This window comes from Janthinobacterium sp. GL_088 (assembly GCF_057837845.1).
The window spans coordinates 1,600,510-1,710,965 of sequence record NZ_CM174453.1 but is presented as its reverse complement, the minus strand read 5'-3'; the positions used below and the strand labels follow the sequence as shown (position 1 = coordinate 1,710,965).

Genomic DNA, 110,456 nt, shown 5'->3' with positions numbered 1-110,456 from the left:
AGGTGGCGCGCGATCTGGCCTGCGTCCGTCATGTCGGACAAGCCGTGCCATTGGGCGCTTGAACCGGGAAAGACGAAGGGCTGGCCGCCGGCCTTGCACAAGTTGGCATACACGGCCAGGGTCAGGCCCATGTTCATGGCATTACCCAGCGCGTAACCGATGATGGTGTGCGGGCGGTGCACGCTCCACGTAAAACCATACTGCGCGGCCGCTTCGAACAGCCGGTCTTCCTGTGCATAGTAAAAGTTCTCCACGTCCTGACGGCCCTGCTCCTCGCGGAACGGCGTGACGGGCACGGCTCCCTTGCCATACGCATCGAACGGTCCCAGGTAGTGCTTGAGGCCCGTCACCAGCGCCGCATGGCGCAAATGGCCAGTGGGGCCCAGGGCAGCCAGCACATTGGAGACCATGGCGCCATTGACGCGGATGTTTTCCTGCTCGTTTGCCTGGCGCGCCCAGGCTGTGAAGAAGACGTGGCTGGCGTCCAGGCCAGCCAGCGCGGCGGCGACGGCAGCGCCATCCGTCGCGTCGAGCGACAGGGCCGCGCAGCCGGCAGGCACGGGCGTGCGGCCGCGCGAGACGCCCGTCACCTGCCAGCCCTGCGCCAGCAAGTGCGTGGCCAGATTGCTGCCGATAACGCCGCTGGCGCCGATAATCAATGCGTGCTTGTTCATGCGTACTCCCATACCTGTGTGAAACACCATGATATAGCGGACAGAAATTCTTATCTGCGATAGTATTTCACCCTATTCGTGAATAAAATTCCTCAATCATGTTTTCATCGGAACATTTGAAGGGCATCACGCCCTTTCTCGCCACGGCGGATGCTGGCAGCTTCACCAGGGCGGCCGCACGGCTGCACCTGAGCAGTTCAGCCGTCAGCAAGAGCGTGGCGCGGCTGGAGGAGCGGCTGGGCGTGATCCTGTTCGAGCGCAGCACACGCCGCCTGAAATTGAGCGAGGCGGGCCGCGCCTACTACGCCACCTGCAAGCGCGTGCTGCAGGAACTGGCCGATGCGGAAGACGTCCTGGCCGAACACGCGACGGAACTGGCGGGCAAGGTGCGCATCGGCGTGCCCGCCTCGTACGGCCGCCTGCGCGTCATGCCGGCGCTGCTGGCCCTGTGCGCGCAGTATCCCGGGCTGCAGCCATCGATCGCCTTCAGCGACCGCTTCGTCGACCTGTTCGAGGAGCGCATCGATATCGCCGTGCGCATCGGCGCGCCATCGCACTGGCCCGCCGCGCTGGGCCAGATGCAGCTGGGGGCGGAACGCCTGATCCTGTGCGCGGCGCCCGCCTACCTGGCGCGGCGCGGCACGCCCGCCTCCGTCGCGGAACTGGAGCGGCACGACTGCATCGCCTATGGCCGTGGCGACGGTTCGCCCATGCCGTGGCTGTTCCCGGATGAGGACAAGGGCGGTCAGCTGGAATACCGCGTGGCCGCGCCGCGCATGACGGTGGGCGACGCCGAGGCGCGCACCGCCGCCGTGCTGGCGGGCCTAGGCGTGGCGCAGCTGGCCACGTGGCTGGTGGAAGAACACCTGGCGTCAGGCGCCATCGTCGCCGTGCTGCCGCAGCTGGCCACGCCAGGCCTGCCGTTGTATCTGGCATGGCCGCTGGCGCGCCAGTTGACGCCGAAGACGGGCACCCTGCTGCAGGAGTTGCGCCAGCGCCTGACGATCTGAGGATCTGAGTATCTGAAGACGTGAAAAATCAGTACAACACGTTCTTCGCTTCCGGCTGATCGACATTGGCCTTGGTGACGATCACCACGCCCGTGTTGACGAACGGCGCGACCTTCTTGCCTTCGATCAGGCTGACGAGGGTTTTCACGCCCAGTGCGCCCATCGAGTACGAACCTTGCACGGCGGTCGCGTACAGGGTGCCGTCCTTGACGAAGTTTTTCAAGTCTTCATTGCCATCGAAGCCCACGGCGATCACCTTGCCGGCCTTGCCCGCCTGCGCGATGGCGCGGCCCATGCCCACGGCCGTCGGCTCGTTGGCGCCGAAGATACCCTTCAAGTCAGGATTTGATGCCAGCACGTCGGTCGTCTGGTTCAGCGCCGTGGCCATCTGCGACTGCGAGTAATACGTGCCGACGATCTGCAGCTGCGAGTTCTTTTCGATATAGCGCTTGAAGCCGCCCACCCGGCCCGTTTCGGAACCGGCGCCCGCCACGTACGACATCACGGCGATCTTGCCCGTCTTGCCGACCTGCGAAATGAGGGCCTTGGCGCTTTGCTCGCCGGCCGCTTCATTGTCGGTCGACAGGAAGGACTGGTAATAGCGCTTGCCGCTGTCTGCCACCAGCGAATCGATCAGCACCACGGGAATCTTCGCTTCCCACGCCTTTTTCAGGGCCGGCACCAGCGCATCCGGGTCCGACGCGGCCAGCACGATGCCGGCCACTTTGCGCGTGACGGCGTTTTCCACCATGCTGACCTGGTCGGCAATGGCCGATTCCGATGCCGGTCCCTGGAAGGTCAGGCTGTAGCCCTTGGCGTCTGCCGCGCTGGCCGTGGCGCCCTTCTTGACGTTTTGCCAGTAGTTGGAATTGGTGGTCTTGACGATCACGGCGATCTCGCCCGGGGCGGCGAAGGCGGCGCTGGAGCTCAGGGCAAATGCTGCGGTCAACAGACCGAGTGACATGGCTTTGATGGTGTTCATTGTCGTCCTCATTTAATTATAGATTTATGGGTGTGACTACTTTCAGCTGCTGCTTCAGGCGCGGTTGCGCTTCTGATCGATCCAGACGGTCAGCAAGATGACCAGTCCGATAATGATTTGCTGGATAAAGCTCGATACCCCGTTCATGTTCAAGCCGTTGCGCAAGATGCCGATGACGAAGGAACCGATGACAGTGCCGGAAATGGTGCCGATGCCGCCGATCAGCGAGGCGCCGCCGATCACGGCGCTGGCGATGGCATCGAGTTCGTACATCACGCCCTCGTTCGGCTGCGCCGTCACCAGGCGCGACATCAGCACGCAGCCCGTCAGGCCCGACAAGGCGCCGGACAGGGTGTACACGAGCAGGGTCACGCGGCCCACCTTCACGCCGGACAAGCGCGCCGCTTCCGCATTCGAGCCGACGGCATAGATATGCCGGCCAAAGGTGGTGCGGCTGAGCATGATGGAGACGGCCACGGCGATCACCACCATCAGCACCACCGGATACGGAATGCCGGGGAAGACGACTTCGGGAAAGGTGCCGCCCGTGTCGCGCTCGATGCGCCACAGCACGCCGTTACCCAGTTCACCGAACGAATCGCCCAGGCCGGAAATGGCGCGCGCGCCCGTCACCTGCAGCGCCAGGCCGCGCGCGATCAGCATCATGCCCAGGGTGGCGATGAAGGGCGGCAGCTTCAATTGGGTGATGCAAAAGCCGTTGACGGCGCCGCACATGGCGCCCACCACGACGCCGCCCAGCATGGCGACCGGCACGGGCACGCCGCTTTTCACCAGCAGCGCGGCGGCCACGCCGGCCAGCGCCAGCACGGAGCCGGAACTGAGGTCGATGCCGCCCGTGATGATGACGCAGGTGGCGGCAATGCCCAGGTAGGCGATCGACGTCACTTGCAAGGCCACGCTCATGCCGTTGCTGACGGAGAAAAAGGCGTTGCTGGTCAGGGAGAACACCAGCAGCAACAGCGACAGGCTGCCCAGCGCGGCGAATTTTTGGATCAGTTCTTTGTTCATTTTTTAAGCTTTCTGTTTTTAATGGGCTGCCACCTGGCCAGGAGTGGGACTGACTACGCGCCCCGACGCCAACTGCATGATCTCTTCCTGCGACGACTCGCGCGTATTGACGATGCCGCTGATGCGCCCTTCATGGAACACGGCCACCCGGTCCGTCATGCCCATGATCTCGGGCAGCTCGGACGTGATCAGCACCACGCCGATGCCTTCCGACGCGAGCTTGTCGAGCAGCTGGTAGATGGCGAACTTGGCGCCCACGTCGATGCCGCGCGTGGGTTCGTCGAAGAAGATGATTTTCGATTCGCGGTACAGCCATTTGCTGATGACAATCTTTTGCTGGTTGCCGCCGGAAAGATTGCGCGCGATCTGTTTCGAGGTCGGCGTCTTGATGCCCAACGCCGCGATGTATTGCTGCGCCACCGCCTCTTCCCTGGCGAAATCGATGAAGCCGAACCGGTTCGCCAGCCCCGACACATTCGTCAGGGTCAGGTTGGCCGCCACCGACATGCGGATCGCCAGGCCGTGGCTCTTGCGGTCTTCCGACAGATAGGCGATGCCGTGGCCGATGGCGTCGATGGGACTGGTGATCGTCACCGCCATGTCGCCCAGGTGGATCGCGCCGCTGGTGAGGGGATCGGCGCCAAAGATGGCGCGCGCCACTTCCGTGCGCCCCGCGCCCATCAGGCCGGAAAAGCCGAGGATCTCGCCGCGCCGTAAATCAAAGCTCAACGGGCCGAAGACATCCTTGCGGTGCAAATCGGTCACGCGCAGCAGCACGTCGGCGGTCGGTGTCGAGACGCGGTCGGGAAATTTTTCATCGAGCGTGCGGCCCACCATCTTTGCCACGATGGCGTCCAGGGTGGTGGCGGCAAAATCATCGGTGCAGACGAATTTGCCGTCGCGCAGCACCGTCACCCTGTCGATAATGTGCTGCATCTCTTCCAGCCGGTGCGAGATGTAGACCACGCTCACGCCATTGCGCTTGAGTTCATTGATGATGTCAAACAGCTGGCCCGTCTCGCTTTCCGTCAGCGACGACGTGGGTTCGTCCATGATCAGCACTTCCGTATTGAGCGACAGGGCCTTGGCGATTTCCACCATCTGCTGCTGCGCGCAGGACAGGTTTTTGACCAGCTGGCGCGGATCGATGCGCAGCTTGAGCCGGTCCAGCAGCGCCTGTGCATCAAGACGCATTTTTTTACGGTCGATAAAAATGCCGCGCACCGGTTCGCGCGCCAGGAAAATATTCTCCGCCACGCTCAGGTGCGGGATCAGGTTCAGTTCCTGGTGGATGATGGCGATGCCGGCCGCCTCCGCATCCACGCTGCAGGAAAAACTGCACACCTTGCCCTTGTAGACGAGTTCTCCCTCGTCGGCCTGGTACACGCCGCTCATCACCTTCATCAGGGTGGACTTGCCGGCGCCGTTTTCGCCGCACAGCGCATGCGCCTCGCCCTTGCGCAGGCTGAAGCTGACGTTATCGAGCGCCAGCACGCCTGGAAAGCGCTTGCTGACCTGGTTCAGCGCCAGTATCTCTTCGGATTGATTCATGGTGTGTCTCCTCCACTCCACTGCCATAGGCCGGCGCGCCGATGTCTGAGCACCTTGGCGGCACGCCGGTCTGCTACTGGTTTAACCGTCGATCAGTTCCGGATTCCACGCATGCACGGTCTGCTTCTGCTCACCGAGGCCTTCGATCCCCAGGCGCATGGTGTCGCCCGGCTTCAGGTACACGGCCGATGGTTTCTGGCCCATGCCCACGCCCGGTGGCGTGCCGGTACTGATGATGTCGCCCGGGTACAAGGTCATGAAACGGCTGATATAGCTGACCAGGTTGGCTACACCGAAGACCATGGTTCTCGTATTGCCATCCTGGACGCGCTTGCCGTTCACTTCCAGCCACAGGCCCAGGTTTTGCGGGTCCGCCACTTCGTCGCTTGTGACCAGCCAGGGGCCGATCGGGCCGAAGGTATCGCAGCCCTTGCCCTTGTCCCACTGGCCGCCGCGCTCCAGCTGGTACTCGCGTTCGGACAAGTCATTGACAACGCAGTAGCCGGCCACGTACGACAGCGCATCGGCTTCGCTCACATAGCGCGCGGTGGTGCCGATCACCACGCCCAGCTCCACTTCCCAGTCGCTTTTCTTCGAGTCCTGCGGCATCACCACGGCATCGTTGGCGCCGATCATGGCGCTGGTGGCCTTCATGAACAGCACCGGCTCGGCCGGCACGGCCATGCCCGATTCGGCCGCATGGTCAGCATAGTTCAGTCCCACGCAGAGAAACTTGCCCACGCCCTTCCACGGCGGCGCGATGCGGCCGGGATGGTCCACCACCGGCAGGCTGGCGATATCGATGGCGGCCAGGGTTGCCAGGCCATCCTTGCCCAGGGTCTCGCCCGTGATATCGGACAGCACGCCGGAGAGGTCGCGCACGGCGCCGTCAGCATCGATCAGTGCAGGTTTTTCAGCGCCCTTGGCGCCATAACGCATCAGTTTCATGTGTGTCTCTCGTTGTTGTAATTAATTGGACCAGCCACCATCGATGACGTGAGTCATGCCGGTGGTGAAAGCGGATTCGTCGGAAGCCAGGTAGACGGCCAGCGCGGCGATTTCCTCCGCCCTGCCCACTCTGCCCATCGGCTGGCGGGCGACAAACGCGGCCTGCACTTCATCGACGCTCAAGCCCGTCGCCGCCGCCTGCGCGGCAATGCGTTCCTTCAGCGACGGCGACTCGATGGTGCCGGGACAGATCGCATTGCAGCGGATGCCGCGCGTGACGAAATCGGCGGCCACCGATTTCGTCATGCCTACCACTGCCGCCTTCGAGGTGCCGTAGATAAAACGGTTCGGCGCGCCCTTCACGCTCGACGCCACCGACGACATATTGACGATGGAGCCAGCGCCCCGTGCCAGCATGCCGGGCAGCACGGCGCGCATCAGCCGGTACATGGAGCGCGCGTTGATGTCGAAGGAACGGTCCCACGCCGCATCGTCGCAGTCGAGGATGGTGCCGCCATCGACGAAGCCGGCGCAGTTGAACAGGATATCGACGGGACCGATCTCGTCGGCCAGCGCGGTGATGGCCGCGCCATCGGTCACGTCGAGCCGGCGGATGGCGCAGCCCGTCGCCTCTTTCAGCACGTCGAGCTGGGCCTGGTTGATATCGGTGGCAATTACCGTGGCGCCTTCGCGCACGAACGCTTCGGCCGTGGCGCGGCCGATGCCCTGGCCGGCGGCGGTGAGCAGGGCGATTTTGCCTTGTAGTCTGGCGGTCATGTTGTCTCCTTTTTTTAGGGCCTAAGCCATATGAAATACGTGTTCCATCATCGCCCAGTGCTCGCCTTCGGCGCGCGAGGCCAGCGGCTCCTGGCACGGTGCGCAAAAGGTCCACCAGCGCTGCGTTTCCGGGTCGGCGGCAATGGCCGCCATGTCGGCTTCGAAGTCCTCGCCGTGGTATTCCCAGTAGCCGAACAGCAGGTTTTCCGGCTGGCGCAGGAAGATCGAATAATTGCTGACATGCGCGGCTGCCAGCCTTGCCAGCACCTGCGGCCAGACGGCGGCATGCAGGGTCTTGTATTCCGCGATGCGTTCCGGTGCGATGCCGATGACCATGCCCATTTTTTTCATGGCGTTTCCTGACTGATGCCGTAAAAGCGCAATGCGTTAAGGCCGAAAATATCATCCCTGTCCTCTTGCCCCAGATGCGCCAGCAGCGCTTCGCTGGCCGCCAGCCACGCCGCATAGCCGCCGGCCAGATCCACCACGGGCCAGTCGCTGCCCCAGATCACGCGCCGGGGGCCGAATACTTCCAGCACATGTGCGACATAGGGGCGCAAGTCGTCCACGTTACAGCCGGGTTTCGCTTCCGTCACGAGTCCCGACAGCTTGCAGTGCACGTTCGGCAGCGTGGCCAGCTGCGCCATGTCTTCGCGCCATGTGCCGAAGGCGGCATCGGCTATCGGCGGCTTGGCTGCATGGTCGATCACGATGGGCAGCAGCGGATAATCGCGCGCGCAATGCAGCAGCGCGGGCAGGTGACGCGGCAGCACCAGCGCATCGAGCCGCAGACCGTGTTCCACCATGGCCTTCAAAGCTGGCGCCAGCGCCGGATTGGCGATCCAGGCATCGTCTTCGAGATCCTGCAGCATGGGCCGCAAGCCTTTGAGCTTCGGCTGCGATGCCAGGCGGGCAATCGCAGCCGCTGCGTCAGGCGCCAGCAAATCGCTCCATCCCACGACGGCGCGGATAAAGCTGGCCTGATCAGCCAGCGCCAGCAGCCAATGGGTATCGTCTTCGGACGGCAGCGACTGCACCAGCACCGTTCCGGCGATACCGTGCGCGGCCAGCAACGGTGCCAGGTCGGCGGGCGCGAAATTGCGGTGGATGGCGGCCAGCGATGGCGGCGGCCAGCTGCCAGTGCGCGCGGCCAGCTGCCAGAAGTGCTGGTGGGCGTCGATGCGCATCATGCGGCCACTCCCGCAGGCAGCGGCGCGCGCGCATCGAGCAAGTCCGCTTCCCGCAGCGCCAGCCACAGGGCGTCGGGCAGCGGCGTGGCGAACCAGTCCAGATTTTGCCGCAGCTGCGCCAGGTTCTGGCCGCCCGGGATGCAGGAAGCGACGGCCGGATGGGCAAGTGGAAACTGCAGGGCGGCGGCTTGCAAGGGCACGCCAAAGTCACGGCAGACGGCGTCCAGGCGCGCCACGCGCTTGAGTATCACGGCCGGCGCATCGGTGTAATTGAATTTACCGTTCCCGGCCAGCACGCCAGAGTTGAACGGGCCGCCGATGACGATGGCGTTGCCGCGTTCCACGCACAGGTCCAGCAATGGCGACAGCGAAGCCTGCTCCAGCAAGGTGTAGCGGCCGGCCAGCAGGGTGCAATCGAGGTCGAATTCGGCCATGGCCCGCAGCACGATCTCGCATTCATTGACACCGAGGCCCACGGCCTTCACCTGGCCGCTGGCGCGCAGTTGGTCCAGCGCGCGAAAGCCGCCGCCATCCGTCAGCTGGCGCCAGTATCGCTGATCGCGTTCGCCATGCGTAGCCCTGCCGATATCGTGCACGAACAGGATATCGATGCGCTCGAGTCCCAGTCGCTGCAGGCTGTCGTCGTGCGAACGCAGCACGCCGTCATACGTGTAGTCGTAATGGGGACGGAACGGCAACGGGGCGGAAAAACCATCGTCGCCGGGGCGTACGGAGGCGTCGGGCCGCATCAGCCGTCCCACCTTGGTGCTGATCACGAACTCGTTGCGGGGCCGCTCGCGCAGCGCCGCGCCGAGACGGTGTTCGGACTGGGTGTAGCCGTAGAATGGCGCCGTGTCGTAGAAGCGCACGCCGGCATCCCAGGCGCCATCGAGGGTGGCGCGCGCCTGCGCATCGCTGACCGCCTGGTACAAGCCGCCCAGCGGCGCGCAGCCCATGCCGATGCAGGGCAGCGACAGGCCGCCGCGCGGCAGGTTACGCATTTGTGTGGCATCCATGAACCCGGCCCTCACGCTGCGCGCAATGGGAAACAGCCTGGCCCCACCGCGTCGAATTGTTTATAGGTCAGCACAAATTCCTGGTGGCCCAGGTCTTCCGAGCGGCTCAGTTCTCCGTTGGCCACGTTCAGCACAGCGGCGACGATCTCCGCGCCCACTTCTTCCAGGGTGGCTTCGCCCGTGAGGATCTTGCCGGCGTTGATATCCATGTCGTCGGCCAGGCGCTCGAAGGTTTGCGGGTTGGCGCACACCTTGATGACGGGCGAAATCGCCGAACCCACGACGGAGCCGCGGCCGGTAGTGAACAAGGTGATGTGGGCGCCGCAGGAAATGAGTTCGACGATTTCCGCGTTGTCCGACACGTTCGGAAAACCGAAGCGCGGCTCGCCGTCCGGCACCACGTCGAGCAGGTACAGGCCGCCGCCGGCCGGCTGGTCGCCCGGTTTCAAAATGCCGACGATGGGCGAGGAACCGCTCTTGGCGTAGGCGCCCAGCGACTTTTCTTCCTGCGTGGTGAGGCCGCCATCGGCGTTCCCCGGCGAGAAGCTGCCATGGCCCATGATGGTGTAATAGCGGGCCGCCTTGGCCACGGTTTCGACGATGGCGTTGCCCAGGTCGGGGCTGACGGCGCGCCGCTGCATGTGGTATTCGCAGCCCACCAGCTCACCCGTCTCCTCGAAGATGCAGGGGCTGCCGGCCGCGATCAGGGTGTCGAATGCCACGCCGACGGCCGGGTTGGCGCTGATGCCGCTGGTGCTGTCGGAACCGCCGCAGATGGTGGCGACGACCAGTTCATCGATCCCCATCGGCACGCGCTCCTGCTGCGCCAGGTGCTCGAGCGCCCAGCCTATCCATTCCGTACCACTGCTCACGCTGGGGCGCGTACCGCTGTTTTCCTGGATGGTAATCGTATGCACGGGGCGGTCGCTGTCGGCCACGGCGCTGGAGAGGCCATACTTGTTGAAGCCTTCGCAGCCCAGGGACACCAGCAGCACGGCGCCCACGTTCGGGTGCGTCAGCAGGCGGCGCATTACCTGGTCCGCGTATTCATTGGGGAAGCAGCCCGTAAAGCCAATCAGGTGCACGGGCTGGCCGGGGAAGGCGTTGACCATCAGGCGCGCCACGTGGTGCGCGCATTCGACCATATAGGCCACGACCACGATATTGCGGATGCCCTTGCGGCCATCGGCGCGCAGGTAGCCCGACAGGGCGGGTGTCGTCACGGGAGCGTTCATGCTTGGTCGTCCTTGTCCAGGAAGTGGTGGCCGTCCTGGCCCAGGGTAAACGTGGGGATGTAATCGCTTGCCAGGTTGTGCGTGTGGATATGCTCGCCGATGGCGACGGGGGCCGTGATGCTGCCGATCAGCGCGCCGTAGCGCAGCACCTTGTCGCCCACGGCCAGCGCGCGGCGCGCCACCTTGTGGCCGATCTGGATGTTTTGCGCCAGGGTGACAGGCAAGCCATCGATGGCGACGACGTCGCCGCAGGCCAAGGCTGTCCTGGCGATCAGGCAGTTATCTTCGGGCGACATCAGGAGCAGGCTGGCAGGCCGGGAAGCGAGGCTCATGGCGCACCCTCCCCGGCAAAGACGGCTAGGCGCCCGGCTGGCTCAGTTTTTCGCGCGTGCCGATCGACGACAGCATGGTGCGGCGCGAGGAATCGAGGTGCGAGCGCATGCCCTCGAGCGCCTTCGGTATGTCGTGCTCCGCCAGCGCGCGCAGAATCGCCAGGTGCTCCTGCACCGCGTACTGATTGCGGCCCTTTTCCTCGCCCTTGTCCCACTGGTAGTGATAGTGGAAGACAAACGAGACGATATCGTAGAAGCCCTGCGCGAAGCGGTTGTTCAGCAAGCCGATGAGAAAGGTGTGGAACTCGCGGTCCAGCGCCGGAAAGGCGTTGTGGCGCGTGTCTATCCTGGCCGCCAGCTTCTCGTGCTGCTTGATCAGCCGCGCCAGTTCCGCATACGCGGGATCGCCATGCGGCAGGTGCGCAAATTGCTCCACGGCCGCCATCTCGAACATGCGCCGCATGTCTGCCAGTTCGGTGGCAAACGAGCGGTCGAACGCGCACAGGCGCCAGCCGCCGCGCGGTTTCTTTTCGATCAGGCCGAAGCGCGAAAAACCGATCAGGAATTCGCGCACGCTGACGGTACTGGCGCCCGCCTCGCGCGCCAGCTCCGCTTCCGAAAATTCCGCGCCGGGCGGCATGTCGCGCTGGTACACGCGTTCCATCAGCACTTGCTGGATGCGCTCCGCCCCCGACTGCAATTCGGAGATATCGAAGTAGTCGCCCGGTATGGGTTTGCGCAGCAAGCGCCGGTCCGCCGGGCTGGCGATCAGCCGCCGCGTCGACAGGTAGGCGATCGCGCTGCGGATCGCCGTGCGGCTGCCCTGGCAGATGGTGGTCAGGAACTGCTCCGTCGGCAGCATCTCGCCCACTGCGACATTCTCGGCGAGAAATTGCAACAGCAGATTGGTACTGCGCTTGAAGACGGTGGCGGGTTTGGACATGGATGAATGAACGCGCTATGCCAGCGAAAGGGAAAGTGGATGAGTGGGCCATTTTAGTCGATATCGGATTGGATCGGCATGCCGAAAAAGAAACAACTGCGTTGACCGGGGCGTTCATGGCTGCGCTCCCGGCGCCAGCATGGCGCGCAGGCGCGGCTGCGCCAGGGCGGGACACAGCTGCCGCGCCAGCGCCGCCACGGGCGCCATGCGGCGCGCGATTTTGCCGGCGTGATGCTGGGCGATGTCTGCCAGGCGGTGCGCGAGGAAGGGATTGCCGAAGCGTTCCCTGACCTGCGCCACATAGGCCAGCGCGGCGTCACCGTGCCGCGTCCCCATGGCGGCAAACACGGGCAGCACTTCCTCGTCCCACAGGGCTTCCAGCGCGGCGCGCATGGCGCCATCGTCCATCGCCTCGCGCACCGTCATGCCGGCCGGACTGCCCCGTTCCAGCCACAGTTGCGCCAGATAGGTGTGGCCCAGGTTGAGCAAAAACAGCTTGCGCTGTTCGTACTCGCTCAGGCTGCCCGTCACCACCAATTGCGGGTGGCGGCACGGCAGCAGCATGCCTTCCCGCTCCTCGATGGCCCACAGCGCATACGGCTCGGCCACCGCGCCTATCGGTTCGATCGGTTCGGAAACGATGCGGTCGACGAGGGAATTGATCCACAGGCAGCCCGCTTCCAGGTAGGCGATGGCGTCTGGCGAGACTTGCCACTGCCGCGCCAGTGTCACGACCACCTGGCGCAGTACATGACCGTTGTCGGCCACCAGTTCGCACGGGAAGATCGAGAGGGGCGCGGCGCCGGCCAGGAAGCGACCGTGCAGCAGCACCAGCAGCTTGGCGGGAAAGCTGGCGGGAACGGCTGCGCCGTCGAGCATGCCGGCGTGGTCGGCGTCATCGAGCTGGTAGCCCGTGTCGCCCGTATTCGAGATGATCACGCGCGCGGCCACGGCCGCATCGCGCACCTGCCGCCAGTCGCTGCCGGCTTGCCACGCTTGCGTGACGGCGTCGGCACGGCGCTCTTCATCGACTTGCGCGCCGTCCTGCCAGCCGCGGATGCGCACCGGGTAGCCGCCGGCCTGGCGAAACGCCGCCACCCGCGCCGCGCCCTGCGCGCTGTGCGTGGTCTGCACGATGGTGATATGGCCCAGCGCCTCGCCTGCCTTGGCCGCTTCGCTGACGAACAGGTCGGCGTGCGCCTGCAGGAAGCGGCTGGTGCCAAATTGAAGTATGGGGTTGAGATCGCTCATCTCAGACCTCGACGATGGCCTTGATGACGCCCGCCTCGGGCTGCATCCAGCGATCGAGCACGCCGGTAAATTCATCGAGCGTGGTGCGGTGGGTATTGAGCAGCGCGGTGGGTACTTTGCCCGCCTTCATGGCCGCCACCACTTCCTCGAAATCGTCGACGGTGGCGTTGCGGCTGCCCAGCAAGGTCGTTTCGCGCTTGTGGAATTCGGGGTCGGAAAAGGACAGGCGGTCGCGCACGATGGACACCAGCACATAGGCCCCGCCGTGGGCGACGAAGTCCAGGCCCCGCTCCATGGCGGCGATATTGCCGGTGGCATCAAACACCACGTCGAAAAATTCACCGCCGGTGGCGTCCGACAGCTGTTCCTTGTCGCCCTCGCCCAGCGCCACCGTGCGGGTGATACCGAGCGCGTCGCGGCAGAACTGCAAACGGTCGGCGCGGCCATCGAGCACCGTCACGTCGGCGCCTTTCAACGATGCGAACAGCATCACGGCCATGCCGATCGGGCCGGCGCCCACCACCAGCACGCGCTTGCCGGTGTCCACCGCGCCGCGCTTGACGGCATGCGCGCCGATGGCGAGAAATTCGATCATGGCCGCGTCGTCGAGCGAGATGCCTTCCGTCTTGAAGACAAAGCGCTCGGGCAGCGCCAGGTATTCGGTCATGCCGCCGTCGCGGTGCACGCCCAGCACTTCGATGCGGGTGCAGCAGTTGGTCTTGCCCTGGCGGCAGGCCACGCAGCTGCCGCACGACAGGTAGGGCATCACGTAGACCTGGTCGCCCACGGCCAGGCGCGAGCCGGCTGGCGCGCTGTCGATGTGGCCGGACAGTTCATGCCCCATCACGCGCGGATAGCTGAGGAAAGGCTGGGTGCCGCGGAAGATATGCATGTCGGTACCGCAGATGCCGACGCGGCGTATGCGCAGCAGCACTTCACCCTCGCCGGGCACGGGCACGGGGCGCTGCTCCATGCGCAAACTGCCGGGCGTATCGCAAACGATACTTTTCATCATGGTCGTCCCTCTCGCCTCCCGGATCTTGCCGGCGGCATATTATATTTAACGTACAAACCAACTGTGAAAAAAATCCGTCTGCGCGGATTGTCTTTCCAGCCCTGCCAATGGCGCTTCTTGCTGCGCCGCACAACGATTACTCCATCATGCCACCTGGCCCGAACCTGTTTCTTTTGCTGTAGTTGCTATTCGGTTTTATAAATATACCGTACAAAAAAATGAAGGTCAACGGATTCTTTTACGGGTTTTTCTGGCTCTTCTGCTACATTCTTGCTTGACCCTGACGTTACGTCAGGCGCCATCGTGGCGGTACGCACTGAAGACAAGGAGACGACGATGCTGTTAAAAATCGGGGAACTGGCCAGGCTCACGGGCCTGACTATCCGCACCCTGCACCATTACGACAGCATCGGCCTGCTCTCGCCTTCGGCGCGCACGCAGGCTGGCTACCGCCTGTACCAGCACGGCGACATGGACCGGCTGCACCGGATCATGGCGCTGCGCAAGTTCGGGCTGTCGCTGGCCGATATCGCCAACGCACTCGCCGGCCCGGATCTGCCGCTCTCCTCCATCGTGGCGCGGCAAATCGCCATGCTGGAACGCCAGATCGCGCAAGCTTCCACCTTGCGCGAACGCCTGTGCAGCCTGCAAGCGCAACTGGCGCAGGGACAGGCGCCGGAACTGGGCGAGTGGCTCACCACTATGGAGTTGATGACCATGTACGACAAATACTTTAGTCACGAAGAATTGCAACAACTGCCGCTGCTGTCCGATGCGGCCGTGGAACAGGAATGGAAGGCGCTCGTCGCCAGGGTACGCGCGCTGCAGGCGACGGGCGCTGGTCCCGACGATGCGCGGGCGCAGGCGCTGGCCACGGAATGGATGGTCAAACTGGTGCGCGACACGGGCGCCCATCCGGGCCTGTTCGCGCGCCTGAACGACATGCATGCGCAGGAACCCTCGATGCAAGCGACGACCAGCATCGATGCGGACTTGATGCAGTTCATCCTGGCCGCCTTCAATGCAGCGCGCATGGCGCTGTACCGGCCCTTCCTCAATGAGCAGGAGTACGCACACCTGGTGGCCAACTACGGCAAGCGATCGGGCGAGTGGCCAGCCCTGATCGCCGCCGTGCGCGCCGCCATGGATACGCGCATGCCGCCCACCGACCCGGCCGTACTGCAACTGGCGCGGCAGTGGCTGGAACTGTTCCGCTCCTACGCGGGCACGGCCCCGGCCACGCAGCTGAAGTTCCGCCAGGCGCACCAGCAGGAACCGCGTCTGATGGAAGGCAGCTTTGTCAACGCAGCCATGCTGCAATACCTGGGCGCGGCAATGGCCGTCGTGGCGCAGGAACCTCCACGCCCATAGTTGACGTGTGGCATCTCGTGGGCGCGGCCATGTAAAATCGGCCTTCGCCCACGAGAGGATTAACCGATGCGCCGCTTTCTGTTTGCTTGCCTGACCCTGCCCGCCCTGAATGCCGCCATGGCCGCGGAACCGCCCGTGCAAGGGGTGTGGCAGGGTACCGTGGGCAAGGCCAGTATCGTCGCCTGCTTCAACCAGCCCAGCCCCACGCAAGGGTCTGACCGCAGCGGCAATTATTACTACACGCGCTACAAGACGCCGATCATGCTCTCCAAGCCAAACGGCAAGGCGCTGTGGCAGGAACTCGACGCCAAGGGCGACACGACAGGCACGTGGAGCCTGAACACCCCGCAAAACGACAAGGTCACCGGCACATGGACGGATCCGAAAAGCGGCAAGACCCTGCCCGTGGCCTTGACCTTGCTGGAAGCGGCGGGCGACCGCGACCATCCATCGTGCGCCAGCGATGCCTACAACCTGGCGCTGGAAGCGTTTCCCAGCACCAAGGTAAGTAAACCCCTTACCTTTGAAGGCAGACAATACCGCAACCTGCAAGTGGGCGACACCATCACGGTGGAACTGATCGCGCCCGGCGATGGCATCGCGAAAATCAATACGCAGCTGCGCGCCGTGCTGGCGAAGAACAAGAAGGACCTGGAAGACTTCTATGCGACGCGCCGCGAATACCTGGGCCGCAACGGTTTCACGACGGAAGACGAAGTGTATGCGGAGTCCACTTACTGGTCGCCGCGCTGGGTGACGATCAAATTCTACCGCTGGGCGGCCGGCTATGGCGCCAGCGGCATCTCCATCAAGTTCCGCACTTGGGACGTGAAAACGGGCCAGGAAACGGACGTGTGGAACTGGTTTGGCGCCAGCGCCAGCGATGGCGACGACAAGGCCGAATTGCCGGACCGCCTGCGCCAGGCCCTCTTCAAGGACGTCAAGATCGACGCCGAGTGCAAGGGCACGGATTACGACGGCCGCGGCCGCTTCCACCTGTCGCTGAAGCCGGAAGGCGTGTCCTTCTGGGAAGACTCGAACGGCAGCGGCTGCGAAAATGACTTTTTACTGCCCTACAGCAAGGTCGGCCCCTTCCTCACCGTCAAGGGCCGCGCCGCGCTCAGCGATTTGCTGCCGAAGAACTAAGCATAGTAGTTATCATCGAGCAGCATGTCCTCGAAAAAAGCGCCATACGGCAAGGTCGGATGGCGCAAATGGATTTCCAGTATCCAGCGCATCGGTGACGGAGAAAAATCCGCGTCGGCCAGCGCGCCCGCGTAGATCGTCGCGTGCGGGAAATCAGACACGCGGTGGCCGCCCAGGTCAAAGTTCAGCGCCCAGCCCAGCTTGCGCGCTTCCTCCTCTGCGTAGGCATACAGCGCTTGTCCCGTCAGCCTGTCGCGCTGCCACACGGCGCGCACCTGGTGGAACAGGCATTCGGCATCGCGCGCGCAGCGCGCATAGTCCGCCTGCTGCGCGCTGTCGCCCACCGTAAACGTGGCGCCGCCATCGCCCTCCCACGCCTGCACACGGGGGGCGATATCGAGGAAGAAAATATCGTCCTCTTGCAGGATCACGCCCGGCTCGGAGGCCCGCTTCATCGGTTTGAGCGTGTTGCGGCCGAAGCGCACGCGCGTGGGATGCCAGCTCAGGGCCAGGCCCATGTCCAGCAGCACCTGCTTCGCCATGGCGACGGCGTCTTCTTCCAGCATGCCGGGGCGGATGCGCGCGGCAATGGCGGCGATCGCCTCGCGCGTCTTGCGGCGCGCCAGCAGCATGCCGTCCTCAGTATAGGCGGGGCCGACCCGCTCGGCGTCCAGTGTGGTGTGCATGTTTGACTTTCCTCAAGGGCGCGCCGAAGTGGCGCGCCAGCAGGAAAAGTATAGGTTTGCGGCGTGATGGGCGGGGGTGCTGGCTGCCGTGCTTTCCGGACAGCATGGCGGGGATTCCTGCCATCCCCAGTTCGCGCCTAGCGGCCGCTGGAAAAGTGTAGCCGATACTGCTTGGCTGATACGCCCAAGCGCCGCAGGAACACCGTGCGCAGCTGGTCGGCCGTGCCAAAGCCGCAGCGCCAGGCGACGGTTTTCAGCGGCTCGCTACCCGCTTCGAGCAGGGCGCGCGCCGCATCGAGCCGGGCGCTTTCAATGAAGTATGCCGGCGTCACGCCCAGCTCGCGCGCGAAGACGCGGGCAAAGTTGCGCGGACTCATCGCCACCTGGCGCGCCAGGCTGTCCACGTCGAGCGCCGCGCCAAGGTGTGCCAGCACGTATTGCTGCGCCTGCGCCACGGGCGAGGAAGCATCGACGACCGGGGTCAGGTACGGACTGAACTGCGACTGCCCGCCCTGGCGCTGCGTGTACACCACCAGCCGCCGCGCCACCTGCAGCGCCAGTTGCGCTCCACAGTCGTCTGCTAGCAAGGATAGCGACAGGTCGATGCCCGCCGTCACGCCCGCAGAGCTGACCAGCTTGCCGTCATGCAGATAAATACTGTCCGCATCGACTTGCGCCAACGGAAAACAGGCGGCCAGCGCCGCCGCATCGTTCCAGTGCGTGGCAACCTTTTTTCCATCGAGCAAGCCCGCATGGCCCAGCAAGAACGCGCCATTGCAGATGGAGCCGTGGCGGCGCGCCTTGCCGGCCGCGCTGGCCAGCCAGGCGCTCAGGTCCGCGTCACGCGCTTGCGCCGGCAAGCCGGGACCGCCCGCCACCAGCAACAGGTCATAGGCGTCGTGCACCTGCGCATAATGCCGGTGCGCAGCCAGACATAGCCCGTTGGAGCAGCGCAGCAAGCCTTCCTGCGTGCCCAACACTTCGATCACGTAATGCCGTTCGGGTGGCAAAAAGCTGTTCGCTTCGGCAAACACGTCCATGGGTCCGCTGACGTCGAGCGCCTGCACGCCGGGAAAGATCAGGATGGCAATCGTTGGCATGCTTCAATCCTGCGCCATGGCAGCCACTTGCTGCGCCACCATCTCCGCCGTGGCGGCTGCCAGGGTCCAGCCCAGGTGGCCGTGGCCCGTGTTGTAGTACACGCCCGGCGCCTTGCCCGGCCCCACCTTCGGCAGCATGGCAGGCAGCATGGGGCGCAAACCGGCCCAGGGAATCACCTTGCGCGTATTGATACCCGGAAAACACTGCTCCACCCACTGCAATAGCGGGCGGATGCGGTCGGCGCGGATGTCGTGGTTGACGCCGTTGAATTCCGCCGTGCCCGCCACCCTGAGCCGGTCTTCGCCCAGGCGGCTGCTGACCAGCTTGGTGGCGTCGTCGAGCAGGCTGACGGACGGTGCGGCCGCGCGGCTGGCCGCATCATCGAGCTGCACGGTGATCGAATAACCTTTCACGGGATACACGTTCACATGGTCGCCCAGCATTGCTGCCATGGCGCGGCTGGCCGTGCCCGCGCAAATGACGACGGCGTCAAACACGGTGCTGTCCCCATCCATGGAGACGCGCACCTTGCCATGTTCACGCGCCAGCGCCGTGACCTGTGCGCCGTAGCGGCACGCCACCCCCAGGCGGACGCAGGCGTCGGCCAGGCCGCTGGTGAATTTGTGGATGTCGCCCGTGGAGTCGCTGTCCGTGTAGTAACCGCCGTAGAAGTCGCCCTGCAAAGCCGGTTCGATGGCGCACATTTCCTGCGGCGTGACGGCGCGCCGCTGCAAGCCGCCTTGCGCCAGCAGGCGCGACACGCCGGCCGCCCGCTCGAAACCGCGCTGGTCACGGTAGACGTGCAGAATGCCGGCGCGGCGGTGATCGAAGTTGATGTTTTCGGCTTGCGCCCACGCAAACAGATGTTCGCGCGCGGCGATTGCCATGCGGGCCGTGGCGATGGTATTGCGTTCATAACCCGGCATGGCAGCAAGGAATTGAGCAAACCAGCTCAGCTTGTGCCAGCTGGGCCAGGGATGGAGCAGCAGCGGCGCATCGCGCCGCGCCATCCATTTCAGGGCGTTCAGTACCGTTGCCTTGTGGTTCCACACCTCCGCATGTGAGGCCGACAATTGCCCGCCGTTCGCATACGACGTTTCCATGGCCGCATAGCGGTGGCGCTCGATCAGGGTGACATTGACGCCCCGTTGCGCCAGCGCGTAAGCGGTGGTGACGCCCGTGATGCCGCCGCCGATGACTGCCACCGTGCGGCTCATGGCACCACGACCTTGTGCACGACGGTGTCGCCCGCCTGCAACACGCGGCCATCGGGCGCCAGCACGTCCATCCTGCGCACGGGCAAGCCTGAGCCACGCTGCAGCAAGGTCGAATGCGCCTCGCCCGCCTGGAACAATTGCGCCTCGCTCCACTGGCGCAAGCCGACGACGACAGGAAACAGGGCCAGCCCCTTTTGCGTCAGCACGTATTCCTGGTACGCCGTGCCGTCCGAGGCGGGCGCGACCGTGAAGATGCCCTCTTCCACCAGGGTGTGCAGGCGGTCGGCCAGGATGTTCTTCGCCACGCCCAGGCTTTTCTGGAACTCTCCGAACCGGCGCATGCCGTCAAAGGCGTCGCGCACGATCAGCAGCGACCAGCGCTCGCCGATCACGTCGAGCGCGCGCGCCACGGGACAGGGGTCGGTTTTCAGGCTCTTGCGCTTGGCCATCGTCATGCTCCAGGATTGAGTGGTTGCATTTTAAAACTTCCCGGCGTAGACTCCAAGTGGTTTTAATTTGAAACCACTTACATACAAGCCCATGCGCGATACGACAACTTCCATCACGACAGCACTTCCCCCTACCCTCGTCTGGCTGTTTGCCACGGCGGCCGGCCTCAGCGTGGCCAATGTGTATTACTCCCAGCCCTTGCTGGCCACACTGGCGCACGAATTCGGCATGACGGAGGCCGCCAGCGGCATGGTCATCACGGCCACGCAGCTCGGTTGTGCGCTGGCCCTGCTGCTGCTGGTTCCCCTCGGTGACATGCTGAACCGGCGCCGCCTGACCCTGTTCCAGCTGGGCTTGCTGGCCATCACCCTGGCGGCGTTGGGCTGCGCCCGTTCCACGGCCGCCTTGCTGGGCGGCATGCTGCTGGTGGGCTTGCTGGGCACGGCCATGACGCAGGGCTTGATCGCCTATGCGGCCAGCGCGGCGGCCAGCCATGAACGGGGAAGAGTCGTCGGCATGGCACAGGGCGGCGTGGTGATCGGCTTGCTGCTGGCGCGCACCCTGTCCGGCGTGGTGGCGGACCTGGCCGACTGGCGCGCCGTGTATGTTGTCTCGGCGACCATCGCCTGCGCCCTGTTGCTGCTGCTGTGGCGCAAGCTGCCGCCGGCGCAGCCATCCAGTCAAAAACTGGCCTACGGCGCCCTGCTCGCTTCCATGGTGGAGATGTTGATGCACAACAAAGTGCTGCGCGTACGGGGCATGCTGGCCATGCTGATGTTTGCCGTCTTCAATATTTTCTGGAGCGCCCTGGTGCTGCCCCTGACGGCGCAAGGCTACAGCCATGCAGCCATCGGCGCGTTTGGCCTCGTCGGGGTGATCGGGGCGCTGGGCGCGGCGCGGGCGGGCGCCATGGCGGACCAGGGCCGCGCGCAGTGGACGACGGGCGCGGCCCTGTTGCTTCTGCTGGCCGCGTGGCTGCCGCTCAGCTTTGCGGGCGCGGCCCTGTGGCCGTTAATCGTCGGCATCATCGCGCTGGATCTGGCGGGCCAGGCTATCCACGTGACGAACCAGAGCCTGATCTTCAAGGACGACAGCGACGCGCACAGCCGCCTGGTGGCGTGCTACATGCTGTTTTATGCGGTGGGAAGCGGACTCGGTGCGATTGCCGCCACCAGCGTGTATGCGCTGGCGGGCTGGCATGGGGTATGCGCGCTGGGCGCGGCGGTCAGCTTGCTCGCCCTGCTGTTCTGGCGGCTGACCTTGCCTACTGAAAAAGCTGAGTGATAAACGCTTAATTCAGCATGGCCGCAGTGGAACCATGGCGATACGTCTTCAGTGCATCGGGCTGGATCTGGATCAGCGAACCGCTGACTTTAATCAAATGCAAGTCCGTCAGCTGGTGCAGCACGCGCGACAGGGTGGCGGGTGCCAGGTTCAGGAACGATGCCAACAGACTTTTCTTCAGGTCCAGCTTGACCTCGTTCGAGCGCTGCTGGTCCGATGCCTGCAGCAAATACTCGACCACGCGCTGGGTGGCGTTCTGCACGGAGCAGCGCTCCACGTTGCGGATGAAACCCATCAGATGATGCGACAGGCTGTTCATCATCTGGCGCGCGATGCGCGGCGACTGATCCAGCAGACGCAGCAGCGCGTGCGGCGGGATGCGCAGCAGCAAGCAGTGCTCGAGCGCTTCGGCGCAGAACGGATACGGTTCATCGAGGAAAATCATGGCTTCGCCGAAACTCTGACCCGGACGGATCAGTTCCAGTACCTTGTCCGTACCTTCCATGGAAAACACGCTGAGCTTGACGAGGCCGAAGACCACCACATAGGCGCCTTCCGCCACTTCGCCCTTGCGGAACAGCACTTTGCCTTTTTCCACTTCAACACGCACGACATCCTGGCGCAATTGCTCTAATTGCGAAGGGGAAATATGGCGGAACAGAGCCTGGCTCGATAGCAAGCCATCGACGTTGACCTTATGCATGACACTCTCTTATTAGATTAGCGAATGACTAAGAGTGTAATGGGCCGGCACGGTCAAGGCCATACGTCAAAGGAACTAGGGTTGTCTAGGCCGGAACGCCATGCAGATCAAACAATCGCGCATTGCTTGCGCACTATTTGCACTTTGTTTGATCTTTATTTGCTCAATTCGCGCTCGACCGCATACACGGCGATCTGCACGCGGCTGCTGAGCTTAAGCTTCTTGAGGATGTTTTGCACGTGGATTTTCACCGTGCTTTCGGCCACGTCGAGCTGGCGCGCGATTTCCTTGTTGCTCAGTCCTTGCGCCAGGCAGGCCATGGCTTCGCGTTCGCGCGGCGTCAGTTTGTCATAGTCGGCCTGGGGCGCGTTCTGCCCCGCGCGGAACTGCGACACGAGCTTGGCCGTCATGGCGTCGGCAATCACGGATTCGCCGGCGGCGGCGCGGCAAATGGCCTGGCCCAGCTGCTCGGCCTCGATATTTTTCAGCAAATAGCCGCGCGCACCGGCGCGCAGGGCCGCGCCCAGGTCGGCTGCGTTTTCCGACACGGTCAGCATCAGCACGACCATCTGCGGCAGGTCCTGCAGGATCAGCTGCAGCGCCTCGACGCCGGACACGCCAGGCATGTTCAAGTCCATCAGCACCACGTCGGGCTGCAGTTCGGCCGTCAGGCGCACGCCGTCGAGCCCGTTCGATGCCTCGCCCACCACCTGGAATTGAGGATTGCGCTGCAACAGCAGCTTGACGCCGCTGCGCAGCAAGGTGTGGTCGTCGACCAGCAGGATTTTGATTGGTGCGTTCACGTGTTTGTTGCCTGATAAGGATGATTCATCTGTTACGCGGCCTGGCGCCGGGCTGCCGGCAAGGCCAGCGAGATCGTCGTGCCGCCGCCGGGCGTGCTGTCGATGGCAAATTGCGCACCGAGCCGCTCGGCCCGTTCCTGCATGATACGCAAGCCGATCTGCAATTCCGTTTTCTTGTCGCGCAGGTTGGCAGCAAATCCTTCGCCATCGTCGCGCACCTGCAGCGCAAAATCGCGCCCGTTTTCCACGCGCAGGGCCACGTTGCTCGCTTGCGCGTGCTTGCGGATATTCGACAGCGCTTCCTGCACGATGAACAATATCTGCAGCTGCTGCTCGGGCGCCAGTGGCGCGCCGTTGCCGCTCATGTCCAGGGTGCCGACGACGCCCGTCTGCAGTTCGAACTTGGCCAGTACTTCGCTGAGTTTGCTTTCGAGGTCGCTGCCATGCCAGCGCGTGCGGAAATTGACGAGCAATTCGCGCACGTCCTGATAGCTTTGCTCGACACCCATGCGCATCAGCGGCAACACTTCGGCCGCTTCGTCGAGCTGGCCCCGGCGCACGGAATCGTCGAGCATCTGCACTTGCAGGCTGATGAAGTTCAGGCTTTGCGCGATGCTGTCATGCAAGCCTTCGGCCAGCAGGCTGCGTTCGCGCGCCACGGCGAATTCCTTTTCGCGCGCGATCAGGCGCTGGTTTTCGATGGCGATGCCCAGGCTCTGGCCCAGGGTTTCCAGCCAGCCCTGCTGCTGCGCATGCACCGCTTGCGGGCGCGCAAAGTGCAGCGAAAAACTGCCCACCACCTGGTCGCGCGCGAGGATGGGGAAGACGGCGATGGCGATAAAACCTTCGTCCTGGCAACGGTAACGCTGCAGCGCATCGACCTGGCGGAAATCACGGATCTGGATCACGCCCTGCGCCACGGCCGCGCCGCACAGGCAATCGTTGTTGCGGATGCAGTGTTCCTCTTCCACCATGGCGTCGGAAATACCCTCGTGCACGATGATGTGCACGGTGTCCTGCTGCGGATCGAGGATGCGCACGGTGCCGCCTTCGGCTTGCGCGAACTGCATCACGTGGCGCAGGAAGCCACGGCACAGCGCATCGATGGCGTGCTGTCCCGCCAGCAAGGTGGAAATCTCGTGCAGGGTGGCCAGCTGGCGCTCCTGCGCGGCGCTCAGGCCCGATTCGGCTTGCGCCAGGCGGCGCTGGCGCCAGCGCGACGCTGGAAGTTGTTTGCGGGAAGGTTGACTGCGCGGCGCATGCATGAAGAACTCGAATCTGAAAAGTGGTGCGCCCGGCAAACGCTGCGGCCTGCCGGGCTGGTAAAGGTTACAAACGGATCTCGGTGCCCAGCAGCTTGACGAACTGCGCCAGCCAGGCTGGATGCGCAGGCCAGGCCGGCGCCGTGACGAACTGGCCATCGGTGACGGCGTCCGTGACGGCGATGTCGGCATACGTGCCGCCCGCCAGTGTCACTTCCGGCGCGCACGCGGGATAGGCGGAAATGCGCTTGCCACGGATGACATCGGCGGCGGCCAGCAATTGCGCGCCGTGGCAGACGGCCGCGACAGGCTTGCCCGCTTCGGCGAAGTGACGCACGGCGGCGATGACTTTTTCGTTCAGGCGCAGATATTCGGGCGCGCGGCCACCGGCGATCATCACGGCGTCATAGTCGGCCGGGTCGATCTCGTCGAAGCTGGCGTTCAGGGTAAACAGATGGCCCGGCTTTTCCGTGTAAGTCTGGTCGCCCTCGAAATCGTGGATGGCCGTCTTGATCGTCTCGCCGCTTTTCTTGCCGGGACAAACGGCATGCACGGTATGGCCCAGCATCAGCAGGGCCTGGAACGGCACCATCGTTTCATAATCTTCTGCAAAATCGCCGGTCAAAAACAGAATTTTCTTCGCTGCCATTTAGTTCTCCTATGAAAGATTGATACCGCAAGGCGTATCTTAGCGCGACTTGGCAACCATACTGGATATTTATCAAACTTTTGCGCCTTGATCGAGGATTTTACAGGCTGAGGCAGAATTATTTGCAGGCTGGCAGGTCAAACCCGGACGCCCCTATTCGAAAGCCTGGCCATGCACACCGCCACCAGCCCCCTTGTTTCACCCGCCCTGATCCGTATCTTCGACCACTTTGCCGATGCGCAGCAGGCCCGCAGCGCCCTGCTCGATGATGGCTTCCCCGCGCACGCCGTGCAGCTCGACACGGTCGACGACGAAGCCGTCCCCATACAGGGCAAGGCCGCGTGGCGCGGCATGTTCCGCCTCGTCGTGACCATCGGCAATGCGCAGGAACGGCAACGGGCGCACGCCATCGTGCAGGCTTGTAAAGGCTGCGACATCGAACAGCGCACGGCCAGCCACGCGGGCAGCCGGCGCACGGGCACGCACGCGCAGGCAGGCTGACGGTCTCCCTTGCGCGGCCAAATTATGGCAAGATCCAGCTTCCTTCATTCCACAGTGGAACTTGCCATGATTTTTGAAATTGCCCACATCCAGATCAAATCAGCCACGCATGCTGCCTTCGAAGCGGCCGTGACGAAAGCCATCCCCCTGTTCCAGCGCGCGCGCGGCTGCGAATCGATGCGCCTGGAGCGCTCGATCGAAAACGGCGATGCCTACCGCCTGGTGGTGGGCTGGGCCACCCTGGAAGACCATACCGTGCATTTCCGCGGCAGCGACGACTTCCAGGCCTGGCGCGGCCTGGTGGGTGAATTCTTTGCCGCCCCGCCGCAAGTGGAGCACATGAACACGGTGGTGGCCGGGTTTTAATATTGGCAGTCGGCACGGGCTGTGAATGCCCGTACCGGCGCCTTAAACGGCAGGATGGTGAAACACCTGCCGCAAGTAAGCAAGGAAAGTTTCATCCTTGCACAGGGTCTTGCCCGGCGAATCCGACAGTTTCGCCACGGACTGGCCATTGCAACGCACCAGTTTCATGACAATATTGAGCGGCGTCAAACCGACGTCGTTGGTGAGATTGGTGCCGATGCCAAAGCCCGTCATGATGCGGTCGGCGAAGTGCTGGTACAGGGCGAACGCCTTGTCCAGGTCCAGGCCGTCGGAAAACACGAGGCGCTTGGTATTGGCGTCGATGCGCAGGGTCGCATAATGGGCCAGCGCCTTCTCGCCCCACTCGACGGGGTCGCCCGAATCGTGACGCAAGCCGTCGAACAGCTTGGCGAAATACAGGTCGAAATCGGCCAGGAAGGCATCCATGCCGACCACGTCCGTCAGGGCAATGCCCAGGTCGCCCCGGTATTCCTGCACCCAGTCTTCCAGTGCCGCCTTTTGAAAGTCGCGCAGGCGCACGCCAAACGACTGGAACGATTGCATGTATTCATGCGCCATGGTGCCGATCGGCACGATGCCCAGCTTTTTCGCCAGGTAGACATTCGACGTACCCTTGAAGTACTCGGGCACGTCGCGCGCCAGCCGTTGCACCACTTCGTCATGCCAGGCGCCGGAAAAACGCCGGCGCACGCCGAAGTCGGAAAACTCGAACGGATGCTTGCGCCGTGGCAGCTTGCCGAATTCCTTGACGGCTTCCACTTTCAAGCCCAGGCGGTGCCGCCCTTCGCGCATGGCCGCATCGAGGTCGAAGCGGCGGAAATACAGTTCGTTGATGATGTACAGCACAAAAATCTCGAAGCCCATCACGTGTACCTGCGGCCCGGCCGCGTGCACGAGCAGGGTGTCGCCATCCGTGCTGACGTCGATGAATTTGCGCTGGAAGCGGAACACCGTCAAAAAGTCGACGAAATCGCTCTTCATGAAGCGCAAGGTGCGCAGATAGGCCAGCTCGTCGTCGGCAAACGACATCGAGCACAGGTGATCGAGCTGTTCTTCCAGCTCGCCCTTCAGTTCGGCCAGGGGAAAGGCGGTGGCGTTGCGGCAGACAAATTCGTATTCGGTATGGGTATTCGGATGACCGTGCAGCAATGCTTGCCACATTGTAAATTTATACAGATCGGTTTCCAGCAAACTGCGCACTATCGGGGTCATGTGTGTTTTCTCCAACTTCCTGAAGCCAGAATAGTACGCCACCGCAAGCATTTCAGCAGGACACGTTTAACAAACGGCTCAGGCAGCCGCGTTGGCCAACAATTCAGGCAAGACGTCGGCGGCAGTCGCCAGCCGCGCGCCGCGCGCCTGCATGGCGACAAGGAAGTCGCGCTGCTGCGCGGCAAAGCCCGTGACGGGACTCATGCAGTCCGTCAGCAAGACCAGGCGCGACAGGGCCGCTTTGCCTTGCTGCGCTTCCAGGTAGTCGGCGATGTGCTCGGTACTGGCTTTTACGCAATGGCTGCCCGCCTCGCCGGTGACATAAATCTGCTGCGCCGGCAGCAAAGTGGCGAGGAAATCCAGGTTCAGCTGGGTGGCCGCATCCTGGGCGTCGGGCACTTCCGCCATGACGGCCGAGTAATGCTCGGTCCATGGGTTGGAACCCTTGCTCAGCTTGGCCACCACTTGCAGGTTGGCTACTTCCCAGCCGTTGTAGGCGGCGCGCACGGCCGCGTGGATATTCTGGCCCCAGCTGCCGATCTCGCAATGCACGGGCCACACCATCAGCTGGTAACGCCCCGCTTGCTGCAAGGCATCGAGGTAAGCCAGCGCACGCGGCAAGGCGCCGCTGGCGGCGGGCAGGAACAATCCGTCGCGCACCTGCTGCGCGCTGATCTGCGTAAACGGCGGCACGGCGCCGCCATCGCCCGTACGCCAGAAGGCGGGGTGGGCGATATCGTAGCGGTGGTGGGCATCGAGCGTCACGCTGATCTGCGTCAAACCGCCGCCCCCTTCGCGTATCAGCTGCGCCACGCGCAGCATGTCGGCATGGGCGCCAGGCACGGCCAGCGCCGGCGCCGCATCCTGCGGCAACCAGGCGGGAGGCAAATCGCAAAAATCGTTTTGCGGGTCGATGACAAGCAGGTGCAACTGGCGTTTCATGGCGCTCCTCTGGCGTGGCGATATCTCGCCTGATATCTTGCATAATACGGGCAACTTCGCTGGCGCGCCTACCCCGTCGACGCCAGGACTGTGCTCATTCGCAATAACTTGCGTCTGAACAAGCCTGGTCAGGGGTGGAAGACATAACGGCGCTGGCGCCGCTCGACCAGCTTGACGGCAGCCTCGCCCGCCTCCGCCACGGCGTCCGCTTCCGTTGTAAACTGGTGATCGGCCGACACCCGGCGCTTTTTCACCAGGTTGACCCGGTGCATGGGGTTGCGCGACGGGGCATAAATGGCGACGTAGGCGCCCCATAGCTTGCAGCCCCGCAAGGGTTCCGCCGTGTAATTCACCTCATAAAAATCAACATACTTTATCGGCACGATGTTCGCTCCAAAAATGACATGGCCGGACAGCTTGTCTCTACGGACTGACGCGGTAAAAGGGTAAAACCATGCGTTCACGCCTGCTCGGGATACCCGATGCGGCTGTTTGTTTTTATCACGCGGCACAGGAGAAAATGAATGAATGACTATCTCATCTTCATGCATGACGACACGGAAACACCGATGGACGTCGCCACCTCGGCCTGGGAAGACTACTTCGCCATGCTCAAGGCCAGCGGCCGCTTCTGCGGTGGCAGCTCCATCGGTTCCGGGATCTGCGTGCACCGGTCCGGCCAGGCCAAACCGGTTACGTCACACTTGTCAGGCTATCTACGTGTACAAGCTGAAAGTATAGACGATGCTAAAAAATTGTTAATCGGAAACCCCGTACTGAACGCAGGGGGAACGGTGGAAATTCGCGAGCTGCCGCCCGACTGACGCGGCGTCACTGGCCCCTATTTCCCGGCCTCGGCCGCGGCATGCATGGACCACACGACGCTGAGGATTTTCCATGCGCCATCGCGCTTGACCATTTGCCACGCTTCCACGCCATAGTTGGACAATTTATTGTCGACGAGGAATTCGTAGTCGAAGTTGACCCACGCCACATGACGGTCCTGGGTGATCTTGACGTTGTAGAATTTTTCTTCCGTGCGCAAGGGTTCGCGCTTGATGAAGTTGGCGAATGCGATATAGCCGCCCACCGCGACGCCATCGAAGTGGACGTCCGTCGTGTCGCGCACTTTCTTGATGAAACCGTCGTCGGCCGGCGAGGCGAACAGGATGTTGGTGTGCAGCATCAGCGACGACAGCAGCTTGACATCCTTGGCGATCAGCGCCGCCTGGAAATCGGCGACGACTTTTTCAATGGCGCGGATATCTTCAGGCGTGGAGGCGTGGCGGCCCACGTGGGATGGCGCAGGGGATGCAGGGGGCGCAGTCTGCGCCAGCGCCATGCCTGCGGAAAACAAAGAACATCCGAACAGTACTGCGCTTGCCAACTTGTGCATGGGGGACTTTCATGGCGAACGGCTCGCCGGCCTGGCACGGGGCGTGCCGCCGGCAAGCTTATGTCAACCATGGCAGATTGGCAATCCCCCATTGGAACTAGGGTGGAAGCAAACTCAGGCAGCCAGGGCCTCGATCGAAGCGCGGCCCTTGGCGATCGCGCTGCTGACGGCATCCTCGCCCATGGCCACGCCTTCGGCTTGCACGAATTCGATATCGGTGATGCCGATGAAGCCCAGCGCCGTGCGCAGATAGGTGCTCAGGTAGTCATATGCGGCGCCCGGACCTTCGCTATAGACGCCGCCGCTGGCCGTGAAGATCACCGCTTTCTTGCCCGTGGCCAGGCCGACCGGGCCCGTCGCCGTGTACTGGAACGTGCGGCCCGCGCGCGCCACGTGATCGATCCACGCCTTCAGGGTCGAGGGCACGGAAAAGTTGTACATCGGTGCGGCCAGCACCAGCACGTCGGCGGCCAGCAATTCATCGACCAGAGTATCGGACAATTGCACGGCCGCTGCCGCCTGCGCGCTGCGCTGCTCGGCCGGCGTGAAGAAGGCGCCCATCACCTCTTCCGTCAGGTGCGGCACGGGCTGCGCCGCCAGGTCGCGTTCGACGACGCTGGCGCCTTGCGCGGCCAGTTTGGCGACGAATTCACCGGACAACTGGCGCGACAGGGATCCGCTGTTACGCACGCTGCTATTGATATACAAGACCTTGCTCATGAAGTGCTCCTTCGAAAACGGTAGACTGGAATGCCGCATCGCGGCCCTTGCACACAGCATAGTTCGGGTCTACCATCGATGAAACCGTGTAAATATAAATGATTAGCATCGAATTTTTAGATATGGAGTCACCATGAGAGAACCGGGCCAGCCTTCGCTTGACCAGTTGCGCGTGTTCGTCGCCGTCATCGACGCGGGCGGCTTCGCCCACGCGGCGCGCCAGCTGCACCGCACGCAGTCCGTCATCAGCTACACCATCGCCAACCTGGAAGAACAATTGAATGTGGTGCTGCTCGACCGCGGCAAGCGCAAGCCCACCCTGACGGACGCGGGCAAGGCCCTGCTGGCCGACGCGCGCGCCGTGGCCCTGAAGGTCGATGGCATGCGCGCGCGCGCCAAGGCGCTGGCTGGCGGGCTGGAGGCGGAAGTGTCGGTGGTGGTCGACGTGATGTTTCCCACCTGCGTGCTGGTGCGCGTGCTCGAGGCGTTCCAGGCGCAGTTCCCCACCGTCGCCCTGCGCTTGCGCATCGAGGCGATGGGCGCCGTGGCGCAACTGGTGATGGATGGCAGCTGCCACATCGGCCTCGGTGGCTGGATGACGTCCACGGCCAGCGTCTTCGAGCGCTTGGCCGTCGGTCACGTGCGCCTGATTCCCGTGGCCGCGCCCAGCCACGCGCTGGCGCAACTGGCAGGCCCGATCGCCTCCAACGTGGCGCGCGAACACGTGCAACTGGTGCTCAGCGACCGCAGCGTGCTGACGCAGGGCCAGGATTTCGGTGTGCTGGGCTTGCGCAACTGGCGCCTGGGCGACCTCGGTTCCAAGCATGCGCTGCTGCGCGCTGGCCTGGGCTGGGGCAACATGCCCGAGGCGATGGTGCGCGACGACCTGGCGGAAGGCCGCCTGGTGCACCTGCCGCTGGCCGTCGACAATGGCGAGAATTACCCGATTTATTTGATCCAGCGCGCCGACACGCCGCCTGGCCAGGCGGGCAAGTGGCTGACGGAGCGGTTTGCGGAGCAGCTGCCGCTGCTGGAACAAGTCTTCTAGAAGCACGCGCGGGCAGGTATCATGCGCGCATACATTGATCAGCATCAAAAGGAACCACCATGGCCGGCATCGACGACTTCGTCAACAAACAAAAACCGGGCGCGCGCTTCGTCATCACGGCGCAGATGCTGCGCATGACGCCGCAGCAATTCGACTCGCTGGCGCAGGAGTGGATGGAAGACGGCGGTCCCGGCTTCGACGTGGCCGGCATCCCGCACCGGGTCGTCATCGATGGACAATTCTATATCGGCCGGCTCACCGTGCAGCGGCACGGCGAGCCGGCATAACGGCGACTCCAGCCTACTCGACGCCCAGCACGTGCAGGCGGCGGCGCAGGCGCGCCACTTCCTCCGATAGATCCACCACCAGCGCAGCCAGTTCCGCGTTCGCGTCGAACACGGATTCGATTTCGTGCAGGCGGCGCGCACGCACCAGGTCCAGGCTCGTGAAGCGCCAGGCTGTCAGTTGCCCCGCCGGCGGGCCGTCCTGCAGCAGCACGCCCGTCTGCACGTGCTGCACCACCCAGTCCGGCTCCACGGCGCAGGCGCGCGCCAGTTCTTCCAGGCTCAGGGCACGGTCTTCGAGCAATTCGCCAATTACCTTGTTAGTCATGATTTACCCTCCCAGCTTCTGGCGCGGATTGAAAGCCATTTCGCGCGCCATGGTTGCATACAGTTCGCGCGCCTTGTCATCGTTGGCCGGCGGCAGCACCACTTCGAGCAGCAGGTACAGGTCGCCCGGCTGGGCGGCGGGAATGCCGCGTCCCTTCAGGCGCAGCTTGCGCCCCGTCTGCGAATTGGGCGGCACCGTGACGGACACCGTGCCCGATGGCGTAGGCACGTCGATTGCGCCGCCCAGCGCCGCTTCCCACGGCGTGACGGGTACCGTCTCGAAGACGTCGCGCCCCTCCACCTTGTAGCGCGCATCGGGCCGGAAGCGGATTTCCAGGTACAGATCGCCGGCGGGCGCGCCGCCGCTACCGGGATTGCCCTGCCCCTTCATGCGCAGCTGCTGTCCTTCCGTGACGCCATTCGGTATCGTCACTTCCAGCGTGCGTTCGCGCGTCACCACGTGGCCTTGCGCATCCGCTTCGGGCACGCGCATGACGATGTGGCGCTTGGCGCCCTGGTAACTGTCCTGCAGGTCGATGGTGATGGCAGCATGGCTGTCGTCGCCCTGCATCTGGAACGTGCTGTTGGCGCGGCGCCGCCCGCCCACGTGGGCGAACAGGTCGGCAAAGAATTCGCTGTCGTCGGCGCCCGAGGATTCGTAGCCCGAACCCCAGTCCGGCGGCGGGCGGAAAGGCTGACCCTGCGCGCCCTGGTTACGGCCCAGTTCATCGTAGGCGGCGCGCTTTTCCGCATCGCCCAGCACGCCGTAAGCTTCGTTGAGGGCCTTGGTGCGCTTGTCGGCGTCCGGCTCCTTGCTCACGTCGGGGTGGTATTTGCGTACCAGTTTGCGGTACGCCTTCTTGATCTCGGCCTCGGTCGCCGTCTTTTCGACGCCAAGCTCCTTGTAGTAGTCCTTGTATTCCACCGTGCCTGCTCCCCATGGTTGAACTGCCTATGGGAAGAGTACACGAATTAGTCGCCGGACAGCGTGTGCACAATACAACGCTGCCCGGCGGCGAAATCAGCGCACGCGGCGCAGCGAGGATATGCGGCGATCCAGGCCATTGTGCAGGCGGCCGTAGCTGCCCGGCCCCATCACCACGCAGCGGCCGCGGAAGTTGGCGTCGACGCAGAATTCCCAGCGGCCGTAATTGACGATGATCGATTCGGCGCGGTCGTTGAAGCCATAGCGGCTCAAGTCATGCACTTCGCGGTCCAGGCGCACGGGCCGGCCGCGCATGCCCGCATCGGGGAACATCAGCACGGCGCCATTCATGTCGGGACGGTGGCCGCCGCCGTGGCCGGGATAACCTGGATAGCCGGGATGAGGACGCTCCGGCTCCGGACGCGGAGGGCGCGGCGGGTAGGGACGGTGATCGCCGCCGCCATGGCCTGGCCGGCCCACTTCGCGCACCGAAGAGATGGCGTCGTTCATGCCCGGCATGCTGCCGTAGCGGCCAGGTCCCAGGGTGCGGCAGTTGCCCCTGTAATTGGCGTCCTTGCACACTTCCCAGGTGCCCGAGCGCACGATCACGCTGGAGGTCTTGTCGTTAAAGCCCATGCGCGACAAATCGCCCGCGTCGGAGCGCAGGGTGACGGGACGGCCGCGAAAACCGGCATCCTCGAACAGGGTGATTTCGCCCGCCGATGCGGCAAGGGGGGCGAGGAAGGTAGCGGCGCACAGCAGCGCGGGCCGGAAAGATCGAACCATGAAAACTCCAATACTGAGACATTTTCGCCAGTGTAGTCCAGGCGGCAGGCGGCGAGTGTAACAAAGGGCAAGCAAATGTCAGCACACGGCTGGGAATGTAAAGGCTATGTCACCGTCAGATGTGGGAATACTCCCAGGGTTGCTTTCAATAACGTTTCTGGTGAACGGATGCGTCTGGCGTCGAGTATCCAGCGCCAGCCCAGGTAATTTGGCAGGTAGCGCGTGGCCACGCCATGAAACGGACGCAGCCATTGCCGCAAGCGGCTGTGATACGCATTGACGTTCTGCACATGCGCGGCGCCCTGCACACGGATGCCGGCGCGCAAGTTGACGGCCTCGTGGCTGATACCCGCTTCCCTCGCAAACGCCCGGTAGGCCGCATGGCCATCCGTTACCAGCAGAACATCCTTGTCGATAACGGGCAACAAACATCGGTGCAGCTGCGCCTTCGTCAACGCGCCTTTGCCCGTGACGAAATCGAGGGTCTGGCCCGTGCGGTCGCGCGCCACCAGGATGCAGACTTGCTCATTCGAGATACCACGTTTAAAGGCATGGCCACCACGACGGCGGGCCGGACGCGTCATCTGCCTCGATCCCTTTTCCGATTCCAGCACGTAGAGTTCATCGGCCTCGGCGATGCCATGCAGGCCATGCGGCCGGTCCGTCTTCGCCACGCTGAGAAAGCGGTGGCGCCAGCGAAACGTGGTATTGCGGTGTAATCCCAGCTGCTGAGCGGCCTGGCGCACCGAGGCGGAGTCGAGCAGGCAATCGGCATACGCGATCCATAGCGCCTTGTGACGCAAGCGGGCCAGCGGCGTGCCCGTCAAGGCATTGAAAGTGCGCCCGCAAGGCACGCAGCGGTAGCGCTGCAAGCTGTGCGCATGGCCATGCCGGTGCAGGTGAGGCGAGCGGCAGGCGGGACAGGCCAATCGCGGCTGCGCCACGCTTTCCAGCAACGCGACGGTCGCATCTTGCGGTGCGTTGCCACGCAGCAGGGCCATGCCTGTCTGCCGCTGGCGTCGGTTCAAGTGAGCAAACTGGGCGATAAAACGGATCCATTCGGCTGGCTGCATGATCTGCTCCCTATGTGGTAAGTATGCAGAGTCAGACAGCAATGCCAAGGGAAGATTCCGGCAGTTCCCCTATTTACCGATGACAGAGCCAATATAAAAGCCGCCTGGCGGGGCATTCCCGGCAGGCGGCCTGTCAGCACGGCGTCAGGACGCGGTCAGCGCACGCGGCGCAGCGAGGAAATCTGGTTTTCCATGCCATTCAGGCGGCCATATTCGCCCGGCCCGATCACTTCGCAGCGGCCGCGGAAGTTCGAATCGCTGCACACTTCCCACTGGCCCTCGTTGACGACGATGGACGAGGCGCGGTCATTGAAATTGAGACGCACCAGGTCTTCCGTGCTGCGGTCCAGCGCCAGCGGTTCGCCGCGCATGCCCGCCTCGGGGAACAGCAGGACGGCGCCGCGCTGCTGGTACTGCGGCTGCTGATACTGCGGATACTGCTGCTCGTACTGCGGCCGCTGGTACTGATTCTCGTACTGCTGCTGGCGGCGCGCTTCGCGCTCGTCGACCATGCGCGCCGACGACACGCGGCCATCGAGGCCCCGTCCCAGGTCATCGTGGCGGCCGGGGCCGAAAATGCGGCAAGTGCCCTGGTAATTCGAATCGCTGCACAACTGCCAGTAGCCGTTATGGATGACGATGCTGGTGGTGCGGTCGTTGAAACCGATGTTGACGAAATCGTCCGTATCGCGGTTCAGGCGCGCCGAACCGCCATTCTGGCCCGCGCCCGAATACACTTCCAGGGTGCCGCCGCGCCCATAGCCGCCATTGCCACGGTCTGGATCACGCCCCGGGCGCCCCGGATTGTAGCCATCGCCGCGCCCCGTTTCGCGCACCGAGGTGATGGCGTCGTTCATGCCAGGCATCGAGCGGTATTCGCCTGGCCCCAGGCTGCGGCAATTGCCGCGAAAACCGGAATCCGTGCACACATCCCAGGTACCCGAACGCACCATGATGCTGGACGTCTTGTCGTTGAAGCCCATGCGCGACAGATCGTCCGTCGTCTCGCGCAGCGTCACGGCGCGGCCGCGGAAATTGTCATCCTCGAACAGGGTGATTTCGCCCGCATGGGCGCCGGCGTGGGCCGCCAGCGACAGCAGCAAGGTTGCGGTGCATGCCGCAGCATGTTTGAAAGGGCCCGTCATGATTAACTCCATTCTTCATTCTTTGGTGATGATTTGCCTGGCGATTGCGCCAGGATGCTAGTGTAACAAATACAAGGCCGCGTGGACGGCCCGGTGACGCGTCAATACAGGCGGCGCAGCGAAGAAATGCGCTTGTCGAGCTGCGCGTCCAGGATTTCATACTTGCCCGGGCCCATGCGCTCGCAGGTGCCATTGAACTGCGAGTCCGTGCACACTTCCCAGGTGCCTTCATTGATGGCCATGGAGCCGGCCTGGTCGTTGAAATTCAGGCGCACCAGGTCGCTGACGTCGCGGTTCACCTGCAGCCCCGGGCCCTTCAGGAAGGCGCGACCGTACAGCACCACCAGGCCTTCGTCGTTTTGCGGCCGGTTCTCTTCGCGCGGATCGACCAGGCGCGCCGACGACACGCGCCCATTCAGGCTGCCCAGGTCATCATGGCTGCCAGGCCCGAACACGCGGCAACTGCCACGGTAGTTGGAATCGCTGCACAGCTGCCAGTAGCCATGCTCGATGCGCGCGCTGCTGGCGCGGTCATTGAAGCTGATGTCGACCAGATCGTCGCGGTCCGCATTCACGCCGGCCGATGCGCCGCGCTGGCCGCCGTCGGCATACAGTTCCAGCGCCGCGCGGCGGCCGCCGCTGCTGCCGCTCCCCTGTCCGCCGCCGATTTCGCGCACGGACGATATCTTGTCGTTCATGCCCGGCAGCGAGCGGTAGTCGCCCCGTTCCAGCGTCTTGCAATCGCCCTTGAAATCGGCGTTCGTGCACACTTCCCAACTGCCCGAATCGACCTGGATGCTCGACACGGTGTCATTGAAACTGACGCGCGACAGGTCATCCGTCGTATCGCGCAAGACGACTACGCGTCCCTTGAAATTGTCATCGGTGTACAGGCGGATTTCGCCGGCCTGCGCCCCGAGGTGGACAAACAGCGAACTGGCGCACAGCAGGGCGAGGGCGAACGGGCGATTCATGGGGGCGGTCTCCGGTGGCGGCAAAGGTGAGTGATCGACATGACAACTGATGTCAGTGTAGCCATCCGTGGAAAAAACGGTGTAACAAAGTATGAAAAAAGGACAACAAATTGTTACCAAAAGCAATAACAGGCTCCGCACTGGAGCCTGTTATTGCCATTTACCTTATCAGCGCACTTCGCGCACCGACGAAATGCGGTTGCTCAGGCGCTCCAGGCTCGCGTATTCACCGGGTTCCAGGGTGCGGCAGCGGCCGCGGAAATCCACGTCCTCGCACACTTCCCAATAGCCGGAGCGCACGCGCACGCTTTGCACCGTGTCATTGAAATCGCGCTCGCGCAAATCGGCCGAGGCATTGCGCACGCTCAAACTGCGGCCGGCGAAATCGTCGCGCGTATAGAAGGTCAGTTCGCCGCCCAGCGAGCGCCCAGGAAAATGGCCACGCTCCCGGTCGCGCTCCCAGTGACGATCCCGGTCACGATCGCGGCCCGGATGACCACCCCAGCCGCCGCGCACTTCGCGCAGCGAGGTGATTTTATTGGCATGGCCATCGAGCGACGGATACTCGCCCGCCTCGAGCAGGAAGCAATCGCCGCGGAAATCGGCTTCCTCGCACGCTTCCCAGCGGCCCGAGCGCACGCGGATGCTTTGCGTCGTGTCGTTGAAACGGACGTCTTCCAGGTCGGCGACGGCGTCGCGCACGGTCTGCGAGCGGCCGTGATAATCGTCGCGCGAATACAAGGTCAGTTCGCCGGCGCCGGCCAGTTCGGCCGTCATGGCGGCGCCCAGCAGCAGGGCGCAGTTCAGGGTGTGTCTCAGCATGGTCTTGCTCCATAGTCAGGGTACTGCGGTTGACTATTTGGTCATTTTGCCAAATAGAGCGCGCAGTCTATCCGCGACTGGCCCGCTTAGCTGTAACAAATGATTACCGCGCCCGGCCTCCTCCGGGTGCCACGGCGGACAAGCACGGCGAATGCCGGTAGAATCTTGTGTTTAGTCAAGCTTGCCGCCCATGCCACACACTACCTCGTTCACCCTGCCCGCCGTCCGTACTGAAATTTCTTCACTGTGGAAGCTGGCCTGGCCTATCCTGATCGGCCAGCTGGCCACCGTCGGCATGGGCGCGGCCGACGTGGCAATGACGGGTCATACGAATCCCGAGGAACTGGCGGCCGTCTCGCTGGGCGCGGCCATCTGGTCCATCGTGCTCGTCACCGTGAGCGGCATCATGATGGCGATCAATACTTTGGTGGCGCATGAGATCGGCGCCGCGCGCCACGACAAGGTGCCGCACATCGTGCGCCAGTCGCTGTGGAAGGCGCTGCTCGTGGGCCTGGTGGCTTGCCTGCTGACGAACATGGCGGCGCTGGTATTCGACCACCTGATGCTGGAACCCGCCGTGGCATCCAAGGCCAAGCTGTTCGTGCACATCATCAGCTGCGCGCTGCCGCCGTTCGCCGCTTACCGCGCGCTGTACGGCTACAGCACCAGCATCAACCAGACCAAGCCCGTGATGGTGATCGCGCTGGCCGCGCTGGGCCTCAATATCCTCGTCAACTACCTGCTGATCTACGGCCACTGGGGCATGCCGAAGATGGGCGGCGTGGGCTGCGCCGTGGCCACTACCTGCTGCGTGTGGATGATGCTGCTGGCCATGCTGGCCTGGATCAAAATCGCGCCTGCCTACCGCGCCACGTATCCGTTCACGCACTGGGAAGGGCCGCAGTTGTCGTCCATCGGCCCCATGCTGCGCCTGGGCCTGCCCATCGGCGTGACCTACTTTGCCGAAGTGAGCGCGTTTGGCGTCATCAGCCTGCTGGTGGCGCGCTTCGGCGTGATCCAGGTGTCGGCGCACCAGATCGCCCTGAATTTCTCGTCCGTCGTCTTCATGGTGCCGCTCACCTTCGGCATCGCGCTGGTCACGCGCGTGGGCCATGCCGTGGGCGAAGCCAATTTGCGCAAGGCCCGCTTCATTTCATGGGTAGGCGTGGCCATGTCGCTGACGGCGGCCATCGTCTCGGCCACCGTCATCACCGTCTTCCGCCACCAGATCGCGCAAGCCTATACGTCCGATCCGCAAGTGCAGGCCCTGTGCGCGCAGCTGCTGCTGTTCGCCGCCCTGTTCCAGCTGTCCGACGCGACGCAGGTCGCCACGTCCTGCGCCATCCGCGGCTACAAGGTGACGCGCCAGCCGATGCTGATCCAGCTGCTGGCCTTCTGGGGCTTCTCGCTGCCGATCGGCTATGTGCTGGGTCTCGCGCCGGCAGGCTTCCCCTGGTCGCCGGCAGAACCGATGGCCGCCGCCGGCTTCTGGATCGGCCTCGTCACGGGCCTGACGGTGGCGGCCGTGCTGCTGACCTGGTATTTGAACCGGCTGTCGCTGCAGCGCCTGCACGCCGCCTGACCCTCCTGCAAGGAAACCGCCATGACGAAACAACGCCCCTTCAGGCAAGTCGATGTCTTCAGCAGCGTGCCGTTCCAGGGCAATCCGCTGGCGGTGGTGCTCGACGCCGACGGCCTGGATGACGCGCAGATGCAGGCCATTGCGCGCTGGACCGGCCTGTCGGAAACCACCTTCGTGCTGGCGCCGCGCGCCCCCGCCGCCGACTACCGCGTGCGGATCTTTTCGCCCGAGACGGAATTCCCGTTTGCCGGCCACCCGACTCTGGGCACGGCGCACGCCCTGCTCGATGCGGGTCTGCAGCCGAAAGGCGCGCGCATCGTGCAGGAATGCGGCGTCGGCCTGGTGCAGATCGAGCGGCATGCGGGCGGCGTGCTGGCGTTCCAGGCGCCGCCCTGCACGACGCGTGCGCTCGCCCCGGATCTGCTACCGCTGCTGCAAACAGCGCTGGGCGGCACGCCCGCCGCTGCCGGCAGCGTTGTCGACATGGGCATCCGCTGGCTATGCGTGCCGCTGGCAAGCGCCGCCGCCTGCCTGGCCGTGCGTGCCGAGATTACCGCACTGACGGCATTGCTGGCCACCTCCGGGGGCGACGGCCTGGCGCTGTATGGCCCGCACGGCGCGGATGGGCCAAGCGATTACGAAGTGCGCGCGCTGCTCAGCGAGCATGGCGCGCTGGTGGAAGACCCCGTCACGGGCAGCGCCAACGCCTGCATCGCGCAGCTGCTGGCGGGTGCCGACTACACCGTCCGCCAAGGCACCTGCCTGCAGCGCGACGGCCGCGTGTCCATCCATTTCCGCGATGGCCAGGCCTGGATAGGCGGCGCGTGCCTGACCGTGATCGCAGGGTCGATATTAGCCTGAACTGTGTAAAGCGCCATCGAATGGGCGGCTATCGGATATTTCCAGCGAAGGAAATACGGCCAGCGCGCCCATATTCCGTGGCCGGGGCTATCGCATAAAGAGGCACGCTCTGGTATCGTCTTACGCTTAGGCAATGTTTATGCAACGCTTATGCAATGCTCAAGCGCGCCTTTGCATGCAGTGCCCTTCATCCTTCCAACTACCGAGACATCCATGCGTTTTATTCTTTGTTTTCTGGCCGCGATGGCCAGCGTTCCCGCATCGGCTGAAAAGCTGACCCTGGAGCGCATTCACGCCGATCCGGCGCTGGCCGGCCCCGGCGTGCGCTACCTGAAGGTCTCGCCCGATGGCGAGCGCGTCACGTTCCTGCGCGGCCGCGCGGACAACCAGTTCCAGCTCGACCTGTGGGAATTCAAGCTGAAGGACAAGAGCACGCACCGCCTGATCGACTCGAAGGCGCTGGTGCCGAATGAAACGATTTCGCCCGAAGAGCAGGCGCGCCGCGAACGCGAGCGCACGGCCAGCCTGAACGGCATTCTCAGCTACAGCTGGTCGCCCGATGGCAAGCAGCTGCTGGTGCCGCTGGCCGGCAACCTGTACCTGGTCGACGCGGCCCACCCGGACAAGGCGCGCCTGGTCGCCAAGGGCAATGTGCTGGATCCGAAAATTTCGCCGAAAGGCCGCTATGTCTCGTTTGTGCGCGATCAAAACATCTATGTGATCGATCTCAAGACGGACAAGGAACGCCAGTTGACGACCGATGGCAAGGGCGCCATCCGCAACGGCGAAGCCGAATTCGTGGCGCAGGAAGAAATGGGGCAGCGCACCGGCTACTACTGGGCCCCCGACGATTCCGCCATCGCCTATAAGCGCTATGACGAAGCGCCCGTGCCCGTCGTGCGCCGCTTCGAAATCTTCGCCGACCGTACGGACGTCGTCGAGCAGCGCTACCCGGCTGCCGGCGACCCGAACGTGCTGGTGCAGCTGCTGATCGTCTCGCCGGAAACGGGCGCGCAGCGCCAGGTGGACCTGGGCACGAACCCCGACATCTACCTGGTGCGCGCCGACTGGAGCGCGGACAGCAAGTCTCTCGTCTACCAGCGCCAGTCGCGCGACCAGAAGACCCTCGACCTGGTGGCCGTCGATGCAAGCACGTTGGCGCAGCGCACCCTGCTGACGGAAACGTCGACAACCTGGGTCAGCATCCATGACGACCTGCGCTTCCTGTCGAACGGCACCTTCCTCTGGTCGTCCGAGCGCACGGGCCGCAACCATTTGTACCTGTACGACATGAGCGGCAAGCTGCTGCACCCGGTCACTTCCGGCGCATGGGGCATCGACAGCGTGCTGGCCGTGAACCAGAAGACGGGTAAAGTGTTCGTCGCGTCGAACCGCGACGCCGTCATCGACAAGCAGACCTACGCCCTGGCCCTCGATGGCAGCACGGCCGACAAGCCGCAGCGCGTAACGAAGGCCGATGGCTGGCACGACACGACGTTCTCGCGCAATGGCGAAGTCTTCGTCGACACGTACTCCGACCCGGCCACGCCGCCGCAAGTGAGCATCCGCCGCCCGGACGGCACCATGGTGGGCTGGCTGGAAGAAAATGCGCTGAACGCCAGCCACCCGTACGCCAAGTACAAGGCGGACCACCTGCCGACGGAATACGGCACCCTGAAGGCCAACGATGGCCAGACGCTGTATTACTCCATCGTCAAGCCGTCGAACTTCGACGCAAATAAGCGCTATCCTGTCTACCTGTCGACGTATGGCGGTCCGCACTCGCAGCACGTGGCGCGCCGCTGGGGCAACAACTTCGACCAGTACATGGCGCAGCAGGGCTTTGTCGTCTTCCGCCTCGATAACCGGGGTTCGTCGCGCCGCGAGCGCGCGTTCACGGACGCCATCTATCACAACCTGGGCGCGGCCGAAGTGGCGGACCAGCTGGTGGGCATCGACTGGCTGGGCAAGCAAAGCTTCGTCGATGCGAAACGCATCGGCGTGTTCGGCTGGAGCTACGGCGGCTTCATGACCCTGCGTCTGCTGTCGGCTGCGTCCGACAAGATCGCCATGGGTGTTTCCGTGGCACCCGTCACCGACTGGTCGCTGTACGACACCCACTACACGGAGCAATTCCTCGGCATGCCGAAGGAAAACGTGGATGGCTACAAGGCCAGCACCGTGTTCGCCCACCTCGACGGCCTGAAGTCGCCGCTGCTGCTGGTACACGGCATGGCCGACGATAACGTCTTGTTCAGCAACAGCACGCGACTGATCGACGCGCTCGTGAACCGTGGCGTGCAATTCGACCTGATGACGTATCCGGGCGCCAAGCACGGCATCTCGTCGCGCGCAGGCCAGCGCCACGTGTACAAGAAAATCGAAATGTTCTTCAAGCAGAACCTGATGAAGCCAGCACAGTAAGATTGCGCTGCATCAGATAAAAAACCGCCGCCTGTCTCGCGACAGGCGGCGGTTTTTTTACATTCTTGCTGCCAGAATTATGGCTTGCGAGTCACAGTTTCGACCGCATCTTTCACATCGCCAACTTTCTTCTGCACTTTGCCTTCGACCTGGTTTGCCAGGCCCTTGGCTTGCTGTTCTTCGCTGCCGACCAGTTTGCCAGCTTGTTCCTGGATTTTACCGCCGACTTCCTTCAGTTTACCTTCGACTTGATCTTTGTTCATGATGGATCCTCACTGTAGTTGGTACATCTGTTGTCCTGCCCCGAAGGGCCGGTACTGCGGCTCACACGCTGCTTGTTGCGTGTCGATGTGTCCATAGTACGCAGTGGGGATCAAAGGCTCTGTACGGTTCCTAACACAGCGCCGACATCATCAATTACGCCTGCGCGCCCTTGCGCCAGACCGTCGCCAGCCACGGCTGCTGGTCGCGCGGCAAGCCGGGCGGACGGTAATACTGCTCGATCAAGGTAAAACCGGCCGCCTGCACGTAAGCGGCCCAGGTCGCTTCGTCGTGATAGCTGCCGTAGCGGGCGCCATTCCAGCCTTCCTGGTTTTGCCCGCGCGGGTTCGAGCTGAACAGCACGCCACCGGGCTTCAGGCACGCGTACAAAGCGCGCAGCACGCCGGGCAAGGCGGCGCTGGGCACGTGGAACAGCACGGCATTGGCGAACACGCCGTCGAAGTGCCCTGCAGGCAAAGCGAGGTCGACAAAATCCTGCTGCCAGACAGTGCAGCCGCTGTAGGCGCGCGCCATCTCGACGAAGCGGGGACAGCCATCGACGCCCGTGGCGTGATGGCCCATGGCCGTGAACGCCTTCAGGTCGCGGCCAGGGCCGCAGCCGAGGTCGAGGATCGCCAGCGGCGCCGGCTTGCCGATGGCGGCCAGCAGTGCGCTGATATTCTGGCTGACGTCGTGGTCGCGCGTGCCTTCGAAAAACTGCTCGGCGCTGGCGTCGTAATGGGCCAGGGTGCGTTCGGTGATGGCGTGGATGGGGTCTTGCGGATATTGCGGTGGGGTCGGCTTCATGGCGCTCCTGTCATCGATGGGCGCATTTTACGCTGCCGACCGGCACCCCGGCCGGCAGCGTCAGCACTCTTACCAGACGCGCACGCGCTGTTCCGGCGCCAGGTACAACTGCTGCCCCGGCTTGACGTCGAAGGCCGGATACCAGGCGTCGAGGTTGCGCACGGTGGCGGCGCGGTATTGCGCCGGCGCATGGCCATCCGTGAGGATTTGCTGGCGCGCCGCCGCTTCGCGCGCCTTGCTGCGCCAGCTGACGCCATAGCCCGTGAAGAAATCGCGGTCCGCGCCCGCCTGCACCGGCTTGCCTTGCTGCGACAGGGTGAACGCGTCATGCGCGGCCGCCACGCCGGCCAGGTCCGCCAGGTTTTCACTCAGGGTCAGCTGGCCATTCACGGCCAGGTCGGGGAATGGCTTGTATGCCGCGAACTGCGCCACCAATTGCTTGGATGCCGTCTGGAAATGCGCCAGGTCGGCCGGCGTCCACCAGTCGCGCAACTTGCCCTGGGCGTCGAACTGGGCGCCCTGGTCGTCAAAACTGTGGCTGATTTCGTGGCCGATGGTGGCGCCGATGCCGCCATAGTTGGCCGCGTCGGATGCCTGCGGGTCGAAGAACGGCGGCTGCAGGATGGCGGCCGGGAAGTTCAGCGCATTTTGCAACGGCAAGTTGACGGCGTTGACCAGCTGGGCCGGCATGGCCCAGGCCTTGCGGTCGGGCGACTGGCCCAGCTTGGCCAGCTCCTGCCGGTAGTGGAACTGTTCCGCCCGCTGCACATTGCCAAGCGCGTCGCCGCGTACCACGCGCAAGCCCGCATAGCTGTCCCAGCGCTCCGGATAGCCCACGCCCACGTACAGGGTCTTGAGCTTTTCCTGCGCCTGCGCCTTGGTGGCCGGCGCCATCCAGTCCAGCTTGTCGATGCGGCGCGAGAAGGCGGCCACGATATTCGTCACCATGTCTTGCACGCGGGCTTTCGATTCCGGCGGGAAATAGCGCTCCACGTACAGCTTGCCAACGGCGTCGCTCAGGGCCGCATTCGTCGCGGCCAGTGCGCGCTTGCTGCGCGGCGACTGCTGCGGCGTGCCGCTCAGGGCGCTGCCATAGAAGGCGAAGCGCTGGTCGGCGGCCGCCTTCGGCAAGGTGGTGCTGAAATGGTTGATGGCGTGGAAGGCGAGGAAATCCTTCCACGTGGCCAGCGGCACGCTTGCCACCAGGGCCGCGCTGCCCGTCATGGCCGTCGGGTGCCAGACGATGAAATCCGTCTGCTGGCCCAGGCCGGCCGCCTGGAAGAAGGCTTTCCAGTCCAGGCCCGGCGCCTTGCTGGGGAAGTCGGCGGCGCGCCACGCGTTATTGCCCTTGGCGACATCGGCCGAATCCTCGCGGCTGGCGTGGCTGGCGGCAATTTTCTGCTCCAGCGCAAACACGCGCGCAGCGCGGGCCGGCGCATCGCTGTAGCCGGCCTGCTTGAGCATGGCCGCGATATGCGCCTGGTAGCCCGCGCGCAAGCCCTGCATGCGGGCGCTGTCGCCCTGGTAAAACGCGCGGTCAGGCAAGCCCAGCCCGCCCTGCAGCAGGTAGGCGACATTGCGCGTGGTGTCGTTCAAGTCTTGCGCCACCCACAGACCGAACAGGTTTTCCGTATAAAAATTGGTGGAATTGAGCGGGTCGACATCGGCGCGCAGGCTCTCGCCCAGCGCGCGGGCCAGCCCTGCCTGGTCGCGTATGCCATTGATCTTTGTCAACAAGGGCTTGATCGGCGCCCAGCCTTTCGCTTCGATAGCCGATTCATCCATCCAGGAACGGTAAAAATCGCTGACCTGGCGCGCGGAGGCATCCGCCTGCGGCGCCGCCGCCAGGCTTTCGACGAGGCCGATGATGCGCTCGTTGGTGGCGTTGGCGAGGATGGCGAACGAGCCCCAGCTGCTGCGGTCGGCGGGAATCTCCGTGCCGCGCAGCCAGTCGCCATTCACGTAATCATAGAAGTCGTCGCCGGGCAAGGCAGCGGAGACAGCCACATCGGCCGCCGCTGGCTGGGCATGCGCCTGGGCGGGCAAGCCGGCCAGCGAAACGCCGGCCAGGGCGAGGATGATGGCGGCCTGGACTGGCGTCCGGGACCAGGAAAAACGCAAACCGTGCATGGCGATCCTTTCAATGGAATAGTCAAAATCATAGCCTGTTTCCCATGAAAAAAGCGTCCCTGAACTTTTTTGCATACGGACAAAAAATCGGCCTATAGTTTCACGACCCCGCGCCGCGTGTACGCCAAGGAGATTGCCATGCAACTGGAAGCGCTGTTTCAGCAACCCCACGCCCTGCCTGCCGCCCCGAAGATCGTCGATGAACTGGTGCGCAGTTTCGACAACCCCGCCATTGCCACCGAAGACATCGCGCGCCAGCTGGGAGCGGATCCGGCCTTGAGCGCCAAGCTGCTGCGGCTGGCCAACTCGGCGTATTACCACGTCTCGCGCAGCATCGGCACGGTGGAAGACGCCGTGCTGATGCTCGGCTTTGTAACCGTGCGCACGCTTGTCATCAGCTCGGGCCTGGTCAGCGGCTACAAGGCCGTGCCAGGACTGAATCTGCCGCAATTCTGGCGCTACAGCCTGCACAGCGCCGTGTCGGCCCGCTGGATCGCCAGACAGACGGGCGACAACCAGGACCTGGCCTTCACCATCGGCATGATGCATGCGATCGGACAACTGGTGATCCATGCCGCCATGCCCGAGCAAGCCATGCAGCTCGACAAGATCGCCCCGCCGCTCGATGCGCGCCGGCTCGACGCGGAGCGGGTTTCTCTGGGCTATGACTATGCGCAGGTGGGCGCCGAACTGGCGCGCCGCTGGAAGTTCCCCCCTGCCTTTGCCGACGCCATCGCCGCCTTTCCCGATCCCTTGGCCAAGGCGCCCCTGAACCGCCAGGCCGCCATCATCCACCTGGCAGCCTGGCGCGCCCGTATTGATGAAAACGCGCTGAGCAATGAAGAAATCATCGCTTGCTACCCCAGCAACGTGGCTGAAGCGCTCGGTTTGCCACCCTCGGTTCTCGTGGACAAGATGCCGCCGCCTGCCGAACTGAGCGCAGGATTGGAAGAACTCGTCAAATAAATCCATCAGCGCCGGCATCGTCGGCCCAGCATCCATGCGGCTTGGCGGGCGATTTCGGCGGCCCGCCAAAACTATCCAAATTATTTTCACTTTTTTTTCAAAAACACCCTCAAGTTCCGGATAAGCACGCCGTTAATCTAGACAAGCGGTAATCCATTCACTAGTTACGGGTGTGCTCATGACCTCCAACGACGTTCTCTCGATGTATGAAAATATTGCAGGAATGACCAATAAAATGGTCGTGGCCGCACGTTCGAGCGACTGGAATGACTTGGATGCCCTGGAAAACCAGTGCGCCAGCGCCGCCAGCGCGACCATGACGGGCAAGGTGCCTGCCCTGGCCGGTGCCTCGCGCCTGCGCAAGATCGACTTGCTCAAGCAAATCCTGGCAAACGACCGCGAAATCCGCACCATTACGGAACCGTGGATGACGCAGCTGCCGAACGCCATGCAGGGCGCGCGCGCGCGCATGTAAGAAGTTACAGCACCAGAAACGACAAAAGCACCCGCGGGTGCTTTTTTTACATCTATTCCCCGGCAAGAAGCGCGGCAGTTGCGGCGCTCAGGAACAAGGAGGGGAAATTTGGAAGGCGAGCCCCAGGTATCTCCTGGCGTCGCCTCGCTGCCGGTTGCATCCGGCGTTCGCGAGCACATCGTCGGCATCGCGAACCGCTTCCAGACCCAGGCGTTTATGCAACGCTACACCTGTTTGCCGCGCCACACTATCGTTGGTGACTGCGCCAGGCTGGGGCTGTTTTGTCGTAGAGCAAGTCCACTGAATTAATCATATCACCATCTTTGAAAAATAGGCAATACGATAGACAAGCATTTTCCTATCTTTTTCAATATCTTTTTTTATATCAAATTACAGTACCGCCTTGCAGCACGCTTAACGCGAGAACGGCTCCGGCTCCGACTCGTCTGCCGCCCCCTCTTCCACCGCTTCCGTCAGCACGGGCACCTCCTTCTTCTTGCGGCGGAACGGCTTGCGCAGCAAGACCCAGTATTTCGACGGCGCACCCGGCCCTGCCGCCTGCCTGCGCTTGCGCACGACATACACGATGAGCGCCGTCAGCAACAGAAAGAGTAAGGTGCCGATACCGAGCCACAGCAAGCCGTTGCCGCCCGCCTTCTTTTCCTTCTCGACGGCTGGCGCCGCGTGCAGGGGCTTCGGCCTGGCATGCGGCACCGGCACCGGCGCCTCGGCCGGCGCGGCAGCCGGCGCAGCGGTGGCGGGCTGAGCCAGTGCTTTTTGCAAGGCGCCGATCTTGCCTTCCAATTCGCCGAGCTTGTCATTCAGGGCCGCGTTTTTCTCATCCAGCGCCACGCACGCTTGCGCCTGCCCGGCATCCGCCTGGGGTGCGCAGGCGGCCACGGGCGCCGTGGCACGGCGCAGCGGCTGCGCACGCAGCGCGGGAGCAGGCGGCTTGGGCGCGGCAGGCGGCGGCACGAAGACGCGCGCCGGGCGCACCAGGCCCTCGGCACGCGCGCGGGCCGCCAGCACGGCGGCATCAGGCGATGGCGCGCCGGCCACTGCACGTGGCAACGGCGCGGGGACAGGCATGGGTACCGGAACGGCGGGCCTGGCCGGTGCACTGACGGCAGCGGCAGCAGGCGGGGCCGGCGTCAGCCACAAGGTGCCCAGGCGCACGACGGCGCCTGGGCCATTACCCAGCAACAAATACAGATGCACATGGCCCGCCTGGATCGCTTGCCGGGTACTCACGCGCACATAGTGGCGCCCGCCGCGTTCCAGCGGGCTGATCGTCAAGGCTTGCAGGGCCGGATCCATGCCGATGCCGCCGCCGCGGTACACATCGGGCGAGGCCAGGCGCACTGCCACGCCATTGGCTTCCTCGGGCGCCAAGGCCGTCAGTTCGATCTCGGCCAGCAGGGGTTGGCCCATATGCGACAGCACGGCCATGTCACCCAGTTCGGCCGCCATGACAGGCGGCAAGGCCAGGCTGGCGGCGGCGCACGCGATCAGGGACCAACGGGGAGTAATGCTGCTCTGCATGGACTGATCGCTTTGATAACAAGATAAATAATGGGGACTCGCCTGTCTTTAACGGCAGGAAAACGCAAAAATATAGATGGGCCAAGACAAAATGATGCAATACAGCATCATCCTGTGCCTTTTTGGCGCCTGGAGTACACTCGATCCACCTCCATCGATGAAAGGGATGCCATGAGTAGCAGAATCGAACGCGACAGTTTCGGCCCGATCGACGTACCCGCCGACCGGCTGTGGGGAGCGCAAACGCAGCGCTCGCTTGAGCACTTCCATATCTCCACGGAAAAGATGCCGCCCGAACTGATCGCCGCCCTGGCCACCGTCAAGCGGGCGGCCGCCCACGTCAACCTGGACTTGGGCTTACTAGACGGCAAGAAGGCCGTTGCCATCACGCAGGCCGCCGACGAAGTGCTGGCCGGCAAGCACGACGCAGAATTTCCGCTGGCCGTCTGGCAGACGGGTTCTGGCACGCAAAGCAATATGAACATGAACGAAGTGCTGGCCAACCGCGGTTCCGAGCTGATCGGCGGATTGCGGGGAGAAGAGCGCCTGCTGCACCCGAACGACGACGTCAACCTGGGCCAGTCCTCGAACGATATATTTCCCACCGCAATCCACGTGGCCGCCGCCCTGGCCGTTGCCAACACGGTCTTGCCGCCGCTGCGCCAGCTGCGCGCCACGCTCGATGCGAAAGCCACGGAATTTGCCGACATCGTCAAGATCGGCCGCACCCATTTGCAGGATGCGACGCCGTTGACCCTGGGCCAGGAATTTTCCGGCTACGTGGCACAGCTGGACTTTGCCGAGCACATCATCACGGCATCGTTGCCGCCGCTGCTGCAACTGGCCGCCGGCGGCACGGCCGTGGGCACAGGTTTGAATGCCCACGTGGAATTTGCCGGCCGCATCGCGGCCGAGCTGGCGCGCCTGACGGGCCAGCCTTTCGAGACGGCCAGCAACAAGTTCGCCGCCCTGGCCGCCCACGACGCCCTGGTCGCCGCCCATGGCGCACTGAAAACCCTGGCCACGGCCCTGATGAAAATAGCCAACGACGTGCGCTGGATGGCGTCCGGCCCCCGTTCCGGCCTCGGTGAAATCACCATCCCCGAAAACGAGCCGGGCAGCTCCATCATGCCGGGCAAGGTCAATCCTACCCAGTGCGAAGCGCTGACCATGCTGTGCTGCCAGGTCTTCGGCAACGACGTCGCCATCACGGTGGGCGGCGCCTCGGGCAATTTCGAGCTGAACGTCTTCAAGCCATTGATTGCACACAACTTCCTGCAAAGCGCGCGCCTGCTGGGCGATGGCATGCGCAGCTTCGACGAGCATTGCGCGCACGGCATCGAACCGAACCGTGGTCGCATCGCCGACCTGATGGAGCGTTCCTTGATGCTGGTCACGGCGCTGGCGCCGCACATCGGCTACGACAAGGCGGCGCAAATCGCCAAGCAGGCCCAGCACGAAGGCACGACCTTGAAGGAAGCGGCGCTGGCCCTGGGCTTTGTGACGGAAGAGCAATTCGGTGCGTGGATCGTGCCCCTGGAGATGACGCGGCCCAACAAAAGCTGACTTCCACCCTGCATTGCTGGCGGCTTCAGGTAAACTATGAGTTAGTTGAGGTCGTCATCAAGTGTTGAAAACACATCATTGCAATAAGGGATACAATGCAAAAAGTAAGCTTTGATTTAACATCCGAGTTCGTCGAGCTGAACCAGCTGTTGAAGCTGGTCGGCCTGTGCGACAGCGGTGGCGCAGGCAAGGTCATGGTCGATAGCGGCGTGGTGAAGGTCGATGGCAAGAAGGAATTGCGCAAGACCGCCAAGATCCGCGCCGGCCAGGTCGTCAGCGTGGGCGATATCCGTATCACGGTCGTCGCTCCCGTGTGATGCCGGCATGGGGCGCGAAAGCGGCCCCATGCGTCCAGCCAGCACCGCTGCCAGCCGGCTGCCTGGATCAAGCTGCAACATGTCGTTATTGTCAGATAAATATCGATTGCAGAAGGGGAGCGCCATGGACCAGCCCGAACAAGGTACGCGCAGCCAGGAACGCCTGATCGGCGACTTGCGCCAGGTAATAGAAAACGCGGAAGAATTGCTGCGTAACACAGACAAATACACCAGCAGCCTGTACCAGAGCGCGCGCGCCAGGCTGGAACTGGCCCTCGTCGCGGCCACGGCCGAACTGGCCCGCTTTGAAGAGGAGCAAGTGACGCGCATGATGGACGCCACCCTGGCCGCGAATGCCCTGTACAGCGATCAGACGGGCGAAGCGCGCCTGCTGCGGGCCTTCGAATAAGCCGTCACGCCGTCAATACCGCATGCGCCAGCCACTGGCGCAAATGCGCGGCCAGGTCGAATGCCGGGTCCAGCTCGAATGCCGCATCGAGCGCGGCGCCAAACGTCTGGCCCTGCTGCAAGGCCAGCAAGGCTGCGTGCGCGGCCGCATCCAGTACCAGTACCTGCGCCTTCCAGCGCGTCCTGCATACCAGCGCATAGCTGTCCACCTGCATCTCCTGCGGAAACCTTCCCTTTCCCTCACCTTCCTGATGCGCCTGCCACAGGGCCGCCACTTGCCAGCTGGACGCCAGCAAGGCGCAAGCGGGATGCAAGCGGAAACGCCGCGCTTCCAGTTGATCGGGATGCAGGGCGGCCAGCGCCTCGGGCGCCAGGCCCTGCGCATCGGCCGCGTAATGCGCCAGGTGCACGGCCCATTCCAGGCGCGCCATGTCCGGCAGATACGGCAAGTCGGCCACAGGCGGAAAACTGGTCAGAAAATCGGCGAAACGGGCGCCAAACTCATTCAAATCCGCGCTATCCGACGGATACTGGCGGCCATACGCGCGTGCCAGGCCAGCAAAGAATGCCTCGCCCACCAGCGCCAGCACGACGGGATAGGCGTAGCCCAGGGTGCGGCGCCAGGTGGCACTCGCATTGCCGCGGTACAGTGAAAAACGCTGCGGCACCGATTCTCCCGCGAACGCTGGCAATGTGGCCTCAGCATCCAGCAAGGCCGTGGCAAATGCTTGCTGGCCGGCCGCCAGCGCGTCAAACGACACGGGCGGCGGCGGGGACGGCAGCATCGCTCCCTGCCATGGCGCTTGCGGCGCATGGCGCGCCAGCATGGCTTGCGCCTTGTCCGCTTCGCCCAGCAGGATATCGAGGGTGGGCAAATCCGTATCCCATTCGACCAGGGTAGGCATGGCGCCAAAGCGCTGCAAGGCGGCCGCATACAAATCCCAGACGGGCTCGGCCACGGCGGCGCCATGGTGGTCGATCACGGCATGCGGCGTCTGCAGGTGGCCCCCCAGGTGCAGCTCGCCCACGCTGCCCGGTGCAATGGACTGCATGGCCGTCAAGGCGTCTTCGCCGTGGTTGCACTGGTTCACATACAGATTATTGATATCGAGCAGCAGGCCACAGCCGCTGCGGCGCGCCAGCTCCGCCAGGAATTGCGCCTCGCTCATGGCATCGTCGGCAAAACGCAGGTAAGTGGAGACATTTTCCAGCAAGATCGGCCTTTTCAGCACATCCTGCACCCTCCCAACTCTTGCGCACAGCAAATCCAGGGCGGCGCCATTCAAGGCCAGCGGCAACAGATCATTGAGTTGCTGCTGCGCCACGGCGCCCCAGCTCAGGTGTTCCGACACGAGGGCCGGCTCGATGCGCTCGGCCACGGCGCGCACGCGCTGCAAATGGGCTTCGGAAAAGCCGCGCGCGGAACCCAAGCCCAGGCCCACGCCATGCAGGCTGATAGGGTAATCCTGGCGCAGGGCTTGCAGCATATGATTATCCCAGCCCGACGACTGCAGATAATTTTCAGTGTGCACTTCCAGCCAGCCCACCTTGGGACGGCGCGCCAGGAAGTCGCGGTAGTGCGCGGCGCGCAGGCCGACGCCGGCAAGCGCCTGGATGGGCGGCGGCATGGGCAGGCGGCGGACGCTTAGGGCTGCGTGGCCGGTTTTGCAGCCTTGCCGGCCTTGATGGGCTTGACGGAGCCGCCCGCCTGCTCGCACGTGCCCTTGGCAACATAAGTCCATTCGGTCGGCAGGTTGTCCGCCTCCGCCTGGCCCGCGCAGGAATGCGCGCCATCGGACGAGGCGCAATCGTTCTGCCCTGCCTTGGCCACGCCATAGCATTTTTCCTTGTCGCCAGGAGCGGGACCATCGTGCGCGGCCGCGTTGATGGCAGTGCCGGCACAGAGGCCCGCGAGGGCGGCGGCGATGAGAGCTTGGCGTTTGTTCATGGTGATTCCTCTTGCTTGGGTCAAAGTAATCGATAAGTCACGGCACGCCCCATGTTGCGCCATGGGGCAACGCGAGGTCATGGACGTCATTTTACTGAATCGGCCGCGCCATGGCGAACCATGGTCAATTAGTCAACTTACACAGGCGGGAAGGAAGGCGAAAAGGAAGCAAAAAGGCAGACAAAAACGCCTACTCGCCACCGTCGATGACGGTGGTGTGGGCGTAAGTAGTGCGAGCGCCAGGCTGGCGCCGCGGGACTGCGCTCAGGCGGTCGTGTTGATGCGGCTGCCGAGGTGAGCCGGCAGGCTGGGCGCCGACTGTACCGGTGGCAACGCCGCCAGCAAGGCCGTGGCAGTCGAGCTTTGGATATCCTGGGCTTTTTTCAGGACAGTCAAGCCGACGGCTTGCCGCGTGCCTGTCTCCGCCATCGTGGTTGACAGTTGAGCAATGCTTCCGACGTCCATACGTTTCTCCAATGAGGTTCTACCCTTGTTAACGGATGCCGCCGGCAAACCTTTAGCTTATTTTTCCTGCTTATTTTCCAACTGCAGCAGCAGCCAGGCCAGCACGTGCTCGCGCGCATTCAAGTCCAGCCATTGCACGCCCTCGCGCAAATCGGCCGGCGCCGGGCTGTCGGACGCCACGGCGATCACATGCGGGTCATGCGGATATAGGGGTGCCTGCCCCACTTCCGGGCGGAACACTTCCAGCTTGGGGATGGGGTCCGTCTTGAAACCTTCGACCAGGGTCAGGTCTGCCGGCCCCATGCGGGACAATTGCTGCGCCAGGCTCGGTTCCGGCGCCCCGCGCAGCTCATGCACGATGGCAAAACGGTACGGCGACGCCACCAGCACTTCCGCCGCCCCGGCCAGGCGCAGGCGGGCGCTGTCTTTTTGCGGCGGTTCCAGCGCCAGGTCATGGTGGCTGTGCTTGACCAGGTTGACGCGCAAGCCGCGCGCCGCCAGTTCCTTCACCACAAATTCCAGCAGGGTCGTCTTGCCGCTACCGGAACGGCCGATCACACCGAGTACCGGGTGTGCGGGCATCGCATCGTGCATGGTCACTCCTTGATTGAGAAGGAATGATTATACGCAGCCCCACGGGCGCGACCGCCTGGCGCAGCGCCGCACATTGCCCAGCTCATCACCCAAGTCAAGCGCTGCCGGGTTTTCCCCCATTCCGGTCACCAAAGGGCGCCGGCTTGGCGCCCTGCCGCCGGCGCCGGCCTGTGGACTTCGGCGCTGTCGTTCCCGCGGTTTTATTCGCCGTTTTATTATTCACCGCCTGCGCATTCCTGGCCCTGCGCGCCACTTGCCGGTGCGCGGCGATCGCGCCCGCCTCCGCATCGGACTGGAAAGGGATGGCGGCAGCGGCGGCCAGCTCGCCATCGGGCGGGCAGGCGGACGCCAGCGGGGAAAAATCCTGCGCCCGCACCTCCGCCTCCCATGCGGCCCGCTGCGCCAGCACAGCAGCGGGCACGGCGGGCGCCGCGCGCGCTTGCGCCAGGGTCAGCACGGCGCCCAGGCCGCTGGCGGCCGCCACGCGCGCGCCCATCTGGGGCAAGGCGCCATCGGCGGCGCGGCAAAAGCGCTGCAAGATAGTTTTAATGATCGACGTGTGATCGACCACCTCGTGACTGACACTGCCCGGCGCGATCAGCGGCGACACCAACAGCATGGGCACGCGCACGCCGTAGCGGCGAAACGCGGGATCGTCGTCGATGGCGGCGCCAGGCGGCACATGGTCGAAAAAGCCGCCGTGCTCGTCATAGCTGAGGATGAGCAAGGTGCGCGCCCAGGCCGGGCCGCGCGACAGGGCCTGGTAGACCTGCGCCACCAGCGCCTGGCCGGCGCGGATATCGGCCGGCGGATGGTCGTCATTCTCAAAAAAATGCGGATCGATCCAGCTGACGGAAGGCAAGGTGCCCGCCAGCGCATCGCCGATGAAGCCATAGCGGCGGGCGCTGGAGCCAAACGGTTCGTACAGCTCGGACGAGCGGTAGTGATCGTCCGTCAGCGCCAGGCTCCAGGGCTTCCAGGCGGAATAAAATTTCCAGCTGACCTGGGCCCGCTCGAGGTGGCGCACGAAGGACTTGTTCGCATACAGGGGCACGCGCTTGCTATCCTTGCTGCCGGCCGCCTTGCCGCTGACCGCATACAGGCGGTTGGGCCAGGTGGCGCCCGGCACGGAGCTGAAACAGCGGTCGCAGACACAGAACTCCCGCGCCAGGAAATCGTACATGGGCAAGTCGGCCCCATTGTAGTAGCCCATCACCAGGTCGATGTCGGGGTCGCCCGGATGCGTTTGCGCATAGTCGTCGATGAAGCCGCCGTTATTGTTTTGCAATTGCTGCGCCACCGACATGCCCGTATGCGACGGGTCTTGCTGCGGGCAAAAGGCCGTGCGCCGCAAATGGTGCACGGGGTAACTGACGCCCGCATGCACGTTGGCATGGCTGGCCTGCAAGCCGTCGATGTCGGCGCGCCCGCCTTCCAGGCTCAGGTAGCCAAGCATGTGGTCGAACGAGCGGTTTTCCATCATCAGCACGACGATATGGTCGATGCGCGCCAGGTTCCCCAAGCCATGCGCATCAAGCACACCCTCGCCAGCAGCAGCGGCAGCAATCATCGGACCTCCCCGGCCGCGCACACGGTCGCAGCGCCCCTGGTTCGACCAGGCCCCGCCAGTATGGTTCAGCTATGGCGGCATGACCTTGATACGCAACAACTCAATACGGCACGCGGTAGCGGTAGCCCTTGAAACTGAAGATAGCCGCTTTCGGCTGCAACTTTTCCAGTACCAGGCCGGGCGCCAGCTCCTCGCCTTCGTGGCGCAAGACCTTGTCGATCAGCAGCAGTCGGTCGGCCGGATTCTTCGAATAGATATAGCCGCCGATGGCGACCGCGGGGATTTGCCGCTGTATCGGCTCGGGCAAGTCGCGCATGCCGGGCACGCTCTCTTCCGCTGCAAGCGCAGGTACGGGCACGGCAGGAGCCGGAGCGGGGACAGACGGCGCGGCCTGACCGGGCGACTCCTGCTTCGGTTCCGGCACGGGCCTGGCATGGTGCACGGGCGCGGCGGTGGCCGCCGGCGGCACGGGCGTGACTTGCGCAACAAGAAGCGGCGCAGGTGCGGGGGCCGCCGGTGGTGCAGCTGCTGGCATCGGCGCGGGCACAGCCTGGGCCAGCACGGCTGGAACGACAGCAATCGCCGCAGGTGCCGTGGCCACCGCCTGCCAAGGCTGCCACAGCAGCAATGCGGCCGCCACGACTACCGTCACGCCGCCCAGCGCCAGCCAGACGGGGGCGCGCCGCGACGCGCCGGACGCGGCGGCATCATGCAGCTGCACTTGCGGTGCGTGGATCGACGGCAGCTCGCCCAGCTGGCGCTCGGCTTGCGATTTTTTCAGTGCTTCAAGTATGTAGGACATCTTATTTCCCCGCCACCATCGCCGTCGCAGCGGGCGCCGCCACGGCAGGAGCTGCGCTGCTCAGGCGCGGCTCCGTGTTATCGCCCAGCTGCATCAGGCGTATGTACGTTTTCGGGCCCGCCAGGCCATCGGCCCGCAGGTTCTGGCTTTGCTGGAAAGCCCGCAGCTGGCCTTGCATCTCGGCATCAAGCGGCAGATTGGCGGCCGGCGCAGGCAAGCCCCGCTGTTGCGCCAGGCGCTGCGCCAGCCAGTCCACGTCGGCGCCGCGTGCGCCCAGCGGCACCTCGTCGCGCCAGCTGCGCGGGGCCCGCCAGAAGGTCGTGAAACCGCCATCGCTGCGCTGCGCCAGCTGGGCCAGCGGCAGGCTTTGCTGCTTGCCGTCCAGCATCAAGGTGGCCATTTCGTCCTGCAAGCGCGTCAGCAGCGCCAGCTGTTCCCGCCCCTCCCCGTCGCGCAGGGTCAGCAGGGCGGGACGGTCCAGCACGCGCAGCTCGGCGATGCCGCCCCGGCTGTGCAGGCAGCGCAGGCCGGCGCGGGCGCCCGCCTGGCAAGCGTCGCCGGCCGGCAACTGCTCGCCCCACAGGGCGGCCAGCTGGCGCAGCACGGCGTTGCGGTCCGGCACGCTGACCGGTGCGGGCACGGATGCGGCGGCAGCCACCACGGCGGAGGCGGCCGGCACGGAGGCGGCCAAGACAGGTACAGCAGGCACGGCGGACGGGGACGGCATGAAATGCCAGGCCAGCGCGGCCGTGACCAGCGCGCCGGCCAGCACGCCACCGGCCACGTGTGGCCAGCGCAGGCCCCGTCCGGCAACCGGCGTGCCCTCTTCCGCAAACACTTCCTCGGCGGCGCGGCGCAGGATCTGACGCGTCACCTGCGGCTGGTTTTCCACGTAGGCGCCCAGCAGCGCGCGGTCGCACAACAGGTTGATGCGGCGCGGCACTCCCTTGCTCAAGGCATGGATGTGCGCCATCAAACGCGGCGCGAACGGTGTCTGCGCCGTGCTGCCCGCCACGGCCAGGCGGTGGCGGATGTAGCTGGCCGTCTCGTCCGCCGTCAGCGAACCGAGGTGATAGCGGGCGATGACGCGCTGCGCCAACTGTTCCAGCTCGGGCCGGGCCAGCATGGCGCGCAATTCCGGCTGGCCGATGAGAATGATCTGCAGCAGCTTGCGCTCGCTCGTCTCCAGGTTGGTCAGCAAGCGCAATTGCTCCAGCACGGCGGCGGACAGGTTTTGCGCTTCGTCAATGATCAGCACATTGTTCTTGCCCTGCGCATGGCTGGCCAGCAAGTGCGCATTGATGGCGTCGACATAGCCTTTCACGCTGGCCACGCCGGGCGCCAGGGCGATGCGGAATTCCTCGCAGATCGACAGCAGCAATTCCTCGACGGACAGTTTCGGATTGAAGATATACGCGAGCTGGCAGTTTTCCGGAATCTGCTCCATGAAGCAGCGGCACACGGTGGTCTTGCCGGCGCCGATTTCCCCCGTCAGCAGCACGAAGCCGCCGCCGCTGCCCACGCCATACAGCAAATGCGCCAGCGCTTCGCGGTGGCGTTCGCTCATGAACAGGTAGCGCGGATCGGGGGCGATCGAGAACGGCGATTGCTTGAGCTGGAAATAGTGCGTGTACATGGAGACCCTGCGGATGAAACGATCAAAATGCGCGGCGGCAAGCCGAACCCCTCATCGGGTGCGGGCGGGCGGCAACGGCTTGTATTTGGCGCAATACACTTTCGCCTTGCTGCGAAAGTAGACGATTTTACTGCCAGGCACGGAACCACGGACAGGAAAGGCGGAATTGTCGAGTTTATTGAAACGCAGGCCCGACACGCCGCGGATGGCCGGTTCCAGCTTTTCCGGTGTCGAGTCCGCCACCACGCCCATGAAGACGAGGGGACTGGTGTCGTCGCTGACGATGACGTCGGTAATCGGCGCGCCCCACAAGGTGGCGTCCGTGCGGAACCAGTAGGCGCCCCCTTCATGCTTGTAGGCGGGGCCGAAAGCCGTCAGCAGATAGGCATAAAAGGCCTTGTTGTCGATCTGGTCGATGCACAGCACGGCATTGCCCACCACTTGCCCGAACGTGGACGGCGGCGGCTTTTGCTGCGCCAGCACGCCGGACATGGGCGTACCCAGGGCCAGCAGGGCGAACGCCGCCAGCAGGGCCGGCGCACGCCACGGGCGCGACAGTAAGCGACGCAGGCGCATGATCAGCGCTTGCGCTCTTCTTTCTTGACCTTCTTGGCTTCCTTCTTTTCCTTCATGGTCTTGGCCGGTTCCTTCTTGGCTTCCTTCTTGCTGTCCTGTGCCTTGCTCATTATCTACTCCATACCTGGGCGAAAATGCCTGGGCCATTATGACACTCCCCCATGAAAATGCCACCCGAAAAGCAAAACGGCCGCACAGGGCGGCCGTTCCAGTCACGCGTCAGCGCACACTCAGTGCAGGCACAGGCGGCGGCGCGTCTTTTCGATCAGCTCCGTATCGTAGGGATACAGGTTCTCGATAAAGAACAATTCCGTTTCGGCCTCGTCTTCCAGGCACATTTCGATCATGACCGGACCATCGCTTTCGCGGCCCAGGAAATCCTTCGGCCAGCGGTTCTTGCGGTGCGTGCGCATCATTTCCATGCCCAGCTTAGCCAGCGGCGCCGACACGCCGGCGGCCAGCGCCTCTTGCTGCCAGTCGTCCCAGTACTCGCTCTTTGCTGCCTTGTCGTTCATCATGCTCTTCCAACTCAGGTGTAAAAGGCGGACTTTACTCTTCATGGCGCCCCTTGCCAAGCATGCACACAAGCAACACCACAGCGCGCGGCGCAGACCAGTCCGAAAAAATTGGCATTAAACAAGGCCAATTTCAATACCATTCGCCCCACATAAAAATCCTTTTATTAACAACAACTTGCAATCACTCCCTCGGGCATGGCACGGCATCGCGCAACGCATTTGTTAATACCACTTAAATACCTGTTGACAAGCCATCTGGGCGACAATATAGTGCCTTCAGCTTTTTCGCCGCCCGACAAATAAAAGAACCGAGACAGGCGCATTCAACCAAACGCGGGACTGCACAACATGATCGAATACATAATCGGCGTCGACGGCGGGGGCAGCGGAACCCGCGTACGCCTGGCGCGCCTCGATGGCGAGGAACTGGCGCAGGGACAAAGCGGCCCATCCGGCCTGGGACTGGGCATCGAACGGGCCTGGACCTCCGTGGCGCACGCCGTCACCCTGGCTTTCCGCGCCGCCGGACTGGAACAGCCATCGTTGCAGCGCATGGCCATCGGCCTGGGCCTGGCCGGCGTGCACAACAAGCAGTGGGCCGCCAGCTTCGTCGAACACAATCCCGGCTATGCCTTGGTGGCGCTCGAATCCGACGCCCTGACCACCCTGCTGGGCGCGCATGCGGGCCAGCCGGGCGCCATCGTTGCCATCGGCACGGGCAGCGTGGGCGAAGTGCTGCACGCGGACGGCAGCCGCCATGAAGTGGGCGGCTGGGGCTTCCCCTCCGGTGACGAAGCGGGCGGCGCCTGGATCGGCATGCGCGCCATCAACCACGCGCAGCAAGTGGTTGACGGGCGCGTGCCCGGCAGCGCCTTCGCCACGGCCATCATCGACGCCTGCGGCGGCCAGCGCGACGCCATGCAAGTGTGGCTGGCGGCCGCCAGCCAGACCAATTTCGCGCAACTGGCGCGCCTGGTGCTCGAACACGCGGCCAGCAATGCCGTGGCGCGCAGCATCCTGACGGCTGCGGGCCAGCAGATCGCCCTCATCGCCAGGGCGCTCGACCCGGCAGGCGCCTTGCCCGTGGCCCTGTGCGGCGGCCTGGCCGCGCCCTTGTCGGGCTACCTGCCGGAGGAACTGTTAAAACTGGTCGTGCCGGCACAGGGCGACTCGGCCGCAGGCGGTCTGCGCCTGATACGCAAGCACTTGCAGGAGCAATGACCATGCTGGCCAAACTGTCCGCCTTCAAACCCAATCCGGCCAGCGACACGCCGCTCTACATGCAGCTGGCGAACATGCTGTCGGACGGCATCGCCAGCGGCGACTGGCGCGCCAACCAGGCCTTGCCTTCCGAGCGCGTGCTGTCGGACATCCTGGAAATCTCGCGCGTCACGGCGCGCAAGGCCATCGACATGCTGTGCGACCGGGGCATGCTGACGCGCAAGCGCGGCTCGGGCACCTACATCACGCCGAAGCTGGAACAGCCGCTGTCGCGCCTGACGAGCTTTTCGGAAGAATTGCGCCAACGTGGCTTTACGGCCGGCTCGCGCTGGCTGCAGCGCGACATCGGCGCGGCCGCGCCGCTGGAATTGCTGTCGCTGGGCCTGTCGCCGCACATGCCGGTGGCGCGCCTGCGCCGCCTGCGCACGGCCGACGAAGTGGTGATGGCGATCGAAACGACCACCATCCCCGCCCTGTACATGCCGGATCCGCAGCAGGTCACCGATTCGCTGTACGGCTACCTGGAGTCGCGCGGCACCATCCCGATGCGCGCGCTGCAGCATATCCGCGCCGTCAACGCGACGGCGGAACAGGCCAAGCTGGCCAATATCAAGACGGGTGAAGCCATGCTGCACATCACCCGTGTCAGTTATCTCGACAACGGCGCAGCGGTGGAACTGACCCACTCGTATTGCCGCAGTGATTATTATGAATTCGTAGCGGAGTCGCGCAGATGAGCAGCACTATCAAAGGCAATATCCTTACCCCCGGCGGCTGGATCCACGGCGCCATCGCCTTCAGCGAGCGGGTCGACAGCATCACGGGCGATTCCCTCCACCCGTCGGACAACAGCGACGACTATATTTTGCCCGGCTTTATCGACCTGCACGTGCATGGCGGCGCCGGCAAGGACATCATGGAAGGCGGTGAAGCCGTCTACACCATCGCGGCCATCCATGCGCGCCACGGCACCACCAGCCTGCTGGCCACCACCATGACGGCGCCGCCGGAAGATATCGACATGGCCCTGACGGCCATCGGCATCGCCGCCAACAACCGCCGCCCGAACACGGCGCGCGTGCTGGGCGCCCACCTGGAAGGCCCATACATCAATGCCGGCAAGCTCGGTGCGCAGCCCAACTATGCGCGCGCCGCCAACCTGGCAGAGATCGAGCGCCTGCAAACGCTGGCCAAGCTGCGCGTCATCACCGTGGCGCCGGAAATCGCCGGCCACCTGGACCTGGTGCGCGCACTGGCCGATGCCGGCGTGCGCGTGCAGATCGGCCACACGCTCGGCTCCTATGAAGACGGCGTGGCCGCGCTGGAACACGGCGCCATGGGTTTCACGCATCTGTTCAACGCCATGAGCGGCCTGCACCACCGCGAGCCGGGCATGGTCGGCGCCGCCCTGGCGCACGCCGAATACGCGGAACTGATCCCCGACCTGCTGCACGTGCATCCGGGCGCCATCAAGGTGGCTCTGCGCGCCATCCCGCGCCTGTACTGCGTCACCGATTCCACCGCCGCCACCGGCATGCCGGACGGCGAATACATGCTGGGCCGCCACGCCGTGCAGAAATGCATGGGCGGCGTGCGCCTGCCCGACGGCACCCTGGCGGGCAGCACCCTGACCCTGGACCAGGCGCTGCGCAACCTGGTGGGACTGGGACTGGACCTGGCCGATGCGTCCAAGCGCGTGTCGACCAACGCCGCCGATTACCTGGGCCTGGAAGAACGTGGCCGGCTGGCCCCCGGTACTTACGCCGATCTGGTGGTACTCGATCGCGATCTCAAACTCAAAGCTGTGTATATAGAAGGAGAAATCTGTGACCTCAATGATGCTTAAAGAAGCCATTTCCGCCGCCGAATGCGTCGCCCTGCAACTGGCCAGCGACACGGAACGCTACGCGGAACTGGGCCGCAAATTGAGGAGCACCTCGTTCTCGACCGCGCTGACCATCGCGCGCGGCAGCTCGGACCACGCCTGCAACTACGTCGCTTACCTGATCATGGCGCGCCTGGGCCGCGTCGTCGCGTCCCTGCCGATGTCGCTGGTGACGCTGAACAAGTCGCCGCTGGTGACGCGCGACACCTTGGCCATCTCGATCTCGCAATCGGGCCAGAGCCCTGACGTGGTCGAGCCGATCCGCTACTTCCGCGACGGCGGTGCCACCACCGTGGCCCTCGTCAACGACATCGATTCGCCGCTGGCGCACGCCGCCGAATGGGCCATGCCCCTGCGCGCCGGCAAGGAACAAAGCGTCGCCGCCACCAAGAGCTTCATCACCAGCCTGGTCGCCGGCGCGCGCATGGTGGCCCAGTGGCAGAACGACCCCGAGCTGCAGGCGGGCCTGGAAGCGCTGCCCGAAGCGCTGCTCGAAGCGACCCGCGTCGACTGGTCGCCCGCCATCGACGTGCTCGCCCCGGCCCGCAACATCATGGTCGTGGGACGCGGCATCAGCTTCCCCGTGGCGCTGGAAGCGGCACTGAAATTCAAGGAAACCTCGGCCCTGCAGGCGGAAGCGTTCAGCGGCGCCGAAATCAAGCACGGTCCGATGGCCCTGATCGAAGACGGCTACCCGCTGCTGATCTTTGCAACGCGCGGCCCGACCCAGGCCGGCCTGCTGCAACTGGCCACAGAGATGCGCGGCCGCGGCGCCAAGGTCTTGCTGGCGGCCCCCGCCGACGTGGCCGAACGCGACCTGACCCTGCCCGTGGCGGCCACGCCGGACCTCGATCCGATCGTCGCCATCCAGTCCTTCTACGTGATGGCGGCCAAGCTGTCTGCCGCGCGCGGCATGGACCCGGATGCGCCGCGTCACCTGAGCAAGGTCACCAAGACGAATTAACAGGCAGTACCCGGCAGTCCCGCCCCCGGCACGGGGCGACGCTGCCGGCAGCAGCACCCGAATATAAGCGACGGCAAGGGCATGTACCCGCGCCGCGGACTCATGGACATTGGAGCCTCGCGCTCCAGGATAAAAATGACGATCAAGAGACTGTTGGCGGTTGTTGCCTGCGCGGGGATGCTCGCGCCGCAGGCATGGGCTGCCGAAAAAATCGAATTCTGGACCTTCAGCATGAAGCCAAAGTTCACGCCGTATTTCAATACGGTGGTGGCGCGCTATGAGGCGCAGAATCCCGGCGTCAAGATCGAATGGATCGACTTCCCGTGGGACGTCATCCAGACCAAGCTGGTCACGCGCATCGTGGCCGGCACGCCGCCCGCGCTGGTCAGCCTGAACGTGCCCTGGGCCGACGAATTTGCGCGCGACGGCTTGCTCACACAAGTCGATGGCCTGATCGCGGAGGCGCGCGCCAGCTACATTCCCAGCGCCCTGGCAGACTTGCGCTTCAAGGGCGGCACCTACGGTTTTCCCATGTACAGCAATGTCGCGGTGATCGCCTTCAATACCGCCATTTTCAGGCAGGCGGGGCTCACGCGCGGCCCCGCCAGCCTCGATGAACAGCTGGCGTTTGCACGCCAGATCGCGCAACGCACGGGCAAGGCCGGCATCGCCCCCGCCCTGTCGAAAATCGACGGCCTGTTCATGCAGCAGGGACTGGCCGTGATCACCGACAACCGCGCCGTCTTCAATTCGCCGCAGCACGTGGCACTGGTGCAAAAGCTGGCCGACACCTATAAAGTGGGCGGCCTGCTGAAGGAAAGCCTGTTCGCCGAAGACAATTTCCCGGCCGTGATCGACGCCTACAAGGGCGGCCGCCTGGGCATGCTGCTGGCGCCGCCGACGGCCATGCAGCGCATCCGCGGCGATGCGAAAGATATCTACGCCATCACCGATGTGGCGCCCGCGCCGCTGGGCCCCACCGGCATCGCCGACGGCGGCTGGCTGGTGCACTTCGCCATTCCGAAAGGCGTGCCGGCGCGCCAGTTGCCATCGGTGGGCAAGTTCGCGCGCTTCCTGACAAACGACGAAAACCAGCTGGCCTTCGCGCGCCAGGCCAGCGTCTTCCCCACCACGGTGAAAGCGGCGGCCGACCCGTTCTTCCTCGCCACGCCGAAGAACGCGGGCGCGGCCGAAAAGGCGGTGGCCGCCGGCGCCCTGTCGATGGGCCACTCGCGCACCCTGTACGTGGCCGGCATCGACGACTACGACGAATTGCGCCGCTCGCTGGTGAAAGCCGTGGAAGCGGGCGTGACGGGCAAGCAGGATGTGAAACAGGCGCTGGACCAGGCCGTCGCCATCTGGAACCGCAAGCTGGCCACCCTGCCGCGCCACTGAGGACATGATGAAACCCGCCCACCGCCATACCGTGCAAGCCTGGCTGTTCCTCGCCCCCGCCCTGCTGCTGCTGGCCGCCTTTTCCTTCTGGCCCGTCGGCTACGGCTCCGTGCTGGCGTTTACCGACTACAGCCTGATACGCGAGACGCGCTTCGTCGGCCTCGATAACTTCCGCTACATCTTCAACAACGAGATGTTCGTCTCGGGCTTGAAAAACTCGCTGATGTTTTTGCTGATGGTGCCCTTCGTGCAGGTGGGCGCCATCACGCTGGCCGTGCTGGTGAACAACCGCCTGCCCGGCATCCGCCTGTTCCGCGCCGCCTTCTACGTGCCGGTGGTGACCACCGTTTCCGTGGTCGGCATCATGTGGGGCTTCATGTTCCACGAACAGGGCGCGCTGAACTACGTGATGATGACCTTAAAACTGGTGAATGCGCCCGTGGGCTGGCTGTCGAACGACAGCCTGGCCCTGTTTGCCGTCATGTTCGTCACCCTGTGGCGCGGCCTGGGCTGGTACATGGTGATGTATCTGGCGGCGCTGCAAGCTATCCCGTCAGACATGCAGGAAGCGGCCATGCTCGATGGCGCCAACCGCTGGCAGCGCTTCTGGAAGATCACCGTGCCGATGCTGCGCCCGACCATCATGCTGTGCTCCATCCTGTCCATGCTGGCGGCCCTGAAGGCATACCAGGAAGTCGACGTGCTGACGCAGGGCGGGCCGATGAATTCCACCTTCACGGCGCTGTACTACGCGTATGACCAGGGCCTCAAACACTTGAAACTGCCGCGCGCGCTGGCCGCCAGCTTCGTCGTGTCCCTATTTTGCATCGGCATTGCCCTGCTGTGCCTGCGCTACCTCAAACCCAAGCACCGCTGACAGGGGCATGACCATGAAAAACCGCTCCCGCTCCCTGAAAACCCGCTTGCAGCTGTTTGGCCAATATGCGGGCCACTATGCCGTGCTGTGCGCGATCGCCGTCGTCTGCGTCTTCCCGTTCTGGTGGACCCTGGTGACGGCCATTTCCACGGAAGGCAATATCTTTGCTTTTCCGCCCACCTTCTGGCCAAAGGCGCCGTCGTTCGCCAACTTCATCGAAGTGTTCAAGGCGATCCCGATCTGGTCGTTCTTCAGGAACTCGGTGCTGATCGCGGTGTTTACCGTGTTCTGGAAACTGCTGCTGTGCTCACTGGCCGCGTATCCGCTGGCGCGCCTGAAATTCCGCGGCCGCAAACTCGTGTTCGGCCTGATCCTGGCCACGCTGGTGCTGCCATCGGAAGTGAACTTCCTCGTCAACTTCATCACCATCACGCAAATGAGCCTGGTCGACACCTACACGGGCGTGATCCTGCCCAACGTGGTGACGGCCGTGGCCATTTTGCTGCTCAAGCAGGCGTTCGAGGAAGTGCCGCAAGACCTGATCGACGCGGCGCGCGTCGATGGCGCCTCCGAGTGGGTGATCTTCAGCCGCATCATGCTGCCTTTGATCACGCCATGGCTGGCCACCGTCGGCATCCTGACGGCCGTCGAATCGTGGAATGAATACATCTGGCCCTCCATCGTCATGAGCAAACCCGATGAATTCCCCCTGTCGGTGGGCGTGCTGTACTTGCGCGGCACCTTCGGCAGCAGCACGCGCGTGATCGCGGCCGGCACCCTGATCACCATCGTGCCAACCCTGCTCGCCTTCCTGTTTACCCAACGCTTCTTCATGCGCGGCATGGACGGCGCAGTCAAATGAAAACGTCTCTCGATAAGGAAGCCTCCATGCACGACCAGCGCATCAGCATCAGCAAGAAAGCACGCAGTCCGATTTCCTGGGTGCCCACCTTGTACTTCGCCCAGGGCCTGCCGTTCTACGCCGTGGCCCTGGTGGCCGGCCTGATGTTCAAGAGCATGGGCGTGCCGAACGACCAGATCGCCCGCTGGACGGGCCTGATCGGCTTTGCCTGGGTCTTCAAGTCGCTGTGGAGTCCCTTCCTGGAGCTGGCGTCGAGCAAGAAGACCATGGTGGTGCTGTTCCAGTTCCTCGGTGGCCTGAGCCTGGGTCTGATCGCGCTGGCCCTGCAAACGCCGCTGTGGTTTGCCGCCTGCATTGCCGTGCTGTTCGTCGCCGCGCTGGCCTCGTCGACGCACGACATCGTGTGCGACGGCCTGTATATTGCCAGCCTGTCGGACAAGCAGCAGGCGGCCTACGCGGGCTGGCAAGGCGCCTTCTTCAACGCGGGCAAATTCATCTCGCTGGGCGGCCTGGTGATCCTGGCCGGCTACCTGGAGAAAAAAATCGGCATCAAGCCCGCCTGGTCGGTGATCTTCCTGATCATCGGCGCCATGATGCTGTCGCTGGCCGCCTACCACCTGTGGGCCCTGCCGCAGGTGCGCAACGCGGCCGTGGCCGACAAGAGCGTGGCTGGCATCAGCCGCACCCTGTGGGACGTGCTGGTCGATTTCCTGAAAAAGCCCGGCATCTGGGGCATGATCGCCTTCATCATCCTGTTCCGCGCCGGCGAGGCGCAAGTGCAGACCATCGGCCCGCTGTTCCTGCGCGAAGCGCGCGAACTGGGCGGCCTGGGCCTGTCGACGACGGAAGTGGGCGCCGTGTACGGCACGGCCGGCACCGTCGCGTTCCTGCTGGGCAGCATCGGCGGCGGCTACTTCACGTCGTGGCTGGGCCTGAAGCGCGCCATGTTCTTTCTGATCCTGGCCATGAACTTGCCAAACCTGGTGTTCTATTACCTGAGCCACAGCATGCCGACCGACCTGACCCTGATCACGGCTGCGCTCAGCGTGGAGATGTTCGGTTACGGCTTCGGCTTCGTCGGCCTGATCCTGTTCATGATGCAAGTGGTTTCCGTCGGCAAATACCAGACGGCCCACTATGCGTTCGCCACCGGCGTGATGCAGCTCGGCTTCGTGCTGTTCAAGATGATCAGCGGCGACATCCAGACGGCGCTCGGCTACAAGACCTTTTTCCTGTGGGTGCTGGTGTCGGCCGTGCCCGTCCTGATCCTGTCGCGCTTCATGCGCATCGGACCAAAGGCCCCCTCCGACCAGGCTGACGCCGGCGCCACGTCCGCGCCGGCCAGCGCAAGCTAGGAATCGCACAGTCCATGGCACATATCGCATTAAAGAACATCGTCAAGCTGTATGACGACAAGCACCCCGTCATCCACGGCATCGACCTCGATATTCGCGACGGCGAATTCGTCGTCTTCGTGGGGCCATCCGGTTGCGGCAAATCAACCCTGCTGCGCATGATCGCCGGGCTGGAAGACATCACGGATGGCGAGCTGCATATCGGCGGCAAGCTGGCCAACGATATCGCGCCGGCCGAGCGGGGCCTGGCCATGGTCTTCCAGAGCTACGCCCTCTATCCGCACATGACGGTGTACGAAAACATGGCCTTCGCCCTGAGCCTGGCGGGGCACAAGAAGGCAGAGGTGCGCGCCGCCGTCGAGCGCGCGGCCGAGATTCTGCAGATCACGCCTTTGCTCAAGCGCAAGCCGAAGGACCTGTCGGGCGGCCAGCGCCAGCGCGTGGCCATCGGCCGCGCCATCGTGCGCAAACCCAAGGTGTTCCTGTTCGACGAACCGTTGTCGAACCTCGATGCTTCCTTGCGCGTACAGATGCGCGTGGAGATTTCGCGCCTGCACCAGGAACTGAAAACCACCATGATCTACGTCACGCACGACCAGGTCGAGGCGATGACCCTGGGCGAGCGCATCGTCGTCTTCAACGGCGGACGCATCGAGCAGGTAGGCAGTCCGCACGAGTTGTATAACAATCCCGGCAACTTGTTCGTCGCCGGCTTCCTCGGCGCGCCAAAGATGAACTTCGTCGCTTGCGAGGCCATCGCCAGCGGCCCCGGCTCGGTGGCCGTGCGCCTGCCCGGCGGCGCCGTCATCGACGTCGAAGCGCAGGGGCAGAACGTGGCGCCGGGCGACCAGCTGACCCTGGGCGTGCGCGCCGAGCATGTCAGCCTGCGGCACGCGAACGATGCAGGCGACAACGTCGTCGACGCGGCCGTCAGCCATGTCGAATACCTGGGCGACGTGGCCATCGTGTACGCCAGCATGCCAGCTGTGGCCGAGATGCTGTCCGTCAAGCTGCCGGCCGAGGAAGGCTTGCGCCAGGCGGGCGACGCCATGCGCCTGCATCTGCCGGCGCAGCGCTGCCTGCTGTTCGATGCCAAAGGGCAAGCCCTGGCGCGCACGTTTGCCGCACCCGCTCAGCCGTTTATGTGACAATAGCCGCTCTGTATCATGCCGCTTCTGTTTGACTTATGCAGGCAGACTGGCAGAATGATGTTTTTTCGAGCTTCCTTGCCCCTCTGGCAATGCCAATGCACGATGTTGCGGCTGCCAGTGCAGGTGCGTATTTTTGTTATTGATTGAAGGATAACCCATGTCCCAATTCCGTCTTGCCCGTCTTAGCCTGCTCCTGGCCGCCATCGGCCTCAATGTCCTGCCATCCCTGTCGCACGCGCAGGATGCCAAGCCAGCCGCCGCTGCTGCCGCTCCGGCCGACTCGGTGCGCCCTGAAGTGTTCAAGCTGCTCGATCCGACCGCCGTGAAGGCATCGATGGATGCCAAGAACTACGCCGACGTGCAAAGCCGCATCGACCAGGCTGCCGCCATTCCGGCCCTGACGCCGTATGAAACCTTCGTGCTGAACCGCCTGCGCGTGGCGCTGGCCTCGACCACCAACAATGCGCCGATGGCCATGACGGCGCTGGAAGCGGTGATCGAATCGGGCAAGCTGGACAAGAAATCGGAAGGCGACTTCATCCAGGCACTGGCGAACTACCACTACAACGCCAAGGATTACCCGAACGCCATCAAATGGTTCACCCGTTACCAGACGGCAACGGGCGACGTGGCCACCGTGCGTCCCTACATCATCCGCTCCTATTACTTCAGCAATGATTTCGCGCGCGCCAAGCAGGAACTGATGGCCGACGTGACGGCCAAGCAGCAAGCGGGCAAGACGCCGAGCATCGAAGAGCTGCAATTGCTGGCCAACACAGGTTCGAAAAGCAAGGATCCAGCCACCTACCTGATCGCCATGGAAAACCTGGTGCGCTATTACCCGTCGGACGACTACTGGAGCGACCTGCTGGGCCGCCTGCAAGGCAAGGCCGGCTATTCGGACCGCTTCGCGCTGGACGTGCTGCGCCTGCAATTCAAGGCCGTCGACACCATGCCGCCACAGGACTACAGCGACATGGCTGAAATCGCCTTGCAGAACGCCTTCCCGACGGAAGCGAAAAAAGTCCTCGACGCCGGCTTTGCCAAAGGCGTGCTGGGCACGGGCGCAAATGCCGCCAAGCACAAGAAACTGCGCGACCAGGCCAGCAAGGCTGCCGCCGACGATGCGAAAAACATCGCCAGCGGCGAAGCCTCGGCCATGAAGAGCAAGGATGGCACGGGCTTGATCAACCTCGGTTACGCCTTCGTGACGATGGACCAGTTCGACAAAGGTATCGACCTGATCCAGAAAGGCATCGCCAAGGGCGGCCTGAAGCGCGTTGAGGATGCCAAGCTGCGCCTCGGCTATTCCTACGCCATGGCCGGCAAGAAAGACGACGCCATCAAGGTCCTGGAAACGGTCAAGGGCGGCGACGGCGTGGGCGACCTGGCCCGCTACTGGATCCTGTGGCTGAACCGTCCTGCCACGGCAGCGGCAGCACCGGCAGCAGCGGCGCAGTAATTCCCGCTCCCGGCAGCACACGCAAAGCGGTTCCCGGCTCAGGCCGGGGCTGCTTTTTTTTCGACCTTTTTTCCTCCTTCCATGCCGCCAGCCACCTCCCCCGCACCTGCACCTGAACGATTGACCAGCCTGGACGCCTTTCGCGGCTTCGTGATCGTCACCATGATCTGGGTCAACTACCTGGCAGGCATGCCCGGCATTGCCTGGTGGCTCGAACATGCGGGGCCGCGCGCCGACGGCATCACCGTGCCCGACCTGGTCTTTCCCGGATTCCTGTTCATGGTCGGCATGGCCATTCCGCTGGCCTTGCAGCGCCATTGCGGCAACGTCACGCCAGCCTTGCTGGGGCGCCTGCTGTGGCGCTCCGCCAGCCTGATGCTGGCCGGCGTGGTGCTGGCGAATGCCTACCGCTACGATGCGCAGGCGGCGCTGCTGCCGCAGGCCGTCTATTTCCTCTTGTTTTATATGGCCATGATCCTGCTGTGGCGCCAGGGCGCGGGCAAGCTGGAACTGGCCGCAGGCGGCGCCCTGATGCTGTTCCTGCTGGCGACGTTCCGCGGCGAATTGAATGCGGAGTTTTCCAGCACCTGGCTGCAACCGTCATGGTGGGGCATCCTCGGCATGATCGGCTGGGCGTATCTGCTGTGCAGCCTGCTGTACCTGGCGTGCCAGGGCAGCGGCACGGCGCTGATGGGCGTGTTTGCCCTGCTGATCACGCTGTACATGGGCGGCACGGCGGGCAGCCTGGATTTCCTGCCGGCGGGTATCAACGGGTTTGTCAACGTGCCGCAAGTGCTCGGTTCGACGGCGGCCAATGTGCTGGCCGGCACCCTGGTGGGCCAGCTGTTCCTGCGCGGCGCCGCCCTGAGCCATGGGCAGCGCATCCGTTTCATGGCGTGGTTCGCGCTGGGACTGTTCGCTGCCGGTCTGCTGCTGCGGCCGTATCACCACATCAACAAGATCGCGGCAACGGAATCCTACACGCTCGTGTGCAGCGCCCTCATCCTGGCCCTGTTCCTCGTGTTTTATGTCGTCATCGACGTGTGGCGCTGGCGCGCTTGGGCGGTGGTGCTGTTGCCTGCCGGAACAAATGCCCTGTTCGCCTACATCGTGCCCGACCTGTGGCAGCAACTGGCGGCCGTGCTGCACCTGCCGCGCTTCTGGTGGCCGTATCTTGAAACGGGCGGCGCGGCCGGCCTGTGGAATGCCGCCGCCGTCACCGCCCTGATGCTGCTCTTCACCGCCCTGGCCACGCGTTACGGCCTGAAGCTGAAGTTCTAGACTTTGATATAGATCTTGCGCTTGTCCATGCCGTAGGCGATCAGCCAGCACAGCAACATGAAGCTGATGGCAAACAGCATGGACCCCACGCGCGCCGGCGCCCAGCCCGTAAACCAGTGCGTGTACAGCCACTGGTACAGATTGCCGCCGCCGATGCGCACGGTAAACGCGATGATCACCAGCACTTCCGACACCAGGTAAATGAAGAGCGTGTTCTTGCCGAAGACTTCAAAGAAATACGTCCAGCCAGTCATTTGACGTACGTCAATGATGTACATCAGCAGCGCCAGCAGCAGCAAGTCCAGGCCGATACCCACCATCACGTAAGAGCTGGTCCACAGCTTCTTGTTGATCGGAAACACTTCATTCCAGCACAGGGCCACGGCCACGCAAATGACGCCAGCCACGACCAGCTGATACAGCGCGGCACGCAGCTGCGCCGGCGCCGTCTGGCGCACGAAGCTGCCCGCCAGGTAGCCGGCAATCACATTGACAATAGCCGGCAAGGTGCCGAGGATGCCTTCCGGATCGAAGGCGATGCCTTCGCCGTGGTACAAATGGCTGTCGCCCAGCAGGATCAGGTCCAGCTTGGCCGGCGCGTTGCCGTGCAGGCTGTAATCGCCCCAGGTCGCCAGGATGGCCCAGTAGCCGAGCAAGGCGCAGGCGCTGAACACCAGCGCGCCGCGCGTCTTCCAGTAATGCAGGATCAGGGCGGCGGCCAGGTAGCATACGGCGATGCGCTGCAGCACGCCGGGGATGCGCGTGTGCGACAGCGGCGACCAGGCGAACTGGCCCGCATCGTCGAGCTTGAAGAAGGGGAACCAGTACAGCAGGAAGCCCAGTAAAAAAATCAGCGCGCTGCGCTTGCACAGCCTGGCCAGCACGGCGCCATGGCCCAGATGTTCATATTTCCCCAACGCAAACGCCAGCGCATTGCCGACGACAAACAAAAAGCTGGGGAAGACCAGGTCCGTGAGGGTAAAACCATGCCATTCGGCATGCAGGAACGGCGCATACACGCTGCCCCAGTCGCCGGGCGTATTGACGACGATCATCAGGGCCACGGTCAGGCCGCGCAGGACGTCGAGGGCGAGGTAGCGCTGGTTCATGGCTGCGCCCCCTTCAGGATGGGCGCCATGGCCGTACCCAGCACATGCTGCGCATCACCGCTCAATTCCCAGAACATGCCGCCACGCAAGCCCTTGTCGCGGATATAGCGCACTTTATGCGCCACCGATTGCGCATCTTCATAGCTGATGAACACGCCGCTGTCGCGGTTGTACAGATACGGTACTTGCGACGCGGCATTCCAATGGCGCTGGAAGCCCCGCGCGCCCTTGCCCTCGGCCAGGTAGCCTTGCTCGAGCAGATACCGGTAAGTAAATGTCGGCGTAGCGTCGTTGCCGCTGGCGGCGCCCTGGCAAGGCTGGTACAGTCCATCGCCGCGGGGACCGGCGGCGCACTGCTTCCAGCCATAGCCATAGAAGGGCACGCCCAGCACCAGCTTGGCGGCAGGCACGCCGGCGCGCAGGAAGCGCGTCACGGTGGCGTCCGCATACAGCTGCTTGTCGCGCTGCGGGTCGGCGGGGTCGGCATGCAGGGGCGCCAGCTGGCCACTCTCGGCATCCCACACGCCGCGGTAGTCATACGTCATCAGGTTGATCCAGTCCAGCTGCGCCGCCAGGCGGACGATCCAGCCGGGCGAAGCGTCGCTGTCGTCGCTCAGGCTGGCATGCGCGCCGGCGGCGATGGTGATCAGGTAATGGCGGCCGGCATCCTGCTTGCCGGCCTGCTCGAAGGCGCTGCGCAGTTCGCTCGCGAGGCGCACATAGTTTTCCTTGTCGTCGGCGCGATGGCAGAGCTTGCCTTCGATACAGGGAATCCCCCCAGTGGCCGGATGTTCCCAGTCGATATCGACGCCATCGAGGCCATGCCGGCGTACCAGTTCCAGCGCGGAGGCGATGAACGCCTGGCGTGCGGCCGGCGTGGCGGCCACGTCCGAAAAGCGGTTCGACCAGATCCAGCCGCCCACCGACAGCAGGACGCGCAACCGCGGATGACTTTGCTTGAGCGCATTGAGCTTGCGCAAGTTATCGGCATCGGCTTGCGGCGCCGGCAGCACGATGCTGCCATTGGCCGGCCGGGACGGCTGGCCCTGCGCATCCAGGCAGGCGCTCACGCCGCCGCCCTCGGGCGCCGGGTTGCCATGTTCGCCATCCCAGCAGATGTCGGCGAACGCGTACTGGATCAGGCTGACATTGCCAGCGCGAATATTGTGCTCGTTAACGGGAAAATCGGCCGATTTCCAGCCGGGATAATACGCCACCACTTCCGGCGCGAAGGCCGGCGCGGCAGGAGCGGAAGGACTGGCGGAGGCGGCGGCCAGTGGCAGTGCGCAGGCGAAGCAAGCCAGCATTGCGTGTAATGTCATCGGATGTATCTCACCATGTAAAGAAAAGCATCTTGCAATAAAAAAATGGCGGAGCCAACTGCGCTCCGCCATTGTCATGCCATCCCGGGTGTCCGCCGGGAGGCATTAACCAAGTAAAACGTCTTACATCTTGCCACGCAGGCCAAAGAATACCTGGCGGCCGTTCTTGTAGAACGCGCGCGGCTGGTCTTTGGTCGACGCATACGACTTCAACAGCGGATCGTTCAGGTCCTTGCCTTCCAGCGACAGGGTCAGGAACTCGTTGATGTTGTAGTTGATGGAAGCCGAAACGGTGCCGACGTCATCCTGGTAAATGGCGCTCTTGCGATCCAGTCCGTTCAGGAAGGCGGAACGGAAGCTGTAGTTCAGGCGCGCGCTCCATTTGGCGTTTTCAAAGAAGCCCGACAGGTTGTACGAGTTCTTCGACGTGCCGACCATATCGCAGTTGCCTTCATCGGCGCAAGCCGATTTTGGCGCCGCTTGCGTTTCCTTGCCGTCGGCATAGGTGTAGTTGGCGCTGAAGCCGAAACCATTACTCAGGTCCTGGGTGTACTGCAGTTCCACGCCACGCACACGCGCCTTGGTATTGATGGCGGCGCTCATGTTGTAATCCGTTACGCGGCCCAGAGTCGCGTTGTAGAACTGCGCCACCGACGAACCGTAGGTGACATACGAAGCCAGTTTCATCTGATACAGGTTCACCGCGATCAGCGACTTCGGCATGAAATACCATTCCACGCCCGCATCGACGTTGTTCGACATGATCGGCTTCAGGTTCGGATTGCCGCCGGAACCGGACATCGTCAAGTCGTTCAGGCTCAAGGCACCCAGGGCGCCAAAGTCAGGACGCGCCATGGTGCGGCTGGCCGCGCCGCGCAACACGACATCCTTCGCCAGGTCCGTGCGCAAGTTCACGCTCGGCAGGAAGTTATTGTAGGTATTCGAGCTGAGGGTCGGTTTCCACACGTCGTTCGGCGATGCATTGGCCACGTCAATCTGGGTCTTGACATAACGCACACCGAAATTACCTTGCACGTCGGCAAAGTTCAGGTCACCCATGACGTAGGCGGCATTTGCTTTTTCCGTCATCTGGAATTCGCTTTGGTAAGCATGCTTGTTATACGTCGCGTACTTTTCGCCCCACTCCTTCATCGAGGAACCGCTGAAGGTCCAGGGATTCTGCAGCACGTTAGACAAGGGACTGGTCGGATAACGCGTCAACCCTTTCGGCGCATTCTCCAGCAGGCCGGCGGCCGCTGGATAGCTGCCTTCGAGCCAGGTCAGGGAACGGTCATGCTTGGCGGTGCGCAGGCCAAAACGAATGTTCGGCACGGCGTCCCATACAGTGCTGTAGGTGCCGTCGACCTGGCCATAGTTTTCCTTGTCACGCGTGGTGACGTCCGTTGCCCAACCGGTGAAGAATGGGGCGCCGGTGCGCGGATTCAACGTCGAGGCATTGTCGATGACGACATTGGCTGGCGCATCGATGCCATGCATGGTCAGACTGCTGCCCGAATAGGCCAGCCAGCCTTCATACGCGTAGTCGCGGGCGTGACCCGTGCCGCGCGTGGTACCAACCTGGCCAGTAAACTTCAGATTGGCGTTGGCGCGGTACTTGAAGTTAAAGTCGACAAATTTCGAATCGCTGTAAGAACCTGGACGGGCAATGATGTCTTGCACCGAAGCGCCCATTGCCGAGCAATCGGCGACCGGGCACTTCGACGGGAAGGCGATCGAAGTAATCGTGTTGCCCTTGAGCGTGTAGGACGACGGGATGGCGCCGCCCACGTTGCTCCAGTTATTCGACAGGACTTGATACGGCGCCAGCATGAAGTTGGTATTGACGTTGTCCGCATCGAGACGGGTGTAGAAACCGTTGACGTTGAAGCTCAGGTCGTTCGACACCTTGTATTCGATGTCCAGCGAGCCGCCCTTGCGCTCGCGCTTTTGCTCGAACAGCGAAGAACCCGTCAGGAACGACAAAGTCTTGCCTGCGACTTCGGGATTGGCGGCAATCCAGGCTTTTGCATTCGTGTTGTCAAGCTTTTCCCACCACAGGAATTCCTGGCCCTGGCGGCGCAAGGTGCGTTTCTCGTCAAACACCTGCAGCAAGATACCCAGGTCGTTGGCTTCGTTTTTCCAGTTGATCAAGCCGCTGACTTGCACGTCGGTTTTCTTGGCCGATTCCGTGTAAGCGCCTTCGATCGAACCCATCAAGGTCAGGTTTTTCTTGAAGCTCAAGGGTTTGCGGGTTTCGATATTGACATTGCCAGCGGCGCCGCCTTCGATCAGGTCGGCTTGCGAGCTCTTGTGAACAGTCACGCGGCCGATCAACTCGGACGGGAACATACTATAGCTGACGCTGCGACCGCCGCCCGTGATATTCGAGATATACCAGTCGCCGCTCGAGACGGTGTGGCCGTTAAGGGTGGTCAAGGTCAGGTTCGATGGCGTGCCTTTGAGGCTGACGCGGTCATTGTCGCCAAAGCCACCTTCGGAGCCGCCTGCCGTGGCGACGGACACGCCAGGAATGCGCTGCAGCGAATCGGCCACGCTCTTGTCCGGCATCTTGCCTACGTCTTCGGCCGTGACGACTTCGACCAGGGAGTCGGAATTACGCTTTTGATTGAGCGACTGGGCCATTGCGGCGCGCACGCCGGTCACCACCACGACACTTGAATCCGGTTGCACTGCTTCCTGCGCCTGGGCGGCAAAACTCGCACCCAATACCATCAACCCCACGGCTGCCGCGATAGGCGTCAGGCGCGTTACACCGCTAGCTGTCAAATTGCGTTTCATGTACTCCCCCTTGATTTAGGCTCCAGGATTGGAACCTTTTCATTTTTAATGTAGGTCTTCTTTCCAGCCCGCCCATTCTCGCCGGCATGCTGCAGACCCTTCGGCACAACCACTTACAAAACCAATTCAACGCCAATATACTACTATCCAATACCAGAACACTACCAGTTGCAACTTTTTTTTTATAACGTTGTTTGAATCACACAGACCACTTTATCCAAATCAATCTGTAGCCCGTATGAGCAGGCTAAATACCTGCGAGGCCAGGCATAAATTGCTGGCCTGATAATTCAAATTGGTTTTATAACGGCCTTTTTTGGTATTATCGAGCGACACAAAACAGATACAGAGCGCGTCTGCAACGCGCCGTAACGGAGACCCTCAGCGTATGACCACCCTGGCTCACATCATGCAAGGCCTGGGGCAGACGAGTAGCCTGCCCCTGTACCAGCAACTGCAGCGCGCGCTGCGCGAAGCGATCGACAAGCGCATCCTCGGCCCCGAGGAAGCCTTGCCGGCCGAGCGACAGCTGGCCAGCGACCTGTCCGTCTCGCGCATCACCGTGCGCAAGGCCATCGATGGCCTCGTCAACGAGGGCTTGCTGGTGCGGCGCCCCGGCTCGGGCAATTTCATCAATACGCGCATCGAGAAAAATTTCGCCAAGCTGACCTCGTTTTCCGAGGACATGCGGGCGCGCGGACGCACGCCGCGCAGCGTGTGGCTCAAGCGCGCAGAGGGCACCGTCACGCCGGAAGAGGCCTTGCGCCTGCGGCTGTCGCCGGGCGCGCCCGTGTACCGTTTCCACCGCATCCGCTATGCGGACGAGGTGCCGATGTGCCTGGAGTACGCGACCATCGTCGCCAGTTGCCTGCCAGACCTCGACGCCGTCGATATCTCCATGTATGACGCGCTGGAACAGGCGGGCAACCGGCCCGTGCGCGCCTTGCAGCGCCTCAGCGCCTTGTTGTTGACGGGGGAGCAGGCCAGCCTGTTGCAGGCGGAGGAAGGTGACGCGGGCTTGTCGGTGGAAAGACTGGGCTTTTTGCGCGATGGCCGCGCCGTGGAATTTTGCCGCTCCTACTTCCGCGGCGATATGTATGACTTCGTGGCCGAATTAAGTACCAATTAATACCAGCTGCCCGAATTTCTCAATACCAGATAACACCACTTATTGCAGTGCAATATATATGCCGGTATCACGCCGAATATATGCACGGCAATGGTGCAATCATCGGCGGCGATTATGTTGCTATGTACGGAGAATATAAAGGAAGGCCGTGCGATACGGTTTTGCGCATTGCAGCAAAACGTGGCGTGATGCGTCAGGCCGCGGACGCGGCGCGGCGGCCCATGCATAGCAAAATCACGCCCAGCGCCACGCACAGCCAGCCGAACAGCGGCCCCAGCCATCCAGCCGAAGGGGAGACAGACCGGTGCGCCGGCAGCGGCGCCAGCAAGGTGCTGCCCGGCATGGCGCTGCTGGCCCGCTCCGCCAGCACGCGTCCATACGCGTCGCTGACCGTCAGCACGCCCTCGCGCGCCGCGCGCAGCACGGCATAGCCGTTTTCCACGCCGCGCACGACGGTCATGCGCGCGCCCATCCAGGCGTCCAGCTGGAAATCCCAGGCCGGCACCAGCATCGCCTGCGCCCCGGCCGCGCCATACGCCTGCCCCAGGGGCGCGAAATGCATGTCCTTGCAGATGGCCAGGCCCATGGCCTGCCCCGCCACCGGCTGCACGGCGTACGCGCTGCCAGCAAGAAACTCGCGCTCGGGCGGCGCCAGATGATGTTTCTGATAGCTGACGGGCGCGGTGCCATCGGGCGCGAACAGCCAGGCCAGGTTGCGCCGGCCGGCAGCGTCCTGCACGCCTAGCCCCAAGGTGATCCACGCGCCCGTGCTACGCGCCAGCGCCTGGAAACGCTGCCGCACGGCGTCCGCCTGCGCGGGTTCCAGCACGGCTATCTTTTCCGGCAGCAGCACCAGCGTGGCGCCCTGTCCGGCCAGCGCTTCGACGTGGCGCGCGTACTGGTCCCAGATGGCTTGCGCGCGCGCCGGCGGCGTGGCCGGGCCGATAAAGTCATCGATGGCCACCAGTCCCGCCAGCGGCCCGGAAGGAGTCGGGGTACCGTGCACCCGCCAGGCGCCACCGGCGAACGCGGCCGCCAGCAGCAACACGGTCACGCCCGCCACTGGCGCATACACACGGCCACCGGCCAGCAACAGGGCCAGCGCGGATGGCGCCAGGCACAACATGAACAGCAGGCCAGGCACGCCCGCCAGGGCCGCCAGCTGCAGCACGGCAAGGTTATCCGCTTGCGAATACGCGAGGCTGCCCCAGTTGCCGTCCGGCAGCAAGGCCGCCATCAAGGTATCGATTGCCACCCACAGCACGGGATACACCAGCACCGTCCAGCTTGCCCGGTAGCGCAGCACGAGGCGCCGCGTGGCCAGCACCACCAGCAGCCATAGCAGTGCCTTGACGGCGATCGCGGCCAGCACGGCCGGCAAGGGCATGAGCAGGCGGAAATAGTCAACGTTCGACGACAAGCCGAGCATGGCAGCCAGGAACGTCATCCAGGCCGCATCGCGGGGCGACGAGCGCAGGGCCAGCCACAGCACGGGCAGCGGCGCGCACCAGGCCAGCGCGCCCAGCGGCTGCGGCCCCAGCACCCAGTACAGGGGCAGGCCGGCCGCCAGCGCCGCGGCGATTTGCAACAGGCGCTGGCGCAGCGCGGTGCCGCCCGCAAACAGGATCGGCGCAGACAAGGTATTGAGCATGGTCATGCTTTCAAGGGGAGCCAGATTTCCACGCCGCCACTACCGCTGGCGGGGTCGAAATGCTGGTCGTAGCGTTCAAAATCGGGCGCGTCGGCCACTTCCAGGCCGGACTGGGGCAGCCACTCGTTCCACACCGTATGCCAGGTGGCGCGGATGGTGGAAATGTGGCCGCGGTGGTGAAACACGGCATAGCGCCGCGGCGCGATACGCAGCCGCATCCAGCCCTCGGGGGCCTGGGAAAAGTCGCTCACCGGCATGGCGCACAGGTAATCGAAATTGCCCGCATCGTCATTATTGCAGCACACGCCATACAGCACCTGACCGGGCGCCGCATGGGGCAGAAAGCGCTGCCACAGGGCGGGGATGCCGGCAACCGTTTCTGCGCGATAACGTTCGACGAGGCCCGCCAGCAGCAAGGCGGGACCCTGCTCGAAACGGGGCGCTTCCAGGGCCACGCCCGGCGCCACATCCAGTTTGATGGCGTCCACCAGCGCGAGGTTGGCGACGTGGCGCTGGGCCCGCACCTTTTCCGGCGTGAGCTGGAACTGCTCGCGGAAGGCCCGCGTAAATGCCTCGTGGGAACTGTAGCCGGCCTGCAGGGCGACGGCGAGGATGTCTTGCGCGCCCTGCGCCAGCGCGCGGGCCGCCTCGCTGAGCCGGCGCGCCCGCACATAGCGCATCACGGAGTGGCCCGTGGCCAGGCCAAACGCGCGCGTCAGGTGACACGGCGAAGCGCCGCCCACGTGGGCGATATCGCCTAGCGAGATATTCTCTGCATAATGCGATTCGATATACCAGAGTGCCTTGGCCAGATAGTGCATGCGCGCTTCCCGTTGAACGAGCAGCGACTGTAGCATTTTCGGGTGACGGGGATTTGACTGAAATTGCGCAATACGGGCATATTTTCTAGTGCGCTTTTCGTACACCAGCTGGCCGCTGCTGATACGGGCCAGTTCGGCCATCTCCGGGGCCAGGAAGGCGAGCAGGTCGTCGAGGCTGACGACGCCGGAACGCGCGCCCAGATTGTTGACCACGGGCAGACGGCGGATGCCGTTGACGCGCATGCGTTCGATGATGTCGTAGAAGTCGTCGTCTTCGCTGGCCGTCAGCAGTTGCGCGCTCATGATGTCTCCCACCAGCAGGCTGGCAGGTTTGAGGCACATCAATGAAACTAGTCTTACTTTTCTTCGGGAGGCGGCAGGAAGCAGGCTTCGACGATTTGCAGGTCGTTATCCTTGGCAAATTCGCGCACGAAGTGAAACGCCATCGGCTCGATCTCGCGCAACTTGGTGTTGACCACCACCGACTTGACGCCATTGACGACGGTCGGGCGCACGTACGGCGAATACTGGAGGTGCGCGTTGCGCCCGCCACCTTCGGGATTGAAACAGGACATCACTCCACAAAGGCGCTCGGCCCAATCGCTGGGTCGGAATTGCTTGCCATTGCTGGTGAGACCAAGGATGAAGAACTCGTCTGAGAGTTCCCCTGTTTTTTGAGATAACTCGGCCATGTGGCTTGTCGGGACTGGATTGCGTGAATGGCCCCGGCGGGTAAGCCGGGCTGGTAATTCAACTACGTTTGCTGCGGTAAGCCAGTATTATATCTTATAGAAGACTTGGGTTCTACCTCGATCTGCCCTGGCGATGCAAACAGGGGCCGGCACGCCTAGCGCGCCAGCCCCTATTTTAACCTTGTTCCACGCGCAAGGCGCATGGATGGCGCATGTGCGCCCGCGTCAGCCGAGGAAAACGGCGCCCGACATCAACAGCAGCAGCAGCATCCACAGCAGCAAGGCGCGCCACACGAGGCCGACCGTGCTCTGCAAGGCGCGCGCGCCCGGCTCTTCGCCCGGCAGGATATCGCTTTCGCTGTCGCTGTCATCGACGGCCATGTCCGGCGTGACGACCACGCGGGCCGCCGTTTCCGCTGGCGTGCCCAGGCGTACACCCATGGCGCCGCCGCCGGCCGTCAGGATGATGCCGATGGCCTCGTCCTGCCAGCGCTGGGCGAAATTGCGCCAGGCATAGATGGCATCCTCGAAATTGCCCACCACGGCAAACGCCACGGCCGTCAGGCGCACGGGAATCCAGTCGATCCAGTAAAAGGCGCGCGCGGCGAACTGGCCGAATGCTTCATTACGCATGTGTTCAGGTTCGTTCCAGGCGCGCGCCAGGTATTCGGCCACGCGGTACATCACGGCGCAGGCAGGGCCCAGCGGCATGAGGAACCAGAAGAACACGCCAAACACATTGCGATGCGTGGTGACCAGGGCTTTTTCCACGGCGATGCGGGCGATCTCGCTCGCTTCCATGCCCACTGTGTCGAGCTTGGTCCACTCGGCCAGCAAGGTGCGCGCGGTCGCTTCGTCGCCGGCGCTCAGGGCCAGCTGGATCGAGGTAAAGTAATGGCTGTAGTGACGGAAGCCCAGGGTCAGGTAGACGATGAGGACGTTCCAGGCAAAGGCCAGCAGGGTCAGCTGATAATGCTGCAAGAGCCAGTAAATGCCTGCCGTCGGCACCATCAGCACGCCGATCATGAGGAACCAGCCCATGCGGCCATGGTTGGCGTGGCCGGCATTGAACCAGGTCTCCATGCGCATTGCCAGGCTCTTGATTTCGGCGTAGATCGGATTGTCCGCGCGCAAAGGTTTGAGCTGCTCGATCAGCAATGCGCAAAGTATGGAGAGAAATGTCATCAAACGTCCTTTTTGTCTTTTTCAGCAATACCGCAATGCCCGCTACGATAGCGCAGTGCAGTGCTGGAATCAAACTTATTACGTGCGGGGCATCATTTTACGCGCGCAAGAGGTGAAACAGATTGCGCAGCATGCCGGCGGTGGCGCCCCAAATATAGAAGCGTTCGTAGGGCATGGCGTAGAACGAGCGCCGCCCGCCGGGCAATTCCACCGACAGGCGCTGGTGGTTCAGGCCATCCATGAGGAAGGCCAGCGGCACTTCGAAAATTTCCGCCACTTCGGACGGGTCGGCGCGCAGCTCGAACGGCGGCGTCACCAGGCCCACCACGGGCGTGACCTGGTAGCCAGTGCCCGTCAGGTAGTCGGGCAGGCAGCCCAGCACTTCGATGTGCTCGCGCGCCAGGCCCACTTCTTCTTCCGTTTCGCGCAAGGCCGTGGCGATGGGCGACGCATCGACAGCTTCGCTGCGCCCGCCGGGAAAGCTGACCTGGCCCGCATGGCTGCTCAGGTGATCGGTGCGCATGGTCAGCAGGATGGTCAGGCCCTGCGGCCGTTGCACGAGGGGAATGAGCACGGCGGCGCGTACGGGCACGGCGCGGGCGGAAAGGAAATCCTGGGTAATCTCGGGCTGCCAGTCGGGCTGTTCGGCCAGGCGCTGGCGCAGCCAGCCGGGCGTCAGGCGCACGGCGTCCAGCGCCGCCTCGCCGGCGATCGAATCGATGGCGAGTTGTTTTGGATCAAATGCGATAGTGGCCATGGCAGCTTGCCTCAATAGCAATTCAGAATAAAAAAAGGGGCACCATCAGAGGCACCCCTTTTCCCAACGCAGACGCTGATATTACGCGCTTGCTTTCGCCACAACGCGGCGATTTGGCAATTTTTCTTTGATACGCGCCGATTTACCCGAACGCTCACGCAGATAGTACAGCTTGGCGCGGCGAACATCACCACGGCGTTTCACTTCGATCGAAGCGATCAGCGGCGAGTACAGTTGGAACGTACGCTCAACGCCTTCGCCGGACGAGATCTTGCGAACGATGAAGTTCGAGTTCAGGCCACGGTTACGACGGGAGATAACGACGCCTTCGTAAGCCTGGGCGCGCTTGCGCGTACCTTCGACTACGTTGACGCTGACGATAACGGTATCGCCTGGTGCGAAGTCAGGAATCGATTTACCCAGACGGGCGATCTCTTCTTGCTCTAATTGTTGAATCAAGTCCATTTTATAACTCCGAAAACCATCATGCCGGCGCACTGTGGATAGCAAGTATCCGCCCGGTAGAGGATGGGTATTACCAATTTGGGCAACATGCCCGGCACTGCAAAGCCACCCTGCCCGCCATCCGAAGACGGCTTACAGGCTGGCCAGGAATTTTTCGTCGGTCTTGCTGAGCAAGCCGGCGGCGCGCGCACTGACCAGCAGGTCAGGCCGCTTTGTCGCAGTCGCTTCCAGCATGCGCTGGCGGCGCCACTTGACGATCTCGGCATGATTGCCACCCATCAAGACGGGCGGTACGGCCATGCCTTCATATGTTTCCGGCCGCGTGTAGTGCGGCGAATCGAGCAAGCCATTGACGAAGCTATCCTCGATGGCCGATGCCTCGGTGTTCAAGACACCCGGCAACAAGCGGATCACCGCATCCATCAGCGCCATGGCAGGCAATTCACCGCCAGACAGGACGAAGTCGCCGACGCTGATTTCTTCGTCGACGCAACGGTCCAGCAAACGCTGGTCCACGGCTTCATAGCGGCCACACAGGATCACCAAACCAGGTTCGGCTTTCAGCTGCGTGACGCGCTCGTGCGTCAGCGGACGGCCTTGTGGCGACATGAACACCACGCGGGGCGCCGCCAGGCCCAATTCGGTCTGGCGTTGCTTCGCGGCATGAATTGTCGCTTCGAGGGGACGGGCCATCATCACCATGCCGGGGCCGCCGCCATACGGGCGGTCATCCACGGTACGGTGATTATCGGTGGTGAAATCACGGGGATTCCACAGCGACAAACCACATTTCCCCTGCTCGAAGGCGCGCCGGGTCACACCCGACTGCGTCAGCGCGGCAAACATTTCCGGGAACAGGGTCACGACATCAAATTGCATCGCTCACCATCCTGCAACGTTTGCCCGGCGCATTGTTAAGCGCAGGCGGTTTAATAATCGAGGCCCCAGTCGACCGTGATCTTGTTGGCAGCCTTGTCAACGTTAATGACAAACTGGCCAACAAACGGGATCAGGCGCTCAGGCGCCTTTTCAACGGTCTCATCGGCAGTGGCGACGGGCGCAACGCGCAAGATCGACTGCGGACCATTGCTCATCATGTCGTGCACTGTGCCGAGGCACTCGCCTTGCAAATTCTCGACTGTCAGTCCGATCAGATCGGACCAATAAAATTCACCGGCCGTCAGCGTCGGGAAATGGCTACGCGGAATTTGCACAGAGACGCCTTTCAGCGCTTCTGCGGCATCCCGCCCGACCACACCCACCAGCTGGGCCACGACGTCGCCGCCGTGTAACTTCGCTTGCCTGACTTGAACATCATGCAAGGTCGGTTTATCAAACCACCAGGTTTTGACGCTTAATAATGCATCCGCGTCGTCGGAGAAAGGAGTGATCCTGACCCCGCCAGCAATGCCATAAGCACCGGAGACATAGCCTACCTGTACCAGGTCATCGGGGACTTTCACCCCGGATGCAGTCTTGACCGTCAAACCAGTGATCTAATTAAGCTGCTGCTTTGTTGTTGCTAGCTACCAGGCGAGCAACGGTTGGCGACAATTGTGCGCCAACGCCTTGCCAGTAGGCCAGACGGTCTGCGGTGATACGCAGTGGAACTTCGCCACCTTGCGCCATCGGGTTGTAAAAACCGATACGCTCAATGAAGCGACCATCGCGGCGATTGCGCGAATCAGTAGCGACGATGTTGAAGAACGGGCGCTTCTTGGCGCCTCCACGAGCTAAACGAATAACGACCATAATATTTCCAAAAAGTGTGCTGAGGCGGAAAAAGCCGCAAATTATAGCGCGCTTTACCGCCAGGCAGCAAGCGTTATGATGACGGGCGTGTAATTTGGGCTAATCAAACATTATGACCAGTCATGGCCGAAGACGCAATAGGCGCGTGCGCCTATCGTGCCGGCCATGGCTTGAAATCAGGCGAAATCATTACATAAACGCCACAGGAAAGTGCTATCGTTGTGCGAGAGGATGACCGATACTGGCAATCTTTACCGATGAGCAACTCTGGAGTCCCATGACCACCGCTACCATTTTGCAACAGTCGCACAAGAACAAGGCTTTCACGACACTGCTGGCCTTCCTGCTGGGCATGCTGGGCGCCCACCGCTTCTACCTGCATGGCGCCAAGGACCGGTGGGGATGGCTGCACCTGGCCGCCCTGCCCGCCTCCCTGCTGCTGCGCCAGCTGCTTCCCGAAGCCGACTGGTTTTACCAGATATTGCCGCTGACCCTGTCCGCCCTGCTCGGCTTCCTGGAAGCGCTGGTACTGGGCCTGATGCCGGACGACAAGTGGGATGCGCGCTACAACGCCGCCTCCGGCCACCTGTCGGACACGGGCTGGCCCCTGGCCGTGGTGCTGGTCGCTACCTTGATGCTAGGCGCAGGCATGCTGATCGCCACCATGGCGCGCCTGTTCGACTTGCTGTATACAGGCGGTGCCTACGGTTAATTTCCGCATGGAAATGCCATCATTTGCCACGCCCCGCACGCACATGTAAGTGTTGGTAAGCAATCATGATTTTCCTCTATACTGCATTCACAATGCCGACATTACTGGCACATTCAACACCCCTAGGAGAAGATCATGATTCGTCGCCCACTCATCCTCGCAGTCGCCGTCACGGCCCTGTTCAGCACCTCAGCCTTCGCGCAAAACCTGTCGCCGAAGGCCCAATACGCCTACGACACGAAGCAAGCGAACACGCGCTACGCAGACGACAAGAAACTGTGCGCAGAAGAAAGCAGCTCGAAAGCCCGCATGCAATGCCTGCGCGATGCCAAGGGCGAATACGACCAGGCCATCATCAACGCCAAGGCCGCGCAAAAAGCCGGCAACTCGTATGCAGGCCAGAACAACAAGCCAGCTCAACAGCAGATCTGCGCCGATTGCGGCAAGGTGCTGGCAGTCAACGTCGCTGAAAAAGCCGGTGAAGGTGGCGCCCTGGGCATGATCGGCGGCGGCGTGGCCGGCGCCCTGCTGGGCCGCCAGGTCGGCGGCGGACGCGGCAAGGATCTGGCCACCCTGGCCGGCGCAGCAGGCGGCGCTTTCGCGGGCAAGCAAGTCGAAGGCCACATGAAAAACAGCAAGGTGTGGACCGTCACCGTGCAATATGAAACGGGCGCCAAGGCTGACTTCGCTTTTGACCAGGATCCAGGCCTGGCAACTGGCGACCTCGTGCGTAATTCCGGCAACGGCATCGCCCGCCGCTAAGAACGCAGAACTAAATAAAAAAGCGCTGGAGATCACTCTCCAGCGCTTTTTTTACATACTGCCGGCTTTCACCGGCCAGGATGCCACTTAAAACTGCTCTTCCGACAGCGCCATCACGCCGGCGCTGCCGTCGATGATGGTGGCGCGCAGTCCTGGCGCTTGCGACAGGATGTGGTCGGCAAAGAAGCGTGCCGTGGCGATTTTTGCCTTGTAGAACGCCGCGTCGCCGCTGCCTTCTCCCAGCCTTTGCTGCGCCACCACGGCCGCGCGCGCCATTTGCCAGCCGCCCAGCACGATGCCGGCCAGTTTCAGATACGGCACGCTGCCCGCAAACACGGCCTTGATGTCCGTCTTCATGTTCGCCACTACGTACTCAACTACCGCTTCGAGCGCGGCGCTGCCTTCGGCCAGGTGGCGTTGCATGGCCTGGAAGTCGGCACCGGAGAGTTCGCCCAACTGGACTTCCGTGGCGCGCACCTGGGCAATGATGGCTTTCGCCACGGCACCGCCGTCGCGCACCGTCTTGCGGCCCACGAGGTCGTTGGCCTGGATGGCCGTCGTGCCTTCGTAGATGGTCAGAATCTTGGCGTCGCGGTAATGCTGGGCGGCACCTGTTTCCTCAATGAAACCCATGCCGCCATGCACTTGCACGCCATCGCGCGTGACGTCCTGCGACATTTCCGTGGCCCAGCCCTTGATGACGGGTACCAGGTATTCATAGGTCGCCAGGCTTTCCGCGCGCACGTCCGCGTCCGGATGGTGGTGCGCCACGTCGCTGATGGCCGCGCCCACGTAGGCCAGCGCGCGCGCCGCCTCAGTCTGCGAGCGCATGGACATCAGCATGCGGCGCACGTCCGGGTGGTGGATGATGGAGACGGGGCCGGGTGAACCGGCCAGGTCGCGCGACTGCACGCGGTCCTTGGCGAACGCCACGGCCTGCTGGTAAGCGCGCTCGGCCAGGCCGATGCCTTGCAGGCCGACGCCGAAGCGGGCCGCGTTCATCATGATGAACATGTATTCGAGGCCGCGGTTTTCCTCGCCCACCAGGGTGCCGATGGCGCCGCCGTGGTCGCCAAATTGCAATACGGCCGTCGGGCTGGCCTTGATGCCCAGCTTGTGTTCGATCGACACGCAATGGGCGTCGTTGCGCGCGCCCAGGCTGCCATCGGCATTGACGAGGAATTTCGGCACGATGAACAGCGAGATGCCTTTCACGCCAGCGGGCGCATCCGGCGTGCGGGCCAGCACCAGGTGGACGATGTTTTCCGCCATGTCGTGCTCGCCGTACGTGATGAAAATCTTCGTGCCGAACACTTTATAGGTGCCATCGCCCTGCGGCACGGCGCGCGTGCGCACGGCGGCCAGGTCGGAACCGGCCTGCGGCTCCGTCAGATTCATGGTGCCCGTCCACTTGCCTGACACCAGGTTTTCCAGGTAGACAGCCTTCTGCTCGTCGCTGCCAGCCGTCAGCAGCGCTTCGATGGCGCCGTCCGACAGCAGGGCCACCAGGGCGAACGAGATGCTGGCCGAGTTGAGCATTTCAATGCAGGGTGTGGCCAGCAGCTTGGGCAAGCCCTGGCCGCCGAACTCCGTCGGATGCTGCACGCCCTGCCAGCCCGCTTCGCCATACGCCTTGAAGGCTTCCTTGAAGCCTTTCGAGGTGGTCACTTGCCCGTCGTGCCAAAAACTCGGTTCCTTGTCGCTGGGGCCGTTCAAGGGGGCCACCACGCCGCCGCAGAACTTGGCGTTCTCTTCCAGCACGGCTTCAGCCGTGTCGGGCGTTGCGTCTTCGCAGCCAGGTAGCGTATGGATTTCGGCCAGGCCGGCCAGTTCGTTCATCACGAACAACATGTCTTTCAACGGGGCTTGATAGCTCATCTTCTTTTCTCCAAGAAAAAAGCCACGCGCGGCTCGCCGTGTGGGGCGGGCCGGCGTGGCTTTGTCAGTAACAAAACCGGAAGGGGTGTGACTTAACCCAGTTCTTTGACCAGTTGCGGCACGATCTCGAACAGATCGCCCACGATGCCGTAGTCGGCCACGGCAAAGATCGGCGCTTCCGGATCCTTGTTGATGGCGACGATGGTTTTCGAGTCTTTCATGCCGGCCAGATGCTGGATCGCGCCCGAGATGCCGACGGCGATGTACAGCGATGGCGCGACGATCTTGCCCGTCTGGCCCACTTGCCAGTCGTTCGGCACGAAGCCGGCGTCGACGGCGGCGCGCGAAGCACCCATGGCGGCGCCCAGCTTGTCAGCCAGCGGCTCCAGGATGTGGAAGTTCTCGGCCGAACCCATGCCACGGCCGCCCGACACGATGATTTTCGCGGCGGTCAGTTCAGGGCGGTCGGACTTGGCCAGCTCGCGGCCCACGAAGGCCGATTTGCCATTGTCGGCAACGGCGGCGACGGTTTCCGTGGCAGCCGAACCGCCGGTGGCGGCAGCGGCGTCGAAACCGGTGGTACGCACGGTGATGACCTTGACCTTGTCGCCAGATTGCACGGTGGCAATGGCGTTACCGGCGTAGATCGGGCGCTCGAAGGTGTCAGGCGAGTCGACCTTGGTGATTTCCGAGATTTGCGCCACGTCCAGCTTGGCGGCCACGCGCGGCAGGATGTTCTTGCCGTAGGCGGTGGCTGGCGCCAGGATGTGGCTGTAGTTGCCGGCGATGGCCAGCACTTGCTCGGCCACGTTTTCGGCCAGGCCGTCGGCAAAATATGGCGCGTCGGCCACGATGACTTTCGTCACGCCGGCGATTTGCGCGGCAGCAGCAGCGGCAGCCGATGCGTTCGAACCTGCGACCAGTACGTGCACGTCGCCGCCGCACTGGGCAGCCGCGGTCACGGTGTGGTGGGTGCTGCCCTTTAAGGTAGCGTTGTCGTGTTCAGCAATAACTAATGCGACCATGATATGTCCTGTAATTGTTCTGGATAGACGGCAAAGCCGCTTAGATGACTTTGGCTTCGGTACGCAGCTTGGCGACCAGGGTAGCGACGTCCGGGACCTTGATGCCGGCCGAGCGCTTGGCTGGCTCGACGACTTTCAGGGTCTTCAGGCGTGGCGCAACATCGACGCCCAGGTCTTCCGGCTTGACGGTCTCGAGCGGCTTTTTCTTTGCCTTCATGATGTTCGGCAAGGTCACATAGCGTGGCTCGTTCAAGCGCAGGTCGGTGGTGATGATTGCTGGCAAGGTCAATGCCAGGGTTTCCAGGCCGCCGTCGACTTCGCGGGTAACGGTGACTTTACCGTCTTCCAGCACGACTTTCGAAGCGAACGTGGCTTGCGGCCAACCCAGCAGGGCTGCCAGCATCTGGCCGGTCTGGTTGCTGTCGTCATCGATGGCTTGCTTGCCCAGGATGATCAGTTGCGGCTGCTCTTTCTCGGCCAGGGCTTTCACCAGCTTGGCGACGGCCAGCGGTTCCAGTTCGGTCGTCGTTTCCACCAGGATGCCGCGGTCGGCGCCGATGGCCATGGCCGTGCGCAGGGTTTCCTGGCACTGCGTCACGCCGCAGGAGATGGCGACCACTTCAGTGACCTTGCCGGCTTCTTTCAGGCGCATCGCTTCTTCCAGTGCGATCTCATCGAAAGGGTTCATCGACATTTTGACGTTGGCGGTATCGACGCCAGTGCCGTCACTCTTGACGCGGACTTTGACGTTATAGTCGACCACGCGTTTGACGGGTACCAAGACTTTCATAGCTATGCCTTTGGGAAATTATAAAAATGACGGATCAAGTGCTGATTGTGCGTTCGATTATAAGAGAAATTTGAATCCTGAACCGAATTTAAGCACGATCGTGCGATTTTTTGTTAGAGCAATCCATCTAAACTGTCCGGCTTTGAGGATTTCAGGGGAGACCGCCGCTACGCTGCAGGGCAGCAAAAGAGCCGGCATGGAAAGGAAAACCAGGCCGCGCCACGGCGGCCCCGGCTGGCAGAATTATTTGCGTTGCATCAGGAAGACAAATTCGGTGCCCGTCTGCACGTGCGACAGCAGGGCGTTGCCCGTTTGCTTGGCGAAAGCCTGGAAGTCGCGCACGGAACCGGGATCGGTTGCCATGATGCGCAGCACTTCCCCACTCTGCAGCTCTGACAAAGCCTTTTTCGCCTTCAGAATCGGCAAGGGGCAATTCAAGCCCCGCGCGTCGAGTTCTTTGTGAAATTCCATAATCTCGGTATCAAGTAGTGTGTCGCTCATCATCAATATCCCGCCATTTTTGTTGTACTGATTTTCGACATACTACTCTAAATCAGGGGCATTGACGCGCTGCACCAAAATAGTTCATCGGCTGTTGTGGTGTCACAACGAGATTCCACACGGCAAAACGGCCCACAAACAGTGTCTGCGGGCCGTTTTCAAGGGGCTGTGGGGCGAAAACCCCGCATGCCTCCTAGCTTACGCCTTATTTTGCGCGTTCGCCGACCCAGGCCGGCACGCCTGCCAGGGCGTTCGCCAGGCCGCTCGGATCGGTACCGCCCGCTTGCGCCATATCGGGGCGTCCGCCGCCTTTTCCGCCCACTTGCTGTGCAACGAAGTTCACCAGCTCGCCCGCTTTGACCTTGGAAGTCGCGTCCGCCGTCACGCCGGCGATCAGGCTGACCTTGCCGTCCGCCACGCTGGCCAGCACGATGGCGGCCGTTTTCAGCTTGTCCTTCAGCTTGTCCATGGTTTCGCGCAAGCGGGCCACGTCGGCGCCGTCCAGCACGGCAGCGAGCACCTTGATGCCATTGACGTCGACGGCTTGCGTGACCAGTTCATCGCCCTGGCCCGACGCCAGTTTCGATTTCAGCGCGGCCAGTTCCTTCTCCAGCGCCTTGACGTGGTCCTGCACCTGGACGATGCGGGCAGTCAGCTCTTCCGGCTGCGCCTTCAGGGCATTGGCCGCTTCGACCAGGCGGCGGTTGATGGTTTGCACCAGCGCCAGCGCACCTTCGCCCGTCACGGCTTCCACGCGGCGGATGCCGGCGGCCACGCCGCTTTCGCCGATGATCTTGAACAGGCCGATGTCGCCCGTGCGCTGCACGTGGACGCCGCCGCACAGCTCTTTCGAGCTGCCGATGTCGAGCACGCGCACTTCGTCGCCGTATTTCTCGCCGAACAAGGCCATCGCGCCATGCTTGACGGCATCGTCAAACGACATCAAATGCGCTTGCGTGGCGCGGTTTTCCAGGATCTCTTTATTGACAATGGTTTCCACGGCGGCGATTTGCTCGGCCGTCATCGGTGCATTGTGGCTGAAGTCGAAACGGGTCTTGTCCGGATCGACCAGCGAGCCCTTTTGCGCCACGTGGCTGCCCAGCACTTCGCGCAAGGCCTTGTGCATCAAATGCGTGGCCGAGTGATTGCGGATGGTGCGCGCGCGCTTGGCCGTATCGACTTGCGCCGAAACGGCGTCGCCTACCTTCAGCACGCCCGATTCCAGCACGCCATGGTGGCCGAACACGTCGGCCTGGACTTTCAGCGTGTCGCTGACGGCAAAGCTGCCCGCGCCCGAGGCGATCACGCCCTGGTCGCCCACCTGGCCGCCCGATTCCGCGTAGAACGGCGTCGTGTCGAGCACGACGATGCCCGCTTCACCGGCCTTGAGTTCCTGTACTGGCGTGCCGGCTGCGTACAGCGCCACGACCTTGCTGCTGAACGTCAGTTGATCGTAGCCGACGAAGGTGTTTTTCTCGCCCGTGTACTCGACCTTGCTGTCCTTGTGCGTCTTGCCGCCCTTGCGCGACAGTTCCTGGCTTTCCTTCAGGGCCGCGTCGTAGCCGGCCTGGTCGAAGGTGATGTCGCGTTCGCGGCAGATGTCGGCCGTCAGGTCAGGCGGGAAGCCGTAGGTTTCGTACAAGGTAAAAGCGGTGGCGCCGTCAATGCCGGTGGCATCCTTGGCCAGCTGCGCTTCCAGTACTTTCATGCCCGTTTCCAGGGTTTCGCCGAAACGTTCTTCCTCGGCTTTGAGCATGTTGGCGACGTTGTCTTTCGCTTCTTCCAGCTCCGGATAGGCGCCGCCCATCTCGATGGCGAGGTCAGCCACCAGCTTGTAGAAGAACGGCTTCGTCTGGCCCAGCTTGTGGCCATGGCGCAAGGCGCGGCGGATGATGCGGCGCAAGACGTACGCGCGGCCTTCGCTGCCCGGAATGATGCCGTCGACGATCATGAAGGCGGCGGCGCGGATGTGGTCGGCGATCACGCGCAGCGACTTGTTTTCCAGGTCCGTGGCGCCCGTTTCGCGCGCGGCAGCCTTGATCAGGTGCTGGAACAGGTCGATTTCATAGTTCGAATGCACGTGCTGCAGCACGGCGGCCAGGCGCTCCATGCCCATGCCCGTGTCGACGCATGGCTTCGGCAACTTGTGCATGACGCCCGCTTCGTCGCGGTTGAACTGCATGAACACCAGATTCCAGATTTCAATGAAGCGGTCGCCATCTTCGTCAGGCGAACCCGGCGGGCCGCCAGGAATGTCGGCGCCGTGGTCGTAGAAGATTTCCGTGCACGGACCGCATGGGCCCGTGTCCGCCATCTGCCAGAAATTGTCCGAAGCGTAGCGCGAGCCCTTGTTGTCGCCGATGCGGATGATGCGCTCGACGGGCACGCCAATTTCCTTGGCCCAGATATCGTACGCTTCGTCATCTTCGATGTAGACGGTGACGGTCAGCTTGTCAGCCGGCAAGCCATATACCTTGGTCAGCAGTTCCCACGCGTATTGAATCGCGTCGCGCTTGAAATAGTCGCCGAAGCTGAAGTTTCCCAGCATTTCAAAGAAGGTATGGTGGCGCGCCGTGTAGCCGACGTTTTCCAGATCATTGTGCTTGCCGCCGGCGCGCACGCAGCGCTGCACCGAGGTGGCGCGCGTGTACGGACGGCTGTCCGTACCCGTAAACACGTCCTTGAATTGCACCATGCCGCTGTTCGTCAACAGCAAGGTCGGATCGTTGCCTGGCACCAGGGAGCTGGAACGGACGATGGAATGGCCCTTGGACTCGAAAAATTTGAGGAACTTGTCGCGGATTTCAGTTGATTTCATGTTTTTTTGGCAAAGAGTGGCGGCAGCTTTAAAGGGAAGATTATACGTGATCTGGGTACGGGAATTGGCGCCGGACAGGCAGCATTGTTGCAAGCCTGCCCACGGATACCGGCCTGCCCGCTCAGGCCGGGTCGTGGTGGCTGGCGCAGGCGTGTGGCGCGGGCTTGGCCTTGGCGGCGGCCCCCGTGGTGCCGGCGGCGGCATTGCAGTCGGCGCAGCGGCCGTACAGGGTCAGTTCATGGCGCTCGACAACAAAGCCTTGCGGCGCCATGCGCTTCAAGTCACCCGGGCAATCATGCACGTCGAACACGCGCTGGCAGGTGGTGCACTGGAAATGGTGGTGGTGGTGATTGGCGACGGCATTCGACTCATAGCGCGGGTTTTCGCCCGGCAAGGTCACCACGTGCACCTTCTCTTCCAGCACCAGCGACTTCAAGTTGCGGTAAACGGTGGCGATGCCCAGTTGCGTCACTTGCAAGCTGGCCTGTTCAAGGATTTCCTGCGCCGACAGGGGGCGCTGGGCCGACTCGATGGCGGCTTGAATAGCGGTTTTTTGACGTGTTGTGCGTTCCATAGCCGACAGAATACACCATCCGCCTATATCTACCGCCCGGAAAAACTGTCACACAGTAATGATAATGGGTTATCATTATCATCTTAGGGCAGGCATTTACCTGTCACGCGCTGCCCCAACCCTGCCAACACCGATAGCCGATAAGGAAATCTTGCCCATGTCCGTCCGTCCTCACCAACCCACTCCCCTCGCGCTGGCCATCATGCTGGCCTTTGCCGCCCCTGCCAGCGCCCTGGCGCAGCAGGCGACAACCTTGCCTGCCGTCACCGTCTCGGCCAGCGCGCTGGCCCTGGGCAGCGACGACATGAGCACGCCGGTCACCGTACTCGAAGGCGAGGCACTGGTGCTGGCAAGGGCAGCGACCCTCGGCGAAACGCTGGCCGGCCAGCCCGGCATCACGTCCAGCCATTTCGGCGCCGGCGCCAGTCGCCCCATCATCCGCGGCATGGATGGTCCGCGCGTGAAAGTGCTGTCCGATGGCGCCGAAGTGCAGGACGCTTCGACCATCAGCCCCGACCATGCTGTCGCAGCCGAACCGATGCTGTCGGAACAGATTGAAGTGCTGCGCGGCCCGTCCGCGCTGGCCTACGGCGGCGGCGCTGTCGGCGGCGTGGTCAATGTAATCGACAAGAAAATCCCCACGCGCGTGCCGGCAAAAGGCTTTGAAGGCAGCGCGGAAGTGCGCGCCAACTCGGCGGCGCGTGAAAAGGCAGGCGCCTTTGAAGTGACTGGCGGCTCCGGCAACATCGCCTTCCACGCGGAAGGCGTCAAGCGCGACGCGAAAGAATACAAGGTCGGCAGCGGCTGGGAAGGCGGCTCGACAGTAGGCGGCAGCTACAACAAGACGGACACGGGCAGCGTGGGCGTGTCATGGGTAGGTCAGCGCGGCTTCCTGGGCCTGGCCTTCACCAGCCAGAACGCGGAATACGGCTTGCCTGGCCACAACCACGAATTCGAGAGCTGCCACCCGCACGGCACGCACCTGCATTGCGGCGGCCACGAGGGCCACGGCCATGGCGACGAAGAAGAACACGAGCACGAGCATGAACACGAAAGCGTGCCGTACGTGAAACTGAAGAGCGAACGCTGGGATGTGCGCGGCGAATTGCGCGACCCCGTGCCCGGCTTCGCCAAGCTGCGCCTGCGCGCCGCGTTCACCGATTACAAGCACGATGAAATCGAAGGCACGGAAATCGCCACCACGTTTAAAAACAAGGGCCACGATGCGCGCCTGGAAATGGAACACCATCCCGTCTTCGGCTGGCGCGGCGTAGTCGGCCTGCAAACGTCGAAGCGCGATTTCTCGGCCCTGGGCGAGGAAGCGTACGTGGCGCCGACGGTCACGAAGAAACACGCAGCCTTCCTGGTGGAAGAATACAAGCTCGACCAATGGCGCTTCGAAGCGGGCTTGCGCCACGAATGGCAAGACATCACGGTCGACAGTGCCACCTTGCAAGACCGCAGCGCCAAGGGCACCTCGATTTCCCTGGGCGCCGTGTGGAAATTTGCGCCGCAATATTCGCTCGGTTCGACCATTTCCCGCACCCACCGCCTGCCCAGCGCCGAGGAACTGTATGCGCACGGCGTGCACATGGCCACGGCCACGTATGAGCTGGGCAATGAAAACCTGGGCAAGGAAACGTCGAACAATATCGACTTGACCTTGCGCAAATATGCGGGCGCCACGACCTTCTCGGCCAGCGCCTACCGCAACAAGGTGGACAACTACATCTTCGGCTCCACCCTGGACAACCACGAAGGCTTCCAGCTGATCCAGTACGCCCAGCGCGACGCCACGTTCACGGGCGTCGAAGGCCAGATCCGCCAGCAACTGAACCCCATGTTCGGCGCCAGCGTGTTCGGCGACTACGTACGGGCCAAGCTGGCCAACGATGGCGGCAACTTGCCGCGCATCCCGGCCCAGCGCATCGGCGTGAAGGTCGATGCCAACTGGCAGGCGTGGAGCGGCGTGGCCGAACTCTACCGCGTGGGCAAGCAGGATAAAGTGGCCGCGTTCGAAACGGCAACGCCGGGCTACAACATGCTCAACCTCTCCGCCAACTACGACACGCGTATCGGCACGACGCCAGCCCAGTTCTACATCAAGGCAAATAACCTGACAAATGAACTGGCGTACAGCCACACCTCGTTTATCAAGAATGCGGCACCGTTGATGGGGCGCAATTTGACAGTAGGCATGCGCGTAACTTTCTAGTAACACCTGACATAAGCTACTGCGCGTCGTGATATACGGCCTGCGATGCTCACTGTGCTATAGCACAGTTGCGCTTCTCGGCCATATCTCACTTCCGCTCACTTCCGCTCGCTACGCTTCTGTCAGGCGTTGTTAAGCCAGGAGGTTGTCAGCTTGCCTTGATCAAATCTATCCTGTCCGTACAAAACCCGTCCACGCCCCAGGCCAGCAGCTCGCTGGCCCGCTCCGGGGTGTTGACGGTGTAGCAGAACAGTCCATATCCCGCCGCCTTTACCTCTCGCGCCAGTACCGGCGTCAGCTGCCGGTGGTCGCAATGGATCGCCACCACGCCCAGTTCCTTTGCCTTTTCCGCCCAATCAGAAGGTATCTGTTCGACCAGCCAGCCGCGCGCCAGTTCCGGCGCCGCCTGGCGCGCCGCCTGCAAGGCGTCAATGCTGAACGACGACAGCAGCGGCAGCAATGCGCCAGCCGCGATTTCCTGCGCAAAGTGTTCGCGCGTGGCGCGCGCCACGGCACTGCCCGTGGGCACGTCGAAGCCGGGCGCCGGCTTGATTTCGATATTCATCCAGATGCGCTGCGCCTTGCAATAGTCCACCACGGCCTCGAACGCGGGTACGCCTTCGCCCGCGAATTGGGGGCCGAACCAGGCGCCCGCCTCCATTGCTCCCAGCTGCGCAGCCGTGTAATCGTTGACCTGGCCGCTGCCGGCCACGGTGCGGCCCAGCTCGGGGTCGTGCACGACGACGGGCACGCCGTCGGACGCCAGCATGACGTCGAATTCCACGGCGCGGTAGCCGTAGGCAAGGCCGCAGCGCAGGGCGGCCAGGGTATTTTCAGGCGCCAGGGTGCCGCCGCCGCGGTGCGCCAGGGTGCGTGGATAGGGCCACATGGTGTTCCTTTATGATGATGAGATTGTCGATCAAGACGTCTTGCCATCATCGCGTGCAAGCGCCACCATGTAAAGGACGCGATCAGGCGATTGGCGCCATGCCAGCCCTGTTTCGTCGCAGCGGCGTTGCACCCGCATGCAGAGCCGCCCATAATTGCCGCATTGCCAACCCGAGCGCCCATCTGAAAGCTGTCCCGCATGCACCCTACCGACACCGTCCCCCGCAAGACGAGCTTTCCCTACCGGCGCCTGCTGGGCGATGCCCGCTATGCGCTACTGCTCAATGTCCTGTGCGCTCTCTTCATTACCTTCGTGCTGAGCGGTGGGCAAAGCTTCTGGCTCAACCTGCTTGCATCCATGTGCATAGGCGGCATCGCCTTCCTGTTGATCGACGGCATCCGCCTGGCTTGGTGGGGCGAGGGACGCCGCCCCCCAAGGCTGCCCTTCACTGCCCTCATCATCGTCAGCGCCGCCGTAGCACAGGTAGGCGGCACCATGCTGTTCGGCTGGCTGGCCAATATCGACGTTCCCGCGCCCGTCTCCATGTCGTCACGCAATGTCGGCATGACGGTGTTCACCTTGGCGGCGGCGGGAGCGGCCATCCTGTTCTTTGGCAGCCGCGAAAAAATCGCCCGCCTGCAAATGGAGGCGGCCCAGGAAAAAGCCCGCGCCGAATCCGTGGCGCGCCAGGCCATGCAGGCCCAGCTGCAACTGCTGCAGGCGCAGATCGAACCGCACATGCTGTTCAATACCCTGGCCAACCTGCAAGGCCTGATCAGCTTTGACCCGGAGCGCGCCCAGTTGCTGCTCGACCAGCTGATCCAGTATCTGCGCGCCACGCTCTCTTCCTCGCGCGCCGACTCCACCACCCTGGAGCAGGAATTTTCCCTGATGCAAGCCTACCTGGGCCTGATGTCGATCCGCATGGGCGCGCGCCTGCGCTTTACCTTGGACTTGCCCGAGGCCTTGCGCCAAGTCAAGGTGCCGCCCATGCTGTTGCAGCCGCTGGTGGAAAACGCCATCCAGCACGGCCTGGAACCGAAGATCGAAGGCGGCCATATCCATGTGCAGGCATCCACGGACGCTGGCGTGCTGATTCTCACCGTCAGCGACGATGGCCTGGGCCTCGACCATCCGGGCCAGACCAAGGGCACGCACCTGGGCGTGGCGAATATCCGCGAACGCCTGCGCGGCATGCATGGCGATGCCGCCAGCCTGTCGCTGATCGCCAACCATCCGGCAGGCGCGACCGCCCGCCTGACACTCCCCCTTCCATCCACCATCACGAGTCCCCTCGCATGAGCCAATACACCCCACGCGCGCCACGCGCCCTGATCGCCGAAGACGAACCGATACTCGCCGCCGCCCTCGCGCACGCCTTGCAGCGGCTGTGGCCAGAGCTCGACATCGTTGCCACCTGCCCCAATGGCGTGGAAGCCTTGCGGCAAGGCCTGGCGCTGCAACCCGACATCCTCTTTCTCGACATCAAGATGCCAGGCAAGACGGGCCTGGAAGCGGCCGAGGAACTGGCGGAACAGTGGCCGGACGGCATTGCGTTCCCCCACATCGTGTTTGTTACCGCCTATGACGAATATGCGCTGGCCGCCTTCGAGCACGCGGCCGCCGATTACGTCTTAAAACCCGTCAACGATGCGCGACTGGGCAAGACGGTGGAACGCCTGCAGCAGCGCTTGCGCGACAGCAGCGTTGGCAACGGCACTGCTGCAGCCACGGCAACAGCAGCGCCAGCCGAGCCGGTGCCGCGAGCGCTGCAGGTAGCCGAATCCGCCAGCGACGACAACATGGCTCGCCTGCTGAGCCAGCTGCAAGCCATGCTGCCGCCCGCCCCGCGCCTGCAAATGATACGGGCGGCCGTCGGTAACAACGTGCGCATGATCGCGCTGGCCGACGTCGTGTATTTCGAAGCGCTGGACAAATACATCAACGTCGTGTGCCAGGACAGCGAGGCGCTGATACGCACGAGCCTGAAGGAACTCTTGCCCCAGCTGGACCCGCAACAATTCTGGCAAATTCACCGGGGCACCATCGTCAACGCCAGCGCCATTGCCACGGCCGTGCGCGACGAGGCCGGCAAGCTGTCGCTGACCCTGCGCCAACACCCGGCGCAACTGCGCGTCAGCCCTTTATATGCGCATTTGTTCCGCCAGATGTAGCTAATGTAGCTGGTGCTTCAGGTCCGACAATTCATCGTGCACCTTGAGCACGGCGCTCTTCATTTCCGGCGTGACGCTGGCCGCCGTGCCGCAGGCCCGCTTGGCGCGGTCACCCAAGGATTCCATCTGGTCGACGGCTTGCCGGATGCGCGCATCGTCTTGCGTGTCGATGGCTTGCCGCACGGCGTTCTTTTGCTGGTCCAGCTGGTTGATGCAATCCTTCAAGTCCATCGGCATGCCCTGCTGCTTGCCGCACAACTGGGCCGCCTGGCCGATCGCGTGTTCGATGGCGCCGAAGCGCCGTGCCACTTCCTTTACTTGCATCATGATGATCTCCTGTTCGCGTGGTATCCGAGTTGGATCGCGAAGCTGGCACAGGGTTCCCCGCTCACGGCCATGGCATCGAAATTTCCACTCGGCACTTTTTTGTAAGCGCTTGTGACATATTAGATAATTATCAAATCCTTCAGATACATTGGCGTACCTGAACCACCATGTCCTCCATGACCTCGCTGCCACCCCTGCCCCGCCGCGCTCCCGGCCTGCTGTTGATCGTCCTGCTGCACGGGGGCCTGGCATATATTGTCTTGCAATCGCGGCCGCGCGCCGTCACGGACGAGAACTTGCCGCAAGGCCCGGCCATCACCTGGCTGCGCCACACGCTCCCTGCGCCGTCCAAGCCCCGGCCATTGCCCAGTGCAACACCAGCCGCCACGCGTCCGCCGCGCCTGCCGGTAACAGTTGCGGCGCCCGTCAGCCGCCCCTTGCCGCCGCCCGCCGCCGAGCAGGCGCCAGCGCCAGCAATGCCAGAAGCGATCACGGCCATCACGCCACCGAGCGCAGCCGATATCCTGGCGCAAGCCAAGCGCGACGTGGGCAAGATCGACAAGGATTTACGCAAGGAATTCCCGCAGCGGGGCGGGGAGAAATTCGAGGACACGGGCTTCAAGCGCATGCAGCAGGGCTTTGCCGAGGCCTACGCGGCCGTGCCGCCGAAATGGTACGAGGCCTCAAAGATCGAGGAGATCGGCGCCAATGAGGCCAAGGGCAGCCGCACGTATAAAATCACCAGCGCGCTGGGCACCTTGTGCGTGACCACGCGCGCCGGCAAGCAGGGGGAAACGATGATCGGCATGTGCCCCAAATAGCCGCACTCAGCCCACCGCGTCACGCGCCCCCAGCGGCTGCAAATGGCGCAGGCGCAAGGCGATCAGCACGCCGCCGCCCAGGCACAGCCCCAGCATGATGACCACGCCCGTCCAGCCGTCGAAGCCCCACATCATGCCCGAGGCGGAACCGATCAGGCTCGAACCCAGGTAATAGAACAGCAGGTAGAAGGCCGACGCCAGGGCCTGCGGCGCGCGGGCGCGGCGGCTGACCCAGCTGCTGGCGATCGAGTGCGAGGCAAAGAAGCCAAAAGTGGCCAGCGCCATGCCGATGACGATCAGCGGCAGCAAGTCGAACAGGGTCAATAAAATGCCGGACAGCATCACCGACAGCATGATCCACAGCACGCCCCGGCGCCCCAGCCGGTCCACCAGCCGGCCCGCCCAGACGGAACTGAAGATGCCGATCAGGTACAGGAAGGCCAGCAAGCCGACCGTGCTCTGGCGCAAGCCGAACGGCGCGGCCAGCAGGCGGTAGCCGATGTAGTTATACAGGCTGACGAAACAGCCCATCAGCACGAACGCCAGGCAGAAAAGCCATGGCAAGCCCCGGTCGGAAAAATGCTGTTTTATCGCGTGCGGCAAGGCATTCCAGCCTTTTGTACTGGGCACGAAATTCTTCGACGCGGGCAGGCTGCGCCAGAATTCCGCCGCCGCCAGCACGCCGGCCACGCCCAGCACGCCCAGCGCCCAGCGCCACGACAGGAAATCGCTGAGCATGGACGCCACCAGCCGTCCCGACATGCCGCCAAACGCGCTGCCGGCAATATACAGCCCCATCGACAGGCCCAGGGACGGGCCCTCGATTTCCTCGCCCAGATACGCCATGGCCACGGCCGGCATGCCGCCCAGGGCCACGCCCAGCGCGGCGCGGATCGCCAACAGCTGCGCATAATCCTGCGCAAACGCGGACAAAATAGTGAGAATCGCGGCGGAAAACATCGACGCCACCATCAGCGGTTTGCGCCCGACCCTGTCCGAGACGGCGCTCAGCAGCACCAAGGAAATGGCCAGCAAGCCGCTGGAGACGGACAAGGACCAGCTGCTTTGCGCCGGTGTCAGATGAAACTGGTGCGACAGCAGCGGGAACAGGGGCTGGATGCAATACAGCAAGCTGAAGGTGGAAAAGCCGCCAAAGAACAGGGCGCGGTTGCTGCGCTTGAATTCAATGGAACCCTTGGCGATGGCCGTGCGGGGAACTGGAGCAGAAACCGGAATGGCGGATGGGGCAGCGGGGGCAAAGGCAAGCGATGAATCAGACATGGCCGTGTTTCGAAGAAGGAGCGAGTCTTCATCTTAGGATTGCCAACTCATATCGTCCAATATATATTCAAGGCCCAACTCATACTTTTAAAATATTACTTATATGGAACTGCGCCACCTGCGTTACTTTGTCGCCGTCGCCGAAGAGCTGCACTTCACGCGCGCGGCTGAACGCCTGCACATCGGCCAGCCGCCGCTGAGCCAGCAGATCCAGGCGCTGGAAGCGGAATTGGGCGCGCAGTTGTTCGAACGCAACAAACGCTCCGTGCGGCTGACGCAGGCGGGTGCGCTGTTTCTCGATGATGCGCGGCGCATCCTGGCCCTGTCGGAACAGGCAGCCGTGACGGCGCGCCGGGCCCAGCGGGGCGAAGCGGGTGAGTTGCGCATCGGTTTTACCTTTTCCACGCCGTTCACGCCGTATTTCGCCACCGTCATCAACCGCTACCGCCAGCAGTATCCCCACGTCACCCTGACCCTGCACGAAATGGCGACCCTGCATCAGCTGGAAGCGATCAGCGGCCGCACCATGGACCTGGGTTTCGTGCGCCCGCCGGAAACGACGTATCCGGACGATATCCGCCTGACGGAGTTGCGCAAAGATCCGCTCTTCCTCGTGCTGCCCGTCGCCCACGCGCTGGCGGCCAAGGATGCGATTGCCATTGCCGACATGGCGGGCGAAGGTTTTGTCATGTACCCCAAGGATGCAGGCACGGGAATTTATCCGCAGATCTTCCGCCTGTGCAAGGCGGCCGGCTTCGTGCCCCAGGTGGCGCAGGAAGCGGGCGAAGCGTCGACCATCATCGGCCTGGTGGCGGCCGGCTGCGGCATTTCCGTGCTGCCCGCCTCGTTCGACCGCATCCGCATGGATGGCGTGTGCTACCGCCCGATCGCCGACCCGCAGGCGACCACCAGTCTGTTATTGGCACAACGGGAAGAAGAGACGTCGCCGCTGGTGGCGGCATTCGTGAAACTGGCCGAGGAAGCGGCGCTGGAAGGGGGAGCGTAGGCCAGCAGGCGCCGGCCTACGTGCACTGCTTTACGAGTAGTCGGCGTCCAGCTCCGAACCCGCATAGTTTTCCAGATCCTCAAACAGGCTCTTCATGCTGGCCCGCGTGAGGATTTTATGCACGACAGTGCAGCTGCGGCGGTACGAGGCGATGCGGTCAAGCAACACGGGGTGGTGCTGCACGGGCACCTTGGCCACCAGGGCGGCCCAGCCTTCCTCGAAGTCGGGCTTGTTCTTGCGCACGGAACGCACAAAGCGTTCAAACTCCTTCTGACCCGTGCGCGCGATGATGCGCCCGCCGCCTTCGATGGCAAAGATGATGGCCAGGGCGATGACGCCCTCGGCATTCAAGTCGCTGTCGCTGACGGGGCCGTTGTCGTGGTGACGGCGCAGCCAGCCGGCCAGGCGCACGACGGCTTGCACTTCCTTGCGCTGTTGCAACTGCACGGCATACTTTTCATAGCCGGCCCAGTTCTGGTTCGGGTCGGCCTGGCAAATATCGATGAACAGCTCGCGCAGGCGTCGCGCAAGGTAAACGGGGTCCTGGTCGTACTCGCCCACCAGGGCGTCTTCCGGCAGCTGCGACAATTCCTTGATCAGGCGGAAGCCCACCTGGAATGCGTGCTCGGCACCGTGCTCGACGAGGAAGTCGAGCGCGGCCTGGTCGCCTTCATGCGTGACGGCCTGCTCCAGGCCCAGCGACACGCCACCCACCGTCAGGTACAGCGCTTTCTGGATGCCGTCGGCCGTGCGTTCATTCGTGAACTTCTCGGCCACCATGGCCGTGATGCCCGTCAATTCGTCGGCCAGGTCCAGCGCCGCGTCCTCGCGCGGATCGTTCGGCAACAATTTGATGGCGCGCACCAGGCGCGGAAGATTCTCTACAACAATTGCTGGCAGCATTAGACGTTCCCTGCTTTCATTACGAGAAAATGCCCGTGCCCAGGCTGCGGCGCGTGCTGGAGCGTGGCGCGCTGCGCGTGCTCGGCACTTGTTTGCGCAGGCGGTACAGCAATTCCTTGGTGCTCCGCTGCAACATGGTCGGCTCTTCGTCCGGGTCGTCCGAGTATTCCGCGTCGGCCAGGTCGGCGCTGTGGCGGAAGTCGGGGAACAGTTCGAACAACGAGCGGTCCCAGCCGTCTTCATTCGCTTGCGCCAGCTCGATGGCCAGCGGCACGACGTCGTTGTCGGACGAGGTCACGCCCGTCACATACGGTCCCTTGATGACGATCTCGCCCGCCACTTCGAGGATTTCCTTCGGCGCCATCGAGAACAGGATGGCGAACGCCGTGGCGCCCCAGTCGGTGGCGGACGCTTCCAGCAGCAGCTCGCGGCGGCGCTCGGCGTCGTCGGTGGAAAACACCACGCCGTGGATGTGCGCGAACAGCGATTCGGCGATGCGTTCCGGATCGTCCTCGATCTGGTCGTCGCTCCAGGTGGCGGCGATGAAGGCCAGGCTGTCGGCCCAGGCCTTCGGCGGCACCAGCAGGGTGGCCAGCGACATCTTGCCGCCGTCGAAGCCGGCCAGGTGCAGGGCCGTCACTTGCGGCGGGATGGCGCTCAGCACTTCCACCACGGCAAGATCGCCGTACTGGTCGGCCGCGTCGGCAAACGCCTGCTCGGCGTGGCCCAGCGAGCCGGACAGCACCAGTTCAGTGACCTGCTTGGTCAGCGCGGGCAAGTTGCTCTTTTGTTCATTGTTATCGGCCATGGTCATCTCCATCCTGGTCAAACATCTGGGCGAAATCGTCGGTGGCTTCGTCTTCATCGTGCTCGTCGTCGCCGTCGTCATTGGCGGCCAGCTGGTCGAGCGACTGGTCGTCGTCGTCCCACAGGCGCGGATTCTTGTGCAAAAAGGCCGTGATGATGGCCTGGCGCGCCAGGTCGGGGAAGCTCTCTTCGATGGCGGCGTACATCTTCGCCGCTTCCGGCGCGGCGCACGCGGCCATGGAAAACACGCGGGCCGTATCGCCGAATTCGTAGTCTTCGCTTTCGGCCAGCAAGCCTTTCGGGTCGCTGAACGTGATGTGGTCGACCAGCGCGAAGGCCAGCATGTTCACGTCTTCGATGCCGCCGCCGCTCGCGTATTCGCCCACCAGGGCGTCGACCATGCTCTTGTAGTTCTTGCGGTTCGGCGGGTCGCCGAGGATGCCTTCGATCTGGCCTTCCAGCTCGCGCGACTGGTACGCGAATTCAGGGTGTACTCTTCTCATGCTGTGCTTTCCAATGTGATGCGCGGCACTTTTACTTAAAAGCAAAAGCACCATTGTTTGTTGTTTTTCAAATCATTCGGGCTGGCCGGGCGGCCGCCAGCAGGCTTAGTCTGCCGGCAGTACCGTGCCATGCAGGCGGAACACGCCGCACCACAGGGCATAGGCTTCCGCTTCCGGGTCGATGATGATGCGGTGGTTCACGCTCTGGTCGTATTCTGCGCGCTTGGCCGGGTCGGCCAGGATTTCATACGCCTTGGTCACGCTCTTGAAGCGCGCCTCGGCGCCGGGGGCCTGGTTGCGGTCGGGGTGGAAGCGCATGGCCAGCGAACGGTAAACCTTCTTGATTTCATCGTCGCTGGCATTGGGCGCGACACCGAGGACGTTATATAAATTTTCCATAAATGGCTCCGGGGTCACGTTTTGTTTGCTAATTAAAGGCGAATTATCCTATAGAACGGCGTCGGCGTCGCTTGCATGCCGGGAAATGGGGGTAAATACGTGCTTATAAAGCGCTTGTGGTACGGTAAAATGCTTTTTACTGTCACTCTTCCGCATTGATCAATGAGCAACGATAAACCGAATACCGCCGCGCCAGCGCTGGCGCCCAATTTCTTGCGTAACATCATCGAAGCCGACCTGGCTGCCGGCGCCCACGTGCGTCCCGGCCTGCCCCAGGTGATCACGCGTTTCCCACCGGAGCCGAACGGCTACCTGCACGTGGGCCACGCCAAGTCGATCTGCGTCAACTTCGGCCTGGCGCGCGATTACGCCGGCCAGTGCAACCTGCGCTTCGACGACACCAATCCGGCGAAGGAAGAGCAGGAATACGTCGACACCATCATGGACAGCGTGAAATGGCTGGGCTTTGACTGGGAGCCGAAGCATGCCGATGGCCAGAGCCACCTGCACTACGCGAGCGACTATTTCGACCAGCTGTACGCGATGGCCGAGTACCTGATCACGGCCGGCTTTGCCTATGTGGACAGCCAGAGCGCCGAAGACATGGCCGCCAACCGCGGCAATTTCGGCCAGGCCGGCAAGAATTCGCCATTCCGCGACCGTCCGCGCGACGAATCGCTGGCCCTGTTCCGCGCCATGAAGGCGGGCGAATTCAAGGATGGCGAGCACATCCTGCGCGCGAAGATGAGCGAAGATGCCATGAGTTCGCCGAACATGAACTTGCGCGACCCGGCCATCTACCGCATCCGCCATGCGCACCACCACCGCACGGGCGACGCCTGGTGCATCTATCCGATGTACGACTACACGCATCCGATCTCGGACGCGCTGGAAAACATCACGCATTCGATCTGCACGCTGGAATTCCAGGATCACCGCCCGTTCTACGACTGGCTGCTGGAAACCCTGTCGGCCGGCGGCTTCTTCCAGCAACCGGTGCCGCGCCAGTTCGAATTCTCGCGCCTGAACCTGACCTACATCGTCACCAGCAAGCGCAAGCTGCGCCAGCTGGTGGAAGAAAAAATCGTCGATGGCTGGGACGACCCCCGCATGCCGACCCTGGTAGGCATGCGCCGCCGCGGCTACACGCCGGAAGCGATTCAACTGATGTGCGAACGCACGGGCGTGACGAAATCCGACGGCTGGATCGACTACAGCGTGCTGGAAGGCTGTTTGCGCGAAGACCTGGATCCGAAAGCACCCCGTACGGTGGCCGTGCTGCGTCCATTGAAACTGATCATCGACAATTTCCCTGAGAGCGAGAGCGTGGAATGCACGGCGCCCGTGCACCCGCACTTCCCGGAGCGCGGCCTGCGCACCTTCCCCATCTCGCGCGAGCTGTGGATCGAGGAAGACGACTTCATGGAAGTGCCGAACAAAGGCTATTTCCGCCTGTATCCGCCGATCGACGACAAGCCGGGCAGCCGTGTGCGCTTGCGCTACGGCTACGTGATCGAGTGCACGGGCTACGACAAGGATGCGGACGGCAAGGTCATCGCCGTGCATTGCACCTACTTCCCCGACAGCAAATCGGGCACGGAAGGCAGCGCCAATTACAAGGTCAAGGGCAATATGCACTGGGTCAGCGCGCCGACGGCCATTCCCGCCGAAGTGCGCCTGTACGACCGCCTGTTTACCGACCCGCAGCCGGACGCGGGCGGCAAGGACTTCAAACTGGCCTTGAATCCGCTGGCCAAGGAAGTGGTGCAAGCGTGGCTGGAACCGGGCGCGGAACTGGCCCAGCCGGAACAACGCTTCCAGTTCGAGCGCCACGGTTATTTCGCGGCCGACCGGGTTGACAGCCAGCCTGGCAAGCCCGTCTTCAACCGCATCGTCACCCTGAAAGACAGCTGGCAGCCCGCCAAATAAGGGCTGGACGGCACACGAAAAAAACCGCTGCGGCGGTTTTTTTCGTTTCAACGAGAAATATTGCCTGTTGACTACATTCACGATAATTTTGTATATTAGGCAGCTATTGAGCAATTTGCAATTTCGATGGCGCTTGCACAACCCAGCCCAGCCTCCGCCGCCCAGGCGGCACCCGATTCCTCTTCCTGATGCGGATGGCAATGTCTTCTACTGCCGGCGAACACCCCTTAGCTGCTGAAAAAAGACCGCAGTGGCTGCTCGGCGTTGTGGTGTCGATGATGGCGGGCCTGCTGTTCTACATGGCCGCCTCGCTATCGATCGAAAGCGATGCCAGCGAACAATTCAACAATCTGGCGCGCAACACCCAGAAAAGCATCGAATCGCGCACCAAGTCGTATGCCAATCTGCTGCGCGGCACGGCCAGCCTGTTCCGCGCCAACGCACACGTGAGCCGCGAGCAATTCCACCGCTACGTGGCAAACATCGCCCTGCAACAGAACTACCCGGGCGTGATGAATCTCAATTACAGCCAGGAACTCGACGAGACGCAGCGCGCCGCCTTCGAAGCGGCCATGCAGCGCGACTATCCGCCCGGGCGCGACGGCTATCCGGCGTTTGCCATCCATCCGCCCGCCCCGCGCGCCGAGTATTCCGTGCTCGTGTACATCGAGCCGATCGCCAGCGCTCCGGAAAAGTATGGCTATGACATCGCCGCGCGCCCGCTGATCGCCGAAGCGCTGGTGCTGTCGCGCGATTCCGGCCAGATCAGCAATTCCGGCGTGCCCGTGCCGATGGACGGCCGGCCCCAATTGACGGGCATGGCCATGCGCATGCCCGTGTACCGCTTCGGCATGCCGGTCGATACGCTGGAGCAAAGGCGCGCGGCTTACCAGGGTTCCGTCGGCATCGGCTACGACTTGGTGACGATGATGCGCAGCGCGCTGGCCGACATGCCGGTACGCAACGTCCGCTTGACCCTGTTCGATATCGGCCCGCAGGCGCTTGAACAGCCGGACTTGCCGCTGCAGCTGCCGCACGACATGCGTCCCATCTTCGACAGCACGGCGGCGGGCATGCATGCGCCATGGTGGCAGCCCGGCAATTCGGGCCGCTACCTGAGCAGCACGTTGCTGATCGAGCACAATGGCCGCGCCTGGCAAGCGCTGTTCAGCGTGCGCAAGAGCGACCTGTATTCACGCTTCGACGTCTTCCTGCCGTGGCTGGCCCTGCTGATCGGCTTTGCCAGCACCATGCTGCTGTATGTACTGTTCCACACCCTGGCGTCGTCGCGCCGGCGCGCCATCCAGATGGCGACGGGCATGACGGAGGAATTGCGCGCCAGCCAGATCCGATTGCAACTGTCGCACCAAAAACTGCGCCGCCTGGCGGCGCATGCCGACCAGATCAAGGAAGAAGAGCGCAAGCGCATCGCGCGCGAAATCCACGACGACCTGGGACAGAACCTGCTGGTCTTGCGCATCGATGCCGACATGCTGGCCTCGCGCACGCAGCGCCGCCACCCGCGCCTGAACGCCCGCGCCCGCTCGACTCTGGAGCAGATCGACGCCACCATCAAGAGCGTGCGGCAGATCATCAACGACTTGCGCCCTACCGTGCTGGACCTGGGCGTGAATGCGGCCGTCGAATGGCAGGTGGCGCAGTTTCGCCAGCGCACGGGCATTGCCTGCGAAGTGAGCGAAAGCCATGACGACATTTGCCTCAGCGACCAATGCGCGACGGCCCTGTTCCGCATCCTGCAAGAGTCGCTCAGCAATATTTCCCAGCATGCGAATGCCAGCCGCGTGCAAGTCAAGCTGGAAAAATGCCACGATACGGTGTCGATGAGCATCAGCGACAACGGCGTGGGCGCGGCCATCGACGGGCGCAACAAGCTGGGCTCGTTTGGCCTGGTGGGCATCGAGGAACGCATCAAATTGCTGGGCGGCACTTTTTACATCGAAAGCAGCCCCGGCGCCGGCATGAGCGTACACGTCAGCGTGCCGCTGGGCGCGGACGCCACCGCCTTTCCCTACCAGGAAGAAAGCCGGGCCAGCGGGTGACAGCCGCGCGCCCGCACGAAGCAAGCTCAGCTTGCATATTTCGTAATTAGATGCAATATTGATGTAGAACAACTCAGCGCCCGCCCGCCATGGGCCAGGCATTCCTCGACTACTTGCCAGGAGTACACACGCACCGCTTTTCCTTGTTACACCGCAGTTCCCACAACGCTCTTTACCAAAGGACATTCATGGATACGAACGACAGTTTCAAAGCAATTGCCGATTTGAATTTGGACGCGATCAAGGTCAAACTGATGCACCGGGAGTCAGGCGAAGGATGGAGTCTGGAGAAGGCGAATGCAGTGGAATTCGAATACCGCCGCTTCCTGATCCTGATGAAACAGTTTCCGGAAGAAGAAACGGCGCCTTTGATGGACGTCGACACCTTCTGGCACTACCACATCCTCGACACCCTGAAATATGCGGCAGACTGCGAACAGGTGTTCGGTTACTTCCTTCATCACTTCCCCTACATCGGCTTGCGCGGCGAAGATGACGAAGCGGCGCACCATCGCGTGGGCGAGCGCATGAAGCAGTTGTATGAACAAACGTTCGGGGAAGATTATATCCGCGCAGAAACGGCATATTCGGGGCGCGCCGTACAAGCGGCGTATTCGGGGCGCGCCGTACAGGCGGCGTATTCAGGACGGGCAGTGCAAGCTGCGTATTCAGGACGGGCTGTCCAAACAGCATTTTCCAGTGCAGCGGTACAGGCGACGGCTTACTCGGGCCGGGCCGTTCAGACGGCGTTTTCCAGTGCGGCGGTGCAGGCGACGGCGTATTCGGGCCGCGCGACCGGGGCTGCCAACACCGCATTTTCCAGCGCCCCTGCCTCACTGGCCGCGGCGGTGGTCAAGTCGTCTTCGACTGGCCTGGAAATGGGGCGCTTCTATGTCGATCGTCCGGTGCTGAACCGCGACCCGCAATAGAAAAGCGGAAAACAGATGTGGCTGCCGCACGCGGCAAGCCTGGCTTACCCAGACGGCACCTCTCAGCTTGCCGTCTGTCAGGCGCTCTTAGGCAGCCATCAACTCGCGCAGTTCGCGAATGCTGAAATCGCTGATTTCATGCATGCGGATGAGGATCGTGGCGCCGATCGGCAAGGTATTGTGACGAATCTTGCTGATGACCGGTGGCGCCACTTCCAGGGCTCGCGACAAGGCGGCATCGTTTTTCAGTTGCAGCTTGTCGATGATCGCATCGAGGACGCGATTCGGGTTGTAGGTAGGCAAAGAGGTAATTTGTTTGAGAGACATGATCGAAAATCCGTACTTGTTGTATTAGAGCAAAAAGAAACCGAATGTCTCTTCTGCAATAATTCAGGGTAAACAC

At 63.3% G+C, this 110,456-nt stretch carries 112 protein-coding genes (1 of these 112 running past the window's edge); 39 read left to right on the top strand and 73 right to left on the bottom strand.

Going from position 1 to position 110,456, the window contains the following annotated elements; genetic code table 11:
* Positions 1-674: the 5' portion of an SDR family oxidoreductase gene (locus tag AC3IQ7_RS07690; RefSeq protein WP_489208794.1), read on the bottom strand. Its footprint begins 394 nt before the window's first position; the window shows 674 of its 1,068 coding nt (coding positions 1-674); it begins with the start codon at positions 672-674; its stop codon lies off the left edge, out of view.
* A 98-nt stretch (positions 675-772) separates the two neighbouring features.
* Between AC3IQ7_RS07690 and AC3IQ7_RS07685 the strand changes: the two genes are divergently transcribed.
* The gene (locus tag AC3IQ7_RS07685; protein WP_489208792.1) at positions 773-1,684 is read left to right on the top strand and encodes a LysR family transcriptional regulator; all 912 of its coding nucleotides are present in this window, start codon (positions 773-775) and stop codon (positions 1,682-1,684) included.
* Between the two features lie 28 nt (positions 1,685-1,712).
* Here the strand turns inward: AC3IQ7_RS07685 and AC3IQ7_RS07680 are convergent, their stop codons facing one another.
* From AC3IQ7_RS07680 to AC3IQ7_RS07620, 13 genes are all read right to left on the bottom strand, one after another.
* A complete protein-coding gene (locus AC3IQ7_RS07680) occupies positions 1,713-2,666 on the bottom strand; it encodes an ABC transporter substrate-binding protein (protein WP_035825547.1) in 954 nt (317 codons plus the stop codon).
* A 54-nt stretch (positions 2,667-2,720) separates the two neighbouring features.
* Positions 2,721-3,695 (bottom strand): ABC transporter permease, encoded by a 975-nt coding sequence (locus tag AC3IQ7_RS07675; RefSeq protein WP_070257549.1) that lies wholly within the window; start codon positions 3,693-3,695, stop codon positions 2,721-2,723.
* 18 nt (positions 3,696-3,713) lie between these two features.
* On the bottom strand, positions 3,714-5,246 hold the full coding sequence (locus AC3IQ7_RS07670; protein WP_489208789.1) for a sugar ABC transporter ATP-binding protein: 1,533 nt from the start codon (positions 5,244-5,246) through the stop codon (positions 3,714-3,716).
* A gap of 81 nt (positions 5,247-5,327) precedes the next feature.
* A complete protein-coding gene (locus tag AC3IQ7_RS07665) occupies positions 5,328-6,194 on the bottom strand; it encodes a fumarylacetoacetate hydrolase family protein (protein ID WP_489208788.1) in 867 nt (288 codons plus the stop codon).
* Between the two features lie 21 nt (positions 6,195-6,215).
* A complete protein-coding gene (locus AC3IQ7_RS07660) occupies positions 6,216-6,971 on the bottom strand; it encodes an SDR family oxidoreductase (RefSeq protein ID WP_322427518.1) in 756 nt (251 codons plus the stop codon).
* 21 nt (positions 6,972-6,992) lie between these two features.
* A complete protein-coding gene (locus AC3IQ7_RS07655) occupies positions 6,993-7,322 on the bottom strand; it encodes an L-rhamnose mutarotase (RefSeq protein ID WP_099378868.1) in 330 nt (109 codons plus the stop codon).
* Positions 7,319-8,161, bottom strand: a complete 843-nt coding sequence (locus AC3IQ7_RS07650; protein ID WP_489208785.1) for an amidohydrolase family protein — start codon at positions 8,159-8,161, stop codon at positions 7,319-7,321. Before AC3IQ7_RS07650 ends, AC3IQ7_RS07655 begins: the two co-directional genes overlap by 4 nt.
* The gene (locus AC3IQ7_RS07645) at positions 8,158-9,177 is read right to left on the bottom strand and encodes an aldo/keto reductase (protein WP_489208783.1); all 1,020 of its coding nucleotides are present in this window, start codon (positions 9,175-9,177) and stop codon (positions 8,158-8,160) included. The genes AC3IQ7_RS07650 and AC3IQ7_RS07645 overlap by 4 nt, the downstream gene beginning before the upstream one ends.
* Positions 9,178-9,188: 11 nt before the next feature.
* Entirely contained in the window at positions 9,189-10,412 is a 1,224-nt protein-coding gene (locus tag AC3IQ7_RS07640) for a UxaA family hydrolase (protein ID WP_322427516.1), read from the bottom strand.
* Positions 10,409-10,744 (bottom strand): UxaA family hydrolase, encoded by a 336-nt coding sequence (locus AC3IQ7_RS07635; protein ID WP_489208782.1) that lies wholly within the window; start codon positions 10,742-10,744, stop codon positions 10,409-10,411. The genes AC3IQ7_RS07640 and AC3IQ7_RS07635 overlap by 4 nt, the downstream gene beginning before the upstream one ends.
* 25 nt (positions 10,745-10,769) lie before the next feature.
* Positions 10,770-11,687 (bottom strand): GntR family transcriptional regulator, encoded by a 918-nt coding sequence (locus AC3IQ7_RS07630; RefSeq protein WP_099378864.1) that lies wholly within the window; start codon positions 11,685-11,687, stop codon positions 10,770-10,772.
* Positions 11,688-11,801: 114 nt separating this feature from the next.
* Positions 11,802-12,938, bottom strand: a complete 1,137-nt coding sequence (locus tag AC3IQ7_RS07625) for a mannitol dehydrogenase family protein (protein WP_489208781.1) — start codon at positions 12,936-12,938, stop codon at positions 11,802-11,804.
* A 1-nt stretch (position 12,939) separates the two neighbouring features.
* Complete coding sequence (locus tag AC3IQ7_RS07620) at positions 12,940-13,950, bottom strand: zinc-binding alcohol dehydrogenase family protein (protein WP_489210409.1); 1,011 nt, start codon at positions 13,948-13,950, stop codon at positions 12,940-12,942.
* Positions 13,951-14,289: 339 nt separating this feature from the next.
* Here AC3IQ7_RS07620 and AC3IQ7_RS07615 point away from each other — a divergent pair, with 339 nt between their 5' ends.
* Complete coding sequence (locus tag AC3IQ7_RS07615; RefSeq protein ID WP_489210407.1) at positions 14,290-15,324, top strand: MerR family transcriptional regulator; 1,035 nt, start codon at positions 14,290-14,292, stop codon at positions 15,322-15,324.
* Positions 15,325-15,390: 66 nt separating this feature from the next.
* A complete protein-coding gene (locus AC3IQ7_RS07610; RefSeq protein WP_489208780.1) occupies positions 15,391-16,470 on the top strand; it encodes a hypothetical protein in 1,080 nt (359 codons plus the stop codon).
* Here the strand turns inward: AC3IQ7_RS07610 and AC3IQ7_RS07605 are convergent.
* From AC3IQ7_RS07605 to AC3IQ7_RS07590, 4 genes are all read right to left on the bottom strand, one after another.
* Positions 16,467-17,156, bottom strand: a complete 690-nt coding sequence (locus tag AC3IQ7_RS07605; protein ID WP_489208779.1) for a M24 family metallopeptidase — start codon at positions 17,154-17,156, stop codon at positions 16,467-16,469. The genes AC3IQ7_RS07610 and AC3IQ7_RS07605 overlap by 4 nt on opposite strands.
* 137 nt (positions 17,157-17,293) lie before the next feature.
* Complete coding sequence (locus AC3IQ7_RS07600; RefSeq protein ID WP_489208778.1) at positions 17,294-18,256, bottom strand: GlxA family transcriptional regulator; 963 nt, start codon at positions 18,254-18,256, stop codon at positions 17,294-17,296.
* A 3-nt stretch (positions 18,257-18,259) separates the two neighbouring features.
* The gene (locus tag AC3IQ7_RS07595; RefSeq protein WP_489208777.1) at positions 18,260-19,474 is read right to left on the bottom strand and encodes a D-amino acid dehydrogenase; all 1,215 of its coding nucleotides are present in this window, start codon (positions 19,472-19,474) and stop codon (positions 18,260-18,262) included.
* On the bottom strand, positions 19,471-19,923 hold the full coding sequence (locus AC3IQ7_RS07590; RefSeq protein WP_489208776.1) for a winged helix-turn-helix transcriptional regulator: 453 nt from the start codon (positions 19,921-19,923) through the stop codon (positions 19,471-19,473). The genes AC3IQ7_RS07595 and AC3IQ7_RS07590 overlap by 4 nt, the downstream gene beginning before the upstream one ends.
* A gap of 91 nt (positions 19,924-20,014) precedes the next feature.
* Between AC3IQ7_RS07590 and AC3IQ7_RS07585 the strand changes: the two genes are divergently transcribed.
* Positions 20,015-21,208, top strand: coding sequence for an MFS transporter (locus AC3IQ7_RS07585; protein WP_489208775.1), 1,194 nt, complete (start codon positions 20,015-20,017; stop codon positions 21,206-21,208).
* A 7-nt stretch (positions 21,209-21,215) separates the two neighbouring features.
* On the opposite strand, the gene AC3IQ7_RS07580 is transcribed toward AC3IQ7_RS07585, so the two are convergent.
* The 4 genes from AC3IQ7_RS07580 to AC3IQ7_RS07565 form a co-directional block, all read right to left on the bottom strand.
* A complete protein-coding gene (locus AC3IQ7_RS07580) occupies positions 21,216-21,911 on the bottom strand; it encodes a Crp/Fnr family transcriptional regulator (protein ID WP_034781930.1) in 696 nt (231 codons plus the stop codon).
* A gap of 155 nt (positions 21,912-22,066) precedes the next feature.
* Entirely contained in the window at positions 22,067-22,714 is a 648-nt protein-coding gene (locus AC3IQ7_RS07575) for a response regulator (RefSeq protein ID WP_489208774.1), read from the bottom strand.
* A gap of 32 nt (positions 22,715-22,746) precedes the next feature.
* The gene (locus tag AC3IQ7_RS07570; protein ID WP_489208773.1) at positions 22,747-23,979 is read right to left on the bottom strand and encodes a GAF domain-containing sensor histidine kinase; all 1,233 of its coding nucleotides are present in this window, start codon (positions 23,977-23,979) and stop codon (positions 22,747-22,749) included.
* A gap of 64 nt (positions 23,980-24,043) precedes the next feature.
* Positions 24,044-24,625 carry a DJ-1/PfpI family protein gene (locus AC3IQ7_RS07565; protein ID WP_489208772.1) on the bottom strand — a complete coding sequence of 194 codons (582 nt, stop codon included), beginning with the start codon at positions 24,623-24,625 and terminating at the stop codon, positions 24,044-24,046.
* A 171-nt stretch (positions 24,626-24,796) separates the two neighbouring features.
* Here AC3IQ7_RS07565 and AC3IQ7_RS07560 point away from each other — a divergent pair, with 171 nt between their 5' ends.
* Together AC3IQ7_RS07560 and AC3IQ7_RS07555 are read left to right on the top strand one after the other, a co-directional pair.
* The gene (locus AC3IQ7_RS07560; RefSeq protein WP_489208771.1) at positions 24,797-25,126 is read left to right on the top strand and encodes a hypothetical protein; all 330 of its coding nucleotides are present in this window, start codon (positions 24,797-24,799) and stop codon (positions 25,124-25,126) included.
* Positions 25,127-25,192: 66 nt separating this feature from the next.
* A complete protein-coding gene (locus tag AC3IQ7_RS07555) occupies positions 25,193-25,492 on the top strand; it encodes an antibiotic biosynthesis monooxygenase family protein (protein WP_099378852.1) in 300 nt (99 codons plus the stop codon).
* Between the two features lie 42 nt (positions 25,493-25,534).
* Here the strand turns inward: AC3IQ7_RS07555 and pncB are convergent, their stop codons facing one another.
* From pncB to AC3IQ7_RS07540, 3 genes are all read right to left on the bottom strand, one after another.
* Entirely contained in the window at positions 25,535-26,725 is a 1,191-nt protein-coding gene (pncB, locus tag AC3IQ7_RS07550; RefSeq protein WP_099378851.1) for a nicotinate phosphoribosyltransferase, read from the bottom strand.
* A gap of 78 nt (positions 26,726-26,803) precedes the next feature.
* Positions 26,804-27,667 carry a cysteine hydrolase family protein gene (locus AC3IQ7_RS07545; RefSeq protein WP_489208770.1) on the bottom strand — a complete coding sequence of 288 codons (864 nt, stop codon included), beginning with the start codon at positions 27,665-27,667 and terminating at the stop codon, positions 26,804-26,806.
* A gap of 128 nt (positions 27,668-27,795) precedes the next feature.
* On the bottom strand, positions 27,796-28,050 hold the full coding sequence (locus AC3IQ7_RS07540; RefSeq protein WP_099378849.1) for a hypothetical protein: 255 nt from the start codon (positions 28,048-28,050) through the stop codon (positions 27,796-27,798).
* A 141-nt stretch (positions 28,051-28,191) separates the two neighbouring features.
* On the opposite strand from AC3IQ7_RS07540, the gene AC3IQ7_RS07535 reads away from it, so the two are divergent.
* Positions 28,192-28,491 carry a YciI family protein gene (locus tag AC3IQ7_RS07535; RefSeq protein ID WP_489208769.1) on the top strand — a complete coding sequence of 100 codons (300 nt, stop codon included), beginning with the start codon at positions 28,192-28,194 and terminating at the stop codon, positions 28,489-28,491.
* A 17-nt stretch (positions 28,492-28,508) separates the two neighbouring features.
* Here the strand turns inward: AC3IQ7_RS07535 and AC3IQ7_RS07530 are convergent, their stop codons facing one another.
* Positions 28,509-29,063, bottom strand: coding sequence for a Cif family virulence factor (locus tag AC3IQ7_RS07530; RefSeq protein ID WP_489208768.1), 555 nt, complete (start codon positions 29,061-29,063; stop codon positions 28,509-28,511).
* A gap of 114 nt (positions 29,064-29,177) precedes the next feature.
* Entirely contained in the window at positions 29,178-29,783 is a 606-nt protein-coding gene (locus AC3IQ7_RS07525; protein ID WP_489208767.1) for an FMN-dependent NADH-azoreductase, read from the bottom strand.
* A gap of 133 nt (positions 29,784-29,916) precedes the next feature.
* Here AC3IQ7_RS07525 and AC3IQ7_RS07520 point away from each other — a divergent pair, with 133 nt between their 5' ends.
* Positions 29,917-30,831, top strand: a complete 915-nt coding sequence (locus tag AC3IQ7_RS07520) for a LysR family transcriptional regulator (protein WP_099400881.1) — start codon at positions 29,917-29,919, stop codon at positions 30,829-30,831.
* A gap of 59 nt (positions 30,832-30,890) precedes the next feature.
* Positions 30,891-31,118, top strand: coding sequence for a hypothetical protein (locus tag AC3IQ7_RS07515; protein WP_099378844.1), 228 nt, complete (start codon positions 30,891-30,893; stop codon positions 31,116-31,118).
* Positions 31,119-31,131: 13 nt separating this feature from the next.
* Here the strand turns inward: AC3IQ7_RS07515 and AC3IQ7_RS07510 are convergent, their stop codons facing one another.
* The 7 genes from AC3IQ7_RS07510 to AC3IQ7_RS07480 form a co-directional block, all read right to left on the bottom strand.
* Positions 31,132-31,443, bottom strand: coding sequence for a chaperone modulator CbpM (locus AC3IQ7_RS07510; protein ID WP_034759737.1), 312 nt, complete (start codon positions 31,441-31,443; stop codon positions 31,132-31,134).
* Between the two features lie 3 nt (positions 31,444-31,446).
* A complete protein-coding gene (locus AC3IQ7_RS07505) occupies positions 31,447-32,367 on the bottom strand; it encodes a DnaJ C-terminal domain-containing protein (protein ID WP_489208766.1) in 921 nt (306 codons plus the stop codon).
* A gap of 96 nt (positions 32,368-32,463) precedes the next feature.
* Complete coding sequence (locus AC3IQ7_RS07500) at positions 32,464-33,153, bottom strand: beta/gamma crystallin-related protein (protein WP_489208765.1); 690 nt, start codon at positions 33,151-33,153, stop codon at positions 32,464-32,466.
* Positions 33,154-33,257: 104 nt separating this feature from the next.
* A complete protein-coding gene (locus AC3IQ7_RS07495; RefSeq protein ID WP_489208764.1) occupies positions 33,258-34,226 on the bottom strand; it encodes an IS1595 family transposase in 969 nt (322 codons plus the stop codon).
* A 155-nt stretch (positions 34,227-34,381) separates the two neighbouring features.
* Positions 34,382-35,371 (bottom strand): beta/gamma crystallin family protein, encoded by a 990-nt coding sequence (locus AC3IQ7_RS07490; protein WP_158301287.1) that lies wholly within the window; start codon positions 35,369-35,371, stop codon positions 34,382-34,384.
* A gap of 101 nt (positions 35,372-35,472) precedes the next feature.
* The gene (locus AC3IQ7_RS07485; RefSeq protein WP_158301288.1) at positions 35,473-36,345 is read right to left on the bottom strand and encodes a beta/gamma crystallin-related protein; all 873 of its coding nucleotides are present in this window, start codon (positions 36,343-36,345) and stop codon (positions 35,473-35,475) included.
* Positions 36,346-36,513: 168 nt separating this feature from the next.
* Positions 36,514-37,167 (bottom strand): beta/gamma-crystallin, encoded by a 654-nt coding sequence (locus tag AC3IQ7_RS07480; RefSeq protein WP_489208763.1) that lies wholly within the window; start codon positions 37,165-37,167, stop codon positions 36,514-36,516.
* A 190-nt stretch (positions 37,168-37,357) separates the two neighbouring features.
* On the opposite strand from AC3IQ7_RS07480, the gene AC3IQ7_RS07475 reads away from it, so the two are divergent.
* The 3 genes from AC3IQ7_RS07475 (at position 37,358) to AC3IQ7_RS07465 (ending at position 42,034) form a co-directional block, all read left to right on the top strand.
* Positions 37,358-38,749, top strand: a complete 1,392-nt coding sequence (locus AC3IQ7_RS07475; RefSeq protein WP_489208762.1) for an MATE family efflux transporter — start codon at positions 37,358-37,360, stop codon at positions 38,747-38,749.
* A gap of 21 nt (positions 38,750-38,770) precedes the next feature.
* Positions 38,771-39,610 carry a PhzF family phenazine biosynthesis protein gene (locus AC3IQ7_RS07470; protein WP_489208761.1) on the top strand — a complete coding sequence of 280 codons (840 nt, stop codon included), beginning with the start codon at positions 38,771-38,773 and terminating at the stop codon, positions 39,608-39,610.
* A gap of 213 nt (positions 39,611-39,823) precedes the next feature.
* Positions 39,824-42,034 (top strand): S9 family peptidase, encoded by a 2,211-nt coding sequence (locus AC3IQ7_RS07465; RefSeq protein WP_489208760.1) that lies wholly within the window; start codon positions 39,824-39,826, stop codon positions 42,032-42,034.
* A 77-nt stretch (positions 42,035-42,111) separates the two neighbouring features.
* Here AC3IQ7_RS07465 and AC3IQ7_RS07460 read toward each other — a convergent pair whose 3' ends face one another.
* The 3 genes from AC3IQ7_RS07460 to AC3IQ7_RS07450 form a co-directional block, all read right to left on the bottom strand.
* On the bottom strand, positions 42,112-42,297 hold the full coding sequence (locus tag AC3IQ7_RS07460; RefSeq protein WP_035825486.1) for a CsbD family protein: 186 nt from the start codon (positions 42,295-42,297) through the stop codon (positions 42,112-42,114).
* Positions 42,298-42,451: 154 nt separating this feature from the next.
* On the bottom strand, positions 42,452-43,102 hold the full coding sequence (locus tag AC3IQ7_RS07455; RefSeq protein ID WP_489208759.1) for a class I SAM-dependent methyltransferase: 651 nt from the start codon (positions 43,100-43,102) through the stop codon (positions 42,452-42,454).
* A gap of 69 nt (positions 43,103-43,171) precedes the next feature.
* Positions 43,172-45,232 carry a M13 family metallopeptidase gene (locus AC3IQ7_RS07450; RefSeq protein WP_489208758.1) on the bottom strand — a complete coding sequence of 687 codons (2,061 nt, stop codon included), beginning with the start codon at positions 45,230-45,232 and terminating at the stop codon, positions 43,172-43,174.
* Between the two features lie 138 nt (positions 45,233-45,370).
* On the opposite strand from AC3IQ7_RS07450, the gene AC3IQ7_RS07445 reads away from it, so the two are divergent.
* A complete protein-coding gene (locus AC3IQ7_RS07445; RefSeq protein WP_489208757.1) occupies positions 45,371-46,198 on the top strand; it encodes an HDOD domain-containing protein in 828 nt (275 codons plus the stop codon).
* Between the two features lie 178 nt (positions 46,199-46,376).
* Positions 46,377-46,673, top strand: coding sequence for a flagellar protein FliT (locus AC3IQ7_RS07440; protein WP_489208756.1), 297 nt, complete (start codon positions 46,377-46,379; stop codon positions 46,671-46,673).
* Positions 46,674-47,087: 414 nt separating this feature from the next.
* Here the strand turns inward: AC3IQ7_RS07440 and AC3IQ7_RS07435 are convergent, their stop codons facing one another.
* Positions 47,088-48,215, bottom strand: coding sequence for a type IV pilus assembly protein FimV (locus AC3IQ7_RS07435; protein WP_489208755.1), 1,128 nt, complete (start codon positions 48,213-48,215; stop codon positions 47,088-47,090).
* 171 nt (positions 48,216-48,386) lie between these two features.
* On the opposite strand from AC3IQ7_RS07435, the gene fumC reads away from it, so the two are divergent.
* The 3 genes from fumC (at position 48,387) to AC3IQ7_RS07420 (ending at position 50,507) form a co-directional block, all read left to right on the top strand.
* Positions 48,387-49,781 (top strand): class II fumarate hydratase, encoded by a 1,395-nt coding sequence (gene fumC, locus AC3IQ7_RS07430; protein WP_489208754.1) that lies wholly within the window; start codon positions 48,387-48,389, stop codon positions 49,779-49,781.
* 95 nt (positions 49,782-49,876) lie between these two features.
* Positions 49,877-50,098, top strand: a complete 222-nt coding sequence (locus AC3IQ7_RS07425) for an RNA-binding S4 domain-containing protein (protein WP_035825476.1) — start codon at positions 49,877-49,879, stop codon at positions 50,096-50,098.
* 124 nt (positions 50,099-50,222) lie between these two features.
* Positions 50,223-50,507: a hypothetical protein gene (locus AC3IQ7_RS07420; RefSeq protein WP_489208753.1), complete on the top strand. Its 285-nt coding sequence runs from the start codon at positions 50,223-50,225 to the stop codon at positions 50,505-50,507.
* A 4-nt stretch (positions 50,508-50,511) separates the two neighbouring features.
* On the opposite strand, the gene bufB is transcribed toward AC3IQ7_RS07420, so the two are convergent.
* The 9 genes from bufB to AC3IQ7_RS07375 all read right to left on the bottom strand — a co-directional run bounded on the left by bufB (position 50,512) and on the right by AC3IQ7_RS07375 (position 58,615).
* On the bottom strand, positions 50,512-52,134 hold the full coding sequence (gene bufB, locus AC3IQ7_RS07415; RefSeq protein WP_489208752.1) for an MNIO family bufferin maturase: 1,623 nt from the start codon (positions 52,132-52,134) through the stop codon (positions 50,512-50,514).
* 17 nt (positions 52,135-52,151) lie between these two features.
* The gene (locus AC3IQ7_RS07410) at positions 52,152-52,454 is read right to left on the bottom strand and encodes a BufA1 family periplasmic bufferin-type metallophore (protein ID WP_489208751.1); all 303 of its coding nucleotides are present in this window, start codon (positions 52,452-52,454) and stop codon (positions 52,152-52,154) included.
* 264 nt (positions 52,455-52,718) lie between these two features.
* On the bottom strand, positions 52,719-52,919 hold the full coding sequence (locus AC3IQ7_RS07405) for a YjfB family protein (protein ID WP_489208750.1): 201 nt from the start codon (positions 52,917-52,919) through the stop codon (positions 52,719-52,721).
* 57 nt (positions 52,920-52,976) lie between these two features.
* Positions 52,977-53,513, bottom strand: a complete 537-nt coding sequence (mobB, locus tag AC3IQ7_RS07400; RefSeq protein WP_489208749.1) for a molybdopterin-guanine dinucleotide biosynthesis protein B — start codon at positions 53,511-53,513, stop codon at positions 52,977-52,979.
* Positions 53,514-53,607: 94 nt separating this feature from the next.
* Positions 53,608-55,083, bottom strand: a complete 1,476-nt coding sequence (locus AC3IQ7_RS07395) for an alkaline phosphatase family protein (protein WP_489208748.1) — start codon at positions 55,081-55,083, stop codon at positions 53,608-53,610.
* 100 nt (positions 55,084-55,183) lie between these two features.
* Complete coding sequence (locus AC3IQ7_RS07390) at positions 55,184-55,885, bottom strand: general secretion pathway protein GspB (protein ID WP_489208747.1); 702 nt, start codon at positions 55,883-55,885, stop codon at positions 55,184-55,186.
* Position 55,886: 1 nt separating this feature from the next.
* Complete coding sequence (locus AC3IQ7_RS07385) at positions 55,887-57,521, bottom strand: AAA family ATPase (protein ID WP_489208746.1); 1,635 nt, start codon at positions 57,519-57,521, stop codon at positions 55,887-55,889.
* 51 nt (positions 57,522-57,572) lie between these two features.
* Positions 57,573-58,097, bottom strand: coding sequence for a hypothetical protein (locus AC3IQ7_RS07380; RefSeq protein ID WP_322427486.1), 525 nt, complete (start codon positions 58,095-58,097; stop codon positions 57,573-57,575).
* A 230-nt stretch (positions 58,098-58,327) separates the two neighbouring features.
* Complete coding sequence (locus tag AC3IQ7_RS07375; protein ID WP_099379441.1) at positions 58,328-58,615, bottom strand: hypothetical protein; 288 nt, start codon at positions 58,613-58,615, stop codon at positions 58,328-58,330.
* Positions 58,616-58,963: 348 nt separating this feature from the next.
* Between AC3IQ7_RS07375 and AC3IQ7_RS07370 the strand changes: the two genes are divergently transcribed.
* The 11 genes from AC3IQ7_RS07370 (at position 58,964) to AC3IQ7_RS07320 (ending at position 71,068) form a co-directional block, all read left to right on the top strand.
* A complete protein-coding gene (locus tag AC3IQ7_RS07370) occupies positions 58,964-59,836 on the top strand; it encodes a glucosamine kinase nucleotide-binding domain-containing protein (RefSeq protein ID WP_489208745.1) in 873 nt (290 codons plus the stop codon).
* Positions 59,837-59,838: 2 nt separating this feature from the next.
* Positions 59,839-60,573 carry a GntR family transcriptional regulator gene (locus AC3IQ7_RS07365; RefSeq protein ID WP_070282815.1) on the top strand — a complete coding sequence of 245 codons (735 nt, stop codon included), beginning with the start codon at positions 59,839-59,841 and terminating at the stop codon, positions 60,571-60,573.
* The gene (gene nagA / locus AC3IQ7_RS07360) at positions 60,570-61,682 is read left to right on the top strand and encodes an N-acetylglucosamine-6-phosphate deacetylase (RefSeq protein ID WP_489208744.1); all 1,113 of its coding nucleotides are present in this window, start codon (positions 60,570-60,572) and stop codon (positions 61,680-61,682) included. Before AC3IQ7_RS07365 ends, nagA begins: the two co-directional genes overlap by 4 nt.
* The gene (locus tag AC3IQ7_RS07355) at positions 61,672-62,685 is read left to right on the top strand and encodes an SIS domain-containing protein (RefSeq protein WP_071079063.1); all 1,014 of its coding nucleotides are present in this window, start codon (positions 61,672-61,674) and stop codon (positions 62,683-62,685) included. The genes nagA and AC3IQ7_RS07355 overlap by 11 nt, the downstream gene beginning before the upstream one ends.
* A gap of 135 nt (positions 62,686-62,820) precedes the next feature.
* Positions 62,821-64,080, top strand: coding sequence for an ABC transporter substrate-binding protein (locus AC3IQ7_RS07350; protein ID WP_489208743.1), 1,260 nt, complete (start codon positions 62,821-62,823; stop codon positions 64,078-64,080).
* Between the two features lie 4 nt (positions 64,081-64,084).
* Positions 64,085-64,957 carry a carbohydrate ABC transporter permease gene (locus AC3IQ7_RS07345; protein ID WP_489208742.1) on the top strand — a complete coding sequence of 291 codons (873 nt, stop codon included), beginning with the start codon at positions 64,085-64,087 and terminating at the stop codon, positions 64,955-64,957.
* Between the two features lie 13 nt (positions 64,958-64,970).
* Positions 64,971-65,819, top strand: coding sequence for a carbohydrate ABC transporter permease (locus AC3IQ7_RS07340; RefSeq protein ID WP_489208741.1), 849 nt, complete (start codon positions 64,971-64,973; stop codon positions 65,817-65,819).
* A gap of 26 nt (positions 65,820-65,845) precedes the next feature.
* Positions 65,846-67,174, top strand: coding sequence for an MFS transporter (locus AC3IQ7_RS07335; protein WP_489208740.1), 1,329 nt, complete (start codon positions 65,846-65,848; stop codon positions 67,172-67,174).
* Positions 67,175-67,188: 14 nt separating this feature from the next.
* The gene (locus AC3IQ7_RS07330; protein WP_099379448.1) at positions 67,189-68,322 is read left to right on the top strand and encodes an ABC transporter ATP-binding protein; all 1,134 of its coding nucleotides are present in this window, start codon (positions 67,189-67,191) and stop codon (positions 68,320-68,322) included.
* Between the two features lie 160 nt (positions 68,323-68,482).
* Entirely contained in the window at positions 68,483-69,787 is a 1,305-nt protein-coding gene (locus AC3IQ7_RS07325) for a tetratricopeptide repeat protein (RefSeq protein WP_099379449.1), read from the top strand.
* Positions 69,788-69,868: 81 nt separating this feature from the next.
* Entirely contained in the window at positions 69,869-71,068 is a 1,200-nt protein-coding gene (locus tag AC3IQ7_RS07320) for a DUF5009 domain-containing protein (RefSeq protein ID WP_489208739.1), read from the top strand.
* Here the strand turns inward: AC3IQ7_RS07320 and AC3IQ7_RS07315 are convergent.
* The 3 genes from AC3IQ7_RS07315 to AC3IQ7_RS07305 form a co-directional block, all read right to left on the bottom strand.
* Positions 71,065-72,177 (bottom strand): acyltransferase family protein, encoded by a 1,113-nt coding sequence (locus AC3IQ7_RS07315; RefSeq protein ID WP_489208738.1) that lies wholly within the window; start codon positions 72,175-72,177, stop codon positions 71,065-71,067. The genes AC3IQ7_RS07320 and AC3IQ7_RS07315 overlap by 4 nt on opposite strands.
* Positions 72,174-73,499, bottom strand: coding sequence for a glycoside hydrolase family 18 protein (locus AC3IQ7_RS07310; protein WP_489208737.1), 1,326 nt, complete (start codon positions 73,497-73,499; stop codon positions 72,174-72,176). The genes AC3IQ7_RS07315 and AC3IQ7_RS07310 overlap by 4 nt, the downstream gene beginning before the upstream one ends.
* A 123-nt stretch (positions 73,500-73,622) precedes the next feature.
* Positions 73,623-76,298 carry a TonB-dependent receptor gene (locus AC3IQ7_RS07305; protein ID WP_322427477.1) on the bottom strand — a complete coding sequence of 892 codons (2,676 nt, stop codon included), beginning with the start codon at positions 76,296-76,298 and terminating at the stop codon, positions 73,623-73,625.
* A 388-nt stretch (positions 76,299-76,686) separates the two neighbouring features.
* Here AC3IQ7_RS07305 and AC3IQ7_RS07300 point away from each other — a divergent pair, with 388 nt between their 5' ends.
* Positions 76,687-77,427 carry a GntR family transcriptional regulator gene (locus AC3IQ7_RS07300; RefSeq protein ID WP_077400572.1) on the top strand — a complete coding sequence of 247 codons (741 nt, stop codon included), beginning with the start codon at positions 76,687-76,689 and terminating at the stop codon, positions 77,425-77,427.
* Positions 77,428-77,620: 193 nt separating this feature from the next.
* On the opposite strand, the gene AC3IQ7_RS07295 is transcribed toward AC3IQ7_RS07300, so the two are convergent.
* From AC3IQ7_RS07295 to rpsP, 9 genes are all read right to left on the bottom strand, one after another.
* Complete coding sequence (locus AC3IQ7_RS07295) at positions 77,621-79,084, bottom strand: nitrilase-related carbon-nitrogen hydrolase (RefSeq protein ID WP_489208736.1); 1,464 nt, start codon at positions 79,082-79,084, stop codon at positions 77,621-77,623.
* Positions 79,081-80,241 (bottom strand): GyrI-like domain-containing protein, encoded by a 1,161-nt coding sequence (locus tag AC3IQ7_RS07290; RefSeq protein ID WP_489208735.1) that lies wholly within the window; start codon positions 80,239-80,241, stop codon positions 79,081-79,083. Before AC3IQ7_RS07290 ends, AC3IQ7_RS07295 begins: the two co-directional genes overlap by 4 nt.
* A gap of 14 nt (positions 80,242-80,255) precedes the next feature.
* On the bottom strand, positions 80,256-80,591 hold the full coding sequence (locus AC3IQ7_RS07285; RefSeq protein WP_029496213.1) for a DUF3579 domain-containing protein: 336 nt from the start codon (positions 80,589-80,591) through the stop codon (positions 80,256-80,258).
* A gap of 225 nt (positions 80,592-80,816) precedes the next feature.
* Positions 80,817-81,776: a CobD/CbiB family protein gene (locus tag AC3IQ7_RS07280; RefSeq protein ID WP_099379454.1), complete on the bottom strand. Its 960-nt coding sequence runs from the start codon at positions 81,774-81,776 to the stop codon at positions 80,817-80,819.
* Positions 81,777-81,873: 97 nt separating this feature from the next.
* Positions 81,874-82,533, bottom strand: coding sequence for a CoA pyrophosphatase (locus AC3IQ7_RS07275; protein ID WP_099379455.1), 660 nt, complete (start codon positions 82,531-82,533; stop codon positions 81,874-81,876).
* 81 nt (positions 82,534-82,614) lie between these two features.
* Entirely contained in the window at positions 82,615-82,998 is a 384-nt protein-coding gene (gene rplS / locus AC3IQ7_RS07270) for a 50S ribosomal protein L19 (protein ID WP_035825414.1), read from the bottom strand.
* A gap of 132 nt (positions 82,999-83,130) precedes the next feature.
* Complete coding sequence (trmD, locus tag AC3IQ7_RS07265) at positions 83,131-83,877, bottom strand: tRNA (guanosine(37)-N1)-methyltransferase TrmD (RefSeq protein WP_099379456.1); 747 nt, start codon at positions 83,875-83,877, stop codon at positions 83,131-83,133.
* A gap of 50 nt (positions 83,878-83,927) precedes the next feature.
* Complete coding sequence (rimM, locus tag AC3IQ7_RS07260) at positions 83,928-84,485, bottom strand: ribosome maturation factor RimM (RefSeq protein WP_489208734.1); 558 nt, start codon at positions 84,483-84,485, stop codon at positions 83,928-83,930.
* A gap of 13 nt (positions 84,486-84,498) precedes the next feature.
* Positions 84,499-84,750, bottom strand: a complete 252-nt coding sequence (rpsP, locus tag AC3IQ7_RS07255; RefSeq protein WP_010395524.1) for a 30S ribosomal protein S16 — start codon at positions 84,748-84,750, stop codon at positions 84,499-84,501.
* 277 nt (positions 84,751-85,027) lie between these two features.
* On the opposite strand from rpsP, the gene AC3IQ7_RS07250 reads away from it, so the two are divergent.
* Positions 85,028-85,462: an NINE protein gene (locus AC3IQ7_RS07250; RefSeq protein WP_489208733.1), complete on the top strand. Its 435-nt coding sequence runs from the start codon at positions 85,028-85,030 to the stop codon at positions 85,460-85,462.
* A 135-nt stretch (positions 85,463-85,597) separates the two neighbouring features.
* Positions 85,598-86,224 carry a glycine zipper 2TM domain-containing protein gene (locus AC3IQ7_RS07245; protein WP_489208732.1) on the top strand — a complete coding sequence of 209 codons (627 nt, stop codon included), beginning with the start codon at positions 85,598-85,600 and terminating at the stop codon, positions 86,222-86,224.
* Positions 86,225-86,311: 87 nt separating this feature from the next.
* Here the strand turns inward: AC3IQ7_RS07245 and AC3IQ7_RS07240 are convergent, their stop codons facing one another.
* The 6 genes from AC3IQ7_RS07240 to AC3IQ7_RS07215 all read right to left on the bottom strand — a co-directional run bounded on the left by AC3IQ7_RS07240 (position 86,312) and on the right by AC3IQ7_RS07215 (position 93,810).
* Positions 86,312-88,102, bottom strand: coding sequence for an acyl-CoA dehydrogenase (locus AC3IQ7_RS07240; protein WP_489208731.1), 1,791 nt, complete (start codon positions 88,100-88,102; stop codon positions 86,312-86,314).
* A gap of 92 nt (positions 88,103-88,194) precedes the next feature.
* The gene (locus AC3IQ7_RS07235; protein WP_086145064.1) at positions 88,195-89,127 is read right to left on the bottom strand and encodes an electron transfer flavoprotein subunit alpha/FixB family protein; all 933 of its coding nucleotides are present in this window, start codon (positions 89,125-89,127) and stop codon (positions 88,195-88,197) included.
* Positions 89,128-89,167: 40 nt separating this feature from the next.
* The gene (locus AC3IQ7_RS07230; protein ID WP_099379460.1) at positions 89,168-89,917 is read right to left on the bottom strand and encodes an electron transfer flavoprotein subunit beta/FixA family protein; all 750 of its coding nucleotides are present in this window, start codon (positions 89,915-89,917) and stop codon (positions 89,168-89,170) included.
* A gap of 243 nt (positions 89,918-90,160) precedes the next feature.
* Positions 90,161-90,388, bottom strand: a complete 228-nt coding sequence (locus AC3IQ7_RS07225) for a sulfurtransferase TusA family protein (protein ID WP_010395510.1) — start codon at positions 90,386-90,388, stop codon at positions 90,161-90,163.
* A 235-nt stretch (positions 90,389-90,623) separates the two neighbouring features.
* Positions 90,624-93,236 (bottom strand): alanine--tRNA ligase, encoded by a 2,613-nt coding sequence (alaS, locus tag AC3IQ7_RS07220; RefSeq protein ID WP_489208730.1) that lies wholly within the window; start codon positions 93,234-93,236, stop codon positions 90,624-90,626.
* 121 nt (positions 93,237-93,357) lie between these two features.
* Positions 93,358-93,810 (bottom strand): Fur family transcriptional regulator, encoded by a 453-nt coding sequence (locus AC3IQ7_RS07215; RefSeq protein WP_102294849.1) that lies wholly within the window; start codon positions 93,808-93,810, stop codon positions 93,358-93,360.
* Between the two features lie 157 nt (positions 93,811-93,967).
* On the opposite strand from AC3IQ7_RS07215, the gene AC3IQ7_RS07210 reads away from it, so the two are divergent.
* Positions 93,968-96,025 carry a TonB-dependent receptor domain-containing protein gene (locus tag AC3IQ7_RS07210; protein ID WP_489208729.1) on the top strand — a complete coding sequence of 686 codons (2,058 nt, stop codon included), beginning with the start codon at positions 93,968-93,970 and terminating at the stop codon, positions 96,023-96,025.
* Positions 96,026-96,173: 148 nt separating this feature from the next.
* Here the strand turns inward: AC3IQ7_RS07210 and ugpQ are convergent, their stop codons facing one another.
* Complete coding sequence (gene ugpQ / locus AC3IQ7_RS07205) at positions 96,174-96,914, bottom strand: glycerophosphodiester phosphodiesterase (protein WP_489208728.1); 741 nt, start codon at positions 96,912-96,914, stop codon at positions 96,174-96,176.
* 198 nt (positions 96,915-97,112) lie between these two features.
* Between ugpQ and AC3IQ7_RS07200 the strand changes: the two genes are divergently transcribed.
* A complete protein-coding gene (locus tag AC3IQ7_RS07200) occupies positions 97,113-98,216 on the top strand; it encodes a sensor histidine kinase (RefSeq protein WP_489208727.1) in 1,104 nt (367 codons plus the stop codon).
* Positions 98,213-99,088: a LytR/AlgR family response regulator transcription factor gene (locus tag AC3IQ7_RS07195; protein ID WP_489208726.1), complete on the top strand. Its 876-nt coding sequence runs from the start codon at positions 98,213-98,215 to the stop codon at positions 99,086-99,088. Before AC3IQ7_RS07200 ends, AC3IQ7_RS07195 begins: the two co-directional genes overlap by 4 nt.
* Here the strand turns inward: AC3IQ7_RS07195 and AC3IQ7_RS07190 are convergent, their stop codons facing one another.
* Complete coding sequence (locus AC3IQ7_RS07190) at positions 99,089-99,415, bottom strand: hypothetical protein (protein ID WP_070257487.1); 327 nt, start codon at positions 99,413-99,415, stop codon at positions 99,089-99,091.
* A gap of 167 nt (positions 99,416-99,582) precedes the next feature.
* Here AC3IQ7_RS07190 and AC3IQ7_RS07185 point away from each other — a divergent pair, with 167 nt between their 5' ends.
* Positions 99,583-100,236, top strand: a complete 654-nt coding sequence (locus tag AC3IQ7_RS07185; RefSeq protein ID WP_489208725.1) for a hypothetical protein — start codon at positions 99,583-99,585, stop codon at positions 100,234-100,236.
* Between the two features lie 6 nt (positions 100,237-100,242).
* Here the strand turns inward: AC3IQ7_RS07185 and AC3IQ7_RS07180 are convergent, their stop codons facing one another.
* The gene (locus AC3IQ7_RS07180) at positions 100,243-101,517 is read right to left on the bottom strand and encodes an MFS transporter (RefSeq protein WP_489208724.1); all 1,275 of its coding nucleotides are present in this window, start codon (positions 101,515-101,517) and stop codon (positions 100,243-100,245) included.
* Between the two features lie 103 nt (positions 101,518-101,620).
* On the opposite strand from AC3IQ7_RS07180, the gene AC3IQ7_RS07175 reads away from it, so the two are divergent.
* The gene (locus AC3IQ7_RS07175; RefSeq protein ID WP_489208723.1) at positions 101,621-102,523 is read left to right on the top strand and encodes a LysR substrate-binding domain-containing protein; all 903 of its coding nucleotides are present in this window, start codon (positions 101,621-101,623) and stop codon (positions 102,521-102,523) included.
* Between the two features lie 30 nt (positions 102,524-102,553).
* On the opposite strand, the gene AC3IQ7_RS07170 is transcribed toward AC3IQ7_RS07175, so the two are convergent.
* From AC3IQ7_RS07170 to AC3IQ7_RS07155, 4 genes are all read right to left on the bottom strand, one after another.
* Positions 102,554-103,426, bottom strand: a complete 873-nt coding sequence (locus AC3IQ7_RS07170; RefSeq protein WP_099379470.1) for a hypothetical protein — start codon at positions 103,424-103,426, stop codon at positions 102,554-102,556.
* 19 nt (positions 103,427-103,445) lie between these two features.
* On the bottom strand, positions 103,446-104,234 hold the full coding sequence (locus tag AC3IQ7_RS07165; protein WP_099379471.1) for a hypothetical protein: 789 nt from the start codon (positions 104,232-104,234) through the stop codon (positions 103,446-103,448).
* A complete protein-coding gene (locus AC3IQ7_RS07160) occupies positions 104,224-104,736 on the bottom strand; it encodes a hypothetical protein (RefSeq protein WP_034781751.1) in 513 nt (170 codons plus the stop codon). The genes AC3IQ7_RS07165 and AC3IQ7_RS07160 overlap by 11 nt, the downstream gene beginning before the upstream one ends.
* A 105-nt stretch (positions 104,737-104,841) precedes the next feature.
* Positions 104,842-105,135 carry a DnaJ domain-containing protein gene (locus tag AC3IQ7_RS07155; protein WP_010395442.1) on the bottom strand — a complete coding sequence of 98 codons (294 nt, stop codon included), beginning with the start codon at positions 105,133-105,135 and terminating at the stop codon, positions 104,842-104,844.
* A gap of 162 nt (positions 105,136-105,297) precedes the next feature.
* Between AC3IQ7_RS07155 and AC3IQ7_RS07150 the strand changes: the two genes are divergently transcribed.
* The 3 genes from AC3IQ7_RS07150 to AC3IQ7_RS07140 all read left to right on the top strand — a co-directional run bounded on the left by AC3IQ7_RS07150 (position 105,298) and on the right by AC3IQ7_RS07140 (position 110,053).
* Positions 105,298-107,064 carry a glutamine--tRNA ligase/YqeY domain fusion protein gene (locus AC3IQ7_RS07150; RefSeq protein ID WP_322427462.1) on the top strand — a complete coding sequence of 589 codons (1,767 nt, stop codon included), beginning with the start codon at positions 105,298-105,300 and terminating at the stop codon, positions 107,062-107,064.
* Positions 107,065-107,264: 200 nt separating this feature from the next.
* A complete protein-coding gene (locus tag AC3IQ7_RS07145) occupies positions 107,265-109,124 on the top strand; it encodes a CHASE domain-containing protein (protein ID WP_489208722.1) in 1,860 nt (619 codons plus the stop codon).
* Between the two features lie 188 nt (positions 109,125-109,312).
* Positions 109,313-110,053: a glycine-rich domain-containing protein gene (locus tag AC3IQ7_RS07140; protein WP_489208721.1), complete on the top strand. Its 741-nt coding sequence runs from the start codon at positions 109,313-109,315 to the stop codon at positions 110,051-110,053.
* An 87-nt stretch (positions 110,054-110,140) separates the two neighbouring features.
* Here the strand turns inward: AC3IQ7_RS07140 and AC3IQ7_RS07135 are convergent, their stop codons facing one another.
* Positions 110,141-110,380: a hypothetical protein gene (locus tag AC3IQ7_RS07135; protein ID WP_029496207.1), complete on the bottom strand. Its 240-nt coding sequence runs from the start codon at positions 110,378-110,380 to the stop codon at positions 110,141-110,143.
* Between the last annotated feature and the right edge of the window lie 76 nt (positions 110,381-110,456).

Coding starts and splice junctions, on each gene's coding strand:
- AC3IQ7_RS07665 (WP_489208788.1), bottom strand. CDS start 6,194: ATGAAACTGATGCGTTATGGCGCCAAGGGCGCTGAAAAACCTGCACTG.
- AC3IQ7_RS07525 (WP_489208767.1), bottom strand. CDS start 29,783: ATGAGCAAGGTCTTGTATATCAATAGCAGCGTGCGTAACAGCGGATCC.
- AC3IQ7_RS07670 (WP_489208789.1), bottom strand. CDS start 5,246: ATGAATCAATCCGAAGAGATACTGGCGCTGAACCAGGTCAGCAAGCGC.
- AC3IQ7_RS07560 (WP_489208771.1), top strand. CDS start 24,797: ATGCACACCGCCACCAGCCCCCTTGTTTCACCCGCCCTGATCCGTATC.
- AC3IQ7_RS07305 (WP_322427477.1), bottom strand. CDS start 76,298: ATGAAACGCAATTTGACAGCTAGCGGTGTAACGCGCCTGACGCCTATC.
- AC3IQ7_RS07185 (WP_489208725.1), top strand. CDS start 99,583: ATGTCCTCCATGACCTCGCTGCCACCCCTGCCCCGCCGCGCTCCCGGC.
- fumC (WP_489208754.1), top strand. CDS start 48,387: ATGAGTAGCAGAATCGAACGCGACAGTTTCGGCCCGATCGACGTACCC.
- AC3IQ7_RS07155 (WP_010395442.1), bottom strand. CDS start 105,135: ATGGAAAATTTATATAACGTCCTCGGTGTCGCGCCCAATGCCAGCGAC.
- AC3IQ7_RS07660 (WP_322427518.1), bottom strand. CDS start 6,971: ATGACCGCCAGACTACAAGGCAAAATCGCCCTGCTCACCGCCGCCGGC.
- AC3IQ7_RS07440 (WP_489208756.1), top strand. CDS start 46,377: ATGACCTCCAACGACGTTCTCTCGATGTATGAAAATATTGCAGGAATG.
- AC3IQ7_RS07410 (WP_489208751.1), bottom strand. CDS start 52,454: ATGAACAAACGCCAAGCTCTCATCGCCGCCGCCCTCGCGGGCCTCTGT.
- AC3IQ7_RS07420 (WP_489208753.1), top strand. CDS start 50,223: ATGGACCAGCCCGAACAAGGTACGCGCAGCCAGGAACGCCTGATCGGC.
- AC3IQ7_RS07610 (WP_489208780.1), top strand. CDS start 15,391: ATGCGCCGCTTTCTGTTTGCTTGCCTGACCCTGCCCGCCCTGAATGCC.
- AC3IQ7_RS07195 (WP_489208726.1), top strand. CDS start 98,213: ATGAGCCAATACACCCCACGCGCGCCACGCGCCCTGATCGCCGAAGAC.
- AC3IQ7_RS07645 (WP_489208783.1), bottom strand. CDS start 9,177: ATGGATGCCACACAAATGCGTAACCTGCCGCGCGGCGGCCTGTCGCTG.
- AC3IQ7_RS07435 (WP_489208755.1), bottom strand. CDS start 48,215: ATGCAGAGCAGCATTACTCCCCGTTGGTCCCTGATCGCGTGCGCCGCC.
- AC3IQ7_RS07450 (WP_489208758.1), bottom strand. CDS start 45,232: ATGCACGGTTTGCGTTTTTCCTGGTCCCGGACGCCAGTCCAGGCCGCC.
- nagA (WP_489208744.1), top strand. CDS start 60,570: ATGAGCAGCACTATCAAAGGCAATATCCTTACCCCCGGCGGCTGGATC.
- AC3IQ7_RS07470 (WP_489208761.1), top strand. CDS start 38,771: ATGACGAAACAACGCCCCTTCAGGCAAGTCGATGTCTTCAGCAGCGTG.
- AC3IQ7_RS07405 (WP_489208750.1), bottom strand. CDS start 52,919: ATGGACGTCGGAAGCATTGCTCAACTGTCAACCACGATGGCGGAGACA.
- AC3IQ7_RS07285 (WP_029496213.1), bottom strand. CDS start 80,591: ATGGCCGAGTTATCTCAAAAAACAGGGGAACTCTCAGACGAGTTCTTC.
- AC3IQ7_RS07345 (WP_489208742.1), top strand. CDS start 64,085: ATGATGAAACCCGCCCACCGCCATACCGTGCAAGCCTGGCTGTTCCTC.
- AC3IQ7_RS07145 (WP_489208722.1), top strand. CDS start 107,265: ATGTCTTCTACTGCCGGCGAACACCCCTTAGCTGCTGAAAAAAGACCG.
- AC3IQ7_RS07310 (WP_489208737.1), bottom strand. CDS start 73,499: ATGACATTACACGCAATGCTGGCTTGCTTCGCCTGCGCACTGCCACTG.
- AC3IQ7_RS07340 (WP_489208741.1), top strand. CDS start 64,971: ATGAAAAACCGCTCCCGCTCCCTGAAAACCCGCTTGCAGCTGTTTGGC.
- AC3IQ7_RS07530 (WP_489208768.1), bottom strand. CDS start 29,063: ATGCACAAGTTGGCAAGCGCAGTACTGTTCGGATGTTCTTTGTTTTCC.
- bufB (WP_489208752.1), bottom strand. CDS start 52,134: ATGCCGCCGCCCATCCAGGCGCTTGCCGGCGTCGGCCTGCGCGCCGCG.
- AC3IQ7_RS07515 (WP_099378844.1), top strand. CDS start 30,891: ATGGCCGGCATCGACGACTTCGTCAACAAACAAAAACCGGGCGCGCGC.
- AC3IQ7_RS07250 (WP_489208733.1), top strand. CDS start 85,028: ATGACCACCGCTACCATTTTGCAACAGTCGCACAAGAACAAGGCTTTC.
- AC3IQ7_RS07620 (WP_489210409.1), bottom strand. CDS start 13,950: ATGAAAAGTATCGTTTGCGATACGCCCGGCAGTTTGCGCATGGAGCAG.
- AC3IQ7_RS07590 (WP_489208776.1), bottom strand. CDS start 19,923: ATGGCCAAGCGCAAGAGCCTGAAAACCGACCCCTGTCCCGTGGCGCGC.
- AC3IQ7_RS07380 (WP_322427486.1), bottom strand. CDS start 58,097: ATGCGCCTGCGTCGCTTACTGTCGCGCCCGTGGCGTGCGCCGGCCCTG.
- AC3IQ7_RS07135 (WP_029496207.1), bottom strand. CDS start 110,380: ATGTCTCTCAAACAAATTACCTCTTTGCCTACCTACAACCCGAATCGC.
- AC3IQ7_RS07675 (WP_070257549.1), bottom strand. CDS start 3,695: ATGAACAAAGAACTGATCCAAAAATTCGCCGCGCTGGGCAGCCTGTCG.
- alaS (WP_489208730.1), bottom strand. CDS start 93,236: ATGAAATCAACTGAAATCCGCGACAAGTTCCTCAAATTTTTCGAGTCC.
- AC3IQ7_RS07615 (WP_489210407.1), top strand. CDS start 14,290: ATGCTGTTAAAAATCGGGGAACTGGCCAGGCTCACGGGCCTGACTATC.
- AC3IQ7_RS07520 (WP_099400881.1), top strand. CDS start 29,917: ATGAGAGAACCGGGCCAGCCTTCGCTTGACCAGTTGCGCGTGTTCGTC.
- AC3IQ7_RS07320 (WP_489208739.1), top strand. CDS start 69,869: ATGCCGCCAGCCACCTCCCCCGCACCTGCACCTGAACGATTGACCAGC.
- AC3IQ7_RS07200 (WP_489208727.1), top strand. CDS start 97,113: ATGCACCCTACCGACACCGTCCCCCGCAAGACGAGCTTTCCCTACCGG.
- AC3IQ7_RS07290 (WP_489208735.1), bottom strand. CDS start 80,241: ATGTGCCTCAAACCTGCCAGCCTGCTGGTGGGAGACATCATGAGCGCG.
- AC3IQ7_RS07210 (WP_489208729.1), top strand. CDS start 93,968: ATGTCCGTCCGTCCTCACCAACCCACTCCCCTCGCGCTGGCCATCATG.
- AC3IQ7_RS07375 (WP_099379441.1), bottom strand. CDS start 58,615: ATGATGAACGACAAGGCAGCAAAGAGCGAGTACTGGGACGACTGGCAG.
- AC3IQ7_RS07165 (WP_099379471.1), bottom strand. CDS start 104,234: ATGGCCGATAACAATGAACAAAAGAGCAACTTGCCCGCGCTGACCAAG.
- AC3IQ7_RS07680 (WP_035825547.1), bottom strand. CDS start 2,666: ATGAACACCATCAAAGCCATGTCACTCGGTCTGTTGACCGCAGCATTT.
- AC3IQ7_RS07655 (WP_099378868.1), bottom strand. CDS start 7,322: ATGAAAAAAATGGGCATGGTCATCGGCATCGCACCGGAACGCATCGCG.
- AC3IQ7_RS07425 (WP_035825476.1), top strand. CDS start 49,877: ATGCAAAAAGTAAGCTTTGATTTAACATCCGAGTTCGTCGAGCTGAAC.
- AC3IQ7_RS07275 (WP_099379455.1), bottom strand. CDS start 82,533: ATGGCCACTATCGCATTTGATCCAAAACAACTCGCCATCGATTCGATC.
- AC3IQ7_RS07325 (WP_099379449.1), top strand. CDS start 68,483: ATGTCCCAATTCCGTCTTGCCCGTCTTAGCCTGCTCCTGGCCGCCATC.
- AC3IQ7_RS07140 (WP_489208721.1), top strand. CDS start 109,313: ATGGATACGAACGACAGTTTCAAAGCAATTGCCGATTTGAATTTGGAC.
- AC3IQ7_RS07580 (WP_034781930.1), bottom strand. CDS start 21,911: ATGCATAAGGTCAACGTCGATGGCTTGCTATCGAGCCAGGCTCTGTTC.
- AC3IQ7_RS07635 (WP_489208782.1), bottom strand. CDS start 10,744: ATGAGCCTCGCTTCCCGGCCTGCCAGCCTGCTCCTGATGTCGCCCGAA.
- AC3IQ7_RS07570 (WP_489208773.1), bottom strand. CDS start 23,979: ATGCATGCGCCGCGCAGTCAACCTTCCCGCAAACAACTTCCAGCGTCG.
- AC3IQ7_RS07230 (WP_099379460.1), bottom strand. CDS start 89,917: ATGAAAGTCTTGGTACCCGTCAAACGCGTGGTCGACTATAACGTCAAA.
- AC3IQ7_RS07365 (WP_070282815.1), top strand. CDS start 59,839: ATGCTGGCCAAACTGTCCGCCTTCAAACCCAATCCGGCCAGCGACACG.
- AC3IQ7_RS07640 (WP_322427516.1), bottom strand. CDS start 10,412: ATGAACGCTCCCGTGACGACACCCGCCCTGTCGGGCTACCTGCGCGCC.
- AC3IQ7_RS07295 (WP_489208736.1), bottom strand. CDS start 79,084: ATGACCATGCTCAATACCTTGTCTGCGCCGATCCTGTTTGCGGGCGGC.
- AC3IQ7_RS07215 (WP_102294849.1), bottom strand. CDS start 93,810: ATGGAACGCACAACACGTCAAAAAACCGCTATTCAAGCCGCCATCGAG.
- AC3IQ7_RS07390 (WP_489208747.1), bottom strand. CDS start 55,885: ATGTCCTACATACTTGAAGCACTGAAAAAATCGCAAGCCGAGCGCCAG.
- AC3IQ7_RS07350 (WP_489208743.1), top strand. CDS start 62,821: ATGACGATCAAGAGACTGTTGGCGGTTGTTGCCTGCGCGGGGATGCTC.
- AC3IQ7_RS07355 (WP_071079063.1), top strand. CDS start 61,672: ATGATGCTTAAAGAAGCCATTTCCGCCGCCGAATGCGTCGCCCTGCAA.
- pncB (WP_099378851.1), bottom strand. CDS start 26,725: ATGACCCCGATAGTGCGCAGTTTGCTGGAAACCGATCTGTATAAATTT.
- AC3IQ7_RS07650 (WP_489208785.1), bottom strand. CDS start 8,161: ATGATGCGCATCGACGCCCACCAGCACTTCTGGCAGCTGGCCGCGCGC.
- AC3IQ7_RS07160 (WP_034781751.1), bottom strand. CDS start 104,736: ATGAGAAGAGTACACCCTGAATTCGCGTACCAGTCGCGCGAGCTGGAA.
- AC3IQ7_RS07445 (WP_489208757.1), top strand. CDS start 45,371: ATGCAACTGGAAGCGCTGTTTCAGCAACCCCACGCCCTGCCTGCCGCC.
- AC3IQ7_RS07485 (WP_158301288.1), bottom strand. CDS start 36,345: ATGAATCGCCCGTTCGCCCTCGCCCTGCTGTGCGCCAGTTCGCTGTTT.
- AC3IQ7_RS07480 (WP_489208763.1), bottom strand. CDS start 37,167: ATGCTGAGACACACCCTGAACTGCGCCCTGCTGCTGGGCGCCGCCATG.
- AC3IQ7_RS07495 (WP_489208764.1), bottom strand. CDS start 34,226: ATGCAGCCAGCCGAATGGATCCGTTTTATCGCCCAGTTTGCTCACTTG.
- AC3IQ7_RS07465 (WP_489208760.1), top strand. CDS start 39,824: ATGCGTTTTATTCTTTGTTTTCTGGCCGCGATGGCCAGCGTTCCCGCA.
- AC3IQ7_RS07475 (WP_489208762.1), top strand. CDS start 37,358: ATGCCACACACTACCTCGTTCACCCTGCCCGCCGTCCGTACTGAAATT.
- AC3IQ7_RS07240 (WP_489208731.1), bottom strand. CDS start 88,102: ATGAGCTATCAAGCCCCGTTGAAAGACATGTTGTTCGTGATGAACGAA.
- AC3IQ7_RS07170 (WP_099379470.1), bottom strand. CDS start 103,426: ATGCTGCCAGCAATTGTTGTAGAGAATCTTCCGCGCCTGGTGCGCGCC.
- trmD (WP_099379456.1), bottom strand. CDS start 83,877: ATGCAATTTGATGTCGTGACCCTGTTCCCGGAAATGTTTGCCGCGCTG.
- AC3IQ7_RS07555 (WP_099378852.1), top strand. CDS start 25,193: ATGATTTTTGAAATTGCCCACATCCAGATCAAATCAGCCACGCATGCT.
- AC3IQ7_RS07630 (WP_099378864.1), bottom strand. CDS start 11,687: ATGTCCAAACCCGCCACCGTCTTCAAGCGCAGTACCAATCTGCTGTTG.
- AC3IQ7_RS07370 (WP_489208745.1), top strand. CDS start 58,964: ATGATCGAATACATAATCGGCGTCGACGGCGGGGGCAGCGGAACCCGC.
- AC3IQ7_RS07510 (WP_034759737.1), bottom strand. CDS start 31,443: ATGACTAACAAGGTAATTGGCGAATTGCTCGAAGACCGTGCCCTGAGC.
- AC3IQ7_RS07585 (WP_489208775.1), top strand. CDS start 20,015: ATGCGCGATACGACAACTTCCATCACGACAGCACTTCCCCCTACCCTC.
- AC3IQ7_RS07335 (WP_489208740.1), top strand. CDS start 65,846: ATGCACGACCAGCGCATCAGCATCAGCAAGAAAGCACGCAGTCCGATT.
- AC3IQ7_RS07225 (WP_010395510.1), bottom strand. CDS start 90,388: ATGGAATTTCACAAAGAACTCGACGCGCGGGGCTTGAATTGCCCCTTG.
- ugpQ (WP_489208728.1), bottom strand. CDS start 96,914: ATGTGGCCCTATCCACGCACCCTGGCGCACCGCGGCGGCGGCACCCTG.
- AC3IQ7_RS07315 (WP_489208738.1), bottom strand. CDS start 72,177: ATGAACCAGCGCTACCTCGCCCTCGACGTCCTGCGCGGCCTGACCGTG.
- AC3IQ7_RS07605 (WP_489208779.1), bottom strand. CDS start 17,156: ATGCACACCACACTGGACGCCGAGCGGGTCGGCCCCGCCTATACTGAG.
- AC3IQ7_RS07455 (WP_489208759.1), bottom strand. CDS start 43,102: ATGAAGCCGACCCCACCGCAATATCCGCAAGACCCCATCCACGCCATC.
- AC3IQ7_RS07150 (WP_322427462.1), top strand. CDS start 105,298: ATGAGCAACGATAAACCGAATACCGCCGCGCCAGCGCTGGCGCCCAAT.
- AC3IQ7_RS07625 (WP_489208781.1), bottom strand. CDS start 12,938: ATGAGCGATCTCAACCCCATACTTCAATTTGGCACCAGCCGCTTCCTG.
- AC3IQ7_RS07280 (WP_099379454.1), bottom strand. CDS start 81,776: ATGACATTTCTCTCCATACTTTGCGCATTGCTGATCGAGCAGCTCAAA.
- AC3IQ7_RS07565 (WP_489208772.1), bottom strand. CDS start 24,625: ATGGCAGCGAAGAAAATTCTGTTTTTGACCGGCGATTTTGCAGAAGAT.
- AC3IQ7_RS07175 (WP_489208723.1), top strand. CDS start 101,621: ATGGAACTGCGCCACCTGCGTTACTTTGTCGCCGTCGCCGAAGAGCTG.
- mobB (WP_489208749.1), bottom strand. CDS start 53,513: ATGCACGATGCGATGCCCGCACACCCGGTACTCGGTGTGATCGGCCGT.
- AC3IQ7_RS07300 (WP_077400572.1), top strand. CDS start 76,687: ATGACCACCCTGGCTCACATCATGCAAGGCCTGGGGCAGACGAGTAGC.
- AC3IQ7_RS07180 (WP_489208724.1), bottom strand. CDS start 101,517: ATGTCTGATTCATCGCTTGCCTTTGCCCCCGCTGCCCCATCCGCCATT.
- rplS (WP_035825414.1), bottom strand. CDS start 82,998: ATGGACTTGATTCAACAATTAGAGCAAGAAGAGATCGCCCGTCTGGGT.
- rpsP (WP_010395524.1), bottom strand. CDS start 84,750: ATGGTCGTTATTCGTTTAGCTCGTGGAGGCGCCAAGAAGCGCCCGTTC.
- AC3IQ7_RS07235 (WP_086145064.1), bottom strand. CDS start 89,127: ATGGTCGCATTAGTTATTGCTGAACACGACAACGCTACCTTAAAGGGC.
- AC3IQ7_RS07385 (WP_489208746.1), bottom strand. CDS start 57,521: ATGTACACGCACTATTTCCAGCTCAAGCAATCGCCGTTCTCGATCGCC.
- AC3IQ7_RS07595 (WP_489208777.1), bottom strand. CDS start 19,474: ATGAGCCGCACGGTGGCAGTCATCGGCGGCGGCATCACGGGCGTCACC.
- AC3IQ7_RS07190 (WP_070257487.1), bottom strand. CDS start 99,415: ATGATGCAAGTAAAGGAAGTGGCACGGCGCTTCGGCGCCATCGAACAC.
- AC3IQ7_RS07545 (WP_489208770.1), bottom strand. CDS start 27,667: ATGAAACGCCAGTTGCACCTGCTTGTCATCGACCCGCAAAACGATTTT.
- AC3IQ7_RS07395 (WP_489208748.1), bottom strand. CDS start 55,083: ATGATTGCTGCCGCTGCTGCTGGCGAGGGTGTGCTTGATGCGCATGGC.
- AC3IQ7_RS07500 (WP_489208765.1), bottom strand. CDS start 33,153: ATGGTTCGATCTTTCCGGCCCGCGCTGCTGTGCGCCGCTACCTTCCTC.
- AC3IQ7_RS07685 (WP_489208792.1), top strand. CDS start 773: ATGTTTTCATCGGAACATTTGAAGGGCATCACGCCCTTTCTCGCCACG.
- AC3IQ7_RS07460 (WP_035825486.1), bottom strand. CDS start 42,297: ATGAACAAAGATCAAGTCGAAGGTAAACTGAAGGAAGTCGGCGGTAAA.
- AC3IQ7_RS07490 (WP_158301287.1), bottom strand. CDS start 35,371: ATGACGGGCCCTTTCAAACATGCTGCGGCATGCACCGCAACCTTGCTG.
- AC3IQ7_RS07330 (WP_099379448.1), top strand. CDS start 67,189: ATGGCACATATCGCATTAAAGAACATCGTCAAGCTGTATGACGACAAG.
- AC3IQ7_RS07245 (WP_489208732.1), top strand. CDS start 85,598: ATGATTCGTCGCCCACTCATCCTCGCAGTCGCCGTCACGGCCCTGTTC.
- AC3IQ7_RS07535 (WP_489208769.1), top strand. CDS start 28,192: ATGAATGACTATCTCATCTTCATGCATGACGACACGGAAACACCGATG.
- AC3IQ7_RS07600 (WP_489208778.1), bottom strand. CDS start 18,256: ATGCCAACGATTGCCATCCTGATCTTTCCCGGCGTGCAGGCGCTCGAC.